Annotated in this window: 103 protein-coding genes, 5 tRNA genes, 2 riboswitches and 1 other annotated feature (2 of these 111 only partly in view); of the genes, 30 read left to right on the top strand and 78 right to left on the bottom strand. The window is 51.6% G+C overall.

All coding sequences use genetic code 11. The features are described 5' to 3' along the window. The 8 genes from ACFOLF_RS09925 to ACFOLF_RS09960 form a co-directional block, all read right to left on the bottom strand. Nucleotides 1-426: the 5' portion of a copper amine oxidase N-terminal domain-containing protein gene (locus tag ACFOLF_RS09925; RefSeq protein ID WP_210038389.1), read on the bottom strand. 1,209 nt of this gene lie to the left of the window's left edge; 426 of the gene's 1,635 nt are visible here — the first part of the coding sequence; it begins with the start codon at nucleotides 424-426; its stop codon lies beyond the left edge, outside the window. A 76-nt stretch (nucleotides 427-502) separates the two neighbouring features. Continuing rightward, nucleotides 503-2,170: a putative polysaccharide biosynthesis protein gene (locus tag ACFOLF_RS09930; RefSeq protein WP_210038388.1), complete on the bottom strand. Its 1,668-nt coding sequence runs from the start codon at nucleotides 2,168-2,170 to the stop codon at nucleotides 503-505. Nucleotides 2,171-2,203: 33 nt separating this feature from the next. Then, entirely contained in the window at nucleotides 2,204-2,926 is a 723-nt protein-coding gene (locus ACFOLF_RS09935; protein WP_210038387.1) for a ThuA domain-containing protein, read from the bottom strand. 21 nt (nucleotides 2,927-2,947) lie between these two features. Then, the gene (locus tag ACFOLF_RS09940; RefSeq protein WP_210038386.1) at nucleotides 2,948-3,424 is read right to left on the bottom strand and encodes a DUF456 domain-containing protein; all 477 of its coding nucleotides are present in this window, start codon (nucleotides 3,422-3,424) and stop codon (nucleotides 2,948-2,950) included. Nucleotides 3,425-3,430: 6 nt separating this feature from the next. Further along, entirely contained in the window at nucleotides 3,431-4,183 is a 753-nt protein-coding gene (locus ACFOLF_RS09945; protein ID WP_210038385.1) for a Cof-type HAD-IIB family hydrolase, read from the bottom strand. A gap of 138 nt (nucleotides 4,184-4,321) precedes the next feature. Beyond that, nucleotides 4,322-6,343, bottom strand: a complete 2,022-nt coding sequence (locus tag ACFOLF_RS09950; protein WP_210038384.1) for a peptidoglycan D,D-transpeptidase FtsI family protein — start codon at nucleotides 6,341-6,343, stop codon at nucleotides 4,322-4,324. A 27-nt stretch (nucleotides 6,344-6,370) separates the two neighbouring features. Further along, nucleotides 6,371-7,531, bottom strand: coding sequence for a transglutaminase domain-containing protein (locus ACFOLF_RS09955; RefSeq protein ID WP_210038383.1), 1,161 nt, complete (start codon nucleotides 7,529-7,531; stop codon nucleotides 6,371-6,373). Between the two features lie 143 nt (nucleotides 7,532-7,674). Beyond that, nucleotides 7,675-8,118, bottom strand: coding sequence for a hypothetical protein (locus ACFOLF_RS09960; RefSeq protein WP_210038382.1), 444 nt, complete (start codon nucleotides 8,116-8,118; stop codon nucleotides 7,675-7,677). A gap of 259 nt (nucleotides 8,119-8,377) precedes the next feature. On the opposite strand from ACFOLF_RS09960, the gene ACFOLF_RS09965 reads away from it, so the two are divergent. From ACFOLF_RS09965 to ACFOLF_RS09975, 3 genes are all read left to right on the top strand, one after another. Continuing rightward, a complete protein-coding gene (locus tag ACFOLF_RS09965) occupies nucleotides 8,378-9,556 on the top strand; it encodes an MFS transporter (RefSeq protein ID WP_210038381.1) in 1,179 nt (392 codons plus the stop codon). A gap of 119 nt (nucleotides 9,557-9,675) precedes the next feature. Next, nucleotides 9,676-9,786 (top strand): YjcZ family sporulation protein, encoded by a 111-nt coding sequence (locus ACFOLF_RS09970; protein ID WP_379113948.1) that lies wholly within the window; start codon nucleotides 9,676-9,678, stop codon nucleotides 9,784-9,786. 218 nt (nucleotides 9,787-10,004) lie between these two features. Next, nucleotides 10,005-10,373 carry a DNA primase gene (locus ACFOLF_RS09975; RefSeq protein WP_210038380.1) on the top strand — a complete coding sequence of 123 codons (369 nt, stop codon included), beginning with the start codon at nucleotides 10,005-10,007 and terminating at the stop codon, nucleotides 10,371-10,373. Between the two features lie 9 nt (nucleotides 10,374-10,382). Here ACFOLF_RS09975 and ACFOLF_RS09980 read toward each other — a convergent pair whose 3' ends face one another. The 3 genes from ACFOLF_RS09980 to cyoE are packed head-to-tail and all read right to left on the bottom strand — an operon-like array spanning nucleotide 10,383 to nucleotide 12,833. Further along, on the bottom strand, nucleotides 10,383-11,309 hold the full coding sequence (locus ACFOLF_RS09980; RefSeq protein ID WP_210038379.1) for an AEC family transporter: 927 nt from the start codon (nucleotides 11,307-11,309) through the stop codon (nucleotides 10,383-10,385). A 5-nt stretch (nucleotides 11,310-11,314) separates the two neighbouring features. After that, a complete protein-coding gene (locus tag ACFOLF_RS09985) occupies nucleotides 11,315-11,929 on the bottom strand; it encodes an SCO family protein (protein ID WP_210038378.1) in 615 nt (204 codons plus the stop codon). Between the two features lie 40 nt (nucleotides 11,930-11,969). Further along, nucleotides 11,970-12,833 carry a heme o synthase gene (gene cyoE, locus ACFOLF_RS09990; protein ID WP_210038377.1) on the bottom strand — a complete coding sequence of 288 codons (864 nt, stop codon included), beginning with the start codon at nucleotides 12,831-12,833 and terminating at the stop codon, nucleotides 11,970-11,972. Nucleotides 12,834-13,104: 271 nt separating this feature from the next. Between cyoE and ACFOLF_RS09995 the strand changes: the two genes are divergently transcribed. Both ACFOLF_RS09995 and gerQ read left to right on the top strand, forming a co-directional pair. Beyond that, nucleotides 13,105-13,527, top strand: a complete 423-nt coding sequence (locus ACFOLF_RS09995; protein WP_210038376.1) for a cell wall hydrolase — start codon at nucleotides 13,105-13,107, stop codon at nucleotides 13,525-13,527. Between the two features lie 70 nt (nucleotides 13,528-13,597). Beyond that, nucleotides 13,598-14,383 carry a spore coat protein GerQ gene (gene gerQ, locus ACFOLF_RS10000; RefSeq protein ID WP_379113946.1) on the top strand — a complete coding sequence of 262 codons (786 nt, stop codon included), beginning with the start codon at nucleotides 13,598-13,600 and terminating at the stop codon, nucleotides 14,381-14,383. Here gerQ and ACFOLF_RS10005 read toward each other — a convergent pair. After that, nucleotides 14,367-14,657: a hypothetical protein gene (locus ACFOLF_RS10005; protein WP_210038375.1), complete on the bottom strand. Its 291-nt coding sequence runs from the start codon at nucleotides 14,655-14,657 to the stop codon at nucleotides 14,367-14,369. The two genes, gerQ and ACFOLF_RS10005, sit on opposite strands and share 17 nt — an antisense overlap. A gap of 432 nt (nucleotides 14,658-15,089) precedes the next feature. Between ACFOLF_RS10005 and ACFOLF_RS10010 the strand changes: the two genes are divergently transcribed. After that, nucleotides 15,090-16,076 carry a metal-dependent hydrolase gene (locus tag ACFOLF_RS10010; protein WP_210038374.1) on the top strand — a complete coding sequence of 329 codons (987 nt, stop codon included), beginning with the start codon at nucleotides 15,090-15,092 and terminating at the stop codon, nucleotides 16,074-16,076. Nucleotides 16,077-16,223: 147 nt separating this feature from the next. On the opposite strand, the gene ACFOLF_RS10015 is transcribed toward ACFOLF_RS10010, so the two are convergent. Beyond that, entirely contained in the window at nucleotides 16,224-16,448 is a 225-nt protein-coding gene (locus ACFOLF_RS10015) for a small, acid-soluble spore protein, alpha/beta type (RefSeq protein WP_210038373.1), read from the bottom strand. 115 nt (nucleotides 16,449-16,563) lie between these two features. Between ACFOLF_RS10015 and ACFOLF_RS10020 the strand changes: the two genes are divergently transcribed. After that, complete coding sequence (locus tag ACFOLF_RS10020) at nucleotides 16,564-16,740, top strand: DUF5325 family protein (RefSeq protein WP_210038372.1); 177 nt, start codon at nucleotides 16,564-16,566, stop codon at nucleotides 16,738-16,740. A 57-nt stretch (nucleotides 16,741-16,797) separates the two neighbouring features. On the opposite strand, the gene trpS is transcribed toward ACFOLF_RS10020, so the two are convergent. The 3 genes from trpS to ACFOLF_RS10035 all read right to left on the bottom strand — a co-directional run bounded on the left by trpS (nucleotide 16,798) and on the right by ACFOLF_RS10035 (nucleotide 22,809). Beyond that, nucleotides 16,798-17,784 carry a tryptophan--tRNA ligase gene (trpS, locus tag ACFOLF_RS10025; protein WP_210038371.1) on the bottom strand — a complete coding sequence of 329 codons (987 nt, stop codon included), beginning with the start codon at nucleotides 17,782-17,784 and terminating at the stop codon, nucleotides 16,798-16,800. 111 nt (nucleotides 17,785-17,895) lie between these two features. Then, nucleotides 17,896-18,142: a binding site (T-box leader), on the bottom strand. Between the two features lie 691 nt (nucleotides 18,143-18,833). Further along, nucleotides 18,834-20,837, bottom strand: a complete 2,004-nt coding sequence (locus tag ACFOLF_RS10030) for a beta-propeller fold lactonase family protein (protein WP_210038370.1) — start codon at nucleotides 20,835-20,837, stop codon at nucleotides 18,834-18,836. Then, entirely contained in the window at nucleotides 20,794-22,809 is a 2,016-nt protein-coding gene (locus ACFOLF_RS10035; protein WP_210038554.1) for a hypothetical protein, read from the bottom strand. The genes ACFOLF_RS10030 and ACFOLF_RS10035 overlap by 44 nt, the downstream gene beginning before the upstream one ends. A gap of 282 nt (nucleotides 22,810-23,091) precedes the next feature. Between ACFOLF_RS10035 and ACFOLF_RS10040 the strand changes: the two genes are divergently transcribed. From ACFOLF_RS10040 to ACFOLF_RS10060, 5 genes are all read left to right on the top strand, one after another. Then, nucleotides 23,092-24,117 (top strand): permease, encoded by a 1,026-nt coding sequence (locus ACFOLF_RS10040; RefSeq protein WP_210038369.1) that lies wholly within the window; start codon nucleotides 23,092-23,094, stop codon nucleotides 24,115-24,117. A gap of 24 nt (nucleotides 24,118-24,141) precedes the next feature. Next, nucleotides 24,142-25,032 (top strand): TIGR03943 family putative permease subunit, encoded by an 891-nt coding sequence (locus ACFOLF_RS10045; protein WP_210038368.1) that lies wholly within the window; start codon nucleotides 24,142-24,144, stop codon nucleotides 25,030-25,032. Nucleotides 25,033-25,142: 110 nt separating this feature from the next. Continuing rightward, entirely contained in the window at nucleotides 25,143-25,373 is a 231-nt protein-coding gene (locus ACFOLF_RS10050) for a small, acid-soluble spore protein, alpha/beta type (protein ID WP_379114097.1), read from the top strand. A gap of 168 nt (nucleotides 25,374-25,541) precedes the next feature. Beyond that, nucleotides 25,542-26,318: a polysaccharide deacetylase family protein gene (locus ACFOLF_RS10055; RefSeq protein WP_210038366.1), complete on the top strand. Its 777-nt coding sequence runs from the start codon at nucleotides 25,542-25,544 to the stop codon at nucleotides 26,316-26,318. Nucleotides 26,319-26,378: 60 nt separating this feature from the next. Then, nucleotides 26,379-26,897, top strand: coding sequence for a YhcN/YlaJ family sporulation lipoprotein (locus ACFOLF_RS10060; RefSeq protein WP_210038365.1), 519 nt, complete (start codon nucleotides 26,379-26,381; stop codon nucleotides 26,895-26,897). A 162-nt stretch (nucleotides 26,898-27,059) separates the two neighbouring features. On the opposite strand, the gene ACFOLF_RS10065 is transcribed toward ACFOLF_RS10060, so the two are convergent. After that, nucleotides 27,060-27,470, bottom strand: a complete 411-nt coding sequence (locus ACFOLF_RS10065; protein WP_210038364.1) for an O-methyltransferase — start codon at nucleotides 27,468-27,470, stop codon at nucleotides 27,060-27,062. 249 nt (nucleotides 27,471-27,719) lie between these two features. Between ACFOLF_RS10065 and ACFOLF_RS10070 the strand changes: the two genes are divergently transcribed. After that, nucleotides 27,720-28,979 carry a methyl-accepting chemotaxis protein gene (locus ACFOLF_RS10070; protein ID WP_210038363.1) on the top strand — a complete coding sequence of 420 codons (1,260 nt, stop codon included), beginning with the start codon at nucleotides 27,720-27,722 and terminating at the stop codon, nucleotides 28,977-28,979. Between the two features lie 77 nt (nucleotides 28,980-29,056). Here ACFOLF_RS10070 and ACFOLF_RS10075 read toward each other — a convergent pair whose 3' ends face one another. From ACFOLF_RS10075 to ACFOLF_RS10110, 8 genes are all read right to left on the bottom strand, one after another. Beyond that, nucleotides 29,057-32,497, bottom strand: coding sequence for a glycosyl hydrolase (locus ACFOLF_RS10075; RefSeq protein WP_210038362.1), 3,441 nt, complete (start codon nucleotides 32,495-32,497; stop codon nucleotides 29,057-29,059). A 172-nt stretch (nucleotides 32,498-32,669) separates the two neighbouring features. After that, a complete protein-coding gene (locus ACFOLF_RS10080; protein ID WP_379113944.1) occupies nucleotides 32,670-34,175 on the bottom strand; it encodes a sulfatase family protein in 1,506 nt (501 codons plus the stop codon). A 17-nt stretch (nucleotides 34,176-34,192) separates the two neighbouring features. After that, entirely contained in the window at nucleotides 34,193-35,062 is an 870-nt protein-coding gene (locus tag ACFOLF_RS10085; protein ID WP_379114095.1) for a carbohydrate ABC transporter permease, read from the bottom strand. A gap of 6 nt (nucleotides 35,063-35,068) precedes the next feature. Beyond that, nucleotides 35,069-36,016, bottom strand: a complete 948-nt coding sequence (locus ACFOLF_RS10090) for an ABC transporter permease (RefSeq protein WP_379114093.1) — start codon at nucleotides 36,014-36,016, stop codon at nucleotides 35,069-35,071. 63 nt (nucleotides 36,017-36,079) lie between these two features. Further along, the gene (locus ACFOLF_RS10095) at nucleotides 36,080-37,651 is read right to left on the bottom strand and encodes an extracellular solute-binding protein (RefSeq protein WP_210038359.1); all 1,572 of its coding nucleotides are present in this window, start codon (nucleotides 37,649-37,651) and stop codon (nucleotides 36,080-36,082) included. Nucleotides 37,652-37,712: 61 nt separating this feature from the next. Beyond that, the gene (locus ACFOLF_RS10100) at nucleotides 37,713-38,609 is read right to left on the bottom strand and encodes an AraC family transcriptional regulator (RefSeq protein ID WP_210038358.1); all 897 of its coding nucleotides are present in this window, start codon (nucleotides 38,607-38,609) and stop codon (nucleotides 37,713-37,715) included. 240 nt (nucleotides 38,610-38,849) lie between these two features. After that, nucleotides 38,850-39,515: an SGNH/GDSL hydrolase family protein gene (locus ACFOLF_RS10105; protein WP_210038357.1), complete on the bottom strand. Its 666-nt coding sequence runs from the start codon at nucleotides 39,513-39,515 to the stop codon at nucleotides 38,850-38,852. Nucleotides 39,516-39,533: 18 nt separating this feature from the next. Beyond that, the gene (locus ACFOLF_RS10110; RefSeq protein WP_210038356.1) at nucleotides 39,534-40,496 is read right to left on the bottom strand and encodes an acetylxylan esterase; all 963 of its coding nucleotides are present in this window, start codon (nucleotides 40,494-40,496) and stop codon (nucleotides 39,534-39,536) included. 251 nt (nucleotides 40,497-40,747) lie between these two features. Between ACFOLF_RS10110 and ACFOLF_RS10115 the strand changes: the two genes are divergently transcribed. Continuing rightward, complete coding sequence (locus ACFOLF_RS10115) at nucleotides 40,748-41,677, top strand: polysaccharide deacetylase family protein (RefSeq protein ID WP_210038355.1); 930 nt, start codon at nucleotides 40,748-40,750, stop codon at nucleotides 41,675-41,677. A 58-nt stretch (nucleotides 41,678-41,735) separates the two neighbouring features. Here ACFOLF_RS10115 and ACFOLF_RS10120 read toward each other — a convergent pair whose 3' ends face one another. From ACFOLF_RS10120 to ACFOLF_RS10185, 14 genes are all read right to left on the bottom strand, one after another. Beyond that, complete coding sequence (locus ACFOLF_RS10120; RefSeq protein ID WP_210038354.1) at nucleotides 41,736-42,407, bottom strand: 3D domain-containing protein; 672 nt, start codon at nucleotides 42,405-42,407, stop codon at nucleotides 41,736-41,738. 114 nt (nucleotides 42,408-42,521) lie between these two features. Next, a riboswitch (cyclic di-AMP (ydaO/yuaA leader) is annotated at nucleotides 42,522-42,760 on the bottom strand. An 80-nt stretch (nucleotides 42,761-42,840) separates the two neighbouring features. Further along, nucleotides 42,841-44,295, bottom strand: coding sequence for a PAS domain S-box protein (locus ACFOLF_RS10125; RefSeq protein ID WP_210038353.1), 1,455 nt, complete (start codon nucleotides 44,293-44,295; stop codon nucleotides 42,841-42,843). Nucleotides 44,296-44,425: 130 nt separating this feature from the next. Next, nucleotides 44,426-45,049, bottom strand: a complete 624-nt coding sequence (locus ACFOLF_RS10130; protein WP_210038352.1) for a TetR/AcrR family transcriptional regulator — start codon at nucleotides 45,047-45,049, stop codon at nucleotides 44,426-44,428. A 226-nt stretch (nucleotides 45,050-45,275) separates the two neighbouring features. Then, on the bottom strand, nucleotides 45,276-46,076 hold the full coding sequence (locus tag ACFOLF_RS10135) for a CAP domain-containing protein (protein WP_210038351.1): 801 nt from the start codon (nucleotides 46,074-46,076) through the stop codon (nucleotides 45,276-45,278). A gap of 268 nt (nucleotides 46,077-46,344) precedes the next feature. Next, nucleotides 46,345-47,487 (bottom strand): ABC transporter permease, encoded by a 1,143-nt coding sequence (locus tag ACFOLF_RS10140; RefSeq protein ID WP_210038350.1) that lies wholly within the window; start codon nucleotides 47,485-47,487, stop codon nucleotides 46,345-46,347. Between the two features lie 33 nt (nucleotides 47,488-47,520). Beyond that, nucleotides 47,521-48,501: an ABC transporter ATP-binding protein gene (locus ACFOLF_RS10145; protein ID WP_379113942.1), complete on the bottom strand. Its 981-nt coding sequence runs from the start codon at nucleotides 48,499-48,501 to the stop codon at nucleotides 47,521-47,523. A gap of 28 nt (nucleotides 48,502-48,529) precedes the next feature. After that, complete coding sequence (locus ACFOLF_RS10150; RefSeq protein ID WP_210038349.1) at nucleotides 48,530-49,291, bottom strand: ABC transporter permease subunit; 762 nt, start codon at nucleotides 49,289-49,291, stop codon at nucleotides 48,530-48,532. Then, nucleotides 49,288-50,001, bottom strand: a complete 714-nt coding sequence (locus tag ACFOLF_RS10155; RefSeq protein ID WP_210038348.1) for an ABC transporter ATP-binding protein — start codon at nucleotides 49,999-50,001, stop codon at nucleotides 49,288-49,290. The genes ACFOLF_RS10150 and ACFOLF_RS10155 overlap by 4 nt, the downstream gene beginning before the upstream one ends. Further along, on the bottom strand, nucleotides 49,998-50,405 hold the full coding sequence (locus tag ACFOLF_RS10160) for a GntR family transcriptional regulator (protein WP_210038347.1): 408 nt from the start codon (nucleotides 50,403-50,405) through the stop codon (nucleotides 49,998-50,000). The genes ACFOLF_RS10155 and ACFOLF_RS10160 overlap by 4 nt, the downstream gene beginning before the upstream one ends. Before the next feature lie 326 nt (nucleotides 50,406-50,731). Further along, nucleotides 50,732-51,874 carry a PD40 domain-containing protein gene (locus tag ACFOLF_RS10165; protein WP_210038346.1) on the bottom strand — a complete coding sequence of 381 codons (1,143 nt, stop codon included), beginning with the start codon at nucleotides 51,872-51,874 and terminating at the stop codon, nucleotides 50,732-50,734. Between the two features lie 110 nt (nucleotides 51,875-51,984). Continuing rightward, on the bottom strand, nucleotides 51,985-53,469 hold the full coding sequence (locus tag ACFOLF_RS10170) for a sensor histidine kinase (protein ID WP_210038345.1): 1,485 nt from the start codon (nucleotides 53,467-53,469) through the stop codon (nucleotides 51,985-51,987). Next, nucleotides 53,469-54,155, bottom strand: coding sequence for a response regulator transcription factor (locus ACFOLF_RS10175; RefSeq protein ID WP_210038344.1), 687 nt, complete (start codon nucleotides 54,153-54,155; stop codon nucleotides 53,469-53,471). The genes ACFOLF_RS10170 and ACFOLF_RS10175 overlap by 1 nt, the downstream gene beginning before the upstream one ends. Before the next feature lie 156 nt (nucleotides 54,156-54,311). Continuing rightward, nucleotides 54,312-55,451, bottom strand: coding sequence for an HNH endonuclease (locus ACFOLF_RS10180; RefSeq protein ID WP_210038343.1), 1,140 nt, complete (start codon nucleotides 55,449-55,451; stop codon nucleotides 54,312-54,314). Nucleotides 55,452-55,646: 195 nt separating this feature from the next. Then, nucleotides 55,647-56,522 (bottom strand): AraC family transcriptional regulator, encoded by an 876-nt coding sequence (locus ACFOLF_RS10185; protein WP_210038342.1) that lies wholly within the window; start codon nucleotides 56,520-56,522, stop codon nucleotides 55,647-55,649. A 91-nt stretch (nucleotides 56,523-56,613) separates the two neighbouring features. Here ACFOLF_RS10185 and ACFOLF_RS10190 point away from each other — a divergent pair, with 91 nt between their 5' ends. Then, nucleotides 56,614-58,644 (top strand): beta-galactosidase, encoded by a 2,031-nt coding sequence (locus ACFOLF_RS10190; RefSeq protein WP_210038341.1) that lies wholly within the window; start codon nucleotides 56,614-56,616, stop codon nucleotides 58,642-58,644. 466 nt (nucleotides 58,645-59,110) lie between these two features. Here the strand turns inward: ACFOLF_RS10190 and ACFOLF_RS10195 are convergent, their stop codons facing one another. The 13 genes from ACFOLF_RS10195 to ACFOLF_RS10255 form a co-directional block, all read right to left on the bottom strand. Beyond that, nucleotides 59,111-59,875, bottom strand: coding sequence for an SDR family oxidoreductase (locus ACFOLF_RS10195; protein WP_210038340.1), 765 nt, complete (start codon nucleotides 59,873-59,875; stop codon nucleotides 59,111-59,113). 426 nt (nucleotides 59,876-60,301) lie between these two features. Next, the gene (locus tag ACFOLF_RS10200) at nucleotides 60,302-62,626 is read right to left on the bottom strand and encodes a histidine kinase (RefSeq protein ID WP_210038551.1); all 2,325 of its coding nucleotides are present in this window, start codon (nucleotides 62,624-62,626) and stop codon (nucleotides 60,302-60,304) included. 82 nt (nucleotides 62,627-62,708) lie between these two features. Next, nucleotides 62,709-63,320, bottom strand: a complete 612-nt coding sequence (gene kdpC, locus ACFOLF_RS10205; protein WP_210038339.1) for a potassium-transporting ATPase subunit KdpC — start codon at nucleotides 63,318-63,320, stop codon at nucleotides 62,709-62,711. A gap of 36 nt (nucleotides 63,321-63,356) precedes the next feature. Further along, nucleotides 63,357-65,393 (bottom strand): potassium-transporting ATPase subunit KdpB, encoded by a 2,037-nt coding sequence (gene kdpB, locus ACFOLF_RS10210; protein WP_210038338.1) that lies wholly within the window; start codon nucleotides 65,391-65,393, stop codon nucleotides 63,357-63,359. Between the two features lie 7 nt (nucleotides 65,394-65,400). Further along, nucleotides 65,401-67,089 carry a potassium-transporting ATPase subunit KdpA gene (gene kdpA, locus ACFOLF_RS10215; protein WP_210038337.1) on the bottom strand — a complete coding sequence of 563 codons (1,689 nt, stop codon included), beginning with the start codon at nucleotides 67,087-67,089 and terminating at the stop codon, nucleotides 65,401-65,403. A gap of 14 nt (nucleotides 67,090-67,103) precedes the next feature. Next, entirely contained in the window at nucleotides 67,104-67,181 is a 78-nt protein-coding gene (locus tag ACFOLF_RS10220; protein WP_210038550.1) for a potassium-transporting ATPase subunit F, read from the bottom strand. Nucleotides 67,182-67,619: 438 nt separating this feature from the next. Then, nucleotides 67,620-68,453 carry a carbohydrate ABC transporter permease gene (locus tag ACFOLF_RS10225; RefSeq protein ID WP_210038336.1) on the bottom strand — a complete coding sequence of 278 codons (834 nt, stop codon included), beginning with the start codon at nucleotides 68,451-68,453 and terminating at the stop codon, nucleotides 67,620-67,622. A gap of 18 nt (nucleotides 68,454-68,471) precedes the next feature. Then, complete coding sequence (locus ACFOLF_RS10230) at nucleotides 68,472-69,362, bottom strand: carbohydrate ABC transporter permease (RefSeq protein WP_210038335.1); 891 nt, start codon at nucleotides 69,360-69,362, stop codon at nucleotides 68,472-68,474. A gap of 114 nt (nucleotides 69,363-69,476) precedes the next feature. After that, the gene (locus tag ACFOLF_RS10235; RefSeq protein ID WP_210038334.1) at nucleotides 69,477-70,844 is read right to left on the bottom strand and encodes an ABC transporter substrate-binding protein; all 1,368 of its coding nucleotides are present in this window, start codon (nucleotides 70,842-70,844) and stop codon (nucleotides 69,477-69,479) included. Between the two features lie 264 nt (nucleotides 70,845-71,108). Continuing rightward, complete coding sequence (locus ACFOLF_RS10240; protein WP_210038333.1) at nucleotides 71,109-71,999, bottom strand: carbohydrate ABC transporter permease; 891 nt, start codon at nucleotides 71,997-71,999, stop codon at nucleotides 71,109-71,111. A gap of 4 nt (nucleotides 72,000-72,003) precedes the next feature. Beyond that, nucleotides 72,004-72,891 carry a carbohydrate ABC transporter permease gene (locus ACFOLF_RS10245; protein ID WP_210038332.1) on the bottom strand — a complete coding sequence of 296 codons (888 nt, stop codon included), beginning with the start codon at nucleotides 72,889-72,891 and terminating at the stop codon, nucleotides 72,004-72,006. Nucleotides 72,892-72,960: 69 nt separating this feature from the next. Continuing rightward, nucleotides 72,961-74,289: an ABC transporter substrate-binding protein gene (locus ACFOLF_RS10250; RefSeq protein ID WP_210038331.1), complete on the bottom strand. Its 1,329-nt coding sequence runs from the start codon at nucleotides 74,287-74,289 to the stop codon at nucleotides 72,961-72,963. Between the two features lie 185 nt (nucleotides 74,290-74,474). After that, a complete protein-coding gene (locus tag ACFOLF_RS10255) occupies nucleotides 74,475-75,281 on the bottom strand; it encodes a helix-turn-helix transcriptional regulator (RefSeq protein WP_210038330.1) in 807 nt (268 codons plus the stop codon). 249 nt (nucleotides 75,282-75,530) lie between these two features. On the opposite strand from ACFOLF_RS10255, the gene ACFOLF_RS10260 reads away from it, so the two are divergent. The 3 genes from ACFOLF_RS10260 to catA all read left to right on the top strand — a co-directional run bounded on the left by ACFOLF_RS10260 (nucleotide 75,531) and on the right by catA (nucleotide 77,631). Then, complete coding sequence (locus ACFOLF_RS10260) at nucleotides 75,531-76,262, top strand: DUF421 domain-containing protein (RefSeq protein ID WP_210038329.1); 732 nt, start codon at nucleotides 75,531-75,533, stop codon at nucleotides 76,260-76,262. Between the two features lie 45 nt (nucleotides 76,263-76,307). Further along, entirely contained in the window at nucleotides 76,308-76,784 is a 477-nt protein-coding gene (locus ACFOLF_RS10265; RefSeq protein WP_210038328.1) for a YqeG family HAD IIIA-type phosphatase, read from the top strand. 190 nt (nucleotides 76,785-76,974) lie between these two features. Next, a complete protein-coding gene (gene catA / locus ACFOLF_RS10270; protein WP_210038327.1) occupies nucleotides 76,975-77,631 on the top strand; it encodes a type A chloramphenicol O-acetyltransferase in 657 nt (218 codons plus the stop codon). Nucleotides 77,632-77,749: 118 nt separating this feature from the next. Here the strand turns inward: catA and ACFOLF_RS10275 are convergent, their stop codons facing one another. From ACFOLF_RS10275 to ACFOLF_RS10300, 6 genes are all read right to left on the bottom strand, one after another. Next, nucleotides 77,750-78,808, bottom strand: a complete 1,059-nt coding sequence (locus tag ACFOLF_RS10275; protein WP_210038326.1) for a Gfo/Idh/MocA family protein — start codon at nucleotides 78,806-78,808, stop codon at nucleotides 77,750-77,752. Further along, nucleotides 78,805-79,629 (bottom strand): sugar phosphate isomerase/epimerase family protein, encoded by an 825-nt coding sequence (locus ACFOLF_RS10280; RefSeq protein ID WP_210038325.1) that lies wholly within the window; start codon nucleotides 79,627-79,629, stop codon nucleotides 78,805-78,807. The genes ACFOLF_RS10275 and ACFOLF_RS10280 overlap by 4 nt, the downstream gene beginning before the upstream one ends. A 44-nt stretch (nucleotides 79,630-79,673) precedes the next feature. Next, a complete protein-coding gene (locus ACFOLF_RS10285) occupies nucleotides 79,674-81,203 on the bottom strand; it encodes an extracellular solute-binding protein (protein ID WP_379113940.1) in 1,530 nt (509 codons plus the stop codon). Between the two features lie 34 nt (nucleotides 81,204-81,237). Continuing rightward, nucleotides 81,238-82,116, bottom strand: a complete 879-nt coding sequence (locus tag ACFOLF_RS10290; RefSeq protein WP_210038324.1) for a carbohydrate ABC transporter permease — start codon at nucleotides 82,114-82,116, stop codon at nucleotides 81,238-81,240. 12 nt (nucleotides 82,117-82,128) lie between these two features. Continuing rightward, on the bottom strand, nucleotides 82,129-83,094 hold the full coding sequence (locus tag ACFOLF_RS10295; RefSeq protein ID WP_210038323.1) for an ABC transporter permease: 966 nt from the start codon (nucleotides 83,092-83,094) through the stop codon (nucleotides 82,129-82,131). A gap of 171 nt (nucleotides 83,095-83,265) precedes the next feature. Further along, nucleotides 83,266-85,575, bottom strand: coding sequence for an AraC family transcriptional regulator (locus ACFOLF_RS10300; RefSeq protein ID WP_210038322.1), 2,310 nt, complete (start codon nucleotides 85,573-85,575; stop codon nucleotides 83,266-83,268). 325 nt (nucleotides 85,576-85,900) lie between these two features. On the opposite strand from ACFOLF_RS10300, the gene ACFOLF_RS10305 reads away from it, so the two are divergent. The 7 genes from ACFOLF_RS10305 to ACFOLF_RS10335 all read left to right on the top strand — a co-directional run bounded on the left by ACFOLF_RS10305 (nucleotide 85,901) and on the right by ACFOLF_RS10335 (nucleotide 96,373). After that, nucleotides 85,901-88,105 carry a helix-turn-helix domain-containing protein gene (locus tag ACFOLF_RS10305; RefSeq protein ID WP_210038321.1) on the top strand — a complete coding sequence of 735 codons (2,205 nt, stop codon included), beginning with the start codon at nucleotides 85,901-85,903 and terminating at the stop codon, nucleotides 88,103-88,105. A 47-nt stretch (nucleotides 88,106-88,152) separates the two neighbouring features. After that, on the top strand, nucleotides 88,153-89,826 hold the full coding sequence (locus tag ACFOLF_RS10310; protein WP_210038320.1) for an extracellular solute-binding protein: 1,674 nt from the start codon (nucleotides 88,153-88,155) through the stop codon (nucleotides 89,824-89,826). 402 nt (nucleotides 89,827-90,228) lie between these two features. Next, on the top strand, nucleotides 90,229-91,200 hold the full coding sequence (locus ACFOLF_RS10315; protein WP_210038319.1) for an ABC transporter permease: 972 nt from the start codon (nucleotides 90,229-90,231) through the stop codon (nucleotides 91,198-91,200). Nucleotides 91,201-91,220: 20 nt separating this feature from the next. Further along, nucleotides 91,221-92,120, top strand: coding sequence for a carbohydrate ABC transporter permease (locus ACFOLF_RS10320; RefSeq protein WP_210038318.1), 900 nt, complete (start codon nucleotides 91,221-91,223; stop codon nucleotides 92,118-92,120). Between the two features lie 167 nt (nucleotides 92,121-92,287). Continuing rightward, nucleotides 92,288-93,952, top strand: a complete 1,665-nt coding sequence (locus ACFOLF_RS10325; RefSeq protein WP_210038317.1) for an extracellular solute-binding protein — start codon at nucleotides 92,288-92,290, stop codon at nucleotides 93,950-93,952. A gap of 200 nt (nucleotides 93,953-94,152) precedes the next feature. Further along, nucleotides 94,153-94,269, top strand: coding sequence for a YjcZ family sporulation protein (locus tag ACFOLF_RS10330; protein WP_210038316.1), 117 nt, complete (start codon nucleotides 94,153-94,155; stop codon nucleotides 94,267-94,269). Nucleotides 94,270-94,882: 613 nt separating this feature from the next. After that, complete coding sequence (locus tag ACFOLF_RS10335) at nucleotides 94,883-96,373, top strand: Calx-beta domain-containing protein (RefSeq protein ID WP_210038315.1); 1,491 nt, start codon at nucleotides 94,883-94,885, stop codon at nucleotides 96,371-96,373. A 373-nt stretch (nucleotides 96,374-96,746) separates the two neighbouring features. Here ACFOLF_RS10335 and ACFOLF_RS10340 read toward each other — a convergent pair. From ACFOLF_RS10340 to ACFOLF_RS10365, 6 genes are all read right to left on the bottom strand, one after another. Then, a tRNA-Leu gene (locus tag ACFOLF_RS10340) sits at nucleotides 96,747-96,831 on the bottom strand. Nucleotides 96,832-96,867: 36 nt separating this feature from the next. Then, nucleotides 96,868-96,943: transfer RNA gene (locus tag ACFOLF_RS10345), tRNA-Lys, on the bottom strand. A 3-nt stretch (nucleotides 96,944-96,946) separates the two neighbouring features. After that, nucleotides 96,947-97,021, bottom strand: a tRNA-Glu gene (locus ACFOLF_RS10350). 171 nt (nucleotides 97,022-97,192) lie between these two features. Next, nucleotides 97,193-97,283 (bottom strand) — tRNA-Ser (locus ACFOLF_RS10355). A gap of 10 nt (nucleotides 97,284-97,293) precedes the next feature. Beyond that, nucleotides 97,294-97,369, bottom strand: a tRNA-Asn gene (locus tag ACFOLF_RS10360). Between the two features lie 29 nt (nucleotides 97,370-97,398). Further along, entirely contained in the window at nucleotides 97,399-97,878 is a 480-nt protein-coding gene (locus ACFOLF_RS10365; RefSeq protein ID WP_210038314.1) for a SprT family protein, read from the bottom strand. A 114-nt stretch (nucleotides 97,879-97,992) separates the two neighbouring features. Here ACFOLF_RS10365 and ACFOLF_RS10370 point away from each other — a divergent pair, with 114 nt between their 5' ends. Then, entirely contained in the window at nucleotides 97,993-98,346 is a 354-nt protein-coding gene (locus ACFOLF_RS10370; RefSeq protein WP_210038313.1) for a hydrolase/acyltransferase, read from the top strand. Nucleotides 98,347-98,451: 105 nt separating this feature from the next. Further along, the gene (gene cmpA, locus ACFOLF_RS10375) at nucleotides 98,452-98,601 is read left to right on the top strand and encodes a cortex morphogenetic protein CmpA (RefSeq protein ID WP_210038312.1); all 150 of its coding nucleotides are present in this window, start codon (nucleotides 98,452-98,454) and stop codon (nucleotides 98,599-98,601) included. 164 nt (nucleotides 98,602-98,765) lie between these two features. On the opposite strand, the gene ACFOLF_RS10380 is transcribed toward cmpA, so the two are convergent. The 4 genes from ACFOLF_RS10380 to ACFOLF_RS10395 form a co-directional block, all read right to left on the bottom strand. Further along, complete coding sequence (locus ACFOLF_RS10380) at nucleotides 98,766-100,970, bottom strand: Tex family protein (RefSeq protein ID WP_379114091.1); 2,205 nt, start codon at nucleotides 100,968-100,970, stop codon at nucleotides 98,766-98,768. Nucleotides 100,971-101,081: 111 nt separating this feature from the next. Then, the gene (locus tag ACFOLF_RS10385; protein ID WP_210038548.1) at nucleotides 101,082-101,711 is read right to left on the bottom strand and encodes an MBL fold metallo-hydrolase; all 630 of its coding nucleotides are present in this window, start codon (nucleotides 101,709-101,711) and stop codon (nucleotides 101,082-101,084) included. Nucleotide 101,712: 1 nt separating this feature from the next. Next, nucleotides 101,713-102,279, bottom strand: coding sequence for a thioredoxin family protein (locus ACFOLF_RS10390; RefSeq protein WP_210038310.1), 567 nt, complete (start codon nucleotides 102,277-102,279; stop codon nucleotides 101,713-101,715). Between the two features lie 172 nt (nucleotides 102,280-102,451). Continuing rightward, a complete protein-coding gene (locus tag ACFOLF_RS10395; RefSeq protein WP_210038309.1) occupies nucleotides 102,452-103,069 on the bottom strand; it encodes a DedA family protein in 618 nt (205 codons plus the stop codon). Between the two features lie 163 nt (nucleotides 103,070-103,232). On the opposite strand from ACFOLF_RS10395, the gene ACFOLF_RS10400 reads away from it, so the two are divergent. Both ACFOLF_RS10400 and ACFOLF_RS10405 read left to right on the top strand, forming a co-directional pair. Then, complete coding sequence (locus ACFOLF_RS10400) at nucleotides 103,233-103,679, top strand: cupredoxin domain-containing protein (RefSeq protein WP_210038308.1); 447 nt, start codon at nucleotides 103,233-103,235, stop codon at nucleotides 103,677-103,679. Nucleotides 103,680-103,741: 62 nt separating this feature from the next. Further along, a complete protein-coding gene (locus ACFOLF_RS10405) occupies nucleotides 103,742-104,053 on the top strand; it encodes a dehydrogenase (protein ID WP_210038307.1) in 312 nt (103 codons plus the stop codon). Between the two features lie 173 nt (nucleotides 104,054-104,226). Here the strand turns inward: ACFOLF_RS10405 and ACFOLF_RS10410 are convergent, their stop codons facing one another. The 9 genes from ACFOLF_RS10410 to yyaC all read right to left on the bottom strand — a co-directional run bounded on the left by ACFOLF_RS10410 (nucleotide 104,227) and on the right by yyaC (nucleotide 114,768). Then, complete coding sequence (locus tag ACFOLF_RS10410) at nucleotides 104,227-104,583, bottom strand: hypothetical protein (protein ID WP_210038306.1); 357 nt, start codon at nucleotides 104,581-104,583, stop codon at nucleotides 104,227-104,229. 76 nt (nucleotides 104,584-104,659) lie between these two features. Next, on the bottom strand, nucleotides 104,660-106,867 hold the full coding sequence (locus tag ACFOLF_RS10415; RefSeq protein WP_210038305.1) for an O-antigen ligase family protein: 2,208 nt from the start codon (nucleotides 106,865-106,867) through the stop codon (nucleotides 104,660-104,662). A 197-nt stretch (nucleotides 106,868-107,064) separates the two neighbouring features. After that, the gene (locus ACFOLF_RS10420; protein WP_210038304.1) at nucleotides 107,065-107,784 is read right to left on the bottom strand and encodes a PilZ domain-containing protein; all 720 of its coding nucleotides are present in this window, start codon (nucleotides 107,782-107,784) and stop codon (nucleotides 107,065-107,067) included. Between the two features lie 137 nt (nucleotides 107,785-107,921). Then, nucleotides 107,922-108,014: riboswitch (cyclic di-GMP riboswitch) on the bottom strand. Nucleotides 108,015-108,041: 27 nt separating this feature from the next. Then, nucleotides 108,042-109,124 (bottom strand): HD-GYP domain-containing protein, encoded by a 1,083-nt coding sequence (locus tag ACFOLF_RS10425; RefSeq protein WP_210038303.1) that lies wholly within the window; start codon nucleotides 109,122-109,124, stop codon nucleotides 108,042-108,044. A gap of 487 nt (nucleotides 109,125-109,611) precedes the next feature. Next, nucleotides 109,612-111,267 carry a histidine kinase N-terminal 7TM domain-containing diguanylate cyclase gene (locus tag ACFOLF_RS10430; RefSeq protein ID WP_379114089.1) on the bottom strand — a complete coding sequence of 552 codons (1,656 nt, stop codon included), beginning with the start codon at nucleotides 111,265-111,267 and terminating at the stop codon, nucleotides 109,612-109,614. A 132-nt stretch (nucleotides 111,268-111,399) separates the two neighbouring features. Then, nucleotides 111,400-112,581, bottom strand: a complete 1,182-nt coding sequence (locus tag ACFOLF_RS10435) for a class I SAM-dependent methyltransferase (RefSeq protein ID WP_210038301.1) — start codon at nucleotides 112,579-112,581, stop codon at nucleotides 111,400-111,402. 6 nt (nucleotides 112,582-112,587) lie between these two features. Next, nucleotides 112,588-113,253 carry a DUF6483 family protein gene (locus tag ACFOLF_RS10440; RefSeq protein WP_210038300.1) on the bottom strand — a complete coding sequence of 222 codons (666 nt, stop codon included), beginning with the start codon at nucleotides 113,251-113,253 and terminating at the stop codon, nucleotides 112,588-112,590. Between the two features lie 27 nt (nucleotides 113,254-113,280). Further along, nucleotides 113,281-114,123, bottom strand: a complete 843-nt coding sequence (locus ACFOLF_RS10445; RefSeq protein WP_210038299.1) for an alpha/beta fold hydrolase — start codon at nucleotides 114,121-114,123, stop codon at nucleotides 113,281-113,283. Nucleotides 114,124-114,177: 54 nt separating this feature from the next. Beyond that, on the bottom strand, nucleotides 114,178-114,768 hold the full coding sequence (gene yyaC, locus ACFOLF_RS10450) for a spore protease YyaC (protein ID WP_379113937.1): 591 nt from the start codon (nucleotides 114,766-114,768) through the stop codon (nucleotides 114,178-114,180). A 190-nt stretch (nucleotides 114,769-114,958) separates the two neighbouring features. On the opposite strand from yyaC, the gene ACFOLF_RS10455 reads away from it, so the two are divergent. Further along, nucleotides 114,959-115,186 carry a DUF1128 domain-containing protein gene (locus ACFOLF_RS10455; protein WP_210038298.1) on the top strand — a complete coding sequence of 76 codons (228 nt, stop codon included), beginning with the start codon at nucleotides 114,959-114,961 and terminating at the stop codon, nucleotides 115,184-115,186. Between the two features lie 91 nt (nucleotides 115,187-115,277). Here the strand turns inward: ACFOLF_RS10455 and ACFOLF_RS10460 are convergent, their stop codons facing one another. Further along, nucleotides 115,278-115,343, bottom strand: partial view of a hypothetical protein gene (locus tag ACFOLF_RS10460; protein WP_210038297.1) — the final stretch only. It continues 411 nt past the right edge of the window; 66 of the gene's 477 nt are visible here — the last part of the coding sequence; the start codon falls outside the window, past its right edge — the gene reads right to left on this strand; the stop codon is at nucleotides 115,278-115,280.

Below are 115,343 nucleotides of genomic sequence, written 5' to 3' on the forward strand. Positions count from 1 at the left end.
TTCACTCAGCAGTTCACCATCCAAGTGAATGACGAACGGCTGCTTGGCGCCTTCGAGATCCAGTTCAACAAGTTTCTCGTCGGCTTTAAGCGAGAAGCCTATGCTTTTGCTGTTCAGTATAAGCTTACCTTCTGCGGACATACGGCCGTTGTCCGATATTTTTATATCATCCAGTTGAAGATTAATTTGCGAAATCCATTTCAGCAGCTCCGTTTCATCTTCGTCCGCCCCATCCAGGGCGCCGTCGGCAAGAAGCAGCTTGAATTCAATATTTTGCTTGCCTTCCATGGTAGAGACTTTGATAGATTGCTTGAGCATTTGATTGAAATCCACACCGCCAAGCGCTTGGCAGCCCGCCACGATGACCAATGTCAGCGCAAGCAGCGCCAAGCCTGTTGCTTTCCCACTCCACTTCCACTTTTTCAACTCAAAAAACCCCTCTCCATGGGTAAAAAGACTAATGCCTATTCTACCATGGAGAGGGGAATAATGGAAGATTATTTCACTTGCTTCCAACACTCTTGGAGCGCGCCATTATGCGCATTAGCGGGTTTAACAGCTTGCGCAGCGGCCCTGGAAATTGACGGACATCCTCAGCTGTTACCACACGCAGCAGAACCAGCAAAACAACATAAAGACCGAGCGACACAACTCCTGCGGCTCCAGCCGAAATCAGATACATCAGCTTCGCAGGAAGGGCATCCAGCAGATGTCTGCCGCCGAAATCGACAAGCCACCCCGCTGCTGCCGACAGGACAATTGTGATGCTGTAGCCTGTCCAGCTGCTGCCCAGAACCTTGAGCGGAACATCCTTGCGGATTGCTCTCAGGTTGAGATATGCAATCACGACGAAGCATAACGTGGAGGACAGAATCAGTCCATACGCCCCCATAAGAGGCGCAAGCAGCAGACTGGCCACCACCTTCAATGCCAACCCAATCAGGGTGTGACGCATAGGCAAACGCGGTTTTCCCAGGCCGAACAGGACCGAATTGCTCGTCATCATCGTAATTTGAAAAATCGTACCCGCTGTCAGAGCCGCTACGAGCCCGCTTCCGCCCGTACCGTCAAACAGAAAGCCTGTTACTGAAATGGATGCTATCGTCAGCATCAGCGCTGCCGGTACGCCGGTAAATACAACAATGCGCATAACCAGTGAGGTTTGACGCTGCACTTCATTCATGTTACGGATGGAATAAGCCGAGGAGATGACCGGAATAATCGATGAGCTCAGGGCAATGGCAAGAATCGGCGGTATGCCGGCAATCCCTTGCGCCCTGAAGCCCAGCCATTTGCTGGCCAGCTTCCCCACATCATCCGATGCATAGAAAGCATCCGTCAGCCGGCTGAACAACAAAATATCAAAGTTATAAATAAACTGGACGGTCATAGCTGCAATTACGATCGGTACCGAAATCGAAAACAGTTCTTTATAAATGGATCGGTAAGACAGCATCGAGCCGTTTGAGGCTTTGCCGGGCGCCTTCCGCGATTGGTTCGACCGGTCGGGACTTTCTGCGGCATCCTGCTTCCTGAGCCTTCCGGCGTAAAACAGCATGACCAGAAAAGCCCCTACACTGCCCAGTACGCTGCCGAAAGTAGCCGCTCCGGCAACCCAGCGGTCGCTCCAGCCCCAAGCCAGCAGCAGCACGACAAGTCCAATTGCCGTCAATACCCGCATAAACTGCTCCACGATTTGCGATATTCCGCCGGCCATCATAAATTGACGGCCCTGGAAATAACCACGCATCATCGCAATAACAGGAAACAGCAGCAATGCAGGGGCAATTGCCCGAATGGAAATATCCGCCCCGGGATGCTGTGATATCTGGGTAGCAATAAACGGTGCGAATATATACAGCAGACTGGCAACAACAAGGCCTGTTATGGCCCCGAACCATAGCGCCGCCCGGTATATGCGCTGCGCATCGGCGGGACGCCCCAGAGCATAACGCTCCGACACCATCTTGCTGATGGCGCTGGGTATTCCGCCTGTCGCAATAATAAGAAGCATCAGGTAAATGTTATTGGCGACGTTGAAATAGTTTCCCCCGTCAACAGTGAGCATATTATCCAGCGGGATACGCTGGAATATCCCCAAGAAACGGGCTACCAGCGCAGCGGCCGCCAGAATAATGGTTCCTTTGATCAAGGAGTCTTTTTTAACCATGAGCTGCTCTCAAATCTCCCCGCACGTAAAAATTTATTTCGCTTTAATTTCCTCGAGCGGCTTGTGATTGCCCCGGACCGGCGCTGCTGCATGGGTAGGCGCAGCCCAGCGGACTCCATTCCGGATAACCTGAAGCACATTCTCATTGTAATAGGTCGGATATGTCTCATGCCCAGGACGGAAATAGAAAATCTTGCCTTGTCCGCGGAAAAACGTGCAGCCGCTGCGGAATACTTCTCCGCCCTCGAACCAGCTGACAAGCACCAGCTCATCCGGAGCAGGAATATCGAAATGCTCCCCGTACATCTCTTCGCGTTCAAGCACAAACTGCTCGGGAATTCCGGCAGCGATCGGGTGAGCCGGATTAACGACCCAGATACGCTCTTTCTCGTCGGCTTCACGCCATTTCAGATTGCAGCCTGTTCCCATGAGCTTCTTGAAGATTTTTGAAAAATGCCCGGAATGCAGCACGATCAGTCCCATGCCGCCAAGTACGCGCGCCTGTACACGGTCAACAATGTGATCGGCCACTTGATCATGTCCCTTATGGCCCCACCAGACAAGCACGTCCGTTCCGGCCAACACCTCTTCCGTCAGCCCATGCTCCGGCTGATCCATGGTGGCGGTGCGGACTTCGAAGCCGTCCGTTCCAATTCCCTGCGCGATCGCATTATGTATGCCGTCCGGATAAACCGACATTACCTCTTCGCTTTCCTTCTCATGCAGAAACTCATTCCAAACCGTTACTTTCAACATTCCTCTCGCCTCCCAAATGTTTTAGATCCAGATAAAGAACAAGATAATCATGGCAAGCTGCAAAATGATTTTGACAACCATGCTGGAGAACAGCCCCACGACTGCACCAAATCCGACCTTCAAGCTTTTATTGAAGGTGGATCCGACAATCAGCTCCCCGATGACGGCCCCCAGCAAAGGACCAAGAAGCAATCCGAAAGCCGGAATAACGAAGGGCCCGGCAATAATGCCAATCGTGCTGCCGATGACGGATGCCTTCGAGCCCCCGTATTTCTTCACTCCCCAGGCGCTGACCGCATAATCCGCCAGAATCAATGCGGCCAGAATCAGTGTTTGGATTGTCCAGAACCAGAACCCGAAGGGTTCAAAGGAAAGGAAGAAGCCGTACACGAAAAAAGCGGCATAGATCGCGAGCACGCCAGGCAGGATGGGAAAAATAGCACCGGCCATCCCCACCACAAACAAAATGACTACGATTATCCAACCGGCGATGTCCACCGCTTGTCACCCCTTCAGCACATAATCCCGAATGAGATGCGCTACGGCATGCTCATTGTTAGTCACCGTAACGGCGTCTGCCGCGTCTTTGACAACATCCTGGGCATTTCCCATAGCCACACCCAGACCCGCCTCGCGAATCATGGCAATATCATTCAAGCTGTCTCCCATTGCAGCCACCTGCGACATGTCAATGCTCAGCACGCCGCACAGCTCGCGGAGCGCGCTGGCTTTGGTCACGCCTTCCGGATTGAGCTCCCAGTTGGAGGGTGAGGAATTGGTAATCTCCATGCCGCCCCATGAGGAAACCTCCTTATAAATCCGGTCCAGCATTTCCGTATCCTCGGTAAAATAGCCGAATTTGAGCCAATGCTGACTGTCATAGCTGTCCGACGGTTCGATCCACCGCTCTTTATTGAAAATCCCTTCTACGGCATAGGCCCAAAACCAGGTTTCCTCATGGCGCAGCGCGACTTCATGGAGCTTCTTGATTGTCGCTGCCGGCATAAGCGAGCGCTTGTGAAGCACATGCGGTCTGCGCCATATTTCACCGCCGTTGACCGTAATCATCGGCATATCGAGCTTGAGCTGCTCCGCGTAAGGCAGCGCGCTCTGGAAGCCGCGGCCGGTCGCAAAGCACACCATGATGTCCGCATCCAGCGCTTTTTGGATCCATTCCGCATTCTCACTGCTTATTTCCTGCATTTCGTTAAGCAGCGTACCGTCCATATCCAGCGCGATCAGTTTGATTGTTCCCATCCTTACCTCCTAAACCATCTGCATCCCAACCATCGGGGGCCTGCCGGCGCCCCTTGTAAAAATGCTCGCAATATTCATTATAACGTGTTCAAGGCATGACTGCGCTATTCTTTCTTGTACAGTTGTTGTTGCATCTTGTTAATCTTTTGTTGTATCTGTCGTGTTGCTTTGTTTCTTGGGAACACCATCCAGACCAACCGCTTCATCATACGCGTCAAAAATCTTGCGGGCGATCGGCGCCGCTCCTGCCGACCCGAATCCGCCTTCCGGCACGACGACCGCAACAGCCAGAACAGGATCCTCGGCCGGGGCATAGGCGATAAATACCGCGTTATCGACTACTTTCCCCCCGCTGACCTGCTGCTCGGACGTACCGGTTTTTCTCATGACCTTGTATGGAGTATCCTTGAAGACGGGAACGTCGACATTTGCCATGCCCCGTTCCACTTCGTCCCAATACGCCTTAGGAATGTCAATTGTGTTCAACACTTCAGGTTTAAACCCTTGCACCTGGTTGCCTTCGCTGTCAGTGATCTTGTTTACAAACTGCGGCTTCATCCGTTTGCCGTGGCTGGCAAGGGTTGCCGTATACTGTGCCAGCTGCAGCGTTGTGTAACGTCCCATCTGGCCAAAGGAAGCAAAAATCAAAGCCGATTGGGCACTTGCCGCCTCAAGCTCGTGATAATACCCGATAACGCCGGTGTTCTCATTCAGCAATCCGCTTCCTGTAGACACGCCAAGCCCGAACTGCTTCACGTAGCTGTCCCATATATCTACGCCCTTCTTGCCGTCTTTTTCATATAAAGCATTCCCGACCATCTTGGCCATGAAGGGGTTGGAAGATCTCGTAATGGCAAGCGAAGGATCCAGCGTTCCATATGCATGACCGTGGGCATTACCTATTTTCCGCCGGTACTTGCCCTCCTGGCCGTAATAGAATGCCCCCGTATCCTGATAAGTAGATGAGGTCGTAAACAGCTTCTCATTAAGTCCGATCAGGATGGATAACGGTTTCTGGGTGGAACCCAGGAAGACGACCGAGGACGGATGCTTGTTCTGCTCCTTCTTATCCTTGTAAGGCCCGATGACCGGACTGATCGTCCCATTCTGGAGCACTGCGCTGATTTTGTCGTAATCGTCGGTCCCTATCCGTCCGCCCTCCCATATGTTGGGGTCGTAATCCGGCATGCTGGCCATGGAGATGACCTTGCCCGTCTTTACCTCCATCGCCACCGCATAGCCGGTCTTGGCGTTGGCTGCATGTTCAGAGGAAGAAGTTGTTTGAAGATAATGCAGCTGATCCATAATCGCCTGCTCGGTCTTCTCCTGAACGGCCCTGTTGATCGTCAAATAGAGATCGTCACCTTTCTCAGGCTTGGTAATGGTAGGCGGACCGATAATTCGTCTGGCTGCATTGATGGGATACAGCTTCAGGCCGTTCTTGCCGCGCAGCTCATCCTGGTACATATATTCCAATCCGTCAAAACCAACATCCTCCTGCGGCAGATATTCCAGCAGCGGATCGGTGATGTCTCCTTTGTCTTTGTACAAATTATTTTCCGCTCCGCCGCTGAACTTCTTCAAATAGCCGACAAGCTGAACGGCAAAGGTTGAAGTGTCGTAATGACGGATGCTTTCCTCGAGAATATCGATTCCGGGATACTTGTCTTTATTCTCCAGAAACATAGCGATTTCTTCATTGGTCAAACCGGCCTTAATCCGTCTGGGCACCGCATAGGTGTTCTTCTTGTGGTCCAGGTCCATGTTTTCCTCGATTTGAGCAAGTGTCATGGCCACCTTGGGATCCCCATGTTCATTGAACACCTTCAGCATTTCTTTGGCCGAGGCAATCGCCTTCTCCTTGACCTTCTTCTCATCCCCCGACTCAATGGTGTAGTAGAGCGACTGGGTGGAGGTCGAATAGGCGATAGGCGCTCCGCCGGAATCATAGATATTGCCCCGGATAGGCGGGATTTTGACTTCAGTCGTCTCTCCGCTGGTCTCTACTTCTTTCAGCGAAGGTCCTTCCACGAACTGCAGAATAGCCAACCGCACAATAAGTACACTGAACAGGAAAAAAGTAGCAAAAAAGAATAAGTTCAACCGGAAGGCAAAATGCCGCCGGTTCGAAATCGCCCGCTTCTTCGGATCTTCTTGCATGGCCGTTATGCCTCCTCTCAAGGTTGATTAAACATCGCGAATATGGGTGCTTGCGAAACCGTCCGGATTAAACCAATCGCCTGACGAGGCCCATGTTGCGTCAAGCGGAATCCATGCTCCGCCCTGATCCGCGAGTCTGACCTCATTCCAGGCATGCGGTCCATAGCCTGCGCCGGTAGCGCCCTGACCGGTGACGACATGCACCTCGAGACCAACTGAGCGGGCCATGACCGCGTACAGGCGAGCTACATCGATGCATACCCCGAGACGGCTGTTAAAGGTCTCAACGGGCGTCTGCTCCTTCCATACGCCGTTCTGCTCGTAGTTGTCCGCTTTGTCCCAGTCATACGCTATCCGCGAGCCAACCCAATCGTATAAGGCCCGTGCCTTGTCCTGGTCCGTCCTGGCCTCCGCCGTGACGGCTGCCGCCGCCTGTTCGATATTGGCCGGTACATTGGAGTCGATCACTTCATACTTGCGCTGCAGAATACGGCGAAACTCCACCCCTACCGCTTCTGTGAAGACCGGCCCCCTGCGGAGCACATCGCCGGCTACGGGATCAAGCAGCTCGTCTGCGGTCTTGTTATAGAATGCCGACGCGCGGATGGATTCGGTCAGCGGCCCCCCGGGAATCGCGGTTACATATACGAAAAGCGCTGCGATAATAATAAATGCCCGGCCTGCTCCAAGCAGCGTTCCAATCGCCGCTCCCGTGGTACGGCTGGCCGTCTTCGAGAACAGCTTCTCCCCTCTGCCGTCCGGGTGCTCCCGGGAGTCCGAGAGCTTATGGAAAACAAGGCCATATACAGGCTCCAGCCATCCCAGCATCGTGCGGAACACCAGATAGCACACCAGGAAGAGCACTCCGAAGCGCAGCAGTTCAAAATCCCGGAGGCTGGTCACCATGGTGTACCACAGCTGCTTCCAGGAGCTGAGCTCCTCCTGCGGCACCTGAATCCCGCTTCGGATCAACCATTCCTTTACCACGGGAGAGAGCCAGTTGGCAGCCCTCCCGGCGAGCAGTAAAGACAAAACGACAGCCGCCGCCTGCCATATAAAAAAGAAAAGGCGCCTCGCAGAACCGGACGCACCTCTCCTCATACCTTGAATAAGCGAGCCGAGCAAAACGAGCAGAACCATGAGCGCCACCGGTTCCGGTTCCAACAGGGCGTGAACCCATGTGTTCATGAGCTTCCTCCTAAAGCGTTTTGAAACAACGCTGCTTCATAAGCATATTCTAAAACATTTCTGAAAAAACGCAGCTTCATGTGCACCATTCATCGTTTTTGGCAAATAGCATAGACTCAATAATCCGGTATGCAGCATACACGCTAAGCGTTTTTCTTTGCTGCCTCAATTAATGTCTGAATGGTTTCATCGATTTTCCAGGTGCCAAGCGGAGCCCCTCTGAAGGAGATCTTCACTTCGTTGTCGCCAGGCTTGCCGTCCATTCTTAAATTCTTCGTGGTGATGGTGAAAGTGCCGTCGCTATTGGACGTATAGGTCGCGTCCTCGGCTTCTCCGGCCATCGCCGTAATGGCTTCCTGCTTGACATTCTCGGTCACTGTCGTGCCAATTGACTTCAGATCCTCCAGCGAATAGCCGCTGTACACGACCAGGCCCACTAAAATCACCACTACAATCAGCCATTTGACAACGGTCTTGACGATACGAACGACGATAAATAATACCACCAGCCCGATTAGAAGAATGACCCAGTTATCCTTCAAAAATTGGATCCATGTATCCGTATCGTAATTAAAATCAAACGCCATACGCCGATTCCCCCATTATATACCTTGAAAAGTCCGAACATAAAATATTATACCCTATGCGTATATAGGCGTAAACCTGAGTATTTACAATGGATTTCCCATCATCGGCACGGTTGTTCCATCTTTAGTTTAAGACGAATAATACCGAAAAAAGTTTCAAATCAAGCCCTCCTCCCTGCTTCTGACATAACGAGGCTTATCCAAGCGTACAAGTAGTAACATATGGTTACGCACGCGCGACTCGAAGGAGGGTAACAATTTGAAAACCGCAATATGGCTTTATCTGTTTTTGTTCGTCGCTTTTTTCGATCTGCATGCCCAATATCCAATCCTGACTCCATTTGCCGTATCCATTGGCGCAGCGCCTTCCTTTATCGGGCTGATGATGGGAATGTATTCGCTGACGCATCTTCCGGGCAATGTGATTGCAGGCTATGGCGTTGACCGGTACGGGAGCCGGCTGTTCATTGTATTCAGTCTTGCGGCGGCAGGAGGTATTCTGCTGCTACAATCGAAGGTCACCGATCCCTGGCAGCTGCTCGTCCTGCGGTCTATAAGCGGTTTTGTGCTGGCGTTTCTTTCACCTGCCTGCATGTCCCTGCTTGCGAGGATTGCAAGCGACCGGGTCAAGCAGGGCAAACTGATGGCCGGCAATGGGCTGGTCCATACGCTGGCTTCCGTCATCTCACCGGCAGTGGGGGCATATCTGGTCGCACAAATCGGCTTTACGACTGCCTTTTATGTACTCGGGTGGATCCTGATCGGAACTGCCGCCTGCGCTCTGATATTCATACGCGAGCTGCCTTCAAGCTGGAAAAAGGCTTCTTCGCCTCCGGATTCCTCTCCTTCTGCAGTAACGGCAGGAACAGATGAACCTCCCATGACGCCGGTCCCCTGGCTGATTTACACACTCCCGGTTGCCATGGCATGCGCTCAGGGGATTCTTTCATTCGAACTGCCGCTAATGGGGACGACGAAGGAAGCGATGATGACAACGGGCCTGCTGTTCTCTGTTGTGAGTCTGGGGGCGTTGATTACGCTCAGCATGCTTTTTCTGAACCGTTTATCACCGTTTATGCGCTCTTTATGGGGAGCATTTGCATTGGCCCTGGTTTATTTCGCCATAGCAGCCGGTGCGCCGTTGCCTTTCTACATGCTGCTTCTGCTGCTGGGAATGGCTAAAGGGGTTATATTTCCGGCCATTTCCTCTCTTCTCATCGAGCTAAGCGGCGGTGTGAGATACGGGCGCACCTTTTCCATTTTGTCGATTGCTTTCTCCGTCGGCGCATTTCTCGGTCCTATGCTTGCAGGTCAGCTTCGGAGCTATGTATCCCCGTATTACATCGCCTTCATTGCCTTGATGATCGCTGTGTCCGTACTGCCTTTCTATACATTGCGAATGGGGAAGAACCCCGCCCATTTTTCAAGAACTGGGTAAAGGCACAGGGCCGGTAATAACCATAGGCATAAGATACATCGTGGCAGATGGCTATAGTCTTTTCACCCAGGCGAAGCCAATCTCCTAAGGATACGAACTGAAAGAGGGGTGACTTCTCAATGTCTGAAAACTTGGAACGTGGATACGTCGGCGGCGCATTTACCTCAACCGGCATTATTCTTGTCCTTTTCATCCTGCTTGTCATTATCATCTGCGGTTCTTGGTACTAGAACTGCCATTTGCCCTTCAAATCACTTCTCATTAGAAGAAACGTAACTTCGCCGTCCTTTGGCCCAGCAAGTTTCTTCCATCGGAAGTTTAAGCTAAGTATGATAGAATTTTATGATTTCTTATATGTTAAAAAAGAAGGCATTGCCGGCTGGCAAAGCCTTCTTTTTATTTTCCATCAAGAATCGGTTACAATGTCGGAAGAGGTGATGTTCGCCACATGCATATCGCGATCATTGTAGAAGGAAAAAACGACCGCAGCCGGATCCGCCGGGTGCTCAACCCGGACGTCCCCATATACTGCACCTATGGCACCCCAGGAACCGGTCAATTAGAAAAGCTGCGCCGCCAGGTGGGGGACAAGCAGCCTTATATTTTCACCGATAACGACTCCTCCGGCAAACGTATACGGGGCATGCTGCGGGACGCATTTCCCGATGCCGAACATATTCACACCCGCAGAGGCTACCACGGTGTCGAGAAAACCCCAGAGGAATATTTGATCGAGCAATTCGAAAAAGCGGGATTGGAGGCGTACATTCTGTACCCTGCCCCAAACCCCGCTCCCTGGCGAAAAGAAGACCAATGATTGCATGTATCAAATATGCAGCATAAAGATAACAAATGTCACGGTGATGATGCTCAGGAAAGTGGAAACAAACACGACCTGCGAAGCGAACTCCGGCTCATTATCGAATTCGACGGCAAGCAGGACGCTTGAAAGCGAGGTCGGAACAGCCGAGGACACAATGAGCGCCTTTGCCATAATGCCATCTATTCCAATCATCCACACCACCAATAAAGCGAGCAAGGGCCCGATAATCAGCCTTACGCCGCAGGAAAGCAGAACATCCTTAAGCATCAGATCCTTGTAGGACCATCGCATGCTGCCAATCTGAACGCCAAGCGTAATAAGCGCCGTTCCAGTAAACGCGTTAGCCAAGTAATCAAGCGGCGTTTGCAGAAAGCCGGCCAATGGAATATCGAAGCCGCGCATAAGAAAGGCAAGCGGAATCGCATAAATAACCGGCTGCCTGATTATCGTTTTCACGATCTTGCGGCCGCTGCTCCTATGGGCATTAACGCTGTATATCCCCCATGTATTGGGCAGCAGGGACTGCATCATCATAATGAGCACCTGCACCGAGAGGGTAAACGGATTGGCGGCAAAAGCGAGCTGATTCAGCGGAATACCATAATTCGCGCTGTTATAGAACAGAACGCTGTTGCGCATCGCTCCCCGCATGCCGCCCTCAAGCCCCCGAAGACGCACTACGGCCTCCACGACAGCAAACATCAGCGCCATAAAAATGACAAAAAAAAGCAGGACCGTGCCGATAACCCCAAGCGAAATTTCCGTAGTATATAATAGTTTGAAGATAATGGCGGGCGAGAACAGATAGAAGTTAAGTCTGGAGAGCGTCTTGATGTCCAAAGAAAAAGCCCGCTGCAGCGTGACGCCAATGGCAATCATGACCGACAGCGGGAGCACATTGTTTCCTAATACGGACCAGAAAATTGTCATGGCGCCTAGCCTTTCACAAGCGCGTTGACAATTTTAACAACATCGTCTGCCTGCGTGTCCGTGATCGATCCCGTAATGGCTTTGCGCACGTTGCCAGTACGGTCCACGAAGGTAATGGCATCCGCATGCGTGAAATAACCGTTCTCATCTTTCACCAGACCAAGACCAAAATCCTTCATCAGCTGCTTGGTATCTTCCTCGCTGTCCTCGCGCAGGAATTTCCAGCCGGCTGCATCCACATCAAATTTACCCGCGAACTTCCTGATGGTCTCCGTCGTGTCCCGCACCGGGTCGAACGTAATCGACAGAAACTCGACATCGCTGCCGAATGTCCCTTTCTCCTTCAGCTCGTTCTGGGCCTCGCTCATGAGATAGGTCGTCGGCGGACAAACATCCGGACAATTGGAATAAAAGAAATAAATAACCCGCACCTTGCCGTTGGTGTTCTCAAGCGACACTTTATTGCCGTCCAGATCCGTGAGCTCAAAGCTCGGCGCTTTATAGTTCTGATCCAGATTAGGTCCGGCTTCTTTATTAGAAGAGACATATAAATAAATGCCCATCGCCGCGCAAAGCGCCAGCACCGCAATCTTGAAGGCATGTTTTCGTACAAAATCCATCCGCTTACGTTCCCCCTTGTTTACGCAATCCCCGGATGTGTTATCCGATGCCGTTGGTATCCAGGATCATCACAAAAAAGACAATCATTAAATAATTAATGGAAATAAAGAAATTCGTCTTGGCCCACTTCGTGTCATCCTTCGCCGAAAGTCCCATTGCCGTATGCACTGTCCAGAGGACACCACCGGCGATGGAAATAACAAGCAGAAAATATCCGGCGTAATCGTAGGTGTACATCAGAATGCCCGTTGGAATCAGCAGCAGCGTATAAGGAATCATCTGCAGCTTGGTGCGGCGGATTCCCTTCAGAACCGGCAGCAGCGGAAAACCAGCGGCCCGGTATTCGTCAACGCGCCTGATCGCAAGCGACCAGAAATGCGCAGGCTGCCACAGGAACAGCAGGGCAAACAGCAGCCAGGCTCCCGCATCGACCTGCTCCGTAACGGCACAATAGCCGATAACAGGAGGCATAGCCCCGGATATTCCCCCAATGGAGGTACTCCAGGTTGAGGTGCGTTTCAGCCACATAGTGTACACAATCACGTAAACAAAGAACCCAAGCAGCCCAAGCCAGCCGGTAAGCGGATTAACAAGCGTGAACAGCACCGCAATCCCGATAACCCCCAGCACGATCCCATAGATGAGCACCTTGGTCGGATTCATCCGCTGCATGGGAAGTGTCCGGTTCCGGGTACGTTCCATTTTCTTGTCCAGCTCGCGGTCCCAATAATTGTTAATGACACAAGCCGACGCCATCGTGAGCGCCGAGCCGATCAGCATATAAATCAGAAGCAACCAATCAATATGATCCCATTTGGAAGCGACCCAAAAGCCACCGAACGCCGCAAACGCATTAAGGCGAATGATGCCCGGCTTTGTTAAGGCCACATATTCTTTAAGCACAGCCTGCCTCCCCGTTCCGATCCCATTATGGGCGTATACTACCCATCATCTGTGTTTTAAAACCGTCCTAATCATACCGAAAAAACAAGCAGTTGACAATGTTCGCAGCCCTTGTTCATTATATTGACACCGCTTGACAAAACGCCTTATCAATTCTCTCACAGAGGCTTGCCCTTTTCGAAAAAAATGGAACCCTTTCGCCTATTGCTCAATACACTGTCATTGTGGTTAAACGCCCAGCTCTTGCGAAAGGAAGTGGGATGGTTCAGATATGGCAGTCATTAAAACGAATTCCTCAGATGCCAGGCTGCTGGCCCGGCTAATACGCGCAGAAGCGGAGGGTGAAGGCGACCTTGGCATGCTGATGGTCGGCAATGTCGGAGTCAATCGAATTTTAGGCAATTGCATCGATTTTCGAAATATTCGCACAATGTCCCAGATGGTGTACCAAAGTCCGGGGGGATTTGAAGCGACCCAAAAAGGATATTTCTACCAAAAGGCCCGCGACAGCGAAATCAGGCTTGCCCAGCGCGTGATCAACGGCGAACGCCGGTGGCCGGCGACAAATGCCCTCTGGTATTTTCGTCCTGCCGCAGACTGTCCAAACACCTGGTATGATCAGCAACACGTCGGCAGGTTCAAGGCACACTGTTTTTACGCCCCAACTCAGGAGAATTGTCCATCCGTTTATTGATGAAGATTTGATGGAGCGAATGATGCTCCTGAATGGTTTGAAGAAGTGATGAAAGCGAGGAAAATGAGACATGTCCTACGGTTACGACTATAATAATGCTGTAAGTCCCGCCAGCACAGGCGGCTACGGCAGCACGGCGGTTAGTCCCGCCAGCACAGGCGGCTACGGCGGCACGGCGGTTAGCCCCGCCAGCACAGGCGGCTACGGCAGCACGGCAGTTAGCCCCGCCAGCACAGGCGGTTACGGCAGCAACATGGTAAGCCCAGCCAGCACAGGCGGCTACCCCGGCTATAACTATAATTATCCTTACCAACCAAGTACACAAACCATGCCGGGTTCCGGCCAAATGCAAATGCCCATGACTGCAGGTCAGATGCAAATGCCGATGATGCCCATGACCGCCGGCCAAATGCAAATGCCGATGGCTCCCATGACCGCTCAGATGCAAATGGCATCTGCGCCGACGACTCCCAATGTCCCCAGCGGATCAATTGTGACACCGGCCGGAGGTAATATAATAACGGTTCCGATTAATGAGGAATCCTATGTAGAAAACATTATTAGGATGAACCGCGGCAAAATGGCGACCATCTACATGACCTATGAAAACAACTCGGAATGGAACGCTAAGATTTTCAAAGGCATTATCGAGGCGGCTGGCCGCGATCATATCATTATTAGCGATCCCGCAACGGGCATGCGCTACTTGCTGCTGACGCTCAATCTCGACTACGTCACCTTTGACGGTCCCATAAATTATGCCTATACCTTCCAGGGTCAGACCATTACGAACACCACTCCCGCAACGGCTACAAGAATCGAAACATCGTCTGGTACCCTTACAGGCGACCGTTAACAGGCCGAAACGTCCATGCGTGGATACGGGCAGCTCCGCCTTGTACCCATTGCGACATTGTAAACCATGAGGAACGCTCACTGCAGCGTTCTTTTTTTATGGCAAGCGCAGCCTCCTCGTTCGGAGCCTCCCACACTTCCACAAACAGCAGCGGCTGATCCGTACCCTCATACAGCTGAAAATCATTGAATTCCGCTTGTTGAATGGCTGCCCATGACCGGTAGTCCATAATAAATTCCTCAGAAATTTGATACTCCACGAAACAAATATGCATGAAATTTCGTCCCTTCGTTATAAGAACTACAGATTCAGAAAATACTAATACGTACAATATAGAAGTATACCACTTCTCAAAGAAGAAACAGCCGATTCCGGACTTTGGCGGCTAAACCAGGTTTCTTCATTCCATAAATATAAGCGCGTACAGACCCGATCTATACTTTCTTATATTTAAAACGCATCCGCCTTCCGCTGTCGCCCAATTTGCCAGGGGATAGATGCATTTGCTGGAAACTTAGTGTATGCTACAGGGGAGCAGACACCTAACCTTCTTGTCTGTGGAATTCACAATGACCAATCAATAATGATGAAATGAGTGACCTGGAAGTCACGCAGAAACCTTAGTTTATGCTTCCGATGTAGTTTTCTGCTCTTACAAAGTTTGCCACCCTGGAAGTCACGCAGAAACCTTTTAGGAGGAATGTTCATGGATAGTGGGACGCATTTGGTCATGGGACTCGGACTTGCCGGGCTCGCTTCCATCGACCCGGTCGTCGCCTCCGATCATACGATTTATGCCGCCGTTCTCATCGGTACGGTAGTCGGGTCGCAAGCACCGGATTTCGATGGATTTCTCAGACTCAAAAACAATGCCACTTATATTAAAAATCATCGCGGCATGTCCCATTCCCTGCCGGCGATCGCGATTTGGACGATTCTCATTACCCTGTTGATACAATCATTCTTCAGCTTCAACATCCCATGGCTTCATCTGGGAGGCTGGGTGCTGCTGGCTGTTGTAGTCCATGTTTTTGTAGATTTGTTTAATACGTACGGCACGCAGGCAATGCGTCCGTTTACGGAAAAATGGATATCATGGAACATCATCCATATATTCGATCCATTTATCTTCACAACGCATGTCATCGCTATTCTGATCTGGGCGCTGCAGTTGGCCGATCCCGCTTATATTTTCCCCTTTCTTTACGGGGTTCTGATTATTTACTACATTTGGCGTACCGTAGCCCATCGCCTTCTCACGAAACGAATGCGGCAAATCGATACCGATTGTCATGAAGGCGATCGTTTCACCCTGATTCCAACGGTTTCCATACATGAATGGAATGTGGTCAAGAAAAGGGCTGACGGCTGTTACATGATCGGCGACTTCCGCCGCGGCCAGCTCCGTTGGGTTGACCGGGCCAAGGGTACCGAGCATCCGGCGGTTGACGCTTCGCGGAACGATCCGTCCATTGATGCTTTCCTTTACTTCACCTCTTACGCATGTGCAGAGGTGAAGGAGCACTCCTGGGGGTATGAAGTACGCTGGTGCGATGTTCGTTACCGCCATCGCAAACAATATCCTTTTGTCGGCGTTTTGCTGATGGACAATGATTATCGCACATTGGGCTCCTATGTGGGCTGGCTTAGCGAAGAGCGCCTGCAAAAGCGGCTGCGAATGAACACGTATTGACGGGACGGACCCCTTCTTGCACAATAGGAGGGGTCCTTGTTTTGCGGGACGCTGATGTGCGGGGAAAGAAACACAAAAGAAAAAGCTCAAGGTTTCCCTTGAGCTTGATACTTTGTGGAGATCGAAATCAGCTAAGACCTTTCGGGCTTAGCGGCCTTGACCACCAGACAGTTGTTGTTCAGCGATTTGCACAAGCTTGCGGGTGATGTAACCACCCAGCGAACCAGCGTCACGAGTCGCCATGTTGCCATAGTAACCGTCTTGAGGGATTTGGATGCCAAGCTCTTGCGCTACCTCATATTTCATTTGATCCAAAGCTGCGCTTGCTTGAGGTACGACCAATGTATTGCTGCTGCGAGATTGTCCTGCCATGTGAATTTCTCCTTTCGTCCTCTAACAATGGTGTGTTGCAAACTTATTATGATACGATAGTGAGAAGAATATGCTTACTTTTAAGAATTTCTTTTTTTCCAAGGAGAATGACACAATGCCCAAATCGCTAGCCCTTTTTTTTGCCGTCTTTTCGGTGCTGCTTATGAGCGCTACCGCTATCGCCATCAGCTATAATGGATGGATAGCCGCTCTCTTGTTTGTTCTGATGATTGGCAGTATCGGCCTCGGATTCGTCGTCAGCGCCAAAATGAAACGCCGCAAGCAAGGGTGAGAACCCTGGCTAGCGGCGTTATCTGTCTTTATCTTCTTCCCTTATTGCCTGCTTCCATCAGCGGGGCAGAAGAAAACCCATCCGCTGCTTCACATCGCGCACTGTCTGGTTCGCGATCACCGATACCTGCTCTGCTCCCTGCTTCAGAATATCGTGAATCGCTCCCGAGCTGCGGATCTCCGCATACTTCTTCTGGAGCGGTTCAAGCTTCGCAACCACATGCTCGGCCAGATCCTTCTTGAAGGCTCCATACCCTTGTCCTTCGTATCGCACTTCGATATCATCCAGTGAAATGTCCGCACAATAAGAGTAAATCGTCATCAGATTGCTCACTTCCGGCTTCTCGGCCGGATTGAACTGCACCTCTCGGCCGGAATCGGTTGTAGCCCGGCTGAATTTTTTGCGGATTACATCCGGAGGATCCAGCAAAGCGATATAGCTGGCCGGATTCGGATTGCTTTTGCTCATTTTTTTCGAGACGTCGTCAAGCGACATAACGCGGGCGCCAAGTTTTGGAATATACGGCTCCGGAATCGTAAAATAATCCCCGAAACGCCCATTAAAGCGGTGGGCCAAGTCGCGTGTCAGCTCCAAATGCTGCTTCTGGTCATCGCCCACCGGTACAAGATCGGCATTATACACCAGAATATCGGCCGCCATCAGCGCCGGATAAACAAACAGCCCCGCTCCAACCGATTCCTTGCCTGCCGATTTGTCCTTGAACTGGGTCATCCGCTCCAGCTCGCCCATCGAGACCAGCGTTGTCATCAACCAGCCCAGCTCGGCATGGGCGGGCACTTGCGATTGCGCAAAAATGCTCGCTTTGGACGGATCAATCCCGGCCGCGACAAACAGCGATGCTACGGATTCAATATGCTCGCGAAGCGCAGCAGGCTCCTGCGGTACCGTAATGGCATGCAGATCGACGACCATAAAGAAACATTCATGGGTCTCCTGCAGCTTCACAAAATTTTGTATAGCGCCAATGTAATTTCCGAGCGTTAATTGGCCGCTCGGCTGAATACCTGATAGAACACGCGGCATCGTTATACCCTCCTGTTATTTCAAATCAGCGCTGCTATGCGCTCCTTCGTTGTTTTATCGACTTTTCATGGGATGGCAGCCTCAAAATGAACACAAAAAAGACCCTACGCCGAAAGGGACGAAGGACCGTGGTGCCACCCTAATTTGCTTGTAAGCGCCAGAAAATATCCACGCAGAACAAGCCTTCAAGTTCCCTAACGCGGAACGACACGGAGATGCATACGGACGATCGTACGCTCGCTTTCCTCATCTCGGCTCCAGGACCCATTCGGCAACAGACGCTTGCACCGGTTCGCACCACCCACCGGCTCTCTGAAGCGCTCATCTCATGCTTACTTGTTCCCTTCATTGCAGTTATGATGATTATACTCTTCCCTTGATGAATGTCAATCCCCCCTAAATCCCCCTGAGGGGGACCCCAGAGAGGGCCGCCCCTCTGGACTCCCGGAATGGAATAACGTGGGAGGAGCAGAGGAACGTTGTTTAGCCGCTTTTTGCGTAGGAGCGTTTTCGTCCCTAACGGGACACACTTCCTTGCCACGCTCGCATGGTACCTGGTGGACTTCGTCCCTGACTAACGTTGGCGGATCAGAGATCCGTCTTCAGTCACTGCCAGCAACAATATTTGGAAAAGGAAGATGCGTTTAAGACGCATTAAAGTTAAGTCTGTCCCGTTCGGGACGAAAACGAGCTTAGCACAAATGAGCTAACTCGCGTCTGTGTCCCTCCCACGTTATTCCGGCCCCGAAGGGGCATCTGGTGCCACGGGTGCGCCAGAATTAAAGTGTGTCCCGTAGGGACGAAAACGAGCTTAGCACGAATGAGCTAACGCGCGGCTGTGTCCCTCCCACGTTATTCCAGCCCCGAAGGGGCATCTGGTGCCACCGGTGCGCCAGAATTAAAGTGTGTCCCGTAGGGACGAAAACGAGCATAGCACGAATGAGCTAACACGCTGCTGTGTCCCTCCCACGTTACATATTTCCGGGAGTCCAGAGGGGCGGCCCCCTCTGGGGTCCCTCCTCAGGAGGGATTTAGGGAGGGAGCCGCCATTACTGCAGCTGCTGCAGATACGCAACCAAGGAGTTTATTTCCTTGTCGCTAAGCCCCGATGTCTTACCGTGCTTGTCTCCTGCGCGTTCAATCACGTCCTTGAGGGTGGCCGCGCTGCCGTCGTGCAGATAGGGGGCTGTCGCGTAAACACCGCGCAGCGTCGGCGTGTCATAGAAGCCCCGCTCACGTTTATTCGTAAAGGCTGCGCGGGCGTCGCCGGCATAATCGGTGTCCGTTGGACTGACAGTGCCGACATTATGGAGAAAATCCTTATTGTCCGTCGTTAACGCTCCATTGCCATTAACGGCTTTCACGCTGTCAGTCATCACATCTGCACCATGACAGGTGATGCACTGCGCCTTCCCTTCGAACAACTGCTTGCCTGCCTCGGCATCGGCCGTGAGCTGACCGTCCTCCGTCCGGTAAGGACTCAAAGGAACCGGGAAAGCATCCGGCATCCGCATATAAGCCTCGAGCGCGTCAAAGAGCTTTTGTATATCTGCCGGATATGGCTTGGCAGGGTCTACATCTGACATTCCGCCCATTTCTCCTTGAATGGTGTGAATGTAATCGCCGAAATCATCGCGGCTGCCGTCCCACATAAACACGCCGGTCTCGAACGCCAGGACATTGCTTGGCACGTTCCGCGGCCCCTTGGAAGTCGTCAGCGTCAATGAATCCACCTCGCCGTCCGAGTGGCAGGACACACAGCTCATCCAGTTGGAGCCGGTTAACGGAAAATCATCCGAATTGGCGCTGTAGAACAAGGTCTTGCCCAGACGCTGCTCGGCAGTCAGACGATCCTGGCGGATTAACTTCGAAGGCTCGCCATCGACGTGCGCTTGCCCGCCCTCTTCGGCTCCGGGAAGCGCAATGGTTGTCATATCATGCGAATTGGCATTATGAACGTATAGAATGCGGCCATCCGGTGACATGGTCATGCCGATCGGAAAGTCTCCAGGCAGATGGCGGATGATTTGGCTTGCCCGGCCACCCCGGGACAGATCAAAGACCAGAAGATCCTCGCTTCCTCCCATCAGCACATATGCCTTGTTCCCATCCGGCGAAAACAGGATATCTGTCGGATTGGCAACGATTGTCGACTTGCCGAATTTATCCTGGACGTCAATGGAGTCGAACAGTTCCTTGCGGTCCTTGCCGTTCTCCTTATTCGCGCTCAGATCCAGAACCGACAAGGAGGGGAAAATCACTTCTTCAAACTGTATCGGCGTATCTGTATTGGTTAGCAGATGGGCTTCCCAGGCACTCTTGCCATCCGGAGACAGACGAATCTGCTCGACAGTGTTCGGTGTTCCCTGGCTCTTCTTGCGGTCCTTCTTATCCGGAGAAGCGCCAAGCCTGATATCTGCTTGCTCAGCCATGGAGGACGTATCGAATACATGGGTTTTGGCGCTCAAATATTCAGCTACATGGAGCTTACTGCCATCCCCGCTCAAAGCCAGCGCTCTTGGATTATCGCCAGCGGGCAGCTGCTTGATGATGGTCCGCTTAGCCGCATCAACCACGCTAATCGTGCCCGAACGATAGTTGGTGACATATAGACGCGAACCATCCGGGCTGCTCACAATGCCATACGGCTCTATTCCAGTCTTCAGCGAACCAAGCACCTTGCCTTTATCCATATCGATCCATTCCACACTGTTTGCATAGCGGCAGGTGACATACAAGGTTTCTCCGTCTGGAGACAGTGCAAGCTCACGCGGCTCTTTGCCTACCGGAATTTCCTTCTCCAGCTTGCGGGTTCGCGCATCAACGATGGAGACGGTATTGGTATCGCCATTAGCTACATAGATGGTTCTGCCATCTTCGCTCATCACAATGCTGCTGCCTGACTGCGGGCCGGAAGGGACTTCCTTCTCTTCCCCGGAGCATGCAGATAAGAAGAGCAAAACGGCGAGTGCAGATGCACCCGCCGCCAGCCTCCAAGCAAGCGATGGTTTATTTCGAGATTTCAACCGGAAGAAGAACCGGGGAAATGCCATTGTCACCATGTCCCTTCTGAATCTGAGGCACTGTGTCCCCATCGGTATTGCCGGAGTCATCGCCTTCTTTATAGAAGTCGCCCGTATCCCAGAACTCGCTCGCCTGCATCCCTTCCTCAAGCGAAGGTCCATCGATCACCTGACGGTAGAAGTCGACATATCGCTGCTGGATCGCGCTTTGTTCAAGCGCTTTGGGCGCATCGCTTTCGCTGCCCGTGTTTTTCAAGTGCAAAAGTGCGAGACGCAGCATAGCGGATACGCCGCCTGCGGCAAAAGCATCATAAGATGCCTCGTCGCCATTGGTTTTATAAGCTTTGATGCCGTTATCCCACAGCTTGCTGTCCATCGCCGCATAAAGGTGGCGGGCAGCATCGCGGTATTTCTCGTCTTCTGTTGCCAGGAAGGCCGAGGTCAAACCGCGGATCGCGCCCTCTTGGGCAAGCAGCGTGGTGTCTTGTCCGGCTTCATCTTTGGCTGTGTCATAACCGCTCACGGCAAGGCCGTCCTTATTGATAAGCGCGGACAATATGAAATCTGCCTGCCTGATAATCATTTCTTTGGCTTCGGCCCCTGCCGCTGTTTTCAAGCCTTCAGCCGCATCGCCATTCGCGTAGCCTACAGGCAAGCCGTCGATCGCACGCTCGAACATGCGCAGCGCCTCTATCGTATAACCCGCCTGGAACGTATCCACAGCCGTTCCCTGCTTGCCGCCGTCGAAGGACGTGACGAGCGTGCCGGCATCATTATTCCAGTGACGCGTCTTGATATTATCGAATACGGCAAGCAGAACATCGCTGGCAATGGTAAAAGGATCATTGGAGACGACATCGTTGCTTGGATCGCTATCCGTATTGGCTGCAGGCGCCGCAGGGAACGGATCCCCATCAAACACGCGGGCAAATGCCGGATTGCGGTTGGGGTTATCCTTACGCTGATCGGTCATTCCGTAAAATTCCGAGGTCGGCCACAGCATCAGCCATTGATCCTGCAATGAACTGCTTCCATCGTTTACCTTCAAGCCTTTTACATTCGGATAATCCTTATCCCCATTCTCCTCAACGTCAATGGCATGCGGCAGATAGACATTGGTCGCATTCTTGCCTAAAGCGCCCAGTCCTTGCAAAGAAGAGTCATAGAACAGATTATCGCGCACATACTGGAGCTTATTCCAGACTTCCTCGGTCAGGATCATCCCCTGCATGCCGTCAACCGAGCTGACGCCCAGCTTCAGCCCCTGATCGGCTTCCTGTCCTTCTGCAGCAGTGGATGCATCCACTTCCTCATCCGACTCCGCATTGTGCAGATTGCCAAGAAAATCGCCGGCCCATAGAGACTGCTTGAGCATCGTTGCGCCATACGCGGCTGGAACAAACTGCTTCTTCATTTTGTCGCGGTCCCAGCGCAGCGAGCTGAAATCCACTTGGTAATTAGGAATATACGTGCCATTCTCGCCGTCGGCGTATTTGCCGGTATCGACCTTCTGCGCGTAATGGGGATCGCCTGCAGCATATTCAATGAAGGTCGGAAACATATTTTGCTGAATCTGATCCGCCGGCTGTCCTACACTGTCTGCCATCTTCAGGAAGCGCGAAGCAAGCAGTTCATTAGGCGATTGGCCGGCTTTCTTGGCCTCGTCCGCTACAGCAGGGCCATTTGCCAGATGCAGCCCCATGCCGGATTTCTCCACCACCTCGTACATCGCTTCCTCCGAGTACTCGTAGGATTCGATCCCTGCTATATAATCGAATGCCGTTGGCGAATCCGGCTTCCCGGCATCCAGCACATCCAGATCCAGTCCAAGCGATTCGGCCAGAGGCTCGCCGGATAACTCAAATTCCGCATAGGCGAACATGTTCCCTGCCGTGTCGAATGAATAATCCTTTACATTAACCTTCACGCCATCGCTGCAGCCGGTAATTGCTAACGCACAGGCAAGCATCGCTGCCGTAATGCTGTATCCTGTTTTTTTCATTTTCTTTTTACTTATCATGACCGCTGTTCTCCCCAATCCGATACACTCATTATCATCTACAGAGCAATAATGAGAATCATTATCAACGTTAGTGATTGTACCTCTTTGCTCCTCATTTGGCAATGACTATTTTTGATATAACTATCAAATCAACTGGGCAGATTTAAATCCGGCGCAGCCATTTTTGCAGGCGCGGTGAAATAACTTTATGAAAGGCTGTCCTTCATAAGGCCAAGCCTGCATATTGTATAAGAACGGAAGTTTAAGGGGGGAGTTTGTCCTTTGAGAATCATCTATAAATGGGGTACGCCGCTGCTCGCTGCAGGCTGCCTGGTGATACTTGCCCGCATATGGACCAGAGACGGCCTTACGGATCTGATCCTGACCAATCCATCGATACAATCCTTTAAAATATTGTTCATCAGCATCATCCTCGAAGCCTTTCCTTTCATCCTGCTTGGAGTGCTGTTCTCGGCCCTTCTGCAGGTGTTTGTCTCTGACAAAATGATTGCCAGGCTGACGCCTAAAAACCCCGTCGTCGGGGTCTTGTTCGGAAGCCTGCTGGGACTCTTGCTGCCTTTATGCGAATGCGGCATGATTCCGGTAGTTCGCCGTCTCATACGCAAAGGCATGCCTGCCTACATAGGACTTGTATTTATTTTCGCAGGACCGATTATTAATCCGGTCGTATTTACTTCGACCTTCACCGCCTTTCGCTCTGAGCCTCTTATGGCCTACTCCCGAATGGGGCTGACCTTTGTTGTCTGTGTGCTGCTGGGGCTGCTGCTGTACCGTTTTCTCCGTAAAAACCCGCTTAGGAGCGCTCACCCTTATTCTATTCACCATCATCATGAACACAGCCATAATCACAGCGAAGGACGAAATGGGCTGCGCGGACGGATCAGCGCTACATTCGCACACGCATCAGATGAATTTTTTGATATCGGCAAATATTTGATTATGGGCGCATTTATTACCGCTGCCTTGCAGACCGCGCTCGACCGTCAATTATTGGACTCGATCACCGATCAACCCTTCGTTTCCCATATCTTTATGATGGTTCTTGCTTTCGCCCTGTCCCTCTGCTCCACTTCGGATGCGTTCGTTGCTTCAAGCTTCAGCGGCCTGTTCTCGCCCGGCGCACTGCTGGCCTTCCTTGTATTCGGACCCATGGTCGATCTCAAAAGCACCCTTATGCTCTTCTCCGCCTTCCGCACCAAGGTTGTTCTGACGATTATCGCGTTCTTGTTCGTCGCTGTGCTGATGGGTTCCATGGTTATGGAGAAGCTGGTTTTTTATCCATCCTGATAGTGAAGCAAAGGAGCGTCCCCCATGACAAAGGAAGATAAGATCACGATTATTCACCATCTGCTGCGCGCCATGATCATGACCGGCTTCGCCCTGTATATAATCGATCTTGTACGCAGCGGCAGTATGACGCTGTATATCGCGCCGCGCATGGTTCTCTATGTCAAGCTTTCGGCAATCGGCTTGTATGCAACAGCCATCTATTTGCTCTATTCCGCCGTTCAGGTATGGGTCGGCAATCGGACGGCTGCCCATGACTGCGATCACGAGCCATCTCCTTCGGTTATCAAAAATACGCTCATCTACGGCTTGTTTATACTCCCGCTGATTATGGGATTCCTTCTGCCGGACACGATGCTTGGAAGCACTGCAGCATCCAAAAAAGGGATCAGCCTGAACGGCACAGGAAGTTTTGTGATACCGGAGAATGCGGAGGCGCAGCCGTTCCCTGATGCGGACAACACAGATCTGGATGCGCTGTTTCCCGCGGATGAATATACGGCTTCCTATGCCCGGCTCGGCAAAAGACTGTATGGGCTGAACGAAATTGTAATCCCCGAGAAGCAGTATATGGAGACGCTGACTGCGCTTGACTTGTATCGGGACAATTTTATCGGCAAAACGGTTGAAATCAGCGGGTTTGTCTACAGGCAGGAAGGGATGGGAACGTCGCAGCTGGCCGTCAGCCGGTTTGCGATGAACTGCTGCTCCGCGGACTCCTTGCCGTACGGTCTGATGATCGAAAATCCGCAAGCTGCAGATTACGATGACGATGTCTGGCTGAATGTGCGCGGCACCGTGACCGTGGGCATTTTTGAAGGAAACCCGATCGTTATACTTAAAGCGGCGCAAATCAAAACGATCACTCCTCCTTCCACGCCGTATGTCTACCCGGATTATGAATTTGACCTCTGAGCGCCAGCTGGTTGGCTTGAATTTTAGAGGATTGAAAAAAATCATTTTTATTCTGCATAAAAGATTCCAACAGGAACATAATAAGGCTCAAGAAAGCTTAGGAGGTGAATATAATGGCAGGACAATCCCGCAGCAGCAACCAATTAGTCGTACCTCAATGCAGCGCAGCTTTGGACCAAATGAAATACGAAGTGGCGCAGGAGCTTGGAATCCAAATTCCGCAAGACGGCTATTACGGTTATATGGCTACCCGCGATACAGGAGCATTGGGTGGATACATCACCCGCAAACTTGTTCAAATCGCGGAACAACAATTGGCAGGAAGCAACATTCGCCATTAGGATTCGCCAATACCGAAAAATGCTGCCCGGCTCAGCGAGGCAGCATTTTTTTTGTGTTTCCGGATTTACTTGCTTAACTTAGATGTATGCGAAACCGGTATTTTTGAAACATTAAAGCTTATCGTCAACAAATGTGTGAATGATGCACCTTGCAAAGGATGGAGATTCATGCTCGTACACAAATATCTGCTGGGGATCGTTAGCCTTTCGATGATGCTGTTCGCAAATGAAGCTGATGGCGCAGGCGCACCATTCAAGAAGGACCGTTTTTATTATGAGAAAAAAGGAGAAATGATCTGGGAGGTACAGACGAAGCAGAGAGTGATGGCGCTCACCTTCGATGACGGGCCGGATCCCGTTCAGACGCTGGAAATTCTCGATCTGCTCAGGCAGTACGATGCCAAATGCACCTTTTTTGTTGTAGGCAAAAGAGTGAAGCTGTATCCGGATATTCTGAATCAGATTTCCGCTGAAGGGCATGAGATTGCAAACCATACCTATAACCATATTTACTTCAGAATCCCGTCATCGGAAAGAATAGTCCGCCAGGAAATCGAGAGCACGGAAAATGAAATATTCCAGGTAATCGGCCGCAAGTCGTCGTTATTTCGTCCTCCGGGCGGCATGTATGACGATACGATCGTCAAGGTTTCCAATAAAATGGGCCTTTTTCCTGTCATGTGGTCCTGGCATCAGGATACACGGGATTGGAGCCGGCCAGGCGTTCAACGGATTTTGGACAAGGTGCTGGGAAATGCCAGAAACGGGGATATTGTGCTTTTCCATGATCATGTCCAGGGGAAATCGCAAACTGCTGCCGCATTGAGAGTCATTCTTCCGGAGCTCAGAGCCAGAGGCTACCGCCTGATTACCGTTTCCGAATTAATGAAATATTCCGTGGCGGAATCAGACCGCAAACAGGCTGCCATCAAAAATTCCAATTGAAATATTACCAGCATGGTTTTGATGTTCATCGCGAATCCTATCTTCAGGAGGTGAAAACCAATGTATAAGATATCCGCAATGCTGGTTCTTTCCTTGTTTCTCGTTATGGCCTCGACCGGATGTACCGCGAAGCATGACAAAGTAAAAACAAATAATTACAAAACGCAGTCCACCACGGATAAACGTATGCTGATGAAAGAAACGCATCCGCAGCAAAAGCAGCATCCGCGTGCTTCTGCAAACATGACCACTGCCGAGAAAATCGCCAAGCATGTTTCCAAAGTTCATGGCGTGGACAGAGCAACTGTCATTCTTAACAACCGCGACGCCGTTGTCGGTGTCGCTGTCAAGAAGGGTGTCCACACCGAAATGGTGAAGCGGCAAGTGAAGCAAACCGTTGAACGGGCGGAGCCGGGTTATGCCGTTCACGTAACGACGGATGGACAGTTATTTTCCCGCATCAAGAGCCTTCAGAATCAAATGCTGCCTATGGATGGCCATCCTGTCCGTAATTTCTCGGAAGATGTAGGAACCCTTATCCGGGACATGGGACGCACAATAACAGCGCCGCTTCGTTAATGGTTGATGGAGCATCAAATCCCGCATAATTGAAAAAATGCTGCCCGCTTATATGCGGAGCAGCATTTTCTTAAATGATAAGAAGTCTACAATCGAAGAAGAAACGCCGCCGAAGGTCGACGATAGCCCTTTGTTTGCTGGGGGGCGTCCCCTGAATATATGCTAAGGAGCATCACGAAGCGCCTGCTGTGAATATTTCGGCTGGTAGCGAAACATGCCATTGGCCAAATTGTAATTCGATTCAAAAAGAATACTTGCCGACCAAGCGCCCGTGCTCGACCGTACTGAAAAATCATACAAAATTTCACCGTGAGTCCAATTCCGTTTAAGCTTCAGCGAGTCTATTGCCATCTGGCGAAAGGACTGCACCTGGGAAGCGGTCATACCCTGCTCTGTTTGGCCGATTTCACCATTCTTGCTCTCAATGGGATTGTGCCTGACTCCGTATTTGCCGACTGCATTATTCCGAATATGTATAAAAACAGTCCCTGCAACAGCCGAAATCAGCTCTTCTTCCAGCTGTCTGAATACATAATCCACTTGCCGCGCCAATGACATCGTTTCCAAACTCATAGTAAACCCCCTCCTGAATCCTTATTTTCTTGAAGCTTACAAATAATACATTAGGCCTATTATAAGACAGCTTTATGGTTCCTTCAACATATTTTTACAAAATCATTACAGCGAAAAGGCTCGATACTGGATTATTACATAATCCTTACTTAATTCTTTCGACTTAGTACGATTGCATTAGACGAATATAGACAAAATTCTCCATTGTGAATATAATGAGATTATTCTAATAAAGAGGAGCCCTGCCTCATGCAATGGTTTTATTCATTGTCCATCCGCAACAAACTTCTGATCGGGTGCTATTCAATCGTCGGCATTTTCTCGATCGCCTTGCTTTTGGGATTGATCATTACAGGCAGCAGCTTACTCCTTGGGCTCATCATCATTTTAGTCGCGGCAGCGATTACGTATCCCCTTGTGAGTGTGATCGAGAGAGCGCTTACTTCATCTATTGACGAAATCTCTTCCATTGCCTTTGGCATCGCCAAGGGAGATTTTACCCAGAAGGTTGACGTATCCTCATCCTCCTCTCTGGGACAGCTGGGCCATTCCTTTAACAGCATGATTGACAAGCTGCGTGAAATTTTGAAGGACACGTCCAATATATCCCGCATCGTGAACGACACCAGCCGGAATATTTTTGACAAGAACAAGGATCTGAAGCTGATCATGGAGCAGGTCGCCTTATCAGCCGGAGAGCTGGCAACCGGAGCTAACGAAATTTCCGGGGATGTGGCGGATATGGCTGAGTCAATCCGGGAAATCGAGGACAAAGTAGCCTCATACGCCCATTCCACCAAGGAAATGAACGAGAAATCCGAACAAACGCTGATCCTGGTCGAGAAAGGCCGCAAAGCTGTAGACAGCCAGACGGTCGGCATGCAGCGCAATGTGGAAGCAACCTCTACAGTTGCGGCTACAATTGAGGAGCTGGCCCGCAATGCGGAGGGCATCTCGTCGATAACGCGCACAATCTCCGATCTGGCCGAGCAGACGAACCTTCTTTCTCTTAATGCTTCAATCGAGGCGGCGCGCGCCGGTGAGCATGGCAGAGGATTCGCAGTTGTCGCACAGGAAGTGCGCAAGCTGGCGGAGGAATCGACCGCCTCGACCAAAGAAGTGTTCAATCTTGTCCGCAGCATCGATTCCGGAGTCAAGCAGGCCATCGAAAATATTAAAATCAACGAAGAAGTCGTTAAGCTGCAGACTCATATGCTTCAGGAATCGGAGCATATCTTCTCCGAGATTGTCGCCAGCGTTGATTTTATAACCAAGCAGATCTACCAATTCTCCAGCGAAAGCGATCAAATGCTGGAAGGCTCCCGTAAGATTTCAGGAGCGATCCAGAATATATCCGCAATCACCGAGCAGTCCGCTGCCGGCACCGAGCAGGTATCCGCCTCCATGAATGAACAGATTGGCTCCGTGCAGGCGGTTGTCGACGAGACCGAAAAAATGCAGCAGATGGTCGTTCAGCTTCAACGTACCGTATCGATTTTCAAAATATAGTCAAAAGCTGAAGTCAAAGCCCCTTCTCTCCGCGAGAAGGGGCTTTTTCGTACTCAGCCGCCGGCTGCTTGAGAGGTTCAGGGCACTAAAGGCTGCAGCTTGTGCTCCCTGTAATCAAAATACGCTCCTTCGAGCAGCCCCACCAGCGTATTCGTTATGTCCACCTCTATTGTATTGCCTTCGGATCGAAGCTGAGCGGAGCTCGCTCTCCAGCGGTAGGGCGACCAGGATTGTACGCCCAGATCATGACCATTCAGTCTTATCTGAACCGAAAGTGTCGTTTCCCAGTCGGCAAACTGTATATCTATCTCATCCGTCCGGGCAGGCAGGCTCATATCCAGCTGTCGGGTGAACCGCAAGGCGCCTGCATAGTACGGAAAGCCCTCCGTGTAGTGATGAGGAAGCGAAGCCGCTGTCCGCGGTACAGCCGATATCACCGGAAGCGCGGAACCAAGGGTTGGCTGGAGTTCGACCCCGAATGACCCTGCCAGATAAATCGCGTCGAGCAGCCCGTCTTCATCGCTCGATATTCGAACGCTGACTGAAATTTCATTGTCGCCAACGCGCAGCATCGAAGCAATATCGCTGCTGATGTTCCGGTAATCATACAACTCGGTAGCTCGAAACTGATCACGGCGAAATGACGTTCCATTAACCATCAGCACCCACTCGCCTGAGATTGCCAGCTCATCCATGACAAGCGAGCATTCGGCAGGAAGATCTGTCACAAGCAATCTTGTACGATAGGTTACCTCAAGTGGATAGTCCATTCCTACTTTCATCGGAGTGCCGAAGGATTGCCGGAATGCTACAGGAAGAGCCTGAACGGCGGCCAGATCCTCGCATTGATCGATGAATGTCTTGACCCCGACAAGAATTCCCTCTTCCTCACCAGGCAGATGCAGGGAAAACCGGTCCAGCCTAATCATGTTCGGACCAAGCGGTTCCACAATCCACTGCGCTTCCGAAGTGATGCTGATGCACTCCTGTTCAGGATTGTGCAACTTTCCAGAATTGCATTCCGGGGCTTCCCGCTTCGCGCCAGTATGCTCCTGCGGCCGTTCGAATGAACCGCCTTCCGTTTCCCTCCCCGGACGGGGGTTTCGATTGCCGGCTATCCCGCTCACCCGTTCCTTCTGCACCGCCAGGATCAGCCGTGATTCATAAGGCGCAAGCGTAAGCCTGACTGCTGCAGCTCCGCCGCCAGTCTGGGATGATTCGTCCGGCCGCGCATTCCAATCATATTCCGGGTGCGAGAGATAAGGTTCATGGCCCACCTCGCCTGTGATCAAATCTGCCGGAAGCAGAACCATTGCTTCCCCATGGACATGTCCGCCCCGGTCCGGCAGAAGCTCCGCATCCACCCTTAATATAAACGAAAGCGGACGGCCTTCCTGATTTGTCAGGAAAATCATCCCCGTATCTTCTTCGAGCCAGCGCGTCTGCATGAGCAGCGGAAGATATTCGTCTGCCGAAGCCGCCTTGACCGTTACCGCTTGCGGGAGACAATCATCCAGCAGCCTGGTCACATGATCCAGCACCAGCTGAAAAGGCCCCGAAGTGCCGCACGGGATAAAATATACGGAACCGGCTGGTCCCTTCCGGTATCCAATCCGGCCGGAATCCTGACTCTCTGCCGATCCCGTTCTGTCCGATTCCCAGTAACCGGCGCGCGGGGACTGCTCTACCCCGAAGAAAGCCGCTGCCTCGTCTTCCGAGGGGCAATCCGCTGCGATAACCTCATACGGGAGCAGCCCCATCCCGATCACTATGCCTCCCTGTGCAGCGAAAGTCTTCAGGGCCTTCCATGCTCCCGCCTCCAGATTCGTTACCGGCGGCAGCAGAATCGCTTCATAACGGGCATGACCGATTGTGACGACGCCTTCGTTAATGTCGGCTTCCTGGAGCAGCTCGGGATCAAGATGGTCGAAATCCCGGCGTGTCTCCAGCAGATGCACCGACAATGCCTTCCAGTCCCCGTGAAGACGTTCCAGTCTCCGTTTTTGCTCCTCATCTTCACCCGCATATTTGAATCCATGCAGAGGATTGCCCATATGCGTCCAGAAGCTTGTTACAGGGTCCAGCACCGCGATCCGAATGTCTGCAGCCCCCTGGCTCATCATATAACTGAGTCGGCCTGTATAATCGGCAAGCTGCCGAAAATATGGCCAATAAGGATTTTGCAGAAATTGGGATGGAGGCGCGTCATGCTTGGAGAGGCCATCCAGCGTATAGAAGAACGCGTGAAAATTAAACAGATTTGTTCCCAGCGCGGCCAGCCGATCGATCATCCATTTGGCATCCTGCAGCGTCATGGACCAGCCTACGCTATGAAAGCATTCAATCAGATTCCGCTCCCTTCCCAGCTGACGGGCCAGCGAGCTGACCATCTTCGGGTTATAACGCATCTCCCCCGCATACCTCTCCAGCACCCAGTGCAGCGGCCGTCCCAGCTTTTCATGGGCCGAGTCGCCGCCTGTAATGTGGCTGTACCGCTGTGTCGTCATCCGTACCGATGGCGCCTCGGCCACATAAGCAAGCCCATGCTCCCCGCACCAATCATGAAGCTGCTGATGATAGTTGGAGCGCAGCAGCAGATGAACCGTCTGAAAATAATCGTAACGGATCCGTGCGCCATCCGGACAATCCGGATACAGAAGCGCATGCAAATGATCACGCAAATCATAGTTATGCAGCTCCCTGAAAGCTGCCGGCAGCTGCGGCGACCAAGGGATGCTGCCCAGAAACCCCGTCTCGTCCCCGAAGAACCCCTTAATGGGGTCACCGAACAAGTCGCCTACATGGTCGGCATATTTCTCATGGGTCAGCCGGATGAAGGATTCGACAGCCTGACGGTTGCCGGGATCAACAAATGTCCCGTAATATTTGAAATCCTCCAGTTCCTTCTCCAGAAACAAAATGAGCTCCCATTCTCCGTCCGGAGCGTCCCAGATCAGCTCGTAAGCGGTTCCATAACTAAAGAAGCGCTTGCGGTTATATGCCGTTAGCCCGGCTTTTTGGAAGATGCGTCGTGTCTGCCTGCTGCCTATTGATCCGCGGATATCGACGGCCTCATCCCAATTCAATTGGCCTCCTTCACCAACCGGTACCGCCTGAGCGGACAATATCCGCGCCCAGGGCAGTTCCTCCCGCACGCTGCGCCCGCCCTCTGCTCTGCGGGTAATGGTCTCCAGCGTATAATGCTTCGCTTCCGGATGCAGCAGGGTCACCTCGCCGCCCGCAATGCCGCTGGGGTAGGGATATTCATCGTACAGCCATGCCTGAAGCCCAAGGCTTGCGGCATACTCCACTGCCAGACGAACCTTCTGAAACCACTGTTCAGACAAATAAGGCACTTCAAGCCCCTGGCGCGGGCAAATAAAAAATCCCCCTACGCCTTTGTCCGCCATCTCCCCGATCTGCCTCTTGATCTGATCATCCGCCATTTCTCCATTCCAGAACCAGAACGGATGAATCCGGTCTTCCGCATGCGGATGTTTAAAACGGCTCCAATCCATAAATTCAAGCCTCCTTCGTATGAACAATCAGCTTCTTCTAAAGGATCGGTCAAACAACCGGGCTGCGCTTGCGGAAACGTCATCTGGTATTCGCGGGGGTATAAAGCTTATTATGCTTCTCCCGGACTATTTCCGTCTGCACCGCTTGATTCATCATCTTCTATGCCCGCATTCACCCCAGAGAGGCGTATCCATGGCGGTCATAAAAAAACGGTCCCCTCGACCAGACGCTTGCCAGATGAAGCAGCAGCTCCGTCTTCAGCTGTTCCCGAACCGGCTGGTACTCCGCTTCAGTATAAACATTATACCATTCCTGGGGGTCAGTCCGGAGGTTATACAATTCTCCGTGCGCCTCATCCACCCGCTCGATGGCATCCTCAATCGTACCGGATAAGTAGATGATCAGCTTCCAATCCCGCTTGCGCCACATATAGCAGGGAGCCGAATGAAGTCCTTCCGCCCCTTTGCCGTGAAACTCGCTGAACGTTCCCCGGCGCTTGCGCTCACCCAGAAGATCAAGTCCCGGCAGAATCGGGTTCCGCGGCAATCCCGCTATTTTACTGAGCGTTGGCACAAGATCAATCAGCTCGGCCTGACGCTCATCGACTGTACCGCGTTTGTCCCCGGGTATCACGGAGCCGGACAATATGAGCGGCACCCTGACGCTGGAGTCGTACAGACAATACTTGCTGAAGCGGTATCTGCGCTCGCCGAGCATCTCGCCGTGATCCGACAGAAATACGATCAGGGCATTGTCCAATCTTCCCTGGCGCTCCAGCGACTCCATCACCAGGCCAAAATAGTGATCCAGCCAGCTGCAATTTGCATAATAACGCAGCGTAGTCCGTCTGCGCTCAAGCGGACTCATCGCTTCCCAGGCCTCGCGTCTCTCCAGATACATTCGACGGCTGCCTGTATTCACGCCGTCCGTAGCCGACAAATGCGTTCCCTCCTCGTCCTCCCATGGCGGCTGCGGGATATCGGGAATATCCTCAAGCCGGTACAGATCCTCAAATTCCTGCGGCACATTGAACCCGGCATGCGGCTTCAGAAAGGACAGATAAAGGAACAAGGGACGATCCGGATCGATGCCGCCGTCCAGAAAATTCAGACACTGCCCGGCTACCCAGCCGTCGCGGTGCTGTTCCATCGGTATTCCGCTCGTTCGGCCCATATAGCCTAGCGCATTTTCTTCCCCGCTGCCGTAAAGGGCCGTTTCCTCGCCATAAGCCCGCAGCCCTTCCGGATCATGGTCTCCCATCATCACAGCTCCGTCCTCATAGTGGCCGCTCTCCCGGGAAAGTCCGACCGAGCGCACTTCAAAGCCTCTCGTAGGCGGAACGGGATTCCGGTGTCCATGGTTCCAATGCGTCTTGCCGAATCCTGCCGTCTGGTATCCCGCCTTGCGCATCAATTCTGGCAGCGGATCGGCAGGAAGCTTGTCTTCGTCGTAGAGACCTCCATGATTCGTCCGCACGCCCAGTTGGGAAGGATACAAACCCAGCATCATGGAGCTGCGGCTCGGCACACACATCGGCGCCTGACAGACTGCCTGGTTATAGACAATACCGCTTTCGGCCAGCTTGTCGATGTTCGGTGTCTTAATTGCCGGGTTATACAGACCGATGCAATCCCAGCGCTGCTGGTCGGTCATCAAAAAAATGATATCGGGTTTCATATGCTTCATCTCCAAACCTAACCTTTTATAGAGCCAACCATGGCTCCTTTGGCAAAATGCTTTTGCAAAAACGGATAAACCATAACTATCGGAGCGATCGCCACAACAACGGCAGCCATCTTGAGCGATTCTGAGGGCGGAACCTCCACAAACTCTCCAGGAACGGCCAAATCCGTATTGGAGGCATTCAGCAGCATATTCTGCAGCAGAACCTGGATCGGCCAGCGGGAGGAGTCATTCAAGTACAGCAGGGCGGTAAAAAATTGATTCCAGAAGCCCACTGCATAGAACAACCCGAATGCCGCCAGAGCAGGAAGCGACAAGGGAAGCATGATCGAGACCCAGGCCCGCGTCTCGCCGCAGCCGTCAATGGCAGCCGATTCTCCGAGCTCCTGCGGCAGACTGTCGAAAAAGTTTTTCATCAGCAATATATTCCATCCGGTTGCCATGGCCGGCAGAATCAAGGACCATAAACTGTCAAGCAGGCCCAATTGGCGAATAAGAATAAAGTTCGGAATAATACCCGGACTGAACAGGATGGTGAGCAGGGTAAGCAGCATCAGCAATCTGCGTCCCATCAGCTTTTTCCGGGAAAGGGCATAGGCGAAGGAGGAGGTAACAGCCAGCGAGCATACGGTGCCGACGACCGCCAGGAAGGCGCTGTTGCCGAGCGAGCGCAGGAACGCATCGGTGGATAACAGATAACTATAGGCGTCGAATGACCATTTGGACGGGAACAGGATATAGTCCTTGGCCAGCAGCTCCGTTGAATCGGTGAATGAAATAACAACTACATAATAAATCGGGAAAAAGGTGAGGAGCGCCATCAATCCCAGCAGCCCCCCGTTAATCAGACGGAAGAGCCGGTCCGACATACTCGACCTGATCACTTGTTAAAACACCCCTTCCTCGCCGAACTTCCTGGCCACTTTATTTCCAATCAGCACCAAAGCAAGCCCGACGAGAGATTTGAACAGCCCTGCAGCCGTGCTGTAGCTGAATTGGCTTTGCTTGATCCCGAGCCGGTACACGTAAGTGTCGAATACCTCTGCCACATTGGATACGGCACCGTTATACATAAGGAAAATCTGTTCAAAGCCGACATCCATCATGTCGCCGAGCTTCAATATAAATAACACCACGATTACGGAGCGAAGGCCTGGCAGCGTAATATGCCACATTTGCCTCAGACGTCCGGCTCCATCCATTTTCACAGCTTCATAAAGGCTGGGGTTGATTCCGGCAATGCCAGCCAGAAACAGAATGGTTCCCCATCCGGCCTCTTTCCAGATGGATTGAAGGGTCACCATCAGCCAGAAGGCATTCGGATTCGTAAGCACGCCCAATCGAGGTCTTCCAAGCGCCTCCAGAATATCGTTAACGAGTCCTTCGCCTTTGGCGAACAGGAAGAACGTCAGACCAGCGATAATGACCCAGGACAAGAAGTGGGGCAGGTAGATTACCGTCTGCACGAGACGCTTGAACAAGACGCTCCGCAGCTCATTCAGCATCAGCGCAATCAGAATAGGCAGCGGGAAAAACAGAAACAGGCTGAGCAGATTAATGGCAATCGTATTGCGGAACAGCATCCAGAAATCCGGATTGGCAAAAAAACGTTCAAAATGCTTCAAACCCACCCAAGGACTATGCAAAATTCCGGCGAAGGGCGAATAGTCCTGAAAGGCAATGACAATGCCCCACATCGGCACATACTTGAACAAGATCAGAAAAAGAATTCCCGGCAGGGCAAGAAGGTACAGGGATCTGTCCCGATACAGCCTCCTGCCGAGCCTGCCCCATTTTCCTGCCTGATTCGGTAATTCAGGACCGGCAGCTTTCATAGCCTTCATGCCGCTTTCCTCCTTATGGACCGTCAGCTTAAGGGTGAAGCGGCATCAGCCGTCTTACTGCCCGGTACGCTTCTTATAGGCTGCAGTCATTTCTTCGGTCATCTTCGTTACGCCGGCATCCTGCTTCAGTGCGGCTACAAATTCATCCCAAGCTGTAATCGGCTCGTTGCCCAAGATGATTTTAGCTTTTAAATCCTGGATTTTTTTGTTCAAATCCGGCAGAATTTCATTGGCGGTCTCCGATCCCAACCCAACCGTCGGGTCGGCAGTGCTGCCGGTTTGCGCATCCTGCACCTGTTTGAAGATTTTGAGCGCCTCCGTCTCCTCGGGTGTGGAGCCAACGGTTTCAGCAGGGAGCAGTATATTGACGATCTGATTAAAATCCGACGCATTATCTTTTGTTCTCTGATCGACATCGATAACCTTTTGACCATCCACCAGATTATAATCGCGGCCTTCAATTCCGTACTTCTGAATTTCAAACACTTCAGGATTCATCCACGTATCGATCAGCTTCAAAATCCGTTTCATCTTATCCTCCGGCACGGATTTCGCTATGGCCAGAATCCCGTTAAAGCCCGTACCTTTTGGTGTATAACCGTCAATCGAGGTCACCGGGTAGAAATCGGCGAATGAAAATCCGGAATCGATCTTCTTCAGATCATCCGCATATACATGCAGAGTACCTGTCTTGTCCACAATGATGCCGGCCTTGTTGGACTTGAACAGATCCCGGCTGTCCGTCAGCTTCAGCGACAACAGGTCCTGCGGAATCAGCTTTTCCCGGTAGGCCTTGGCCAGATACTCCAAGGACTCGCGCACCTCCGGCAGAAAAGCGGAGTATACGAGCTGCTGCCCGTCCCATTTCCAACTGCCGTTCACACCCGTAAAGGAGTTCTCAACCGCCCCAAGCACCGGACCGAGATTGGTATCGTTGGCATCCAGATAAGCCGCGATACCGACCGTATCGGCTTTACCGTTGCCGTCCGGGTCCTGATCCGTGAAAGCTTTGGCCACCTTATACAATTCTTCTGTCGTGGTTGGCACCTGCAGGCCTAAGCGATCCAGCCAATCCTTGCGGACGATGAAGAAGCTCTCTCCCTCTTCCGGACGCGGGCGAGGAATCCCGTAGTTGTTTCCGTCTGCTTGTTTGGTTACATTCCATGCGTTCTGGGAAATGCTGTTTGAGAGATTGGGGTAATCCTTAATATAAGGGGTGATATCCCAGAATGCGCCCTGCGCAACAGCTGTACGGAATGCGGTAGAGAACGGGTCATTCACCATCAAGAGATCCGGCAGATTTCCGGAAGCCAGCGTCACATTCAGCTTCTCGGTGTAGATGTTGTTGGATACCCATGTAATCGACATTTTCGAATGGGTTGCTGCTTCAATAGCGCGCTTGATCACGTTATCATCGGCCGCGGGCGGCGTGCTTGGCGTAATCGTCTGAATGGTCAGCTCAAGCGGGGCTTCGCCTGTCGTATTCGCGCCCTCAGCGCTTCCGGCATCAGTACCAGTCTTGCCGCTGCTGGAGCAGGCGGAGAGAAGCAGAGAGCCGATTAACGTCAGAGATACCAGCAAAAGCCGAAGACTGCGGTTGCCCCTCGGGGCTTGTTCGTTATACATGTTCATTTCTCCTCGCGATTAATTTCCTGTTGGCCTGACGATCGGAGAATCCTCTCCTTGATCAGGAGATTCGCCGGTTCTTGGCCATTTTTCGATATTCCCCCGGAGTAGCTCCCACGATTCGCGAGAAGAGGCGGGAGAAGAAGGAGGCATTGGCGAATCCGACGGACTCCGCAACAACCTCCATGCTCCGGTTCGTTTCGTGCAGCATTTGCTTGGCGCGTTCGATCCGGATATGCTGCAGCATCTCATTGACGCTTCTGCCTGTCTCCTGTTTGAACACGCGGCCCAAATGCCGCTCGCTCAGATTAAACACCTGAGCCAGATAAGCAAGTGTAAGCTTTTGATGAAAATGATCTTCCAGAAACACGCGGACACGGCGGGTCAGAATTTCGTGGCCGCCGCAGGCATAGGAGACCTGCTTTGTCGTCTCCCGTTTTTCATAGAAACGGGATAACAGAACGAGCAATTCCATCAGCTTGAAGCGAATCAGCAGCGGTGAGCCTGAATCCTCATCCTTGGTCTCGGCAATCATATCCTCCAAAATGCCGACGATGGCCGATGACTGTTCGGCGCTCAGGGTCATTTTTCGGGGCAGCCTGCCGCTGCCATCCATGAATGGCGTGATAAAAGCAAGCGTCCCGGACATCTCATCATCACCAGGAAGGCAGCCCGCCAGGGACTGCGGAACAAACAGAACATTGATAATCTCGATCCCGGAGCCGTTCAGATGCTCAATGGCATGCCGCTCGCCGGGATGAATGCTGTACATATCGCCCGCCCGCACCTCGTAGGGAAAACGGTCAATGAGATGCAAGCCTTCGCCCTGAACCACATATACCAGCTCGATGAAATCATGCGCGTGCTCATCAAACACGTTGTGCTGTCCATGGGAAGATCGCTGTACCCAGATGCCTTGAGCATTTTTGCGGTATCCCGATAACGTCTTGACGGTCATGTAGATTGCTCCTTCCTGCTGGATGCCCCGGATTAATACCAAGTAATTCACTCGTTTTTATATTATTTATAATAACGCATTATACAGTTCGGTTTCATGCTCTATCGGGACAATATCATGTCTTATTCGGACTTTTTTCCTGCCAATATATCCCTGAAAAACAAAAAAGCCGCTTTAATCCGCATGGAGGCGGAAGCGGCTTTCGAATTTATCTTTACTGACAGGTTGAGTAGAATCGGTTCATACAAGCCCTTGATTATAGTCGAAGCCAATCCCCTGCAGGAATGATCTGGCCAGAACGGCATGTCCGGTCTGCGACGGATGGACCCGGTCCCAAGCAAGCGTAGCCGGATACAAATGCTCCAGCAGGCGGTTGAATGCCGCCTGGGTGTCGACATAAACCGCATCGTACTTCCCCGCAATCCGCTTCACTGCTTCACCGTAGCGATCCATCGTTTCACGCATCGCATCGGTTGGATTAGGTTCGATGTAGAACGGAGTCATAAGCGCTAATCCCTTCAGAACGGGTCTTGTTCGGGCAACCAGCTCTTCAAGGGTCTGCTCGTATTCCTCCAGATACACATGGGCCTCCGTCATTGCAGGCACGTCGAACTGCCGCCAGACATCATTGGTTCCGATCATGATCGACAGCCAATCCGGCTTGAGGTCAATGACATCGGTTTGCCAGCGGTCCTTCAGGTCCCTTACCGTATTTCCGCTTGTTCCGACATTGACAACCCGAATGCCCAGCTCCGGATATACAGCCGTCAGCAGTGCGTCAACCACGCCGACATATCCTCTGCCAATCGCATTGAACAACCCTTCCCCTACCGGTCTTGCCCGGTCGCAATCCGTGATGGAATCACCGATCATGACAAGCTTGTCCCGTTTCTCCAGCTTAAGCATAAAGGATTCCTGCCTCTCCTAGTAATTCCCCAAGAAATATTGAAAAATCTTGTCATGGTGTCCAGGCAGCCCTTCATGCCCGAAATCCGGATAAATTTCCAAACGCTTTGGCGCCGTTATCTTGTTGTAAGCGGCAAATTGAGTGGAAGGCGGACATATCGTATCCATCAGACCTGTTCCCATCAGTACCTCGCCTTTAATGCGTTCGGCCAAATACTGAATATCAATATAGCCCAGCTTGGTGAAAATTTCATCCTCCCGCTTATGCTGCGGGTCGAAATGACGGAAATAGGTGCGAAGCTCGGCATAGGCGTCCTTCGCCAGATCCATCTCCCATACGCGCCTGTAATCGCTCAGGAATGGATAGACCGGCGCCAGCTTGCGTATACGCGGCTCCAGCGAAGCGCAGGCAATGGTCAGACCGCCTCCCTGCGACCAGCCAGTTGCGAATACCTGCTCCGGGTCTACGTAGGGCATCTGCATGACAATGGAAGCCAGCTGCGCCGTGTCCAAGAAGATATGCCGGAACAGCAGGTTATCCGGCTGATCATCCAACCCGCGGATAATATGTCCGTGATGCGTATTGCCGGTCACACCGCCGACATCCTGTGAAAGTCCGCCCTGCCCCCTGCAGTCCATGGCAAATACCGAGAACCCCAGCGAGACATAACCGAGACGCTCATGCCAATCGCCTACATTCCCGGAATAACCGTGAAAATGCAAAACCGCCGGCCGGGGCGTGTCCGCCTGACGGGGACGGGCATATTTAACATGAATCCGGGCACCCCGCACACCTGTAAAATAAAGATCGAAGCATTCCGCAGCAGGTGTCTGGAAGGAGCTTGGAACAAGCTCGATCTGCGGTTCGGTCTGACGCATTTCATTAAGGGCCCTGTCCCAATAATCATCGAAATCGGCAGGCCGGGGATTTCTTCCTGAATACGCTTGCAATTCAGCAAGCGGCTTATCAATTGTAGGCATTTCTATAACTCCTTTGCTGTTGTGATTACTTTCCATGTTAGCGGTTTTATTCTTCATCTGTAAAGTTATTTTTGCAGAAAGCTGCCCCGGAACGGACCTTGCCGCCAACGCTGCAGGCAGCTTCGCTTCATGTCATCGACGGTTATCCGCTGCTTCGCATGCATGATCGGAAAACAGAGGGGCACAATGAATAAAGCGCAAGAAGGAATGGCTTGTCATTCATCAAAATCATCAAAATATGGAGGGTTTACATGCAGCGGAATAATCATGGCGTTCGCTCTATACGAAAAACAGTTCTTATCCTCCTCGCGGTCATGTTACTCTCCGGTTCATTTGATCCGGTGCAAAGACTTCATGCTGCTCCGCTTGATAAGCTCCCGGCTTCCTTACATATTCAACTTCAGAACGAGCCCGGCAGCCTGCCGCTTAGCATACCCGGCGTCAGCGAGCCTTCCTTCCAGAGCAGGGAGACAGGCCAGCAGAAGAAAAAGAAAATTTCGCGCCGTGACGCGACATCCTGGGTGGATCTGCAGCAGCGTTATCCCGGGACCTTCGTTATTGGCGGCCCGCGCAAGGAGAGGAAGGTTGCGCTTACCTTTGACGATGTGCCTGATCCCCGCTACACGTCCAAGGTGCTTGATATATTGGCCCGCCATAAAGTCAGGGCGACTTTTTTTGTAGTCGGATCGCGCGCCGCATCTTATCCGTCCATAGTCAGGCGCATTGGCAGGGAAGGACATGTAATCGGCAACCATTCCTATAATCATGCGGTATTCTCGCGTATTTCCCTGTTTGCCTTCCAGCAGCAGATCCGCAATACGGACGCCATATTGCGTCCGCTCGCCGGATATAGTCCCAGATTAATCAGACCGCCCTATGGGGAAGTACTGCCCGGGCAAATTGAATGGATGAAGCAAAACGGTTATATTGCCGTCAACTGGGATGTCGACTCCGTCGACTGGCGGGGCATCGACAGCAGTACGATATTGTTTAACATCAAGAAAACCCTGCAGCCGGGCTCCATTATTCTTCAGCATGCAGGCGGAGGCATCGGCCAGGATCTATCGGGAACATTAGAGGCGCTGCCCAAACTGATCAAGCTGCTCCGCAGCAAAGGCTATCAAATGGTTACGCTCCCTGAGCTGCTTGGAGAACCGGCTGCACGAAGCGTAAAGCCCTGAAACCGCCAAGCGGCGCCCCTGCAAGGGGGCGCCGCTCATGATCGATTATATTGAAGTATTATGATTTGCCCAGAACAAAAACCTTTACATATTGAAACCCGAACTTCTGGGCTTTTTCCTGCGATTGCGGTACGAAGATATCAATGCGATCCCCTTTGATCCCGCTCCCCATATCTGTCGCTACGGCCATCATGCCGCCAACAGGCAAACCGTCATGATCGTAACCGGTGATATACACCTTGCTTCCCATCGGAATACGGTTGGGATCAACTGCGATCGTACCCAGCTTGAGCGGGTTGCCGTAATAGTCAACCGGGCCCCAGCCGTTCTCGGATTCATCAGCTGTATAGGCGCTTGCTTTGGCTTGTACAACATCCGTATAGTTGTAGGCCAGCCCGTTGACTGCCACGGTATTTTTCGGCAGCGCTTTGGCCGTGGATTCCATTTTAATCGCCTTGACCGCCGCGGTTTTCGGAGCTGCTGCCGTTTTTTTCGCTGCCGATCCCGGCACTGTGATGGACAAGCCCGCATAAATATTGGACGGGTCCACGCCTGGATTGGCTTTCACCAGCTGATCGAGCTGCACACCGAATTGTTTGGACAACGTCCAGAAAGTATCATTGTCTTTTGCCTTGTATACCGCTGCAGCGTTTGCCGCCCCTGCATGGGCAAGAATTGCCAATCCAAGTACAGCTGCTGCTGCGCCTTTTTTCCATTTTGCATTTACCAAAACAAATGTCCTCCTTTTTATTTACGGGTTTATCGGCAGGTTCTGATACAGAACTGTCTCCAAACTCCGTCATCGCTCAAACAAGGCAGCCTCTCTCCCGATTGGTTAAGTATGCCTGTTTGTGCATGCGGCCTGCGAGGTTAGTTGTCGGATTCGGATTGAGGAGTTCAACCCTACGCCATAGCGGATATGCCCGCTCCAAAGCGATTCACCCCCAGCGGATTTTCACCCTGCCAATTCGACTGGCTCGGATAATATTCCGCGAGGCAGGAAACAGATTATGGCTTGCTGAAAGCATCTGTTTGCTGCCTCATAAAGATCCCCCGTACGATAAGTTTCGGCTCGCGTTAAAGGATACCATAATTCTATCCCCCAAATACACTGGTAAATAGGTCCAGCCGCGAACAATAACGGGCTGAACGCCATTCATTTATCACTCTGTCTCCCATTCAAAGGCAGGCAGCTCAACTGTGACGGTTGTGCCGCTGCTTTCCTCGCTTTCAAATTTCAGCGTGCCGCGGTGGGCTTCAATAATGCGCAAGCAAATCATGAGTCCAAGCCCGGTACCGGAGCTTTTGGTCGAGTAGAAGGGGCTGCCTAGACGCTCAAGCTTATCCTTGGGGATTCCCACCCCTTGATCTTGAATGCGGACGATGAGCATACCCGCGTCCCCCTCCTTCAGGGTAATGGATAAATCTCCTCCGCTTGGCATCGCCTCTATGGCATTTTTCATCAAATTGATAAATACCTGCTTGAGCTGATTCTCATCGCAATATACCGTCGGCATCTTCGCGGCAAAATCCTTTTTCATCTCGACATTGTTCATAATCGCCTGGGTTTCCAGCAGCGTTATCACATTCTCCAATATGGAGGCCAGATTATGCTGGCTAAACTGCTTGACCTGGGGCTTGGCCAGCGCCATAAATTCCTGCACGATCGTATTGATCCGGTCCAGCTCCGCAAGCATAATATTGAAATATTCATGATGGTCGCTTACCTTTGTTTTTAGAAACTGCGTAAAACCCTTTAAGGAGGTTAAAGGGTTTCGGATTTCGTGAGCGATTCCCGCCGCCATCTGACCTGCTACCGACAGCTTCTCTGATCGGATAATCGCTTCTTCCTCTCTTTTGCGCTCCGTCAAATCACGAAACACGCTTTGCACAACAAAGGGGCGTCCCTGAAAATTATGAATCCGGATGCCTGAAACCTCGACATCGATAATCCTTCCATCAAGGCTGACGATTTTGGATTTCATAAAGTCCAAAGGCTCATCCGAGGCCAGCAGCAAGCTCATGCGTTCGCTCGTCATTTGCCGGTAATCGGCGTAAATCAAATCCATATAGGTAACGGTAAATAATTCCTCAACCCTGGTGGCGCCAAAGAGGAGTAGGCCGGCATTATTCGTATATAAAATCGTTTCCCCGTCATGAACGACGATGGGTTCAGGCAAATATTTGATCAGGCGCTGATACCTGAGTTCATGCTCACGTAAAATTTCATCCGCTTTTATCGTACTGGTGACATCCGTCAGCGTACCAACCAGTGCGGGGCGGCCATCATACTCGACCAGTAATCCCTTGGCTTCATAGTAGAACAGACTTCCGTCCTTCCTGAGCCCTCTGAGCCAATTGCGGGCGCCCCTGCCTTCCCCTCTCAACCGGCGGCTGATCTTGTCTTTGAAAAAAGCCCGGTCTTCCTCGAAGACCAGTTCCTTGGGCTGCATACCGATAATTTCCTCACGGGAGTATCCGAACATCTCCGCCAGACACGGATTGACATACGAAATTTGATCTTCATGAAAAAGAAAGACGCCTATCCGCGACTGATCAACCAATTGATGCAGATGAGTGGAAATAAATGACTCGTATTGAGATTGTTGATCCTTCATAAAGCTCATCCCCCGACAGGTTCAAAAGAAGTATCCTTATCAATTCGCTAACATTTTATCATTTCCCTCCATGTCAAAGGACTTATTTACAAAGGCGTTTTAATGCCGGTCTCTTGTTTTTTCATCGATATTAGGCCTTCATACCTGCCACCAATGTTCTTATTCCTTGATTGTAAATGGGGAGCGTCCTCTCCAAAAGCGAATCGATGGATTCCAGACTGCCATTATAGGTGTGGACGAATCCCTGCATGTAATAAAATAAAATGCGCGCACGATTGAGCGCCGCTTCAGCGTCGGCAGCAGAACCCTCGTCATCCACCACATTGTCCAGCGCCTGAATCAGATGGCCGAATATACGGTTGCGGATCTGATTCACTTCGAGCTCGGGCTCCGGCTCATCCACCCTGCCGCTTCCCGATGTGATCAGAACATTGAAGAAGCTGCCGTTGCTCAGGCAAAACACAGCATATTCCTGGCAGGCGCCAATCAACTTGTCCAATGGGGCAGCCTCCGCGTCTCCCAGCCTCTCCAGCATCCGGCCTTCCATCTCCGCAAGCGGCGGCATAGCGATCTGCTGCAGCAGATCCTCTTTATTCTTGAAATACAAATAGATCGCGGTATGCGAGCAGCCTGCCTCCTTGGCTATCTCGCGCATCGTTACCGACGGATAGCCTTTCTCTGCAAATAGCCGTGCAGCGGAATGACGGATAGCCTGCTTCATTTCTTCAGTCAGCATTTTTCGTCTTGTCGTCATGACCTTGACACCCCTTGTTTCGTTGTTTGGAATTTTAAATAACCATCGGTTACATAATAACCGCCGGTTAATTTCGCGTCAAGCCGAACGAAGAGTTCAAAACGAAACTATGTGGTTTGTTGGTTCGCTCATAAGAGAAGTCCGAGGAAGCCATCATCCGGAGCTTGAATCCTGTATGCAACAAAAAAAGCGGCCAGCATTGGCCGCCTTTCCATCATAGGTTATTCTAGGAAGTAAATTCTTGCACCCATTCGCCATTGTAATAAGCAACGCCGATTTTTTTGTAATTCGCACCCAGGATGTTGGCTTTATGGCCTGCGCTGTTCATCCATGCAGTCATAACTTCCTGAGGTGTACGTTGGCCTTTGGCAATGTTTTCACCCGCATAGTTATAAGATACGCCAAATTGCTTCATCATATCAAACGGGGAACCATAGGTTGGTGAGTTGTGATCAAAATAATTGTTGTCATACATGTCTTTCGCTTTGGCAGTCGCCACTTTAGTCAGCAGAGCATCGGATTGCAGTGAAGACAAGCCTGCTTTGCTGCGCTCCTGGTTGACGAGCGTTACAACCTGGGAAGCAAATTCGCTTTGCGATACTGTTCCCGGATCTGTGGTTGAGCCGCCGTTTGCCGGTGCGCTGCCGCCAGTTGAAGGCGTGCCGCTGCCGCCAGTTGCCGGAGTTCCGCTGCCGCCGCCAGTTGAAGGCGTACCGCTGCCGCCATTAGCAGGAGCACCTGAACCATTCCCGTATCCGCCATTAACCGGAATTTTAATGATCATACCGGGGAAAATACTGTTGCCGTTACCCAGGGAAGGGTTGGATTGCAGCAGCTTGCCAAGATCGATACCATATTGCTGCGCAAGTTTCGAAAGTGTATCGTTAATGTTTATATTATACGTTTTTGTTGGGGCTGTATTTGCAGAAGCTGCACTGACCTGCTGCAAGCCTGCTCCCCCTCCAAGTACAATTACACTTGCTGCAAGAACACTTGCTATTCCCACTCGAATTGGTCTTATTTTCATGAATTTATTTCCTCCTCGTTGGTTTTGGGTTTTGCCGGTTTCTCCCGACGCCACTCATGTTAACATAGGAAAAATCGTTATTCATGCCTCAAAATTTGGCATCTGCCGCAAAAGTCTCTCATAATTCGCTCCCTGATGTAAGCGTATCCCTTGGGACGCCTGAATAAAGCATTTCCCGAATTTCTAATAATAAAAAAAGAAGAGACACATGATTATGCGTCTCTTCTCCCTGTTTTCCGCCGCTATTTGTCCCAAACCGATCATGCCCTTAATTAGCCGCAGAACGCAGAAAGCCGGGCAGACGGATAAAAGCGACTGCAAGACCGATTGCTCCAAACGTGAGCAAAATCAGTACAGCTCCAAATACATCGCCAATATGTGCGCCATGCGCAATAATGTCCACCAGCGAATGCTGCGCCCAATACTGCGGTGTAAAATAGCCAATGGTCTGGATCGAATCCGGCAGCATGTATGATGGCGTCCACAGACCGCCTACCAGAGCGCCTCCCATGGAAATAAGCTGGGTAATGACCATAGCGGCTCCTTCGCCCGGAACAATGAAGGAAAGGCCAAGGCCAAGACCTGTTCCGGCAATACTAAGTCCCAGTACAATTAATGCGAGTGCCGACAAATCGCCAAGACTCAAGTCATAAACAAAATGGCCGAAGGTAAACAGAACCACGCATTGTGCAGCAACGGTGAGGACAAAGGGAATCCACATTCCGAGCAAATACTGCAGCGGCTTGATACTCGTGCTGCGGATACGGGACAGAAGTCCTGTCTTCTTCTCCTCAAAGAACCGGCGGCTCATCGTAATCATAATAAAGAACACGAACATGACAGTCATCCCCGGAACCACCTGGTCGATATAATTAAAAACATCCGAGGTTGTGGGTACAGCTTCGACTGTTACCGGGGAGGCAAGCGCCTGTTTGGCCTGTTGCTCGGTATCTCCCATCCGGATCAGCGTATCATTTAGCTTCTGTTCCCTGTACTTGCCTGTAAGGTTCTCCAGTATCGCTGTTATCGGGGCATTGGAGATAGCGGATGCGGGATCCTCGTACATCTTGATTCCAGCCGTCTGCCCCTCCTTGATAGCCTGCTCGAAACCTTCGGGCACGACCAGCAGAGCCGTGTACTGCCCCTGACGGATCTTGTCAATTCCTTCATTCAGGCTATCCGGATCTTCCGCCGACACATCCATAATCGTTCCCATCTGCCTCATGAATGCCTGCGATGCCTCGCTCTGATCCAGATCGACGGCGTGGACGGAAACTTGGGAGGAGCTTCCCGAACCGCCGAAGACGGACCCGAACATGACGATAAACAGCGCCGGCATCAGCAGCAGGAAGAAAAAGCTGCGCTTATCCTTGCGGATCAATTTCAATTCCTTCATAATAATGGATTTCATCTGAAAATCTCCCTTCTGTATCCTTACAGGCTTCTAGTCTCTCAGCGCGGTGCCGGTGACCGTCAGAAATACGCTCTCCAGCGACGGCCTGACAACCTCAAGCTGCTTGACATCCCACTGGCTCCGGGCGGCTGTGCCCAGAAGCCGCTGCATCACTCCCGCCACATGCTCCGTATCCAGTATCCAGCCCGAGCCTTCTTTGCGCGTTTGAGTAACCTGCGGATCAACGGGAGGAGCCGTCAGCCCGGCGGCTTCCAGATAAATGGATTTGCGCCCGTATTGCTCGAGAAGCTCGCCAAGCGATCCGCTTGCTTTGACGGTTCCCTGATCCATAATGGCGACCTGATCGCAGAGAACCTCAACCTCCTCCATGTAATGGGTGGAGTAAATAATCGTTACCCCGTCCTTGTTGAGCTCGCGGATCATTTCGAAAATATGATTGCGGGACTGCGGATCAATGCCTACCGTCGGCTCATCCAGGATCAGCAGCTTCGGCCGGTGCAGCATGGCTGCCGCAATATTAATGCGTCGCTTCATACCGCCGGAGAAGGTCTGCACTTCATCCCTGGCACGGTCAATCAGCCCGGTTTTCTCCAGGATTTCCTGAATACGGCGTTTAAGCTCATTTCCGTGAACACCGTATGCCTGGCCAAAAAACTCAAGATTATCGTAAGCGCTCAGCTTCTCATACAGGGTTATTTCCTGAGGAACATAACCAATGTATTTGGAAACCGCATCGATATCATTGGTAATATCTCTGCCGAACAGGCTCACACTCCCCCTGTCCGCCTTCACGATTCCGGTCAAAATCTTCATGGTGGTCGATTTGCCTGCTCCGTTGGGGCCAAGAAACCCGAATGAAGTGCCGGCCTGAAGCGATAAGGTCACATTCGACAGTGCCTGTTTCTTGCCGTATGCCTTTTGCAGACCTGTGACTTCCAGCAGAAGTTCCCGGCTTTCGGGCCGTTTACTATCGGATGGCCGCCGGTTTTCCGTCATTGTTTCCATTTTCATTTCATTCCCTTCTTTGTTGAATATGTCTTTAGGCTAATTTTCTATCAAGCAGATAGGCGCATAATCGAATGACGAGGTAAGCGGCCGGCAGGCTGACGATCATCGCTGCCAGCACCTCCCATGGAAACGGAAACCAAACCACTGCCGCATCTCCGTTAAGCTGATCAAATACCGGACCCATTTTGGAGAACAACAGGCCTCCGCCTCCCATGAATATTACCCAGAGCAGAGGAGTAATCGGCCGCCAATGCGTGTATACAACCGCTGCTGTCAGGAAACCGATGGATAGAACAAAGGGGCCGAATCCAATAATAAGTACAAACCAGTTTAGCCCTACAAGCAGGAATGCGGACAAATCGCTCATGGTATAACTGTTCAAAATCAGCACGATACAAGAAGCATATATGGATGCTGCCGCATAAAAGCCTGCAATAGCCATCAATGTCCGCAGCGCTGCACCGCTCCACTTGGCGCCAACGAGCGTAAGCCGCGAATACGGAAGCGTCAGCCACCAGCCGCTGGTCTCGTTCTCCCACTCCCGCTTCAGAATGCCATGACCGGTGAAGAACAGCATATAGGGAAAACCGATAGTGACGAACCATAAACTGAGCAGCTTTAAGGAATGGTCCATTGCAAAATAAGTCAGCGTGCCCAGAACGATGATCAGGACGACTGCGCCGTAAATGCCGGCCCATTTTCTGCTCAGAGGGGAACGGTTCAGGCGCTTGCCGTTTCCCTTTACTTTGAATTCATGACGCATCAGCGCCCAAAAGGTAGCGGATGTTTTCAACGTATCCCCTCCTTCTTGTACAATGTGCGAAAAACGTGGTGCAGGGAGCCGTATTCAGCCCGCAGGTCCTCCGTATCGCCCGTCCAGATCGCCTGCCCCTTGTTCATCATGATCGTGTAATCAAACAGGCCCTCGACTTCTTGAATGTCATGCGTGCTGATCAATATGGATTGTTCGCGCTCCTCCAGGTAATCGATAATACCAGAGATAATCGCCTCTCTGGAGATCACGTCGATACCGGCGAACGGTTCATCCAGAATAATAAGCGGCACCTTGCGCGCCATGCATAGAATAAGCATCACCCTGGCTTCCTGCCCCCGGCTCATGCCGCTGATTCTCATGTCCAGCTCGATGTCCATAAATTCGGCAAAGGATCTGGCAGCGGCCATATCAAATCCTGGCAGGAAGGATTGCCCCCACTCAAAAGCCTTGAGTGTTGTATGAAACGGATACCACCGGGCCCGGTCAGGCAAATAGGCGATATCTTTGTTGGTACGCCAGCCGGGTGTTTGTCCAAGCACCCTGATTTCTCCCTGATCGGGCTGTACAAGGCCTGTTATAGTCCGGAACAGGGTGGATTTGCCGCAGCCGTTGGGACCAAGAACTCCAACGATTTTCCCGGCAGGAACCGACAGACTTATGCCGCTCAGCGCCTTTTTGTCGCCGTACTGCTTCGATAACTGCTTGCAGACTACAATCGGCTCACTCATGTCCGGTTCCCTCCTTCCTTGTTGATTTGTTTATTGTGCACATAAGCTTCTATATCCGACCAGCTGATTCCCAGGCTCTCCATCTGAGACAGAAAGGAATCGATATACCTGGCTGAAAGATCCGTCCGAAAGGTCTGCACGCGCTCGGTCGAGGAAGTGACGTAGGTTCCTTGTCCCCGCCGCTTCTCCGTCAAACCGTCCCGCTCCAGCTCCTGATATGCGCGCATCACCGTGTTCGGATTCATCCGCAATTGCTGCGCCAGATCGCGCACCGATGGCATTTTGTCTCCCAATCCAATCTCTCCTTTGGCAATTGAGCTTCGCACCTGATCCAATACCTGTTCATATAGAGGTTGACTAAAATCGATCTGAAACCGCAATGTGCCAACCTGCTGTTCTTCCATGGATGTTCCTCCCTGTCCTGCCGCCTTCTGCTTTCAATATTAAGTGTATTATATCACTTAATACACTTAATGCAAGTGAGCACAAACCAATACTCAAGAAAGCCGCTTAAAAGCTGAAAAAAACACTTCCGCAGCTGCCTGTGCGAAAGTGTTTAAAATGCCTTGAAAAGATAAAAGCAGTCCTGCCCCTCAGGAAGAACCGGCTGTCGCCGTCCTTTAGTCGGCTGGGCCAAGCTTCTTCCCTCAAAAATATAAGCAAAGTATGGAGAAACTTTATACTTTCTTATATTTCAGGTAAAGGGACGGGGACTGCATATTCAGCTCATTTATTGCTGGAATGAAATCACATACGTATGGAAGACCACTTTATTCTCTTCCATAACTGCTGAAGAGGTGAGCAATTTATCGCCCGACGGACTCCAGCGCAGGGTGCCGGATGCGTTTCTGGAATCGACCGAAATCGGTGTCGTCTTGCCGGATACGCTATCCGCCACGAATACTCCGTTTACGCCGTCGCCCTGGGAATTAGCAATATATGCCAGCTTCGTCCCATCAGGCGACCAGCTCATGCCGAGGACCTGAGTCGCTTTCACCAGCGTCCATTTCTTTTTAAGGGCTGAGTCTGTAATGGTCAGCTCCATCTCCGTCTCCGATGTCCGTTTGACCAGAGCGGTCTGCTTGTTGTCGGGGGTGGGAACAAACCAGATGACTTTGCTGTCGAGCACGGTTTGTTTATCGGTCAGCGTATCATACGCATGCAGCTTATCCTGCATCGAGGTATAATAGACGGTCGTTCCGCGCTGGGTCGCATTCATGATGGAGAAATCCTCCATTGGCAGAACGGTTGTCGTATTTCCTTTTACATCCGAAGTTACAATGCTGCCGTTAATCAGGGAGAATATCACCCGTTCGTTGTCGATCCATTCTCCATCATTGGCATGAAGCTCTCCCTCGCCTGTCTGAACCGACTCGCGCGTAGCCATATCCATAATGTAACCTGTTGCGGTATCCTCGGAATTTTTCTTGTAAAACAAATACTTCTTGTCCGCCGACAGCAGCGCGAAGCTTTGATTGTCCTGCTCCTCGGACACCGCTTCATCCTCCTGGTCCGCCGCAGCCAGATCCCGTATATAGAGATTGCGGGGGTAGCGCTGCTCGCCTTCAATCGTTACCGGCTTCATGTTTAAATTCTCTTTATCGACAATAATCTTGTCTTCGCTGAGCCAGTCCAGGCCATGAATGCCCTTCAGCTCATCGATCTTGGACACTTCCATCTGCTGGTCCGCTTGAGCAGGGGCTTCATCCACAACAGTGATTGTTTTATCCGGTTTCTTGATGACCTCTCGTCCTGCAGCCGTGCTCCCGTCGTATCCCGCTCCGCTGCCGCAGGCGGATAACACAACGAGCATGCCGGCCAAAGTGATCGCAGCCGCAGCCGCCTTTTTTTGTTTCTTCTTGTTTGCAACCATCACAGGGTGCCTCCCATCCAATCATTTAAGAGGAATCGGGCCTTCATCAGCCTTTTCCTTTACATATCCATCGTACAAAATGAATTTCTCGACAATATTCCGGTCTTGTTTCAAGCTTGTAAAGGTTTCACGGTTCCAGGAGACGCGAGCGGAAACTCGACTTTGAATATCGAACCGGACCCGGATGGCGGCAGCTCAAGCGTGATGCTGCCGTGCTGTACCTCGACCAGCCTTTTCACGAGCGACAGTCCAAGTCCGGTTCCCCCTGTAAGGCGCGCCCTGTCTTTGCTGACCGTGAAGAACGGCTCGAACAGCTTCACGACAGCCTCAGGCGGTATGCCGATTCCCGTATCACGAAACATGATGACCGCTTTATCCCCTTCGACACTGCAGGAGACGTGAACCGTGCCTCCCTTTATGTTGTATTTGATTGCATTATCAAGCAGATTCATGAAAATATGCATCAGGCTCTCGCGGTCGACACGAATCTGCGCCGGCTTGATATCCGTTTCAATCCGAATGCCGAATTGCACTGCCTTCCCCCGCATCCGGCTGCATACCTCTTCCAGCGATTCGCGGACATCAAGGCGTTCCGCGTTCAGACCGAACTCATACTGCTCCAGCGCCGACAGATGCAGTACCTTCTCCACCATTTCCAGCAGCCGGTCGGCTTCCTTGCGGATATTCTCCCTCGCTTCGTCCAGCAGCGCCGGGTCATCCCGGTACATATCCAGCAGATCGGAATAAGCAATGATCGATGTGAGCGGCGTCTTGAATTCGTGGCTGATGTTTCCGATAAACTGTTTCTGCCGCGCGAAGCTTTGCTCGATTTCCCGGCTCATATAGGTAATCCCCTCGCTGAGCTCGCCAAGCTCGTCTCTGCGCCGAACAGGCGAATCTTTAATAAAATGGCCGTCCCTGATCTGATCGGCGGCAGATCTGAGCTTGCGCAGCGAACCGGTGACGCGGGAAACGTACAGAAATCCAATCAGAAAGCTGACTGCCAGCGCTGCAAGTCCAATATTGCGCAGAGAACGCTGCAGCCTGGCATAATAATCCTGATCGGCCTGCAGGGAGGTCTCCAGCTGTACAATGCCCACCTGGCCGACCGACCAGACTAGCGGCGCCATATAAACAAGCGAATTGCCGGAAACCTGGTAGACGGTCCTGCCTTTCTTCGCATATTCCAGAATATCTTCGATTGAAGGCGTCGTCGACAGCGGTTGGGAGTTGCCAATTTCCATGCCTTTGGCGTCATACAGCACAATATGCGCATTTCCCAGCAGGCTGCTGAGATCCGAAGCCAGCTCCGGTCCCCTGCGCCGGAAAAAAGTATTCACATCATCCTGCGCGTCCGCACTGAGATACATCTGCCGCACGCGCAAATTAGCCAGGTCACTGCGCTGCTTCATCGTTGCTTCTACTCTGCTCATCTGTTCCTTCTCAATTTCCCGCAGCACAAGCCAGCCAAGCATCAAGACAGTCGCAGCAAGCAGAATGGCCAGGCCGATCGTAAACCGCCATTTCAGGCTGAAAGGGGTTCTTCTTCGCAGCTTCAGCCCCTCCTCCCTGTCTGGCTGCCTCTTCCGTTTCATCAGGACAGCTCCCGCAGCGCTTTATAGCCGATGCCGTATACGGTCTGCAGCAAATTCTGGTAAGGCTCGCCGAGCTTCTTGCGCAGCCGCTGCATATGGATATCCACCGTACGGGTTCCCCCCGCGTAATCGATGCTCCAGACGAGATCAAGCAGCTCGTCGCGCGTATATACCCGCTCGGGATGTGTAAGCAGGAGTGCGATCAAATCGAACTCCTTGGGGGTCAGATCGATCGCCTTGCCCTTCAATTGAAGGACTCTGTTCGGAATGTTCATCCGCAGTTCCGCTATCTCGACTTGCTGCGGCTCATCCTCCGCCTTGTTCTCCATACGCCGGATCAATGCTTTGACACGCGCCACCAGCTCGCGCAGATCAAAGGGTTTGGTCATATAATCATCCGCGCCCAGCTCAAGGCCGATGACTTTGTCGACAATGTCGTTTTTGACAGTCAGCATAATAATGCCAAGACCGCTGCGGTTCTCCAGCTTGCGGCACACATCGTATCCGTTCAGCTTGGGCATCATGACATCAAGAACCATCACATCCGGTTTGAAGGAAGCCGCTTTCCTGAGCGCTTCTTCGCCGTCATAGGCAATATCCACGTTGTAGCCTTCCCGCCGGAAGGCGTAGGCAATTGCCCCTGCGATGCTTTGTTCGTCGTCCACAACGAGAATTTTCTTCTCCATTTTCCGTATCACCCTATTCTTAATCTATTACAGGCTTATATCCCCGGCATATCTGACATGTTTCCAACTCGTAAACGAAGCATTCACAAATATATGGAAAATGCCATCCCCCGATGGAGGGGATTGGCATTTGAACGGACCATTTAAATAAAGTTCTCAGAAATCATCATATACGAAATCAAGGCTGTCGGCTTTCTTCAAATTACAATCCGCACAAGCGCACACGCAGTTCAAGGGCGAGGACAATCCTCCCTTGGACTTGGGCATCACATGATCGATGGTGTCGCCATAGCGGCCGCAATAACGGCAAACATAATTGTCCCGCTGCAGAACGAGAAGACGAAAATCCGTCTTCGAATACAACTTGTGAATCTGGCCGGGACTTATGATGCCCGCCGCGCCTTCCTTCACCATGGTTATCGCCATTTCCAGCGGAATGTCCGTCGACCAGCGCTTGCCGGTCTCGCGGCGGCCGCGCAGACGGATCAGACCCGTTCCCCTGTCGTTCAGAATCGACGTATCGTATTTGAAGGGGCCTTTGAACGGAACGATTCTTTTACTTGGCGGACGCAGCTCCGCCTGAGGAGAATTAGCGCTCTCGCCCGCTTTGGCTGAGCGGCGGCGGCGTTTGCGTCCGCGCGGTCTTCGTTTGCGTTTGGGCGCAAGCTCATCCACCGCAGTCGGTGCGGGATGAGCTTCAATTATGGGAAGAGCGGAGAAGATACTCTCCTTGCCCAGGACCTGAACCTGGCTTGACCCGTTGACTGAAGTCAGGCTAACTGGAGCGGGATCCGCATGGGTTACGCCAACTGCAGCGGAATCCGCGCGCTCCGCTGCCTTCATTCGTCCATCTGCTGCTCGATCAGGACCTGCAGACGCAATCGTTTCAGTGCCTTTATGCCCGCCCGATTTCCGCCGGCCGCGCTTGCGGCGCTTGCGCTTTTGCGGGGGAGCGTCCTCTTCAGCCGCAGATGCGCCGTCACCCGTTTCAAGCTGCAGAGCTTGCATTTGCGGCTCTGCGGGGTAACTGATCTTCTTTTTATCCGGCTGGTCAGGCCAGATCACAGCTTTCACAGCGGCAACGGAAGGAGCTTGTTCCTTTATCGTTGTTTTCACGGTTACTGCTGGTTCAATTGCAGGTTCAACTGAGCCGCCTGTCCGGCTGTGCGCCGTCTCCCGCTGGCGCTTGCGCATACAAGAGCGGCAGGTTCCGCGCCGGCTGATGCCGGAGGAGCGCTTGCTATAAGCGGTAAGGGGCTTCTCAACTCCGCATGCCGCGCATTTTTTCACATCCATGGTTGTAAGTTCTCTCCGTTCATCATACAAGAAGAAAAGGCAGACGCCGTATTCTCAGCGTCATGGCCACGTTTCTTCCATCAGAAATATAAGCAGGGCAAGGCCGGATTTCACACTATCTTATTGTATATGAAGAACGGCTCTCGCCGTCCTTGGCGTTAAGTCAGTTTCTTCAAAGCCAGCCGCTGCCGCTTCTCATGTCATATATGTCAATCCCTGCAGCTTGCGGAATTGGTCGGGGGTCATGCCTTCGGTCTTGCCGAAGGCCGATATAAAATGGCTCGGGTCGCGATACCCGGACAGCTGGGCAATTTCTTTGATGGACTTCCGTTCGCTTTTGCTCATCAGCTCTTTGGCTTTGCGGATGCGCAGCCGGATCAGGTAGGCATAGGCGGTAATGCCGAATGCCTGACGGAACAGCGCATTCAAATAACGCGGGCTGATTCCGAGCCGGTCCGCCATGTCCATCAAGCCGATTTCCGGATCGCCGAACTTCTGATCCAGCCAGTTGAGCAGCGGGTCAAGCTTCTCCAGATGCTGAAACAAAGAGGATTTGCCGCCTGTCTGGCCGTATATTTTGACCATCGTCAGAAACCGGTACAGCTGTGCGGAAGCATTCAGCCCTGTACGGTCTTCGTCGTACTGGGTCTGCTCCACCATATCCAGCAGCTGCTCCGTTATCGGCGCATCATCATTCCAATGCAGCCACTCCGTATGGCGGATGCCAAGCTGGGCAAGCATCGAATCCGCCAGCGAGCCGCCGAAGGTCACATACAGGGTTGCCCACTTTTTACCCTTGGCGGCTGAATAGGAATGCGGAACCCCGGGGAAGATCAGGGAACCGTTGCCCTGGGACAACGAGAACCTTCTGCCGCTTAATTCAAATTCCCCTTCGCCTTCAATCGTCTGCAGCCAATGAAAGTACGGATATCCTTTGCGTCTGACTACAGACTCCTGATCGGGATTGTAGCCGATGCTTTCTACATACAGCGGAAGATCGTTTTTGCCGAGCACAAACATAAAGCGCCGAAGCTGATCCTCCACAACCTTGCGACGGATGATTTGTTCCATATTATCATATCCTGCCTATCTAAATATTATATATCGTTAACGTGAATCATATCATAAAATGAAGCTACAAACATCTTAGGAGCTGATATCTATGGATACGACCAAACTGTCCAAAATGTTATATGGCGGCGACTACAATCCCGAGCAGTGGGACAGCGGCGTCTGGCCGGAGGATATGCGCATGCTGCGGCTGGCCGGCATGGACATCGCCACCGTAAACGTGTTCTCATGGGCTATGCTGCAGCCGAATGAAAGCACTTACAGCTTTGAAACGCTGGATCAAATTATGGACATGCTGCATGAGAATGGCATATACGCCTGCCTTGCCACGTCAACGGGGGCGCATCCCGCCTGGATGGCACGCCAGTTTCCTGATGTGCTGCGCACCGATTTTGACGGCCGCAAGCGCAAATTCGGCGGCAGGCATAATTCCTGTCCCAATAGCCCCTCCTACCGCACATTCTCGGAGCGGATCGCTTCGAAGCTGGCAGAGCGTTACAAGGATCACCCGGCTTTGCTGCTGTGGCATGTGTCCAACGAATACGGTGGCGAATGCTACTGCGAGAACTGCGCCGCCGCTTTCCGCGTCTGGCTGAAGCGGAAATATGTGACGCTGGACAAGCTGAACGAGCAGTGGAATACCCGCTTCTGGGGCCATACCTTCTACGATTGGGAGGAGATTGTCCTGCCGAGCGGCCTGTCTGAGCAGTGGGCCGCCAACCGTACGAATTTTCAGGGCATATCGCTGGATTACGCGCGCTTCAATTCCGACGGCATGCTCGATTGCTACAAGCTGGAATATGAAGCGATCAAGGCGGTCACCCCCGATATTCCGGTGACGACCAACCTGATGGGCACATACAAGCAGCTGGATTATTTCAAATGGGCCAAGCATATGGACATTATCTCCTGGGATAACTACCCTGCTGCCGATACGCCTGTCAGCTACACGGCAATGACGCATGACCTGATGCGCGGACTGAAGGGCGGCGCGCCTTTTCTCCTCATGGAGCAGACGCCGAGCCAGCAGAACTGGCAGGCCTACAATTCACTCAAGCGCCCGGGCGTGATGCGGCTGTGGAGCTATCAGGCTGTGGCGCATGGCGCGGACAGCATTATGTTCTTCCAGCTCCGCCGCTCGGTCGGCGCTTGCGAGAAATATCACGGCGCGCTTATCGAGCATGTCGGTCACGAGCATACCCGGGTCTTCCGCGAGTGCGCCCAGCTCGGCGCAGAACTGGGCCAGCTCGGCGATAAGCTGCTGGGCTCGCGCACGCCAAGCAAGGTGGCGATTATGTATGACTGGGAGAATCGCTGGGCGATCGAGTACTCCAGCGGTCCGAGCGTGGCGCTGCAGTATTTGAATGAAATTCATAAGTATTACGATGCGCTCTATCAGCTGGGCATACAAGCGGACATCATCTCCTTCGAAGATGAGCTGCAGGGATACGATGTCGTGCTGGCACCGGTTATGTACATGGTGAAGCCGGGAATGACGCCGCGGATTGAAGCCTATGTCAAGGGGGGCGGTTCGTTCGTTACCACCTTCTTCAGCGGCATTGTCAATGAGAACGATATCGTCACGCTGGGCGGATACCCGGGGGAGCTCAGAGAGCTTCTGGGCATCTGGGCCGAAGAAATCGACGCTTTGTTCCCGGATCAGACTAACCGGTTGATCATGAAGGATACTTACGGAACGCTTCAGGGGGAATACAGCTGTTCCTTGCTGTGCGATCTTATTCATACTGAAGGAGCGGACGTTATAGCGGAATATGGCGACGACTTCTACGCGGGAATGCCGGCGCTGACCCGGAATTCTTTCGGCTCGGGCGAAGCCTGGTATGTCGCTACAAGCCCCGATGCCAGCTTCCTGCAGGGCTTCCTGGGATCGCTTTGCGCCGAGCGGGGAATTGAGCCGCTGCCGGGCAAGCAGCCAGGCGTGGAAGTGGCAAGCCGCGACAAAGACGGCCATTCCTACCTGTTCGTCATGAACCATAATCCGAATGCCGTGACGGTGGAATTTGATCAGAATTACGGCGTTGACCTGCTTACCGGCCAGCCGGCTTCCGGTCCCGCTACTGTCGCTGGCCGCGGCGTAATGATTATTGAAGCGTCATCCTGACCACATATAGATTAAGGAAAAGCCTCCTTGCGGGCTTGCTAGCCTTATTCTTGGCCATGCTGGACGTAAAAAGCCCTGCTGCAGTGAATACCCGCCCGCCAGGCCCGAACGGCGCTCCGGGAACAAAGAGATCCTCTCATTCCCAAACAACATGCAAAGACGCTCCCGGCGCCACTTTATCAGTGGCGACAGGAGCGTCTTTTTGCCTCTTCATGAAAGATGATTATGATTACATTCGACTCATATATCTGCTTGGGAAGATCACAGCTCCGCCTCTGAAGCCCAGAGTCTCGTGTGGGCGACCGCCGTCATGCAACGCCGCACCGCGCGCTGGGAGCTGCGCGCGGTGCGAAGAGACCAGCAGGCCAAATGTGCAGCAATTTCGCCCATCCTCTGCTGCGGCGGGATCCATCCCCGTCCCGCTCAACTCTAGGAAAAACGGCTTTCGCCTTCACAGAGGCGAAAGTTAGCCTTGCGCGGTGGGACGGACAATAACCTCGCTCACATCAATATCTGCAGGCTGCTCGATCGCGAACGCAATAGAGCGGGCGATCGCTTCCGGCGGCATCGCGAACTTGTCCCGGGACTCCTCCAGCTGGGCTTTGACCTCCGGATTGGTAACAGCAGCTCCCACACCATCCGTCCTTGTAAAGCCAGGTGAAATGATCGTCACCCTCAGCTTATCTCCCGCCTCCTGGCGCAGCCCCTCGGAGATGGCGCGCACGGCGAATTTGGTGCCGGCATAGACCGACTGGTTCGGTACGATACGAAATGCTGCTGTAGACGCGGTGTTGACGAAATGCCCGAAACCCTGCTTGCGGAAGACGGGCAGTGCTGCCGCAATCCCATACAAAACGCCTTTTATGTTGATATCGATCATTGCCTCCCAATCCTCCACGCGCAGGTCATCAAGGGGAGATATCGGCATAACGCCGGCATTGTTGACGAGAACGTCAAGCTTGCCATACCGCTCACATGCCAATTGGACGAGGGTGGACAGATCATCTCGCCGTCTCACATCTATGCTTGCATATGCGGCTTCCCCGCCCGCATTTACGATTCGTGCCGCAAGAGCCTCAAGCCGATCCGAGCGGCGCGCGCCAAGTACGACTTTCGCCCCGCGCTCAGCGAGCAGAAGCGCAGTTGCTTCTCCAATTCCGCTGCTTGCGCCCGTAATGGCTACGACCTTACCTTCGATTCCCGATAACGATATCCCGGTGCTGATGTTCATGTTATCCCTTCCTTCCGTTGATTCGTCTCGCAGGCGGAAGCCTTTCGACGTCCTAACCATAACACTTAATATATTCATTGTAAACAAAATAAATATATATTGTCTATTATATATTCATTGACTATGATGTTAATACGCATGCATTCTTATTTATCAGGCTATGTTATATTTTGATATATTTAGTTAGCCGGGAATAAGAGAATACGACATCGAATCAGCCCCTTCTTGCCTGTTTACTGTATATAAGACAAACAGTAATCTTCCACGGACGGCTGTCACTTGTTCAAGTAACGGCAGTATTGTTTCATCCTCCTTAAAGAATGTTTTTTTGCCGAGGCTTATTGTATCCGGTGCTACGGAACGGACTGTCTGGCTGGCTCCCATGCGGAGCCGTCCCGCCCCGGGAGCGGCGAGCCTGCAGACCCGTCACCCGCGGGGCATGGAATTGCCCACGATCAGCACATCCATATGCCTGCTCCGCCGCAGAAGAGGAGAAACCACGGAGGAACGGAGCAGACGGACCCAGAACCCGTTCAGCGGCTGGCCCATTATCAGCTGTGTGCTTTTGCAGCCGTTGGCGCGCTCCAGTATAATGCCTGCCACCTTGCTGCGCTTGGGTGCATGCTCCAGCATAAATTCTCCGCCCAGACGCACAGTGAGCTCCTGCAAAGCCTGAATACGCCGCTTGACTTCCTCGGACATGGTCTCCCCCACATGGACATGGACGACATGCCAGTCCGCCTTCAGCCTGTGGGCGATGCGAAACCCGCGCCGGATCAGCCGCTCCGCGCAGTCGCTGGCGCTTACGCTGACGTTGATGCACTCCCTGCGCCGCCAAGGTCCGCGAAGCGATGCTCCTTCCTGCTGCGAGGCCTCAAGCCGCTCGTCCACATCGTCGGCAATTTCCCGCAGCGCGAGTTCCCGCAGGGCAATCAGATTGCCGGTTTTAAAAAAATGGTTCAGCGCCTGCTCGACCTTCGTCAAGGCATAGATTTTCCCTTCCCTCAGCCGCTGCTGCAGCGCTTTGGGCGCGACATCGATCAGCTCCACTTCATCGGCGAGCCGCAGGATGCTGTCGGGCACCGTCTCTCTGACCCGTACGCCTGTAATATGCTCGACGGCATCGTTAAGGCTTTCCAAATGCTGCACATTGACCGTTGTGATCACGGAAATGCCCGCGTCCAGCACCTCCATTACATCCTCATAGCGTTTCTTGTTTTTGCTGCCGGGGACGTTGGTGTGGGCCAGCTCGTCAATAAGCACGACCTCGGGATTGCGCGCAATAATCGCGGCCACATCCATTTCCTCGAGCGAGGCTCCCCGGTAGTCCATCGCCTTGCGGGGAATGGAAGAGAGCCCGCCCGCCTGCGCCATTGTCTCCTGGCGCCCATGTGTTTCCAGCAGGCCGATCATGACATCGATCCCCTTCTTCAGCAGATCGTTCCCTTCGCGAAGCATGATATAGGTTTTGCCCACACCGGGAGCGGCTCCGATATAAACCTTGAATTTGCCGCGCTTGATCCGCTCGATTTTGCGCTCCACCTCCTGCTTGCTCAATCTGCGGTATGGCTCCGAGAACGGCTTGGAAGTCTGGCGATGCGTCGGCAGCACGCGCCCCCCCTCATGGTCGGCGCGGTCGGCCATGAAGAAAATATCAATATCTTTTGTTTTTCTCAGCACGCCGCCCACAATCGAGCCCCGCCAGAACTCCTGCCAGCGGCTTTGCTTGGAGTGGCCCAGCACAATCCTGGTCACATTATGCCTGACCGCATAGTTAACCAAGGTCCCCGGAAGCTTCCTTCTGGCCGGCAGAGGAAGCTCCTCGAATGCCGCCTCCACCTTCTCGGCAAGCTTCCGGATCGAACGCCGGAACGCCGCCTCCTCGCGGGTCAGATGCTTGTCCGGAGGAACAAATACGACAACCCTCATATCGCCGCCAAGACGCCTGGCGATTTGCTGGCCGCGTCTGATATAGATCGAGCCGTTCCAATGATATTGGGCCGATACCAAAATCCGTTCTAAAGCGCCTGTCGGTCCGGTCAGCCCCTGCTCCTCGCGGTGCTTGACCAGCGTATCATTCACCCCCTCCGCTACAAGGCGGAGAGCCAGCTCCCTGAGCATGCCCAGATTTCCCCGCTTCAGCAGGACAGAATCCTTCATGCTGCGCAGATGACCTTCATCAAGCCGCTTCAATAACGTCTCCGGCGAGACATCGATCAGACGCACCTCGTCCGCCAGCTCCAGCGTTTCGGCCTTTACGGAATACTCGACCTCAATGCCGGTAAGCTTATGAGCCAGCTGCGAGATGCCATCCAGCTCATAGACATTGACGGTTGTAATGACGCTGATGCCGTGCCCCAGCAGATAGCGGATATCGTCCAGCCTGGAGGGATGCTCCGCTCCAGGACGGTTGCGGTGCGCAAGTCCGTCAACGAGCACCACCTCCGGATTGCGCTTTAGAATCATCTCCATATTCAAGTCCTTCCTGGCAGTGCCGTCCTTCATCCAATGAATGCTCGGGATCCGCTCCAGGTCAGCCAGCTGCTCGCTGGTTTCCGGGCGCTGCATGGTGGACACGGCGCAGACGACCACTTCAATGCCCTGCTGCTTGAGCGCCTGGCCTTCACGCAGCATATGATAGGTTTTGCCAGAGCCGCTGAAGGCCCCGATATAGATCTTCAGCCAGCCCCGGTGAATTTTGGATATGGACAGCAACAATTCCTCCGGCGTCTTCCGGCGAAAGCCTTCCAAGTGAGCCACCCTACTCCTCACTCCCTTCTGGTTCGTGCAAAATACCCCGCCGATCCCGGGAAGGGATGGCAGGGCATGAGAATTACGGCGTCACGAGCGCTTGCAGCGCCATATTGAGTCGGAGCACATTGACGCGGGGTTCGCCGAACAGTCCGAGATCGCGCCCCTCCGTATGCTCGTCCACCAGCTGCTGAAGCTGATTCGCATCCAGACCCGTCAGCTTGCTTATGCGCGGAATTTGCACCGCCGCCGACTGCGGCGTAATATGCGGGTCAAGCCCTGAACCGGAATTGGTGATCAGAGCAACCGGCAGTTGAGAAGCGGGCACATCCGGATTGGCCTGCTTCCAGGCGTCAATGGACTCCTGAGTCCGTTTCAGCATATCGGGATTGGAAGGGGCGTAATTGTTCGAGCCCGATGCTTCCGCCTTGTAATCGATGCTTGACACTCTCCCTTGAAAGAATGCCGGATTATCAAACTTCTGGCCGATAAGCTCAGAGCCGATTTTATTGCCCTCTGCATCCTTCACCAGGCTGCCATTGGCATGGCCCGGCATAATGACCTGGGCTATTCCCGTACAGACCAGCGGATAAATAATCCCGCAGAGGATGATGAAGACAATGCCGGCCCGCAGAGCGATCCAGAATAGACTCGCGGAAGGCGTCTCCGAAGAAGGAGAGTCCGGTTTGTTCATGGTTATTCCTGCCTTTCCTGAACGGCTGAATTAGGTTCAAATCCAGATATGGACGACCAGATCGATCAATTTGATCCCGATGAATGGAACGACGACTCCGCCCAGACCATAAATCAGGATATTGCGGGACAGCAGCCTCGACGCAATCATCGGCTTGTAAGCCACGCCTCTCATGGCAAGCGGAATCAGCAGCGGAATGATCACGGCATTGAAGATCAATGCCGACAGGATCGCCGACATCGGCGAGCCCAAATGCATCACATTCAGCGACTTCATCTGCGGAATCGCCAGAATGAACATCGCGGGAATAATCGCAAAATATTTCGCGATATCGTTGGCGATGCTGAAGGTGGTCAAGGCTCCGCGGGTCATCAGCAGCTGCTTGCCGATGGAGACGACCTCGATAATCTTGGACGGGTCGGAATCGAGATCGACCATATTGGCGGCTTCTTTGGCGGCGGCTGTACCGCTGTTCATCGCCAGCCCCACATCGGCCTGGGCCAGCGCCGGCGCATCATTGGTACCGTCGCCGGTCATCGCGACCAGCTTGCCGTCCCCCTGTTCGCGGCGGATTACGGCGATCTTGTCCTCCGGCGTACTCTCCGCGATAAAATCATCCACACCAGCCTCACGGGCGATGGTCGCCGCCGTCAGTGGATTGTCGCCGGTACACATGATCGTCTTGATGCCCATCTCGCGAAGCTGCGCGAACCGTTCGCGCATACCGGGCTTCACGGTATCCTTCAGGTAGATGACACCGACGATTTTGTCGTCTATCGCAACAGCGAGCGGCGTACCGCCTTCTTTTGCGATCCGGTTGCTGTTCTCGTCAAGGTCTTCCGGAATCGTGCCCCCCTGCGCCGCCACCCACTTCTTCACGGCATCCACGGCGCCCTTGCGCGCCTTGCGGCCATCCTTCATATCCAGCCCGCTCATTCTGGTCTCCGCCTTGAACTCGATAAACTCCGCGCCTTCGGTTAACTGGCTGTCATACTCCAGCCCCTGCTTCCTCATCAGCTCAAGCACCGAACGCCCCTCCGGCGTATCGTCTCTGACAGAGCTTACGGCTGCCCATTGCCCGGTGGTCTCCATACTGGCGCCGCCCACAGGAACGAATTCGCTGGCCATCCGGTTGCCGAAGGTGATGGTCCCGGTCTTGTCCAGTATCATGGTGTTAATATCGCCTGCGGCTTCGACCGCCTTGCCCGACATGGCCAGCACGTTGAACTGCGTCACACGGTCCATCCCTGCAATGCCAATGGCGGACAGCAGACCGCCAATTGTCGTCGGGATGAGACAGACCAGAAGTGCGATCAGCACAGGCACATCCAGCTTGATATTGACGAAGTCCGCAATCGGCGAAAGCGTAACGACCACGATCAGGAAAATCAGCGTCAAGCTCGTCAGCAGCGTATTAAGCGCCAGCTCATTAGGGGTCTTCTGGCGCTTTGCGCCTTCGACAAGCGAGATCATCCGGTCGATGAACGACTCTCCGGGATCATTTGTAATCCGCACCGTAATCCGGTCGCTGACAACGCGCGTTCCTCCGGTCACGGAATTGAAATCGCCGCCGGCCTCCTTGATCACAGGAGCGGACTCGCCGGTAATCGCCGACTCGTCCACGGAAGCGAGGCCTTCGGTCACCTCGCCGTCTCCCGGAATCATCTCGCCCTGAGAGACGACAACAAGGTCGCCTTTTCGCAGCTCGGTTGCGTTTACCGTCTTTGTGCTGCCGCCAACAAGCTTGTTCGCCATAATCTCCTGCTTGGATTTCTTCAGCGAATCCGCCTGAGCCTTGCCCCTGCCTTCAGCCAGCGCTTCCGCAAAGTTGGCGAACAGCAGGGTGAACAACAGGATCAGAAAGACCGTCAGATTAAAGCCGATTTGATCTCCCGTCCCAAAGTAACCCGGGATAATGGTCATCAGCAGCACGACAACGGTCCCTATTTCAACGACAAACATGACAGGGTTTTTGATCATCACAGCGGGATTCAATTTAATGAAACTCTCTTTAACCGCATTCTGCGTAATGGCAGGGGTCAGCATCGTTTTGCGATTCCTGGCTGCACTCATATTGAATTCACCTTCCGTCAGCGAGCGTCAGCTGCTCTGCAATCGGCCCAAGCACGATCGCAGGCAGGAACGTCAGCGCTCCTATGATCAAAACCGTTCCGATCAGAATACCCGTAAACAGCTTGTTATCCGTACGGAACGTACCGACCGTCTCGGGAATCCACTGCTTGCGGCATAGCGAGCCGGCAACCGCAAGCATGGCAATCATGGAAATATAGCGGCCCAGAATCATCACAAGACCGGTCGTAATATTCCAGAACGGGGTATTGTCTGCCAGGCCCTCAAACCCGGAGCCATTGTTGGCTGCAGAAGAGGTATACTCGTACAGCACCTGCGAAATCCCGTGAAATCCGGGATTGGTGATGGCCCCTTTTCCAAGGTCGGTTACAAAGGCGATCGCAGTCGTGGCCAGAATGATGAAGGGATGCATCAGAATCGCAATGGCAATCAGCTTCATCTCACGCGGCTCGATCTTGCGCCCCAGAAATTCCGGGGTCCGGCCGACCATGAGGCCTGCGAGGAAAACCCCGAGCAGCGCATACATCAGCATGTTGACAAGACCGACGCCCTTGCCGCCGAATACGCAGTTCAACATCATTTCCGCCATCGGCACCATACCGCCGAGCGGGGTCAGCGTGTCGTGCATATTATTGACGGTTCCTGTCGTTGCCGCTGTTGTGACGGTAGTGAACAACGCCGACTGCGCGATGCCGAACCGGACTTCCTTGCCTTCCATACTGCCCTGCGAGGCATCGATGTCCAGCCTGTTCAATGCCGGATTGCCGCAGAGCTCGGCACTATAGACGGTAATCAGGAACACAAGGAACAAGAACATCATGGCGCTGAAGATGACCCAGCCCTGCTTCTTGTTGCGGGCGAAGAGCCCGTATGTGTAAGGCAGCGCAGCGGGAAGCACCCACATGCTCAGGATTTCGATCACATTGGTCAATCCATTGGGATTCTCGAACGGATGAGCGGAGTTGGCACCGAAGAAGCCGCCGCCATTCGTACCCAAATGCTTAATGGATTCAAGCGATGCCACAGGACCAATCGCGATGCTCTGGGCAACCCCTTCAAGCGAGGTCACGCTCAAGGTCGAATGCAGCGTCTGCGGCACCTGAAGGGCGACAAGCAGCAGCGTAATAATAACAGCAGCCGGCAGAAAAATCCGGGTATGGGCTTTAACGAAATCCTCGAAGAAGTTGCCCATCGTTCGGCCCTTCTGTGTTATCCCGCGGACAAAAGCAACCGCCACCGAGAAACCGGTCGCCGCTGACGTGAACATCATCATCGTGATGACAGCCATCTGCGAGAAATAGGACAGCCCCGTCTCACCCGAATAATGCTGCAGATTCGTATTCGTGATGAAGCTGATGACCGTGTTGAACGTAAGCGTCTGTTCCATATTGCCAATATCATTCGGATTGAGGGGAAGGCTCTGCTGGAGCCGCAGCAGGATGTAACTCACGGCCACCAGCACGATATTGGTCAGCAGCATGCTTGCCGCATACCGTTTCCAGCTCATGCCAGGGCGCCGATTCAGTCCGATTAGAGCGTAGATGAAACGCTCGGATGGTCCGAATATGCGGTCCGTCTTGTTCGGCTCGTTAGAGAATACATGATAAAGATAGGTTCCTACCGGCTTGACCAACAGGACAAGCACCAGCAGAACGATAACCATTTGAACAATTCCCATCGAACTTCCTCCTTTTAAAATTTCTCCGGATGAATCAGAGCATAGATCAGATAGAGAAAAATAAAAGCCGTAAAAATCCACACGACGATCATGATGGATCTCCTCCCGTATCTTCGACTACCCGGTCACACCAGTTCATAAAGCCTGTGAATATGAGAAACATGCAGACCAGCAGCAAAATCATATATACGTCAAGCATGAAAAGAACCTCCTTAGGCATCTGTAACTAAACCCCATGTCTCTTCTTTCCAGGTCGTGATAACGGTAATATGCTCCGCATAGAGAGCAGATATTCTCTCGGATGCCAAATTATTGTTGTACATGCCAGCATAAGGAATGCTCCTTCTTTAGATGAAGACAAAAAGAAGCCGCGATCAGAGCCGCTCTTCTATAGAAGAGAAACTCTGATCGCGGCTGCCGAAAGCACAATATGGGCGTGCAGCGATTGCTGCACGCCCTGGACGGCCTGATGGAAGGTCGTCCATCCCCGCCGTATCTCCGTTCTCATCGCTCACTCTGTGGGAGGGCGCTTACCCCTTTGTCCCGCCCTGAAGTCCGAAGCCTTTGGACATAAACCGCTGCGAGAGGATATACAAGATAACGGATGGAGTAGCGTAGAGCATGGAGAATGCCGCCAATCTTCCGTAATCGACCATTCCATATTGCCCGAAAAATTGATACAGCTTCAAGGACGCCGGGAAATTCTCAGGCGTCTGCAGGAGAATATAAGGGACAAAAAAATTGCCCCAGCTCCCCGAGAATGTAAATATCGCTACGGTGCAGATGCCCGGAACCATCAAGGGTGCGACTACTTTCCGGATACCGGCAAAGATGGACGCCCCGTCGACCCATGCCGCTTCTTCCAGATCGCTTGGCACCGAATCCATGAAGTTTTTCAGCATCCAGATTCCATAGGGCATGGAGGATGCCACATAAAACAAGATAACCCCAAAAATATTATCGTATAATTTGATGCTCAGGAACAATTGATAGACCGGGACCATCACGGCTGTAATCGGCAAAGAAGTCATAAATAGAATGGTCAGCATGAAGGGCTTCTTATATTTCATTTGATACCGCGACAACGGATAGGCGGCAAGCAGGGCCAGCAGCACGACGAGAACGGCTTGACCGCCTGACATGATCAGCCCGATGATGTAGGCGCGCTGATTTTCAGGGCTGGTGATGACATCGGCATAATTGACCCCGGTAATACGATTGGGCAGCTTGAGCGATTGCATCGCATTGGAATCGACCGACGCTACCAGAACCCACAGAAGAGGCAGGATGAAGCAGATTCCAATCAAGGTAAGAATTGCATACGGCATAATCCGGTAGATGCGCTTACGTTGTTTTGCATTCATAGGAAGTCCCCTTGTCATTTACTCCTTCATCGAGCGAATATAGAACAAGCTGAGCACAACGCCAATGACCAACAGCAGCATGGATATTGCCGTTCCATATCCCAGCTGATAATTGACAAAGGCCTGATTATACATGAAGATCGGCAGTGTCGTGGTGGAATTTCCCGGTCCTCCGCCCGTCATCGCATAAATCAGTCCAAAAACCCCCAGCGTCTGAAGGGTAACAAGCATCGCATTCGTGGTAATGGTATCTTTAATGTACGGAATCGTAATCCGGGTTAAAATCTGCCATTTGGATGCCCCGTCCACAACAGCCGCTTCCTCGATCTCACTCGGCACATCGTCCAGCGCCGCTTGAAACACCAGCATGGAGAAGGCGGTGCCATGCCATATATTCGCAAGGATGATCGTGAGCATGGGGACGGTATACAGCCAGGCGACTTCTGTAATTCCCAGGAAACCGAGGATAGCGTTGAGTGTGCCCTCATCCCCGAAGAAGCTGTACAGACATAAAGCGCATACGATTTCCGGGGTTACCCAGCCTGCCAGCACAATCGTTCCAATGACACGCCGAAAACTCTTTTTTTTATGCTTCATCAGCATCGCAATGAGAAAACCGAGCACCTGCTGGCCGATGACGGCCGAACCGAACAGGAAGATCAACGTATTCCATATGCTGATCTTGACCGTCGGGTCTTCAAACATATGAATATAGTTGTCCAGCCCGATGAATTTCAGTTCCTTGGCCGATTCACCGGTCAAAGCCAGATTGGTGAAGGAATAAAAAAAGGTCAGGACAATGGGATAGATAAAAAAAACCAGCATTATCGCGATCGAAGGAAGCAGGAAATACAACCAGGTATAGGTTTTTCTTTTCTTGTAGGGAACATCAACCGTCAGGCTGCTCATGCGCCGTTCTCCTCCCGCACGCCGAATATCAGAAAAAAAACGCATGCCCAAGCGCTCCGCGCGTCAGCCCGACCAGGAGCTGCTTGAGCAAGCTTTTTTGCCGTTATTCCTTGTTTATTTCTCCATCACATGATCCTCGCCGACAATTCGGGTTACATCCTGCGTGTATTTATTGAGCGCATCTTCAGGAGATGTACCCGTCGTTACGGATTCAACCATGGTTTGAATTTGTGTGGACACTTCAGGATATTTGTCCTGCGCCGGTCTGAATTCAGCGTTTTGCAAATATTCCGTCGCAAGCTCATTAAACGGCATCTTGGTATATTCGGGATCCTTCGCAACATCGGCCCGGACCGTAATATTGCCTGATGCGATAACAAGCTTCTGCGTGTTCTCTTTGTTAAGCGCAAATTTGATAAAGTTCCATGCTTCATCCTTGTTCTGTGAATTGCTTGGAATCGACAGCGCCCAGCCGCCTGCCAGCGTTATCGATCCCGGCTCCTGGCCTTTGCTGGTCGGCATCGGCGCGAAGCCGAGCACATCCTTATATTCCGGCCAAGGGGAAGCTCCGGTATCAAAATAATTGCCCGTGATCCAGGAACCGTCAAGTGAGATGGCAAGCTTGCCTTGCGGCAAATATTCGCGTGAGGATGTATTGCCCGCTTGACCGTTCAACACCTTGGAGAGCGGCGGTCCGAGCTTCTCCTTGTTCACGGTCTCAATAAACTTCAATGCATCCAGAATTCCCTGGCTCCTGGCGATCCATTTTCCGCTCGCATCGTCATACAGTCTCTCTCCTGTCCCGTAGAGCAGCATCTCATAGGTCTGCATGGAAGTCGCTTCTCCCGTGGCTTTGCCGAGGTTCATCCAAATCGGGACAATATCCTCTCCCGCTTGCTGCTTGATCGTTCTCGCCGCGTTCAGGACATCGTCCCATGACTTCGGCTGCCAATCCTCCGGAAGACCCGCCTGCTTGAAAATCTCCTTGTTGTACCACAGTCCTCTGGAATCCGTATTGTAAGGTACCCCATATACTTTTCCGTCACTTGCCGTGACCCCTTTTTTCATTGCCTCGATAAAAGAGCCGTTGGTCCAATCCTCCCAATCCTTCAGCTTGTCATCCAACGGTTCAAGATACCCTGCGCTTGCATCCGAATTCAGAATAAAGGTGTCTTCCGTTACAATATCCGGTGCGGTATCCTTGGATTTCAGCGCCAATGCGACCTTGGCAAAATAATCGCCCTCGGACGCTTGTATAGGCGCCGGCTTGATTTCCACATTCTTATCGGGATAACGGGCTGCCACATCTGTAATCCATTTATAAAGCGTGCCTTTCTCGCCCGTTCCGTCATCCCTGTAGGTAATCGTTATGGTTTTCTTGGCTCCATCACCGTCGCCCGGCTTGCTGGAACAACCAAACAACAAAAATACGCACAAAAAAACGGTTACAACGAGATACAATTTCCTTTGACTGATTGGCATGCTTTGTTCCTCCCTGTTCTTGAGTGCTGATAGCCGCCTCCTGGAATCTGCCTTATGTACGTCCTTACCGGAGGTCTTATAAACATACTTTACCAATGAACTATTTATTCGAACTTTTCATATCAACGTACAACCTTTCCTGAAACTCCCATATACTCTTGAGCTTGCACATGAAAAAAACCGTCAGACCACCTGTAGAAGTGGAATAACGGCTTATTTCTTTACGGCTTTTATCATGACTATTCACCTTTGAGCGGGCGGCATTCATCCTTTTATGGAGCCTGCCGTCAGACCATCGACAAAGTACTTGTGGCCGACAATGCTCAGCAGCACGAGCACGGGGAGCGACATGAGCAGCGCACCTGTAATCGGAGACGCATAATCGATCTCATAGGGGTTATTCATCGTCGTAAGCCCGACGGCCAGCGTCATCTTCGAGCCTGAGGTCAAATAAATCAAAGGGCCTAAATAATCATTCCAGGCATTCATGAAGGTAAGAAGAGCAACGATCCCGATGGCGCTGGCGCTGAGCGGAAAGGCGATGCGGATGAAGGTGCCAAGCTCCGAGCAGCCGTCAATCCTGGCGCTGTCGAAGATTTCCTTGGGGATAGTTACCATCACCTGACGGATCAGGAAAATCCCGAATGCGCCTACGGCTCCCGGAAGAATGAGAGGCCAGAAGGTATCCAGCCAGCGGAACGCCCGGAACATGATAAAAGAAGGGACGAGCGAGATTTGGCCCGGAATCATCATGGTTGTCAGCATCGCGATGAACAGTCCGTGCTTGTATTTGAAATCAAAGCGGGCAAATCCGTAAGCGACAAGCGAGTTGAATACAATGGCCAGCAGCGTCAGGGAAACCGCGATAATCAGGCTGTTGGCGAGCTGGGTGAAAAACGGCAGCTTCTCGAACAAATGACTGAAATTGCTAAAGGTCAGGTGAAAGGGAATGGGGTTGAGCGGATCCCCCACAATGTCCGCATAGGGTTTAAATGACGTCCCGATCATGAACAGGAAGGGCGTGAGGAACAGCAGGCTCAACACAATCAGCGCAGCATAGGTCAGAATACGGCCAAGACCGCTCCAGGGATTCGCGGAAGCTTTAACGGCCGGGAACCGATGGGCGGCTTCGATAGTCGATTTTTGCATCATCATCTCCTTAGTCCCCCTGCTTATTGACATTGAACATTTTCAGCTGCAGGAAGCCGACCACAATCATCAGCAGTGTAAACACATAGCCAAGCGCAGCCGAGTAGGTGAAATCCAGACGGCGGAAAGCCTGGTCGTACAGGTATGTGGTCGGGAAAACAAGCGAATTCTCCGGTCCGAAGCCGCTTCCCGCTAAGATGAACGCTTCGCTGAACATCCCGTAAGAACCAAGCAGGCACTGGAAAACAATAAAGGTCATGATGGGCCGAAGCAGCGGCAGCGTTACATGCCACAGGCGCTGAGACGGCCTTGCCCCGTCGATCTTGGCCGCTTCGATTAACTCGTATGGCACGTTCTGCAGTCCGGCAAGGAAGAACAATATATTGACGCCAAGAAACTTCCATGTACACAAAATGATGAGCGCCGGTATCGTCCAGGCCGGATCCTTCAGCCAGCCGACCGGATCAGCGCCGAATACGCCGAGCAGCTTGTTAAGCACTCCGCTGTCGCGCTCCAGCAGCAATTTAAAGATGATTCCGACGGCCACCGCAGACGTGATATTCGGCGTGAAGAAGAAGGTTGCGAAGAACCCCTTCCGCTTGGCAATATAAGGCCTGCCCAGCATCAAGGCTACTCCGAGGGCAACTGGCAGAATAATGAACAAGCTGCCCAGCGCAAGCTTCGTGCCATTCCACATCGACTTCCAGAAGAAGCCGTCCTTCAGTACGAACATGTAGTTGGAGAAGCCGGCGAATTCATAACCGTCTGTTCCTTTCTGAAAGCTCAGCCATAACCCGTACAAAATCGGATATAGGCCGAAAATGGCATAAGCAATGAAAAAAGGGCTTATAAAGAGCAGCGGAGCCAGCCTCCAGCGGCTTATGGCATTCGAAACCATCGGTCATCCTCCTAACGATTACTAAATAAAACGAACCAAAGATGAACAAAGCATACGGGATCGCCACCTCTACTTTTCTCTGGCCTCTTCCGCATCCATCAGGCTTTGCAGCTCCTCCTCGACCTTGGACAGAAACTCCTCTGGCGTCATCTTCCCTTTCTGATAATCGGGCTCGAATTTATCCCATGCCTTGCCGATCAGCGACCGCCACCACGCCTGGTTCTGGCTTGGCGCCTGCTTGCTGAGATCCGCATACAAGGCTGCCATATCCTGCCTGCCGAAATAGTTCGTAATCGCGCTTTCCTTGTGCAGCTCCGGCGATTGGGCTGCGCTGGTCAGTGCCGGAAACAAATTGATGATCTGGAAGCTGTGGACGATATTATCGGTATCCAGATGCGTGTAGCGCAGGAAGTCCCAGGCTTCGTTCTTGTTTGGGCTGAACTTCGTCAGGGCGAGCCCGGTGCCTCCGGATACCGTCGTTGGAACTGAATCCGGTCCGCCCAGCGGCATCGGAACCGCTGCCCATTTCCCGGCCAGATCCGGCGAATTCTGGACAAGCTGTCCCGCCCACCAGTCGGGACCGGAGGCAGCGATGAACTGCCCATTGGTGTAGCCCTGCCAGAGCTGTGGCCCTTCCGGACTCGTTTTGCTGAGAAGACCCTGATCCTTCCAATCCTTGATCCGCTTCAGAACCTCGATACCTTCCGGCGTATTGATTCCGATCTTCGCATCCTTGGTCACGACATCGCCGCCCTCCTGCCGCAGCAGCTGCTCGAACAGGCCTTCGTCTTTCTCGGTGCCGCTTAGAATATATTTGTTGTCTCCTGTCAGAGGCTTGGAGGCTTCCATGAATGCGTCCCATGTCTGGAGCTTGGCAACATCGATGCCTGCTGCGTCATAGAGGTCTTTGCGATAATAGAGCGCCGACACGCAGGCCGCGATCTCGATGCCGTAAACCTTGCTGTCCACCGTGTAGAGATCGAGTCGTCCTTTTGGAATCGCATCCGAGAGCCCGGCAGAATCGAGATAGCTGTTAAGCGGCTCGAATGGAATCTCGCCCTTGATATAGCGGGGAAATGAGCCCTGCTCGACGTCGATCAAATCCGGGGACCCCTTGCCGCCGGACTGTGCGATGACGGTGTATTTGTCATAGAGAGCGGCTGCTTCGAGCAGCTCGATTTTGATCGTGATATCGGGATGCTCCTTCTCGTATTTCGCTTTCATTTCGTCATAATATTGTTTATGGGTGTCCGCGAAGGTCCATAAGGTTATCGTCTTCCTTCCTTGGGAATCCCCCGTATTTCCACTGCCGGCACCACCGGAACCACTGCTTCCACTGCATCCAATCAAGGAAATTAGAAGAGATAAGACAAATAGGAAGCTCATTGCTCTTTTCATTTTTATTACCCCCTTGTCAATTGAGATATCACGATTGTAAGCGCTGCCGCGATGTCTTAGACAAGATGGTAACACCTTCTGAAAAGGGCAACAATACCACCAATTGACAGTTTATGAACTGCAATTGATATCTCCTTTTTTGCCTGTCAGGCTGGTTAAACTCCGGTGACCGGCAGGCTGTTCGCTCATTGGTCCTGCCAGGCTTCCTTTCTGATTTCGGATGGGGACATCCCCGTCCTCTGCTTCAGGCATCTGGAGAAGTGGATGGCCGTCTTGAAGCCGCAGCGCAACGAAATTTCCCCGATCGTAAACCCTGTATGAGCCAGCATTTCAATCGCCTGCCGGACCCGGTAATGCCAAAGATATTTAATCGGCGTTGTATTCTCGTGGATGCGGAACAGCCTGATCAGATGCTCCGGCGTCACATTGACATGCGCGGCCAGTCCGTTCAACGTCCAATCCTCGGCATATCGCTCATGAATCATGCTTTTCGCCAATACGACGGATGGGTGCACATTATGCAGCCGGCGTTCCCGCGTATGCTCGTGCGCGAACAGATGCAGGGCGGCGATACCGATATGCCTCATCTGCCCGCTTTCCGCTGTAACGCCTTCTTTAAAATCCAGCATGAGATCCGTCAGTTTATTCAGCTCTGCGGAAATCGGCCTGCAAAACGGAAGCTGATCCAGCTCCTCCTCTTCCCGCTCCGACAGATCCGGTATATGAACGGCGATCCAGCGGTGCCAGGTCTCCTGGGTACTGGCGAACTCAAAAAACTCACGATGGCCCGGCTTCAGCAGAATCACATGGCCCGGTGATACCGAATGCTCTGCTGTGTCAATCGTGACATTCATATGACCTGTATGCAGGAGCACAAGCTGAATATCATTCTGGTAACGCGGCCCGTATTGTCCTCCTGGCGAATAGACAATCGTTCCGCAGTCCGCACTGCTCGCTCTATCAATCCCCAGCGGCTCAGTTTCCTTATGCATAAGCAGACCCTCCCTGAACCTATCCTAGCAATATCAGGAAGGAATAAGTAGAAGCTTTCGGTCCACTCATTACGCTGCTTGAACGGTGCGGAACACTACTCTCATATTCTTATAATCAACATTGATCCGGTCTGGTTTTTGAAATAAAATGTATAAAAATTACATGAGTACGCAAGCTAAAAAGCGCTAGATCATATACCCTAGTACGTACATTGAAGATTGAAAGCAGGGTAAGAAGAGATGTGAATAATGGATTTTTTCAAAAGTCAAGAATCATTGACAACCGTGGAATGGGTATTAAGAAGCATAGTCAGCTTTGTTTTCTTGCTGCTTGCAGCCAAAGTGATGGGGCAGCGTTCCATTTCTCAATTAAGGTTCCTCGATTTCATTATCGCTCTTGTGCTCGGCAATATTATTGCCCATCCGCTTTCGGATGAGAACCTGGGATTAAAAGGGTCCGTTATCACAACGATCGTTCTGATCGTTCTATATGTTGCAGCGACCTGGCTGAGCTTGAAGTGGCCATTATTAAAGCGGTATCTCGATCCGCCGCCGATCACGCTTATTGCCAATGGTCAAATCCAGTTTCACAGCCTGTCTATTGCAAGAATCTCGGTTGATTATTTATTTTCCGAGCTTCGAAAAGAAAAAGTGGATGATATACAAAAAGTATCCCTTGCGGTTTGGGAACCGGGAGGAACAATATCCGTTTTTATGAAAACCCAATACCAACCGCTTACACCTGCTGATATGAAAATTGAAACCCCGCCATTTACCATCATCAGGCCGATAATCTTTGAAGGAAAAATCGATATGCCGGTGCTTAAAGAGATCGGAAAAGACCCTGCATGGCTTGAAAAAAAGATAGCGCCTGCGGATTTGAAAATCCGCGATGTGATCTTGGCGACTGTCGATGATAACGAGAACGTGAGAGTCTATACGAATCTGAACCAAAATGGAGAAGTTGCCCAGAAAGACTAAATACGATCCGGGAGTTTGTCATTAAAATGAAACGGAGGTTTTTTTATGCCAGTTTTCAAGCCTTCCCAAATTGTGCGGTCCCTTTATGATATTGACGGAGACGCGCTGCATCAGGCAGGAATTAAAGGAATAATCATTAACTGGAACAATACATTAGTTCCGAAGAATTCTGTATTTGCATCGGATTCGATAAAAAAGTGGCTAAAAGACTTTAAGTCTCAATATGGGATCAAAATAATTATCGTCTCGAACAGTAAGCCTCCTGTGCAGGACAGCGATCTGGTTAATGAGATTCCGGCTTTGTTCGAGGCGGGTAAACCGAAGAGAAAAGCATTTATGGCTGCTTTGGATATACTCGGGACCCGCAAAAATGAGACAGCCGTCATTGGCGACGGCATTATTACTGATTTATGGGGAGGAAATCGGCTGGGAATGTATACGGTCTTTGTTTCGCCTCCCTGGAGAAAACCCCGGTTTATCGGTGCAATAAAACGGTTGATGGTAAAGGTCCTTCGGGTGTAACGGCAGCTGTGAGCTGAAACTTTTGTTATACTGGAGCTATCATGATGATATACTCTTTCATATAGTGAAAGAGTAACAGCGTCTAAAAGCAGCAGCAAAAAAATATACCGGGAATGTGATAAGGATATGGTTAAAGCAGTCAAGTAAACCTCCTAAAAGAAAAATATAAAAATTTTAGGAGGTTATAAAAATGATTTTCAATCCGATCGACCTTGATACTTGGAGTAGAAAACCCTATTTTGATCATTATGTAAACAATGTCAGATGTACCTACAGCATGACGGCCAACATTGATATTACCCGGCCGTTGGAAGCCACCAAGAAAAAGGGGATTAAGCTGTACCCGGCTTTAATTCATATGATAACTACAGTGGTAAACCGTCACCGTGAATTTCGCACATGTCTTGATTCCCGGAACAGGTTAGGTTACTGGGACAGCATGTCTCCCAGCTTTACCATTTTCCATGATGATGATAAGACTTTTTCATCCGTCTGGACCCCCTACTGCGAAGATTATAAAGAGTTTTACCGCCGCTATCTGGATGATATGGAAAAGTACGGAAGTGTTAAGCAGTTTGCCGCTAAAACGAACGAGCCGCCAAACACCTTCCCTGTTTCCAGCATTCCTTGGGTCAGCTTCACAGGCTTTAACCTGAACGTCTATACCGAAGGGACCTATTTCCTGCCCATCTTTACAATGGGAAAATATTTTAAGCAAGATGAAAAAATACTTCTGCCCTTATCGGTGCAGCTGCACCACGCCGTATGCGACGGCTATCATGCCGGCCTGATGTTTAATGAGCTGCAATCACGGGCAGATACCTGCAAGGAATGGCTGCCAAACTAATAATTAAGCAGCAGGGGGCGTCCCCGGCTGCCTTCAGATTCCAAAGAGAAAGACTATTGATCCATTCAATAGTCTTTCTTTTGTTAACTTTATGAGGTTTTACGGCGGATGTATTCGTTTACGGGTTTTGACGATGGCACTCTTCCATAACGGCAATTTGCCGGCGCACCTGCTGCGGCGTCACCTCCAGCGCTTTTCCGTGAATGATCGTATCATAGAGCATGCTGTAGAAGCTTTGAGCCATGGTATGGAACAGATCCTTTTTCTGCTCCTCGGGAATATCCCAGCTTTCTTCATACCAGTTCAGCTGCTCGCGGCAGTAGGCTGGCTCGTTTTTGTCATTGACCAATGGCGTCTCCACCAGAGTCAGCTCTCCGGCCTCCTCCTGCTTGAAATATTTCCAATCCAGATGGCTGGTGCTTCCTTTGATGCCGCCTCTGGTTCCCTGCACGTTATAGGTAAAGCTCGGATAGGCGCAGCAGGAGGAAATCTCCACATCAATGACGGGATGACCCTGGCCATGCAAAATCAGCTTCACGAAGTCTTCGGCATCTCCAGCCGTGTTCGCGCGGTCCATGATGGAAGTAATATTCGGCATGGACTCGCCGCCAAAGAACTGGAGAGCCTGATCCACCGGATGCGGCCCGGTATTCAGGAGATTGCCGCCGTTATTGGCCCGCAAGGTCTGCCAATCCCATCTTCTGGCGAAATTATTATAGGCGATGCTGACCTGAACCACTCTGCCGATGCTCCCGGAAGCGATAATTTCCTCGATTCTATTAAAAGCCGGCGCATACCGCGACTGCTGATATACCGTAAGCAATTTCCCCGTTCGCCCGGCAGTCTCGATCAAAATGTCCACCTCGGCTGCCGTCCGGGCCAGCGGCTTCTCGCAGAGCACGTTGAACCCGTGCTCCAAAATCTCCTTGGAGATGGAGAAATGGTAGTTGCTGGGGGAAGCATTGATGATCAAATCAAGATCGGTTCTCTTAAACAGATCGCGATAATCGCTGTACACGTCGACATTCAGCTCACGCCTGGCTCTCTCCAGCCGTTCCTCCAACGTATCGGATACCGCAACAATTTCGAATTTATCCTTTAATTGGCTTAAAGAATGGGCATGTATATCCCGGCCGCTGCGTCCCTGGCCGATTATGGCTACTCGGACTCTGCTCATACGGTCACCTCCGATGCTAATTTACGCATGTATTGAACATATTGCGGAAAAGCGATTTCCGGATTTTCCAATTCCGGATGCCATTTTTTCTCCCACTCCAAGGTGAAATAGCCCTGGTAGCCTTCCCGGACCAACAACTTATAGATCTCTTTCAGCGGAATATCCCCTTCTCCGGTTAAACAATACTGGAAGCCGTCCGGGCTGCCTTCTGCCGTACGCGAGTCTTTGACATGCGTATAGTCGATCCATTTGCCCAAGGCGTTCCAGCTATCCTCAGGCTGTTCCCCTACCATCCGGTACGGATGGTGCACATCCCACAGCACGCCCACAGCCTTCTGATCCACCTGCTCCATGACCTTCCTCATATCCATGCAGGAGATCCAGTCATCATGCGTCTCTATCAGAATTTTGACACCATGCTCCCTGGCGACAGCCGCCATAGCGCTTACATGCCCTACGACCTTCTGAACTGCGGTATCCCGGTCGGCACCGCTGATCTTGCCGCCGAAGACACGAATATACCGTGTGCCGAAAAGGCTGCAAAGCTTCGAGAATTCGGTAATCTCCTGCATATTCTTCTCAAAGTTCTCATCCGGGAATAAATGCACAGAGCTGGAGAAGCAGGATACGCGAAGCCCGGCCTCGGTGATTTGGCTCAAGGTCTGGTGGACCTTCTCCGAAAATTCCGGAAGCTTATAGATATCCATTTCGCCCGTTAACCCTCTAAAGTCAATCGCATCAAAGCCGTATTCGACGGCCTTGGCAATAATTTTGTCCAGGGGCCAGTCAGGGCATCCTAAAGTGGTGAAGGATAATTTCATGCCGTTTCACTCCAATGTAATAAGGATGGGTCAATCCAAATCCTCTAGCCGTTTTTCTTCTTGTAGGATTCGTTCATTTCCTGAATGATCTGATTAAAATTGGCGTCCGCCTTTAACTGCTCGACAAACTTGTCGTAGCTCTCCGGGGTTTCCTTGCCGACGATCATTTTGACCTTCATATCAATGATTTTCTTCTGGTACTCGGGCCAATATTTGATCCAGGTATCGGAATCAACGCCGATGGAAGGATCGAGAACCGCATACTTCGTCCGTTCATCGATGATTTTGGCGTGGCGGTCGTAATCCTCTTTGGGAATGCCGGCCTTGAAGGCTTTCTGGTATTTGTCGAATTTCAGGAAAATCTGTCCCATCGCCTGCTGGGAGACGTTGTCTGTCTTGGCTTGCTCCGTTGGGACTTTGAAGCCGTCCTGCTCGGTAAAATGGACATCCTTGAAGCCGTAATTCGCCAAATCGGAGCCTTCATCCGATGCGCCGAAGTCCATGAACTCCATGATTTTCTTCACCTTCGCCTCAGACACCTTTTTGGGAATCATGAACATGCCGAAAGAGCCCGGGTCGGTAACCGTTGTTCCGTTCAGGGATACAAGCGGCATCACATAAGCTTCAGGGGTTTGCTTCCTGAGCTCAGCCGTCGATTCCCAGGCCTGATCCATAGGAACGGCATCCACGCCTCCTTTGCCTGCCTTCATCATATCGAGTGTCTGTGTCTGCTTCAAGATGCTAAAGTCCTCCGGGATCAGCTTCTCTGCGTACAGCTTATTCAAATACTGCAGCGCTTCTTTTTGTGCAGGCAGGAAAATGGTAGGGGTCAACTTCCCGTCCTCCAGCTTCCAATCTCCGACGGTATTCGTAAAAGCCGTCTCGATGACATTGAATTTCCCTACGCCGGTCGGGTCCGTATAACCCAGAAAACCGTAAGTATCGTCTTTCCCATTGCCGTCAGGATCCTTGGTTGCAAATGCTTTCATGACTTCGTACAGCTCATCGGTCGTAGCCGGCTCCTTGAGTCCCAGCTTATCCAGCCAATCCTTGCGGATATTCAAGCCGGTCTGGCCGTATACGGGTCTTACACGCGGAATGCCGTAGTTTCGGCCATCGCCGAATGCGAGATTCTTCCAGGTAAGCTCAGGAAATTTGGCGAGATTGGGATAACTCTTGTACATATCCGTCAAATCCCAGAAAGCCCCCTGCTGCGACATGCTTTTAACGAGCGGATACCGCTGCGGATAATCCGCAAGAATCATATCCGGCAGATCGCCTGAGGCCAAGGTTACGTTCAGCTTGTCAGCGTAGTTATTCGGCGATACCCAGGTGATTTTAAGCTTCGTGTTGGTGCGCTTCTCGATCTCCTTCACAATTACATTGTCTTCGTCCGGAGGCTCCTGCGAGAAGAATGTGGTCATAATGCTGATTTCTGTAGGCTCCTCTTTCTGGTCGCCTGTGCTTCCGCCTGTTGATCCCGGATTGGAACCGCAAGCCGCTGTAATTAACAATAATACAGATGCAAGCATGAACGGTATCGTCCTCATGGCCGATTTTCTTTTGAATATCAACGCTGCGCCCTCCTTTTCAATCGTTGTTTATATATCATTCCTTGACAGAGCCGACCATCACGCCTTTGGCGAAATGCTTCTGCAGGAATGGATATACCAGGATAATGGGTACTGTGGCAACGACGACGGCTGCCATCTTCAAGGTTTCCTTGGGCATTTCCTGTTCGGATGCGATTTGTCCGGCAAGATCGCCGCCGCTGGTCGAGGAATCGATCAGCATATTTTGCAGCAGCACCTGCAGCGGCCACTTGTCGAAGTCATTGATGTACAAAATCGCGTGAAAAAACACATTCCAATAGCTTACCGCATAAAACAGCCCGAACGCCGCCAGTGAAGGCAGCGACAGCGGGAGAATGATTTTCACCCAGATCCCCATATCGTTGCAGCCGTCGATGCTTGCCGCTTCCTCCAGGCTGGCAGGAATACTGTCATAGAAACTCTTCATCAGAAAGATATACCAGCCGCTGGTTAAGGCGGGAATGATCAAGGACCAGATGCTGTTGATCAGCCCGAGGCTTTTTACAACCAGGTACGGCGGAATAATGCCGGGATTAAACAAAATCGAGATCAAGACAAGCAGCAGCAGCACCTTTCTCCCCCGGAGCCGTCTTCGGGATAAGGAATAAGCGAAGCTTGAGGTAACCGCAAGGCTCAGCAGCGTTCCGACAATGGCGAGAAAGGCGCTGTTCCCCGCTGCCTTGATGAATGTGCCTGTGGACAGCAGATACTTGTAATTGACCAGTGTCCATTCGGACGGAAAGACGAACACGCCCGCTTTTTGAATGTACTCCGATGGCGTTGCAAAGGAGACCACAATGATATATAGAAAGGGGATAATGGTAATGACTCCCGCAAAAACAAGTATTAGCGTGACCACGAGATCAAATGAGAATCCCCGGAACGTTCTTGTCACAATCCCGCCTCCTCAATATAAGCCGTCTTCGCCGAATTTCTTGGCCAGCCAGTTGGTCGTGATGACCAGAATGAGCGCCACAACCGATTTGAACAGCCCAACGGCTGTTGTAAAGCTGAATTGGCCGTTCTTGACCCCCATGCGGAACACGTAGGTTTCAAATACATCCGATACACTGGAAACCGCGCTGCTGGTCATCAGATAAACCTGCTCGAAGCCGACATCCATCACCTGCCCCAGCCGCAGAATCAATAAGGTAATGACAACATTTTTGATAGCCGGCAGGGTTACATGCCACATTTGGCGCAGCCGGTTGGCGCCGTCCATTTTAGCCGCTTCGTAAAGAGCCGGGTCCGTGCCGGCAATGGCCGCCAGAAAGATAACGGTTCCCCATCCGGCTTCCTTCCATATGGATTGAAGCGTAAGCATAATCCAAAAATAATTGGGATTCGTCAGGAAGTCGATTTTCTCAAAGCCCATCATGGCGACTACGTTATTGACGATTCCGCCGGTACGGGAAAACAGTAAGAAGGTCATCCCCGCGATAATTACCCATGAGAAAAAGTGGGGTAGATAGACAACACTTTGAATCGTCGATTTAAATTTTCTGCTTCGGACCTCATTTAATAGAAGAGACACAATAATCGGGACCGGGAAGAAGAAAACGAGATTGAGCAGGCTGATCATCATCGTATTCCGAAACAGATTCCAGAATTCGCTGCCCAGGAAGAAACGTTCAAAATTCTCAAACCCTACCCATTTGCTGTGCAAGAAGCCTTGATAAGGGGAGTAATCCTGGAACGCAATCAAAATCCCGCCCATGGGCACATACTTGAAAATAAGAAAATAGAGAATTCCCGGCAGAGCCAAAATGTATAAATATTTGTCTCTCAGGATGTCCTTCATCACCGGCTGAAATTTGCTTTTGTTTGGTGCCTGTCCGGCTCTCTTGTTCAATTCCGTTAACGCGTTTGGCATTCCCCACCCACCTTTCCTCTGCTCAAGTGAATTCATGCTCTGAATGTACCCGATGGCCCCATTTCTCACAATCCGACTTTTTCCCAATTCCATTAACCGGGATTGTACTTTTTCCCATTTGCCCGTTTTCAAGTCCATACAGGCATAAAAAAAGGGCTGAATGCCCAAGCATTACAGCCTCAAAACAGATTCCCGATATTCCCCTGGCGTAATCCCTTCTGATTTTTTAAATATTTTATTTAGATAGGAAGGCTGGTAGCCCACTCTGGCAGCAATCTCGGTAACCTTCAAATCCGTATTTCTTAAAAGCTGCTTCGTTTTATCCAAACGGATCCCGGTGACATAGTCAATGAAATTCTGATTGGTCACCTGCACAAAGATGGCGCTCAGCCGTTTGGGCAGAATTCCGATGCGATCGGATAGATACTCCAGGGAAATATCCTTCATATATTCCTGATCGATAATATCCTTGGCCTTGCGGATCGTCTGCTTCATTTCGATGCCCTGCTTCTCGGACAATGCGATGAGAAAGGGATGGATGACTTTATTTACGAACCACTTGTTGATTTCATCGATTTCCTTGAGCCTGAACAGCTGCTCGTAGAGATTTATGCCTTGGCTGGCGCTGGAATACACTACCCCAAGCTGCATCATCGCCCGTAACACACTGCCCAGCAGCTGAGCCATATATTGTTGAATTTGAAACGCCTTTCCCGCATTTTGCCTTAATACCAGAATAAACTCGTTCCATTTCTGAAGGGTTTCTTCCCCGGCTCTCATTTGAAGCGCGTGAATGAATTCCTTTTCGATCTGAAACGGATAATCCGGATTATCCTTCACATAGGGAATCAAATCATCTGTGCTGAGGATTTGCCCGTGCTCCCCGATATTTCGAAAATGCAGGCATTGCTTGACCTCCTCGAGCGCTGTCGGCAGATCCTTGAGCTCATGAATCGTCCTGCTTACCCCTACGGCCACATGGACACCCAATAATTTGGTAATTATGGTGATCACTTCATTCGAAAATCTGAACAATTCACTCTTGATTTGTTCCTTGGGCTTATCCTCCCCAAACCAGATGAGCTGCGCTACGGTTAAGTTATGGAGATTGACGGCCTCCATATTCTCCTTATCGCCGGAGAGCTCCTCCATAATATTGGCTGCAGCGAAGGTGACGAGCTGCTCGTCCCCTTCCACGAATCTTTTGCTTAATTCGGAAAACGGGGATAATTGGATGAGCAGGAGAGCAAATCTCTTGTTTTCCGTATTCCAGCCATGCTCCTCCATCCGCCTCCGCAGCTCATTTTCAGAAAAGAAATAAAGCTGGCCCTGAATCAGCTGCAGCAAAAAGCCTTTCTTCATACTGTACCGGTTCTCTTCCAGCAGAGATTGGAATAACCGGCTTTCCCGGGTAATATGGAGCCATTTGTTCTCTATATACTTGATTTCATCCGACCTGTCCTCCTCCTGCAGCTTGCTGCCGATACTCCCGCCGAACATTTGAACCAGCCGCTTGATGGGCCTGTACATGCGCTGCGAAGCAAACCAGGACAGCAAGGCCGCAATCACAACGCCCAGCAAACTCGCGCCAAGCATAAACTTTGACGTCAGGGTGATCGGTTCCATTAACTGGGACAGCGGCGTAGCAATCACATAACGCCAGCCTGTACGGGAAAGAGTCGCATTGGCAACCGAATATTCCGCCCCCTCCCACTTCACGGTGAAGGAATCGGCGTTCCTGTCTTCCTTGATCACTTTGCCTCTTATGTAATCCTTCAGATCTTGCTTGTCCGGGTCTGTTTCTGTTTCTTTACCGGATGTTATCCAATCACCATTGGGCTTGATGATGAAAGAAATTCCGTTCTCATACGGATTCATCTGCGTTATTTCTTTATCGAGCAGGCTCTTGTCCAAATAAACCAACAGCGCTCCATAAGGCCTTGTACTGACAAAGGGAAGCTTATGGACCAAGACCAGGGGAAACAATTCGCCGCCGTTTGGAGAATAGGTTTCCGTATCGCTCCAGTACATCAGATCCTCTGATTTCAATATCATGTCGTATACAGCCTTGTTCGGCTCATCTTTGAGCTTGATCGCCCCCCTGTCATTGGAAACCAGCAGCTGCTGGTTTTCCAGATACAGATCAATCCGCAAAATCATATCGTCAGAGCTTTGGGTGACCGCCAGCAAACTGTAAATATCCTGCATGACCCGAAATTCATCGATAAAATTTGTATTTCTGAGCTTTTCATCGAATATCGAATTGGCCGCACCCTTGTCCACCGTCAGCTCAAATTGAGAGAACAATTCGTCAAACCGCTTGAACACCTGGTCAAGCTGGTAGTGGTTTTTCTGGTAAACCTCCTTTTCCACTTGATTGACTCCAATAAAATAACTGCAAATTCCAATAATAGCCATGGGCACGCTGGTCATGATTAAAGCATAAATCAGGCTTTTGCGGAAATAATTGCCTCTTGACATCAAACATTCTCCTTAGCCGATGAGATTCAAATCAAATGTAAGCACTTTCAAAAATTGCTGCCATAATAGAACACAATATCCTATTTCTATACTAAAATTCGACATGAATTATTTTCTTCCTTCCGGCCGCATGATTGAAAAAAAGAGGCGCAGGTCCGCGGAACAGCTTAGCTTTGTACAAAAACAAGATAGTTTTGTGTATATTCTTTTTGGATGATAACCACTATGATCTTACTGTAAATCCTGATTTATCCACTCCATGGCCCCTGGATTTGAATGCGCTTACAATTCATTTGGTTTTCTAATCCTGTGAAGGGTGGTTCCGATGAATAAAACGTGGCTGCACAAAATGATCTGGTCCTACCTGCCGATATTTTTCATTATTTTCTCCTTTGTTTTCTTCCTGTTTTTTCAAACGCTGGTCGAGCAAAACAACAAAAATACAAGAGAATCAAGCAAGGTATTCATCCGGCAGCTGCTGCAATCCGTCGACGTGTCCCTGAAGTCGGTCGATTATATGATGATCAGAGAAATAATGAACAACAAGCTGATTGCCGATTTTTTTGACGAGAAGGATGACAGCAATGTTTTTCTGAATTACGAGGTGGTCAAAAAACTGACGGCATTGAAACAGGAAGTGCCGCTCATCGATTCCTTTTACCTGGTAAGATACAGCGATGGGCTGGTCTATAACGGGAATGTGATCAGAGACCTGGATGAATTTGAAGACGCTGCTTTTATACGGGATATGCAGAGCAGCGGGACAGCGTCCCCATGGACCGATGTCAGGACCTATCGCGAGTTTGGTTTTCAGAAAAGTAAAGAAGTCGTAAGTCTCGTTCATCAGGTTCCCCTGAGTCTCGGCTCGCAAGGACTGTTCGTCATCAACGTCAGCCTCTCTTCCCTCCAGGAAATGATAATGGATATGTACGATTCGCAAACGGCTTTCGTAAACCTGTACGGTCTGAACGGCGGACCGCTCTTTATACAGGACGATTCCGCGGGAACCAGGAAGGTACTCGCCGATATATCCTCGGAATATACCGGCTGGAAGGCGGAAAGCGGGGTAACCAACGACAAGCTGCTCAATACGGTTTCCAGCTTCTCAAGCGTTTGGCTGGTACTGAGCTTTATTGTTTTTATTGCCGGTATCCTGTGCATCATCTATGTCTCCAGGCAGAACTATAAGCCGCTCGAAGAGCTTGTCTTGCGTATCAACGACGACCTCTTTCAGGAGAAGCATTCACTTGGAAGGGTGGCCGCTAACGAATTTGCTTTCATTGAATCGGCGATTGACAATTTCTCCGAGCAATCGAAGGCTTTCAGGAAGGAATTCGAACAAGCGGCGCTGCATAGGAAGAAAACCTTCTTTACAGAGCTGATCACGGGTCAGTATGCAGGGAATGCGCATCGGGACAATCTGCCGCTGCCGTCCCACGAGCCGCTGAATGTGCTGATTATCGAGATTGACAACCCGGAGCAATCCTTCTTTCGGTTTCAAGCCCGCGATCAGTCCCTGTTCAAATTTGTGCTCAGCAGCGTGACGCATGAAATGTTCAGCCCACATGCCTCCAGCATATGGCTGGAATGGACCTCCTCGTTGCAGTTGACCGGCATTGTCTTCCTCCATGAACCGAATACCGGAATGGAGGATATTTGTCAGAGCATTGTCGCATGGGTCCATAAAAATCTTAAATTTACCGTTACGCTTGGAATGGGTGAACAGGCCGAGTCGCTGGAGGATACCGCAGAAGCGTACAAGGAAGCCTTGGAAGCATTGAAATTCAAAGCCGTTTTGGGCAGTAACCGGATCATCCTCCACCAGGAAGCGCAAAATGCCACGATAAAGAAAAGCAATAAGCATCTTAAAGCGATTCACAGTCTGGTTCAGACCTTCCGTTGCAATGAGGAGGGTTGGCGCGACAGCTTCCGGCACTGGTTCGACGGAATCCGGACATGCCGCTTGTCCAAGAACGAGATCATTGAGCTTGGCCGCTACTTTATTGCCCATATGGATCTTCAAATCTCTTCCGTTTCCAACGATCATTATGAGATTTGGACAAACTCCTCCCTGCTGCCCGCAAGGCAAATAATCGGGGACTTTGATACGCTTGATGAGCTTCAGCAGACCCTGTACCGGATTCTGGAGGAATTCGCGGAACGACTGGCTGCGCTTCGCGGAGGGCGTCAATACCATCATCTGATGAGACAGGTAAGGAAATACATCGAAGAGCATTATACCAATCCGGAGCTGTCGCTTGATTTTTTGAGTGACCGGTTCTCCATTAACGCCAAATATTTGAGCCAGCTGTTCAAAGAGGAGTTCGGGGAAAATTTTCTCGATTTCCTGGCCGATGTCAGAATACGGCACGCCAAACGATGGCTGCTGGAACAATCCGGTTCCATCCAGAACGTTGGAGAGCGCGTCGGTTACGCTAATGCGGCCACCTTCAGGAGGGCGTTCCGGAGAGTCGAGGGCATCTCGCCCGTCGATTACCGCAAGCGCAACACGAATGAACAAACCGGTTGAGCAGCCCGGTCAAGGTATAGAGTCTAATTCAAGGAGGGGGACCATCATTGAAATCGAAAATGACAGGGATTGCCGTTATGCTCCTGATTGGCTGTGCGCTTATCTGGGCTGCCGGGTCCACGTACCGGTCAAGCCCCGCTGTAGACAGCAAAGAAGAATCCGATACCGAGATACGGCCGGCAGACCAGTTCCCCATAGCGGACAACCAGATCCTGCTTCCCGTATATGCGGCACCGCCCGTGGAAGTCGAGGATCTCAACACCAACACCTTTACAAAATACCTGGAAGAGAAATTGAATATCAAATTTGAATTTGTTACCGCCGGCGCCTCCGCCAAAAAAGAAAGAGGACAAATGCTTCTTGCCAGCGGGGACTATCCGGCTGTCATGCTGGGCGGCGATTTCACGCCGGATGAACAAATCAAATACGGCATGTCAGGCGTCTTAAGGCCGCTGGATGACTTAATCGACCGTTACGGAAGCAATATCAAGCGGATATTCGCCGAGCATCCTGAGCACCGCAAAGCGGTCACGGCCCCCGATGGACATATTTACTCCCTTGCTTCGATCAACGAATGCTTTCATTGCTGGTATGCCCAGAAGCTCTGGGTGAATTCGACCTGGCTGCAAAAGCTGAATCTGAAGCCTCCCCAAACAACGGAAGAGTTTTACCGGATGCTCAAAGCCTTTAAAACGCAGGATCCAAACGGCAACGGCAAGCAGGATGAAGTCCCCTTATCCGGAGCAATCGGCTCCTATCATGCCAAAATAACCGGATTTCTGATGAGCGCGTTTATCTATAACACGGATGACAATTATTTTTATGTGAAAGACGGCAAAGTGGGGATGGCTGCAGTGCAGCCGGAGTGGAAGGACGGTCTTGCCTATATTCACCGGCTCTACAGGGAAGGGCTGGTGGATCCGTCCTCCTTCACCCAGACTCTTGACGGGATAATCCAGCTGGCAAGCCACCAAGGCGATAACATACTCGGCAGCGCCACATTGGGTCATATCCGGATGGCATTCAGCGGACTCGATAATGCAAGAAACCAGGAGTATGACACCATTCCTCCGTTAATCGGTCCGGACGGTTACCAGGCGGCCGGGTATTTCAATATGGGGGATAACGGCCAGTTTGCGATTACGGACAAAGCAACCGAGACACAGGCGGCAGCGGCCATCCGGCTGGCAGACTATTTGTATTCCGAAGAGGCGGCCATTCTCAATGAATTCGGGCCGGAGAGAGTGTGGTGGCGGAAGGGTCTGCCGGGAGAGGTCGACGAGCATGGAAGACCCGCCAGATTCAGGTTAAACCCTGAATACTGGGAGCATTTGACCCAAAATGACGGCTGGAGCCAGATGGGCATCCTGTACCGCAACAGGGATCTTCGCGAATCGTGGGCGGTGCCCGGGGATCTGTACTCCAAGGAAGGCTACGAGCACCGCCTGTACGCGGAAACGGCAAAAAACTATTTCGGCAAAGAGCCGGATGAAGTTTTTCCGGCCAATATTTATGTGCAGCCGGAAGATGCATTCGAGGCGGTTCGCCTGCGGGTGCAAATCAACGATTATATTGAATCCAACATGGTGCAGTTTATAACCGGCACGAAGGATCTGGACCAGGAATGGGATGCCTACTGTGACGGGTTTACCGGACTCAAGCTTGAGCGGTATTTGACGATTTACCAAAATGCCTATAGCAAGTACAAGAACGGCCAATAGGAAGATAGGGCCACCCCCTCCTTTGGCGGTGCAGCAGCTTCTTGAAATTGGAAATATATGTTAATTATAGAGCATATTTTTAAAAAAAGTTCGTTCAATCCCGGCTTCCGGCTTCAACCGAAATCGGGATTTTTTGTCCTGCATAGATCTCGTGCGGGCTGAGCTGAGGCAGTTGCAGCTGGCGAGCTTGACTCTCGTATATATCGTGGGTTCCCTGTGCGAGACTGCGGAATTATGCGCGCCGGCAGAAAATCGCGCGCCCGCCTTTGTTCACGATTAGTAAGCGGTTGCAGAATTTCGTCCGTTCGTTGAATACTGGCCGTTGACCATGCCGGAACAGCTCCCTTATCGTTAACACCAATCCGTCACCGATCACTATGGAAAAGGAGTGAGGTTACTAACATGCAGTCAACAGGAGCGCTGGAAGCAAAAAAATTGGACTCATCGGGAAGCGGCAGACGGCTTCTATGGAAAAACTCATCAAGAAAGGTCAAGCGGCATTGGCAGCTGTATCTGCTGGTGCTTCTGCCGCTGGCGTACATCGTTATATTCAAATATATTCCGATGTACGGCGCGCAGATTGCTTTTCGCGACTTTAGTCCGGTCAAGGGATTTTCGGGGAGCGACTGGGTGGGACTCCAAAATTTCTCCGATTTCTTCAACTCGCCGAATTTTTGGCTGCTCATCAAGAATACGCTGGTCATCAGCTTGTACTCGCTTGTCATCGGATTTCCGGCGCCGATCATTCTGGCGCTCGCCTTGAATGAGATTCGAAATGCGAGATTCAAGAAAACGGTGCAGATGGTAACGTTCGCCCCCTACTTTATTTCTACCGTCGTCATGGTCTCGATGATTATCCTCTTCCTGTCACCGCGGCTCGGATTTATTGATTCCATCGTGCAGCTGCTGGGAATCGAATCGATTAATTTCATGGGTGTGCCCAAGTATTTCAGCAGCATCTTCGTCTGGTCCAATGTCTGGCAGGGCATCGGCTACGGAGCAGTCATTTATCTTGCCGCGCTTGCCGGCGTCAATTCGGAATTATACGAAGCAGCCAAGGTCGACGGAGCTTCCCGGTTCCAGAGGGTAATTCATATCGATCTGCCAGGCATCATGCCTGCCGCCATCATCCTGCTTATTCTCAATGTCGGGCAGATCATGAATGTCGGTTTCGAGAAGATTTATTTGATGCAGAACCCGCTGAATACCGGCACCTCTGAGGTCATCTCCACTTATGTGTACAAAATCGGACTGATCGGGGCGAACTTCAGCTTCTCCGCAGCTGTTGATTTGTTTAACTCGGTCATCAATCTTATCCTGCTGCTAACGGTGAACTTTGTCGCCAGACGCATATCGGACAGCAGTCTATGGTAACGGAGAGGAGAATTTCGGCTATGAACAAATCTGCAGCTATCAAGGAATCGGCAGGCGACAAAATATTTCTGTTCATCGTTTATGCTTTTCTGTTATTCATTCTTATCATCGTGCTTTATCCGCTCATCTATATTCTAAGCTCTTCCTTCAGCTCGCCGCAGGCCGTCATCAGCGGACGGGTCTGGCTGCTCCCGGTAGAACCGAGCCTTGCAGGGTACAAGGCGATCTTTTCCAACCCGCAGGTGCTGACAGGCTATGCCAATTCGCTCTTTTATACGTTCTTCGGCGTGCTGATCAATGTAACCATGACCGTGATGCTGGCTTATCCGCTGTCCAAGAGCACCTTCTTCGGGCGCAGTCCGATCATGGTCATTCTGGTCATAACCATGATGTTCAGCGGCGGATTGATTCCTTATTACCTGACCGTCAAAATGGTGGGGATTCTGGACACCAGATGGGCCATGCTGCTTCCCGGCGCTCTGGCCGTGTGGCAGGTCATTATCGCCCGCACCTTCTTCCAGTCGACCATTCCCAAAGAGCTCGGAGAGGCTGCCGAACTGGACGGCGCAAGCGATCTGGGCTTTCTGTGGCGGATTGTACTGCCGTTGTCCAAGCCGATTCTGGCTGTGCTGGTTCTGATGTATGCGGTAGGGCATTGGAACGCTTATTTCGATGCGCTGATCTTCCTGAAATCGCAGAACCTGTTTCCCTTGCAGATCATCCTGCGCAACATCCTCATCCTGAATTCGATTGACGCGAGCATGATGGTGGACGCGAACCAAATGGCCGCTATGCAGGGCTTGCGGGATCTATTGAAATTCTCGCTCATTGTTGTCGCCACGCTGCCCATACTGATTCTCTATCCGTTCGTGCAAAAATATTTCGTCCAGGGCATAATGATCGGCTCGCTGAAAGGCTGATCGAAACCGGAAGTGTTCCATAATAATTTCGATTTTCCGGGAGGTGATGCCGTCTTTGATTGGAAGACTGTGCTTCGTCAAACGAAGCATAGGCTTCCAAAGCCAGTTTTGCTGCGGAGTTAAGACAAGGAAGCTATGCTTCACAAAACCTTTAAGGAGGAGTCTGCTTGAGAAAAAAAACAGGTTCGGTCGTGTTAGCTCTGACTCTCGTCATTTTCATGCTTTTATCCGCCTGCAGCGGCGGGAATGATGCCGGGGACAATAACGGAGCCGGCACGGGAACGAATTCACCGGCTCAGGATGGAAACAGCGAACCCCCCGTTACGTTGAATACCTTTATTACAGTCCCGCCCCGTATCGAAGACGTCAGTACAAACACCGTGACGACCTTTATTGAGGATAAGCTGAACATCAAATTCAAGTTCGATGCCACTCCTCAGGCGAATGCAAAAGATAAGAAGAAATTGATTATGGCCAGCGGCGATTATCCGGCCGTTTTTCTCTCCGGCGATTTCACGCAAGCCGAGCAGATCGACTACGGCAAGCAGGGCATCCTGATGCCCCTGAACGATTTGATTGAGAAATACGGAAATGAGATCAAGAAGGCGTTCGAGGAGGATGCGGACTTGAAGGCAGCCATCACAGCCCCGGATGGAAACATCTACGCCCTGCCTCATATTAACGACTGCTTCCACTGCTGGTATGCCCAAAAATTATGGATCAACAAGAGTTGGCTCGACAAACTGAGTCTTGAAATGCCAACGACGACCGATGAATATTTCGAGGTATTAAAGGCCTTCAAGGAAAAGGATCCGAACGGCAACGGTAAGCAGGACGAAATACCGTTATCCGGTTCGTTTAATTCCTGGCATGGCATTCCATCCAACTTCCTGATGAACTCTTTCATCTATGATAATGATGAGGATTTCTTCTTCATCAAGGACGGCAAGGTCCAATTAGCCGCGAATCAGCCGGAATGGCGGCAGGGACTGGAGTATGTGAATAAACTATTCAGCGAGGGTTTGATCGATAAGGAAGCTTTCACGCAAAATATCGACCAGATGGCGCAGGTAGGCAACAAACAAGGCGACAACGTGAGCGGCAGCGTCACGGCCGGACATATCGGCATGTATTTCAGCCTGGCAGAAGGACAAGACCGTCATAAAGAATATGTATCCGTCCCTCCTCTGAAGGGGCCGGGCGGCATCGCTTATGCCGGATATTACAAGGCATACGGCAACGGCCAGTTCGCCATTACGAACAAGGCTTCGGAGAAGGAGGCCATTGCAGCCATCAAACTGGCGGATTACCTGTACTCCGAAGAGCATGCGATTACCAATGAATACGGATTGGAAGGAACGTACTGGGAGGCAGCCAAGGAAGGCCAGAAGGATGTGCACGGCAACCAGGCCAAGTACAGCCTTAAGCCGGAATACTGGAATATCGGGACGACACTGAACGATATATGGGATCAAATGGGCATCACCCGAAGGACGCGTGAAATCCGTGAATCATGGGCCATCCCGGAAGATCCGTTCTCCCAGGTAGGCTATGAGTATCGCCTGTATCTCGAGACGGCGAACAACTACGAGAACAAGCAGCCGGAGGAAACGTTTCCGCTGACCATCTTCATGGAGTCCGACGATGCGAAGGAAGCGATTCAGCAGCGCACGCAAATCAATGATTACGTGCGCTCGAATATGGCTCAATTCATAACGGGCGCCAGAAAATTGAACGATTCCGAATGGGACAGCTACGTGAAGGGCTTTGACGGCCTGAATCTGACCCGTTATCTTGAAATCTATCAGCATGCATATGACAGCAAGAAATAACGGGATTGCCTGTGTGCAGAAAGAAGCAGGGGTAGCTGATATCAGCCTCCTGCTTCTTCGCTTTTTAAACACCATTAATCCAGATCATGTATCGGACCAATCATCATTAGGCCAATACCATTCCGTAACAAACACACAATCGCCGTAGGGCAGGCATGCATAACTTACAGAGTACCCAAAACACAAGGAGGTGCTTCAGAATGTCTGGTTTAGTTGGCGGTGTTGGCTATGGCGGATTTGGCGCAGGAATTGGATTCATACTCGTGCTCTTTATTTTGCTGGTCATTATCACCCGCGGTTGCGGATTCGGCTACTAATTAAAGCTTCGGAACGTTAACCTCCGATCACGTTCCTGACTAGCAAATAATCCCGGAATAGGCCCGCAATGCGGGCCTTTTTTCCATTTTCTCTCGTCATCCAATTAGCATGTTTAATGTAGCAGCAACTTCCTTGCCTGTCACATACAAGATGACCTTGTCGCCCGCCCGTACCTATTGGAGAGTGATAGCATATAAGCACGAGGGATTTGAAAGACTCGATTGGGTGCGGCTCGGCAGAAGCTTCCAATCAGGCTGTCAGGGAAAAACAATCGTTTAATGAACTGTACTCTAATGTGATCAAGAAAACCGGCTTCCCTTGTAGAAGGTCCGTTTTTTTCCATGCAACGAATCGCTTAGCATACGTTCTTTTCGTGAGGTCCGGCCTTTCTAGGTACATCTTCACTACTACAAAATGATACGAGTCAGATAGTCACATAGTCTAAACTGCCCTTGACAGTACTAGGTAATATCTGTAAGTTCTATTAAGATACAAAGTGTATCAAATAATTGTCGGAGGAGGACGGTGAATGGAAACAAATGATTTACATGCTGTCTAAAAGGCTTATTTTTTTACATAGGGTAGTTAAATAATAACGAGGGAGAGATTGAAATGGGAGCTGTACTGTTCATCGAAACACGGAGGAGAAAAATAGCCTTTCTGTTAGTTCTCTTACTCACTGCTGCATATATTGTACCAATTTCTCAGAGTACCATTCATGCCGAAGGTCAGAGCACAATATCGTTTGAAACCAACTATATTGCCGTTAAGGAGTCGGACGCCAAGGTTAACTTGAAGATAGTCCGAACGAACGGATTCGGTACGGCTAGAGCGTTCTATTATGCGAACGGAGGCGGAAAATGGTTGTCGTTTGCCCCAGGAGAGACATCGAAGACGATCACGTTTCCGTTTCAAGACGACTCCGCTGCCCAAGGAAATCGCATGCTAAAGGTTTATTTCGCGACCAACTATATCGAAGGAGCCTCATTCGGAAAGTTTACCAGTGTGGATGTGGAAGTGCTGGATGATGATGGAATACCGTATGGTCCCGGGAAGCTGACATTTGAAAGGATTTTAGCAGGCGAGCTTACGTTGCAAGAATCTGCAGGTTATGCCAGCCTAATCGTCCAGCGCAAGGGAGGAACGCGAGGAAAAGTGACCGTTAATTATAAAACGTCAGGTTATGGGACGCATAGCGCCCAGACAAATGTTGATTATAAACCCGTAAGTGGCACATTTGTATTTGAGGATGGAGAGTCATGGAAGAGAATTGACATACCAATTATCGACAATGACCGATATGATGGCGATAGACTTTTTGTTTTGACACTGAGCGGGCTGACGGGCGGCGCAGCCTTTGGATCCAGTCAACTTACAATATCGATACAGAACGACGATCCGAAAACGAACGGGATTTCTTTTGCCACCAACACGCTAGAATTTAATGAGGATGATGGCTATGCTTTTGTGGACGTCCTGCGGGATCACCCCAAAGGTGGCGTAATAGTCAAATATATCTTTCGTAGCGAAAGTACAGGAATTATTTACGGAGATACAAAATTTGTGGGGGATGAAACAAAAAAAACAATTCGGGTTCCGATTACCGATGATCAAATTCCTAAAAGAGATGAAACCATTTACGCCGATTTCCCATCTTATGACGCCATTGATAGTCATGAATTCGCCTATATCTCTTCCCCCGACGCTGTATCGATCCATATCAACGACAACGATTCCGTTCACTTTGAGTTTAAATCCACAATGAACTATGCCATCGAAGAGTCCGGGATCGCAATGGTCTCCGTTATCCGCAGCGGTTCCGTCAAAGGTCGGATCAGCGTCAATTATACCACCGCTCCCGTTTCCGCAACGGATGGAAGCAGCCCAGGTTCCGGCAGCGATTATATTAAAACAAGGGGACAGTTGATTTTTGGTGACGGAGAAACGGTGAAAAATATTCAAGTTCCGCTCGTGGACGACTCACTTGTTGAGTATAACGAGAAGTTCCGGCTCTATTTTGAACCTGACTGGTTAAACGAGAATAGAACGGCAGGTACGTTCACCGAAGTCGTCATATTTGATAAAGATCGAAATGAGTCTTAATTGCCCTAACGCATACTATACCTTAATACTGGAAGGGCTGCCGCTTGGGCAGCCCTTCATTGAGCTAACGCGCACGATAGCAATACCTATAACCATGAACATTATGCAACATTCCTGTATCGTTTCCTCAATAAATATGATGATTTCACGATACACCAGATTTATAATCCTCAATTAGACGCCACACTTAATCTCTTGCTTGATGGAGAATCACGAATCACTATCTGTTACGAGAATGAGAAATACCAAATTAGACTGTAATGAAATGCCACTGCACTTCGAAGAACAGGTACCGCCATATAAACAAACTTCACACAATAGACAAAAAAAATAAAAACCCCTTATGTATCAAGGGATTCAAGGATTTTAAGGTTGGTGCGGTCGGCGGGATTTGAACCCGCACGCCTTGTGAGCGCCACCCCCTCAAGATGGTGTGTCTGCCGTTCCACCACGACCGCGGAGTGATATGCAATTGTGTAACATATCAGATAAAATGGTGAGCCATGAAGGACTCGAACCTTCGACACCCTGATTAAAAGTCAGGTGCTCTACCAACTGAGCTAATGGCTCGAATGGTGACCCGTAGGGGAATCGAACCCCTGTTACCTCCGTGAAAGGGAGGTGTCTTAACCGCTTGACCAACGGGCCATAAAATGTTGCTCAGATGTACCTCTTTCAGACGACAAGAGTTAGTATAACCAATTTCAATTCCGCTTGCAAGTACTTTTTTTAAAGAATTTACAACTGACTTTCAGCCGATTTCGCCTTGAGGCAAACAAAAAGGACCGGCTTACGGCCCATGCTTGTCTTCATAAAATATGGCGGAGAGAGAGGGATTCGAACCCTCGCACCACTTGCGCAGTCTAACCCCTTAGCAGAGGGTCCCCTTGAGCCACTTGGGTATCTCTCCAGAAAAGAAATGGCTCCCCGAACAGGACTCGAACCTGTGACAACTCGATTAACAGTCGAGTGCTCTACCAACTGAGCTATCAGGGAAAGTGTTTTTGGTGACAAGAAATAATGTATCATGATTCAATTTTGAAGTCAAGCATAAAAATTAATAAATTCCCCCTGCATTTTCCACAGGCATATTTCCGGGGGTCCACTTTCCTTTTCCGCAAATATTCCATGCCGCAGCTGCGGCAGATCAGCTTGTACCGGTACGGCTCCACCCGCTTGTCCGCACGGCTGGGAAGCGACTTGCAGTATCGGGTCCCCCCAACCTTCACCAGCAGCTGCTTGAAGTCGGCGTCCCGGTGCTTGTACCCCCGCTTCAGCAAATGCAGATGATAGTGGCACAGTTCATGCTTGATTATTTTCTCCGTCTCTTCCGTCCCGTAGTTCTCCAATTGATGCGGACTGATTTCGATATGGTGGGTTTTGGTGAAGTACCTCCCGCCGGTCGATGTCAGACGCGGATTGAACGTTGCCTTGTGCCGGAACGGAAGCTGAAAATACTGGAGGGAGATTTTCTCGACCCATGCTTGAAGTATATGATCTTCCATCACTCTCTTCTCCTTCAACATTTATTGCATATTCATACTTGAATTTTAAAGGACGAATACGCTACACTGTCAAGTAGTATTCACCTGCTGCATTCGAGGGGAGAGCATAATTCAATGGCACAGATGCGTTATATTATAATGAAAAATGGACAAGATGTCTCGTTTGTGGAAATGCCGCAATCGCATGCCTACCAGCTCAGCGCGCTAAATCTGCGCCTGCACAAGGAAATCGACAAGCTGACCGCCAGCAATGTTCCCGCCTTGCCGCTGGCAATTGCCGAGTGCGATGAATTGGAGCTTCACGATCAATCGCTCGCCGTGCATTCCGGCCTGGACTATATAAATGCTTTGGAGAGCGATTTTTCCTCCATCCAGGAAAAGTCCTACCCCCTGATCTCCCTCCTCACGGAAATACGCGCTCTGCAGGCACAGCTGGAGCAGTGGTATGAGGAGGAAGCTGACGTCTAACCTCCCGTATTCATGCAGTTTGGATTGGACCTGCACGGATAATCGCCTACCCCCATATGCTAGTTACTACAACAAGTGACGGCTCTGGAAGGAGGGCGAATGACTGTGCCGCAATGGTTATGCAACCAATTGATGCGTGCTTTCGTGAAGAAGGACAGACGGCAGATCCGTCTGCTTAACGATTGCTGGTATTTCTACCGGACCAAGCAGCAGCCGGATGACAATACGGCAAACGATATGGCGACAGATGTATAGCATTATTGTGAAGAAAGCGGCCGGGTATATGCAAGCAGCAGCCATGCTCTAGAACAGGATGAAACAGCTTTCGTAGCCACTGTTATCCATGAAAAAAGGGTGTTATCTTCCGGCAGTGACTCGTGACTGCTTGAAGATAACACCCTTTCTATTGCCGCCTTGAGCTAGTCCGGCTTGCGCATGGTCAGGCTTACGCGGCCTTTTTTCTGATCAACACCGATGACCCACACGGTGACCGTATCGCCGACGGATACGACATCCATGGGATGCTTCACGAATTTGTGGCTAAGCTGCGAAATATGGACGAGCCCGTCGTTCTTGATCCCGATATCGACGAAGGCTCCAAAGTCGATAACATTCCGAACGGTTCCGTGCAGTTCCATTCCCGGATGCAAATCCTCGATGCTCAGAACGTCAGTATGGAAAATCGGAGCGGGAAGCTCTTCCCTGGGGTCTCTTCCGGGTCTCAAGAGGCTGTCTACAATGTCTCTGAGCGTCGGAACGCCTACTCCCAGGGTTTGAGCTACCCCCTCAGTCTCAATGGCCTTTAAAGACGCTTTAAACGCGTCGGAGCCCAAATCCTCAAGCTTCAGACCAAGCGTCCGGCATAATTTGTCGACAACCGCGTACGATTCGGGATGAATCGGGGTACGGTCAAGCAGATTGGCGCTCTCGGGCACCCGGATAAAGCCGATGCACTGCTCGTAGGTTTTGGCGCCCAGCCGCGGAACGCTCTGCAGTGTCTTGCGGTCGCTGAATTTTCCTTTTTCCTCGCGGAATTTGACGATATTCTTCGCTGTAGTGGCATTGATCCCGGCCACGTAGGACAGCAGCGAAGGCGAGGCGGTGTTCACATCGACGCCGACATGGTTGACCGCGGATTCCACCACGCCCCCGAGCGTCTCCTCGAGCCGCTTCTGGCTCACATCATGCTGATACTGCCCGACTCCGATGGCCTTGGGCTCAATTTTCACAAGCTCGGCCAGCGGGTCCTGAAGACGTCTGGCAATCGACACCGCGCTGCGCTCCGCCACATCGAGATCCGGAAACTCGGAAGCAGCCAGCTTGGACGCCGAATATACGCTTGCGCCCGCTTCATTGACGATTATGTATTTCAACTCCAGTTCCTTGTCTCTGCCGGCTTCCTTGCGCTTGCCGATCAATCCCGCTATGAACTGCTCGGTCTCGCGGGAAGCCGTCCCGTTGCCGATGACGATAAGCTCGACCTTGTAGGTATCGATCAATCCCCCGATCAGCTTCTCCGCCTCCGCTACCTTGTTGTGCGGGGCGGTCGGATAGGCAACGGCCACTTCGAGCAGCTTGCCGGTCTCATCCACAACCGCAAGCTTGCAGCCTGTCCGGAAAGCAGGGTCGACGCCAAGCACGACATTTCCCCGTACAGGAGGCTGCAGCAGCAAATTGCGCAGATTGGTGGAGAAAATCTGGATCGCATGCTCCTCCGCCTTCTCCGTTAATTCGCCGCGGACTTCACGCTCGATCGATGGCGCAATCAGCCTTTTATAAGCATCCTGAATCGTTTGCAGAAGCAAACTGCCAATTGCAGGGATTGTCCCGCCGCGGATGGTTTGACGGTCGATATAATCAATAATCCTCTCCGCCGGCACGTCCAGCGACACGCGCAGCACATCCTCGCGCTCCGCCCGGTTGATGGCAAGCGTGCGATGCGGAGGAAGCCGCTTCAAGGGCTCCTGATAGGCATAATACATTTCATAAACCGTCTCCTGCGAAGTATCCTTCGCTTCCGTTCGCACTACACCGTTGTCAAAAGTGAACCTGCGCACCCATGCACGGATTTTGGCATCGTCGGCAAGCTGCTCCGCGATAATATCCATCGCTCCCTGAAGAGCCTCCTCCGGGGTCGATACGCCCTTCTCGGCATTAACATAACGCTCAGCTTCGCGGCTTGGATCCCCCTGGCGCGGCTGTGACAGCAGCCAGACGGCAAGCGGCTCGAGTCCGCGCTCCTTGGCGACGCTTGCGCGGGTCTTGCGCTTTTGCCGGTACGGCCGGTACAAATCCTCGATCTCCTGCAGCTTGACGGACGCCACAATGGCGCTCCGCAGCTCATCCGTTAACTTCCCCTGCTCGTCGATCAGCCGGATTACCTCGCGCTTGCGCACCTCAAGGTTGCGCATATACTGCAGCTTCTCCTCGATGGAGCGCAGCTCCGTCTCATCCAGCTCACCGGTCATTTCCTTGCGGTAGCGGGCAATAAAGGGAATCGTATTGCCTTCATCCAGCAAATTCACAGCCGCCTTCACCTTGCTGCCCGGCAGGCTGAGCTCTGCGGTAATCCGTTTCAGAATCCGTTCCTGCTCGGCCGCCTGCTCTTCTTTGGTCAGCTCCACCCTGGCGCCCGGCTCCTGCTCCAATTCCTGCTGACTTGCATACTGCTTTGCTTCTGCCACTTTACACTTCCTCCATCCTTTATAACAGGGCATAACCCTTACTGCGCGGCTCTAGGCCGGCACGTAAGGGTTATTTTCCATTTCATATCCGATTGTCGTCCGCTCTCCGTGACCGGGATAGACGCGCACATTCGGATCAAGCTTATACAATTTGCCGCGGATGGAATCGTACAAATCCCTCTCGCGGCCACCCGGCAGGTCTGTTCGTCCCACTGATTTGCGGAAGAGCACATCGCCGCTGATCAGATGCTCCCCGCACAGCAGGCTGACGCTTCCAGGCGAGTGTCCGGGCGTGTGCATGACCAGAAACGTATGGCTGATCAACTCCAGCTTCTGCCCCTGCGCCAGCGCGTACTCAGCCGGATCGGTGACAAGCGGCGGAGTGACATCGGACCAGCGCTCGGAGCCGTTCTTGCGGGCATCCGTCAGCCAGTCCGCTTCCAGATCATGCAGATATACCGGGCAGCCGGCTGCCTTGCGCACCGCATCGACGCCGCCCATATGGTCGAAATGCGCGTGCGTCAACACGATCGCTTCGATTGTCAGGTCCTTGATGCGCGTGAGCAGCCGCTGCGGGTTCATGCCAGGATCTATTATAATGCCGCGTTTGCCGGTCTCCTCTGTAATCAGGTAAGCGTTTGTCTGCAAGGGACCAAGCGTAAAAGTCTCAATCTTCAGCATCTTAGAAAGAAGCGAGAAGCTGGCGCAGCTCTTGTACGATTGTTTGTTGGTACCCTGTGCCTTCACCGTAGCGGCGGCCCATCTCCTGGCGGGCAAGGCTCAGATTCGCCTGATAATCAGCAGCGTCCCGGTCCGTATTCGCCTGTTTGAACGCAATCATTGCTTCCTGCACATGAGCTGGACGCGGTCCCCACTGACCAAGCACATGGCCGCCGGTATCGGCAAAAATAACAACAGGAATGGAGCGGCCGCCCATGGTCAGAAACTCATCCATCGTATCCAGATTCTGTTCCATCACGAGCACTTCGACCGGGATTCCGGAGTTCTCAAGAGCCTTGAACACAACGGGGACGTTGCGGACCACATCGCCGCACCAGTCTGCCATCAGGATCAGGCAGCGCAAATCATCACGGTTGTTCAGCGATTCAAAAAACTCCCGGTCTTCGTCGCCCGCCCATTGAAACCTGCTGCCCCAATCCAGAAAGGCCTCTTTGTTCTTCTCCATTGAATCGATGAACTGCTGCGGACTGATCCCCGTATTGAGCTTGCTTGCTACACTTTTAGCCATGATGAAAAACCTCCCAAAGAGTTTTTAGTGAACCGGCTTGAATTCACTTCTTGCGAGCTAAAAACTCACATTGAAAGCATAAGCTGAGTTTTTAGTGATACACGGCCAACACATTAATCCGCTTTCTTAACCAGCAGCCTAATTATACCAAACCGGCATGCCAAACTACAAACTAAACGGACTTGCCGCGTCCTTTCAGCACCTTAACCATCACATAAATAACCAGGACCGCAAGGGCAATCAGAAGTGCCGGCTGGACATAAGGGGCTGCTTTCTCATCAATGTTCTCCCACTGGTCGCCCAGCTTCCAGCCCAGATAAACAAACAGAAGCGACCATGGAATCGAAGCAAGTGCCGTCAGCAGCGTAAACAGCCAGAAATTCATCCTCGCCATTCCCGCCGGAATGGAGATAGCTTGACGCATAATGGGGACGAATCTTGCGGTGAACACAATTCCGGACCCGTATTTGTTAAACCACCCTTCCGCGGTATCCAGATGCTTGGGTTTGATTTTTATGTATTTGCCGTATTTCTCGAAGAAAGGACGTCCGGCGTACCGGCCAATCGCATACAGAATCCACTGCTGCACAATAGCGCCGATGACGCCAAAAATAACGGCCCCAAGAAACGTAATCTGATGTCCGCCAGCATCCGAAACCAAATAACCGCCGTAAGCAAGCACAATTTCACTCGGAATAACTTCAATTGCAAGACCAATGACGATACCAAAATAACCTAAACCTTGAATCCATTGAAGCATTGAATCAATGAAGTTGTGAATCCAGTCCATTCCTCGTCTCCTATCGTCCCGATTTGACAGGCCAATTATCTTTCTATCGGTATTCTAGCATACTTCCAGACATGCCTCCAGCGCCCTGAGTCATGCTCTGACAAGCCCTGGCATAGACTAGCTGTAATCCTATTACACGAATTAAAGGGGGTGAATGTTTCATATGTCCAAGATTTATGTGGTCAGCAAAAAGCAGATCCGTCTGTTCGCCGTTCTGCTGCTCGTCCTCTTTATCGCGGCAGCTTGTCTCAAATGGAATCAATCCAGAGCCGCTTTGGCCGCGCAGCCGGAGCCCCGGGTCTTTGAACTGGTAACAGGAGAGTTTGAGTCCACAACGGGTGAAGGCAAGAAAATAGAAGTATACCGCTGGGATCCCGGCACTATTATCGTGAATAAAGGCGATCACGTTGAGCTGCGCATCACCGGTATCAACGGCGCCTCGCATCCTTTTGTCATCGAAGGGCTTGGCATTAAAGGCGAGGTTACACAAGGAAAAACGACGGTGGTCCGTTTCGCCGCGGAAGCCAAGGGCACTTATCCGATTATATGCCTCACACACACCACCTTGGTGCACGGGGGTCCGATGGTTGGCTATATCGTCATTCAATAATGGCGTGTGACAGGTCATACCGGGCATGCATATATAGGGGGTAGAGAGGAGTCGATTATTCGATGAAATCGTCTACCCCGGGCAACCAGGCGGGTTATCCGACCGCCCGCAAAATCAGGCGCGCCTGCGAGAATGAGCTGTATCGCACAGTCAAAAGACTCGGCGTCTGGATATCCAAGGAACGCATCGAGCAAGCGGAAAAGATCTATTTCAAAAAAGTCGCGCTGAATCTGCCCTGGATTCACGAGAATGCCAGCAACCGGAAGATCCTCGCCGACTGGTGGGACGACAACGTCAGCGCCGAAATCGCGGAGCTGTGGGAGATTCCCCCTGCTAAGCTGAAAGCCGCTTTCCGCGATGCCTTCGGCGGCTGAGCTTCTCGTATTATGCTGCAGATCAGGCGGCTGCTGTATGATCTTTTGAGCAAAGGCGATAGCTTTCGAGGAACATCGTAAACATCTGTCTAAATTAAATTCTGCAAAAAAAGAAGCTGCCCTGGAGTCTTCGGAAGACTTGGGGCAGCCTCTTTGCTGCGCACGGCCGGACCTTAGCCAATAACGGCAAAGGTTTCAACCCGGGCGGGAATCGTGCGGACGCGGAACAGCAGCCCGATCGGACTAAACACTTGAAGCGTGTAGCTCACATTTGTCAGCGTGTTGATGTTATTGAATCGAACGACCCCAAAGCGGTCGAAGGCTGCTGTGGAAACAATCCGGTTGTTGCGGATCAATCGCGCAAAGAATCCGGTCGTATTGAAAGGCACGCCGCTGCCCTGAACCCAGACAACCGTCAGCCGGTTGAAGATTGGTCCTGTTGCTTGAGCCAGACCTTTGGGCTTTGCCAAGCGTACGATTTTCCCCTTGCCCGGTCTTTTCATTTTCGGTTTGACGTATACTGCGGCCATTTGCCGATCACTCCCATCAAGTTCTTACTCCAGCGTATGCTGCAGCAGCTTAAGGGAATGGGCTAAAGCGCCTCTATCACGCGTTTATCTTTTCTGTCTGCGGACTGCTCATCTTCGTCTGTGCAGCGGTTCTGGCCCGGGCGAGCTCGCTTAGCAGCAGCCGTGTATCTTCCGCTGCCTTCCGCGATTCCGCAGTGACTTCGAAATCCCGCCCTCCCCGTCTGGCTGCGGCTCCTTGGGATTCAAAAGCCTCGAAGAAAGCCAGGGCTGTAGCTGCGGCAAGGCGGGAATCGTCAAGCTGGCCCCCGGCCTGCTTATCCCGGGCCAATCGGGCCATCGTCATAATCGCCCCTGTCTGGTTATCCCGATCGTAATGATCATATTGCAGGGCCAGGCGCAGATAGGCTGCTGCTTGTTTCACGTTCCCCAGCCTGGCATGGCAAAGACCAAGGGCGCTGAGCAGCGGTACGGACTGCGGTTCATAGCGCAGGCCGGCCTCCAGCTGTCTTGCGCCGGTAAGCGGCGGTACGAGCTGCGAGAGCTCTACACGAATCCGGCTCCAATAGGGATTGGCTGCCAAAGCCCGTTCCAGCAGCGCAGTCTGCTCATTCCCTGCGGCCGAAGCAGCCGCCTCGCGATACGCCACAGCCTTGTCAAACTGCCAGCTATACGCGGAAGCAAAAGCAAAGACGGCAGCGGTCAGCAGGGCTGCTGTGAATTGGAATCCAGCCTGCCGCTTCGCTGCTGCCCTTTTGCCGAGGGAGACCGATCTTGGCGGAAGCTGTCCGGAGCGTGGAGAAGCAAATAACGATTGCCCCCTCTGCGCGGCCCCCGGGTACGGACTGTAGTAGACGAGCCAGCTAAACAGAAGCAGCCAATAGTAACCGAAGGACATGTCAAAATCGACGGCGGCATGAACCATCAGTAGGCCGACAGGGAGGATTCCTGCCCGATCATGCCTCCAAACTATCCGCAGCAGCCCGTACATCATGAAAGCAAATACGAGTAATCCGACAATTCCAAGATCAAGCAGCAGATCCAAATAACCGCTGTGCACTTCGTTGCCAATATACGGGTAGGTTTGGATTTGGGTAAACAGCATCCGCCAGGTATCCCCGCCCTGACCAAGGAGAGGCGCCTCCAGAAATAGGCTCCATGCATCCTTGTAGAACATCGTACGCGCGCCTGCGGTTTGAAAATGACCGCTGCTGATCCGGCCTTGAATCACTGCCGGCAGGAGAAGCGCCATAATCAGACAGGCTGCCCCCAACCCGGCCCACGCGGCAATCTCAAGCTGTCTTCTGGACAGGCCGGCAAATACCGTACGAAGTGCGGTGAAGCCCGCTGCAGATGCCATCAGGATGGCAAGCAGCCCAAGCGTCTCCCCCATGTGGCCAACGCCTTCATGACTGCCTTGCAGACCTGCGGCAAAAACAATACGATAGGCTGCCCCCGCTCCAACAAGCGTCCAGCCGCTGTAAACCAGCCATTTGACCCGCTGCTCCCGGGTCAGGAGCAGCAGTCCGGCAAGCCATCCCACAGCCGTTGTAAGCCAGGCTGCCCTGGATTCCGTAAGCAGCAGCACGAGCATCAGCGGCGCGGCCATCATGACGGCAAGCAAGAAAGTCCGATAACTGCCTGCACGTATCATGAGAAGCCAGTTCCACAGCAAATAAGCTCCCGAGACGGCTCCGAGGAAATTCGGATACTGAACGAAGCCGGCCAGCCGGGCACCGACTGCGGATAAACTGGAATCCCCTGTACTCAGGATCATCTCCGGAACGTCTATCCAGCCGAGCCATCCGGCAAGCGCGCCGCCAATGAGGAACAAGCCTGAACCCTGAAGCGCCATGAACAGCCAGCTCCGGAAAGGGCCGATTCTCAGCCACAGATACCCGGATATGAGGAATGCCCCATAAGCCGACCATCTGAGCAACTGCTCCAGAGTTCCATGTACGGAAGCCGGTTTGTTGATTAGACTCAATCCAAACAAAAGCGCAATAAGCAGCGGCGTATAAGCCGCCAGCGGCACCGAGGCCCGCACAGGCTCTTCTCCAGGCCCTTTATTTTTTTTCACCATGAAATATTCACAGATCCCGCTGCTGCTGCCCCTTGTCATTCGTCTCTGCATTCGAGTCGTAATACACAAGGATAAAACGGTTGAAGCCATAAGCATCCATTCCCACCTGTAAAAGGATGCGTCAAAAAACATTCCATTCCGGTATGCGGACCAAATCAGCAGCCCGGTAAACATCAGCCCGGCAGCACCAACAACGACTGGCATTTGAATCCCCTCTTCTATTTCTCTTTATAATTGTCCGATATATCTAAATTTTCTAAATATTGTAACATGTTTGAGGATGATTTGAAAATCAGGTGACATGGAGCTGCTGCCTGAAGCAGCAAGAAGAGTTTATTTTCTTATCTTTGAACAAAAAAACAGGCGCTCCACGATTGCCGCGGCGCACCTGTTGTTTATAGTTAATGAGTCCGATTGTCACTGGCCTTTTCTTGTTTCCTGCGATAATAGGCTGCGACCTGCTCCCTCAGGATAAAGGCCCGCAGCGCTCGCTGCTGCAGCCCGTCCAGATCGCAAAAGCGAGCACCATAGAAGGATTGGGCTCCATCGCTGTCATAGCGTATGATCTCCAGCCAGCATGGCAGCTCAAAACCTAGAGACAACACGGCTTCCAGACGCTCATTCGTCTTTAGCCTCGGCCCCTCGGCAACAATGAATCCCAGCCCGGATAAGCTTATATTTCGTATGGCCAGTTCCATATCTTCAATAAATTCGAAGTTTTCCGGCCCTGTTGACAATTCTCTTGTTTCAATAATTGTTTTCTTCATGGTGCCCTTATGGTCAATCTGAACACGGGGCGACTCCCGTTTCTCTTCCAGTCCGCTCAAGGCCCGGACAGGAAATATAACTGCGATAGATCCTTCCGCCTTGCCGATGACCGTCGACTGCAGACGTTGTATCCCCACCGGAGAGTAGATTGTCATCTCCACCGGATTACCGAGATCAAATGACTTGTATTCCGTCATTTCAATCTCCATCATCTCGCCTTCAATATGGCTCAGGATCCCCGTTGAGACATATCCTTCTTTCTCGACTACGGTCCGGCTGTGGATTAATACCTTATCTGAGTAAGTTTGCTTTGCTTTCGTGTATAATTCCTTGCTGCGGGCATTCGTGCTCATAAGTACCATCTCCTTAGTGTGCAATCGCCTGGCCGAGTCTTGAGAGTTTGATAAGGGATTGCCTGTTCAAGGAAATGAAAAAAGCCGTTCCTCTGCCTCGGAGCCGCTTGACTTGCACCCTGCTGAAGGGTGTTCATTTCGGCAGCCAGGCTGTCAGTCGCTCCTTTTCAAGAACCTTAGACCCTTTAGCTTTGCGTCCTTGCCTTTCGGCAAGTTTGCCATTATCGGATATATATGAAGTTAGGTACAGGCTATTCTTACATTTCTTCCACGATCATGATACTGTGCGAATCCTTAAGGTCAATCTGATAGGGCTGGGCAGGAGGTGTACCGTCCGACTCGCGAAGTATCCGTACGATCGGGCGGTTGACCGCAAGCGGATTATTCAGAGCCACAACCGCAATCTGACCCGAGCTGAGCAGTACCGTTGTCGATACCGGATAAATGGATATATGCTTGCAAAAGGTTTGGATCAAATCAAGATCGAAGAAAGTGTTCCCGGCCGCGAATAAAAACTCGATGGCTTCCGTCGGCGTATGACGCTTGCGGTGCGGCCTCGGCGAGGTTAACGCATCATAAACATCGGCCAATGCCACAATCTGCGCATATTCATGAATGGCATCCCCCTTCAGCCCACGCGGGTAACCCGATCCATTGTACCGCTCGTGATGCTGAAAAGCACAATGCGCGGACAACAGGGAAATATCGTGCTGGGCGCGGATAATATTGAAGCCATCCTCCGTATGCTTCTCCATCAGGACCCGCTCTTCAGGGGTCAGCGGGGAGGTCTTGTTCAGAAGATCCTTGGGCAATCTTGTCATCCCGATATCGAACAGAAGCGCTCCCATGCCTAATTCCTCAAGCTGGTTGCGGTTGTAGCCTTTAGCCAGTCCCATTATTCCTGACAGTATTGCCACATTCACAGAATGCTGGAACAGATAGCCATCCGCCACTTGAATATTCGTCAAGCTGACCATAACGTCGGCCCGCGTAACCAGATCCTGCATGATCTGGCCAAACACATTCCGGAACGTCCGGCCCATCTCCGGTGCAATGGTTCTGCCCTTGGTCATAGGATGGTCCTTCAGCGTGGTCATGGTTTTGAATACAGCATCGTGGGCTTTTCTGCGCGTATCGTCGCGGATCGCTGTTTCCGGCTCCAGATCCTCGGTAAACGGATCTTCGACGAACAGCATATCGACTCCCAGCATCTTCAGGCGATTGATAAACCGTTCATTCAGCTCGACACCGACACCCAGAAGAATGTTGCCATTTTCCTGCAGGATCGGGCGAGCCAATTTATCTCCAGGCTTCGCCGAAAGTATATGTACTTTTCTCATCTGAGCATTCCCGCCTTTAGTCCGGTTGCATATTTGATCAAGCTTGCATCGCTGCCAGTTCGGCAGCACGCAGTTTGTGTAATTGCTTATCGGCGTATATCCTGTTGTCTGCGATTTGCACAAGCATATTCAAGTCGCTCCCGTGGTCGGGAAAGTTGGCGCTTCCGACAGAGACGAAAGAGCCTCAATCCTGTCGATAGGGTAAGCTTGTGCAGTTGTTCATGAGCTGGCGAATGACAGCTTCAATCAGTTTATCATCTGAATCAGGACAAATCATTATAAATTCGTCCACGGCTCATCAGGCGGCCATGCTTTGAGCCCAGAAAGCATGCCTGCTGCCGGAAGGGTAAAAGCGGCATATGCCGCTGCGTTTGTCTAGATTGGCACCACCTCGCCCGACATGCCGGCAGACCATTCGCACAGTGTGTCAGCACGACCGCCCTGCAGCAAAAACGCCCTTCACAGCACATACGGCTGCCTGCCTTGTCTAATACTGAACAATCCGGTTGCGGCCGTTCTCCTTCGCTTCGTAAAGCGCCTTGTCCACCTTGACGAACAGCTCGCGCAGATAAGACTTGCTATCCTTCAATTCAGTATCCGGCTGCGGCTCAACGGCAAGCATGCCTATACTGATTGTAATGGAAACAGGAGCGTTCCCGACTCCGGTATCGACAAAGTTATGCTCAACAACCGACCGTACGCGGTGCGCCAGCTCTTCCGCCTGCTGCCTGGTGGTGTGGGGCAAGTAGACCGTGAACTCCTCCCCGCCGTAGCGGGCGAAAATATCCGTTTGTCTGAGCGTACTGCGCACCACGTCCGCCGTCAACTTGAGAACATCATCGCCGACCATATGACCGTATGCGTCGTTGATCGTCTTGAACAGATCGATATCAAACAACAGGATCGCATAAGGAATCTGATAGCGCATGTTGACCATGACCTCATGCTCCAGCTGCTGCATCAGATATCTCCGGTTGTAGCAGCCCGTCAAGCCATCGATAATGGCCATTTGCTCCAGCTTCCGGTTGGCCTGGTACAATTCATCCTGCATAAGAAGCAGCGCGCGGTTTCTCTCCTGCAGCGCTTCATTCTGACGGCTGGTTTCTTCAATAAGCCTTCTCAGCTCTGTATGGTCCTGCAGCGTGATCACTCTTCCAATGATTTGCTGTTTAACAACAATAGGGGCGACATGTAAGGCAATATAGGCCATTCTGCCTTCCTCCGGCACTTCAATCTCGGTATGAACGCGCTCTTCAGGATGCAGACGGTACATCTCCAGAAAAGCTTCGGTCTTCTCACGGTCTTCCACTGACTGCAGAAGCTTGTCCATATCGAGCCTTGTACCGACTGAAAGCTGGAAAACGGGACTCACCACGCTGTTGAGATCAATCACAACATTCTGCTCGTCCAGCACAATAATACCGACAGACAGCGTATCGGCAACATCTTTTTGAGCGATATTCACGATATCGAACATACGGTGCTTTTGAATGGAGAATACAAAATAAATGTCCGCAATTACAATTCCGAGCGACGTTAAGCCCGGGATAACGGGAAGCCATTTTGCAAGCACAACATTGAGCAGCAGATCGAGCAGGGTAAAGCAGACAAAAACCCCAATACCGGTCAGGGCATTTGCAATCTGCGCACGGTCCGATGGCGGCGCGTCTGATTGGTAAGCACGGGTCAATAGCTTCATCGAGTACATAAAATAGGAAATCAGCATAACGATCATCAACCAGAATATCAAGCCGTACTGCCGGTCGTCATAACGTCCGTCAACGGCAGCAATGAACCAGTCATTTGGATTCCAGATAATCCCGACCACTACAAATACAGACGGAAGCAGCATCATCAGAAGCACGTAGGGTCTGGGCGCGAATCCGTGATTCGTCAAATATTTGGTGAAGAGCAGCCATCCAAAGCCTAGCATGGACAAGCCGACAAACGAGACATTGATGCATATGAGCTGAAGATGAGGGTTGTCTGTCGTGTGGACTGCGATTTGGCCAAGCGGCCAAATCATCATGGAGAAGTGGAAAAACAAATATACTCTATGCAGTTGAGTGATAACGTTGTTGGCGATTACATAGACAAATAAGATGAAAAGCACGACAAAAAAAACAAAATCAAGCCATGTCATCAGTCCCACTATTATTCACCCAATCATAAGATTATTATGAAAAATGGCCCGGGACCTGCCACGCTCTCCCATTCTACCATAATCTACATTTATACGACAATAAATTAGTGCCCCTGTACGATGAGAGTCTGTTTATGTCTCCAGTTCCTTATAAATCCGGGGCAATAGCGCCCTCTCCAGGTAGGGTGACAGCTGGAGCATGTCCCGGAATGTTTCATATTCGCGCCACTTCTTCGCAGAATCCGTTTTGGGACCTGCAGCGGCACGAATCAGCATGTTTTTGGGCGTATGCTCCGGATCGATGAATTCCAGCATCTGCACCTTGTATCCCAGAACCTCCAATAGCTGGGCACGAACGGCATCTGTGGCAAGCGCTGTGAACCGTTCCTTCAGCAAGCCATGGGACAACAAAGGGGCCAGGGCATCATTCTTCACCTGTTTGAACAGCTCATGCTGGCAGCATGGGACGCTGAGAATAACTGAGGCTCCCCATTCCACGGCCTTGACAAGCGCCGCATCGGTAGCCGTATCGCAGGCATGCAGGGTAACCACCATATCAACCGCCGACTGGTCGTTATACTCCGCGATATCGCCAACCTGAAAATGCAGCCGGTCATACCCGAGCTTGTGCGCAAGCCCGGAGCAGAAGGCGATTACATCCTCTTTCAAATCCAGCCCCACCACCGAAATCCGGCGCTGCTGCCGGATCGCCAGCAAGTGGTAGAGGGCGAACGTCAAATAGGATTTGCCGCAGCCAAAATCAACGATTTTGATCTCTCTATCCGCAGGCAAAGACGGCAAAACATCGCTCACCATCTCCAAAAACCGGTTGATTTGACGGAACTTGTCCTGCTTCTTCGGAATAACCTGCCCATCCCGGGTCATGATGCCCAGCTCCACGAGGAAAGGCGCCGCATCTCCCTCCCGGACAACCCGCTGCTTGGTCCGGTTATGGTCCATCCGTTCCTGACCGGCCTTGGCCGTCGGGGGCTTGACCAGCTTCGCCGCTTTGCCCTTCTTGTTGAACAGCACTTGAACATCGGCTCCGGCGGTCTTGAACAGCGCCTGGCGGTAATGCTGCTCCAGCCACTCGCCCATCCGCTTCGCAGCTTCCTCCCGGGGCACATTATCATGCGTGACCTTGGAAGGAAAGTGATATTCAAACTGATAAAAAAGCGCGCCTTTCAGTTCAATGGGACGCACTGTCGTCTTCTGCGGAGCAGTCCCGTCCTTGCGGCGCAGCTGGCTGTATGAAGCCTGTAGCAGCTCTCCGCTTTCTATCCATTTGACCAGATCTTCCTGCCAATTATCCATGACTTTCTATTCAGCTCCTAAACCAACTTCTCGATTCATGACCGATCTTTGTCCATCCTTTACCTCGTCACGCGGCAATCCGCCTGCCTCAAGCAGCTCATCCGGAAGCAGCAGCAGTCTTTGATAGAAAGACAAAGCTTCCTCCGCAGACAAAGCGCCATCCTCCAGCAGCTCATACATCATGTTCTCCGCCTGATCATATCGTTTGTCCGCATCATGCCACTCATATATCAGCGCTTTCGTTTCCTCCGGCAATTCGTAGGCGTCAAGCTTGGGAAGAAGCTCCAACGCTTCTTCAGAAGGCGTCCGCGGCATCGGAGGCGAATCCAGCAGCGACAGGCGCATAAAGAGCTGCAGCGCTTTGAGCCTTACGGGATAGCTCTTCTCCGGAAGCCCCTGTTCGTCGTATATAGCCGCTTCTTCCTTCATCAATAGAGCAATAGCATGCAGGTTCGCCGTCTCTACAACCCCGTTGGTCGTCATGATGCGGAGCAGATCCGAATCCGATAAGGAGCGGATCAGCCTGCCGTTGAGCCGAAACTGCTTGTCGAGCATATCGTCGATGATCAGCAGCGCTTCCTCCGGCTTGCCTTCTCTGCGCAGACCCATCACCTGCCTGGCGACATCCGTCATCTGTTCAATCATCCGCATAAAAAAATCCCTTTGAAACATGGCCGTCCACTCTCCTCATATTAAGGCTTACAGCGTAGATACAAAGCGGATAAAAGCGGAGATGCGGTCTCCCATCATATTCGGCTCTTCGATCATTCCCATATGACCGGAATTGTTCAGCAGAACCTGGGAGACACTCGGCCCTTCAGCCGTAAAAGTATTTTCAGTCGGAATGACGCCGTCTTCGGAGCCTGCGATCAGCAAGCACGGGATCGTCATCTGATCCAGCAATTCGCGTTTGTCTTCACGCACCTTCATCCCTCTTGCCGCAGCCGCAGCGCCCGCAGCGGAAGTCGCAGCGCCCACTTCAATCATCTGCAAAATACGGTCGGCCATGGATTCACGATGCTTCGGAGCAAACAGCTTGGGGACGAGCCCCTCAGCAAAAGCTTTGATGCCATCAGTTTGAATGGTTTGCACTGCCTTGTTACGGTTTTGCCTTGCCGCTTCTCCATCCGCCATGGCGGTAGAATGAACCAGGCTGAAGGATTGAAGCATCTCGGCGTGCCGCTCCGCAAAAGCCAAGGATATATAACCGCCCAGAGAGTGTCCGAACAGGCAGATCCGTTTGATCTCCAGTTGTTCCAGGAGCGAGTGCAGATCCCCGGCGAAGTCGTCCATCAGGTAAATGTCCCCGCCCGGAGCCGAGCTTCTTCCGTGGCCCCGAAGATCAGGCGCGATAATCCGCCCTAGTCCCGCAAGCTTCGGAATGATAGGCTCCCAGTAGGCCGAGCTGCCGCAAAATCCGTGCAGCAATACGATAGCTGGATCAGCAGGCATGAGATTTCCTTCTTCTCCTGTATCGTAATAGCCCAGCTTCACGCCTCCCGGCAGGTCAGCGGAATGATTTGCTAATGACAAAGCCGCCATGATAATCCATCCTCTCCGTTATATAGTTGTATGATTTATCTTCATCTGAAAAATTCAGACATAATCCGTCAAAACTCCGCTCTCCGCCGATTCCCGATTCCAGGCGGCATGGATGGCTTCCGCGACAGCGCGGGCCATTCCCATAACCTCAAAAAGCGAGGCCTGCTGAAGGCTCGAATACGGTTTTATACTCATCGGAGCCACAATGCAGCCCAGGCTGTAATCCCCTATGGGAGGCAGGCTTCTTCCGGCAGCCCTGCCGGGCAGCAGAGGACCGCGGGCGATCAAATAATGGCATCGCGGATCCATTGTCCCTAGACACGCATCGATCGCGACAACCGTCCGATGGCTGGGAATGCCCGCTACAGCCGCCTCGTAGTGATTGGCGTCGCAGGGATTTTCCAGTGTTCCAATGACAAAAGGCCAGCCTTGTTCGCTCAGCATCGTGCCCACCCATGGACCAAAGGAGTCGCCTGTTGAGCGGTCTGTTCCAATACAGACAAAAACCATCTGGCTGCGTACGGGATGCCGCTTTGCGATGTCCGCAAAAAACTCGGCTGCTCCCCGAATGTCGACCTTGTCCCTGTGCGGCTGTTCCTCATTGAAAGTCTTACGTAATTTGGCACGCTTGACCACGAAAGCCACACCTTACCTTTCCTTGCTTTACCCGGTTTTTCCTGATTATGATCTGCCGCCAAGCTTGTCGGATACCGCGGCAGATACCGGTTCTCTAATTGTATCTAAATCCGGCCGATGCATCAAACGCTGTAGCGGTCATTCTTATCTCATGATACAATACGTACAGCCATTATGGTCTTCCGGGAGGAGAGTAGCAATGAGAGACTTGAACGAACCGACGCAAGAAAATGTTGAGTATATGATAGAAACGGTAAAAACCAAGCTGCGGATGGCGTCCGGAGCCGCTATGCAGGCATCCCATTTCAAAATAGACTACTATGAGGATATCAAGGACATTTATGATGTAGTTGCCAGCAAAGACAAGTTCAGCATCAGCGAAGTCGAGGCCCTAGTCTCGGAACTTGGCAGGCTGCGGGGCAAATAACGCAAAATAGAACCATAAAATTACAATTGTCGACATAGTTTTCCAAAAAATAAACCAAAGCCCCTACCTGGCTTCGGTTTATTTTTTATCTCTATTCCCCTCTGTCGAGCGTTTCCTCGTCCGGATGCCGGGAATCATTATCGGCTCTTGATGCTGC

The sequence above is a fragment of the Paenibacillus sepulcri genome (genome assembly GCF_042647105.1).
GTDB lineage: Bacteria > Bacillota > Bacilli > Paenibacillales > Paenibacillaceae > Paenibacillus_Z > Paenibacillus_Z sepulcri.

Coding starts and splice junctions, on each gene's coding strand:
- ACFOLF_RS10365 (WP_210038314.1), bottom strand. CDS start 97,878: ATGGAAGATCATATACTTCAAGCATGGGTCGAGAAAATCTCCCTCCAG.
- ACFOLF_RS10435 (WP_210038301.1), bottom strand. CDS start 112,581: ATGGATAATTGGCAGGAAGATCTGGTCAAATGGATAGAAAGCGGAGAG.
- ACFOLF_RS10155 (WP_210038348.1), bottom strand. CDS start 50,001: ATGAGTGAGCCGATTGTAGTCTGCAAGCAGTTATCGAAGCAGTACGGC.
- ACFOLF_RS09970 (WP_379113948.1), top strand. CDS start 9,676: ATGTCTGAAAACTTGGAACGTGGATACGTCGGCGGCGCATTTACCTCA.
- ACFOLF_RS10180 (WP_210038343.1), bottom strand. CDS start 55,451: ATGGATGTGAAAAAATGCGCGGCATGCGGAGTTGAGAAGCCCCTTACC.
- ACFOLF_RS10185 (WP_210038342.1), bottom strand. CDS start 56,522: ATGGAACAAATCATCCGTCGCAAGGTTGTGGAGGATCAGCTTCGGCGC.
- ACFOLF_RS10420 (WP_210038304.1), bottom strand. CDS start 107,784: ATGAGCACGAATGCCCGCAGCAAGGAATTATACACGAAAGCAAAGCAA.
- ACFOLF_RS10020 (WP_210038372.1), top strand. CDS start 16,564: ATGCCCAAATCGCTAGCCCTTTTTTTTGCCGTCTTTTCGGTGCTGCTT.
- ACFOLF_RS10055 (WP_210038366.1), top strand. CDS start 25,542: ATGCTCGTACACAAATATCTGCTGGGGATCGTTAGCCTTTCGATGATG.
- ACFOLF_RS10125 (WP_210038353.1), bottom strand. CDS start 44,295: ATGAAGGATCAACAATCTCAATACGAGTCATTTATTTCCACTCATCTG.
- ACFOLF_RS10245 (WP_210038332.1), bottom strand. CDS start 72,891: ATGGTTTCGAATGCCATAAGCCGCTGGAGGCTGGCTCCGCTGCTCTTT.
- ACFOLF_RS10070 (WP_210038363.1), top strand. CDS start 27,720: ATGCAATGGTTTTATTCATTGTCCATCCGCAACAAACTTCTGATCGGG.
- ACFOLF_RS10110 (WP_210038356.1), bottom strand. CDS start 40,496: ATGCCTACAATTGATAAGCCGCTTGCTGAATTGCAAGCGTATTCAGGA.
- ACFOLF_RS10275 (WP_210038326.1), bottom strand. CDS start 78,808: ATGAGCAGAGTCCGAGTAGCCATAATCGGCCAGGGACGCAGCGGCCGG.
- ACFOLF_RS09945 (WP_210038385.1), bottom strand. CDS start 4,183: ATGGGAACAATCAAACTGATCGCGCTGGATATGGACGGTACGCTGCTT.
- ACFOLF_RS10300 (WP_210038322.1), bottom strand. CDS start 85,575: ATGTCAAGAGGCAATTATTTCCGCAAAAGCCTGATTTATGCTTTAATC.
- ACFOLF_RS10170 (WP_210038345.1), bottom strand. CDS start 53,469: ATGAAACGGAAGAGGCAGCCAGACAGGGAGGAGGGGCTGAAGCTGCGA.
- ACFOLF_RS10430 (WP_379114089.1), bottom strand. CDS start 111,267: ATGACATGGCTTGATTTTGTTTTTTTTGTCGTGCTTTTCATCTTATTT.
- gerQ (WP_379113946.1), top strand. CDS start 13,598: ATGTCCTACGGTTACGACTATAATAATGCTGTAAGTCCCGCCAGCACA.
- ACFOLF_RS10410 (WP_210038306.1), bottom strand. CDS start 104,583: ATGGCCGCAGTATACGTCAAACCGAAAATGAAAAGACCGGGCAAGGGG.
- ACFOLF_RS10080 (WP_379113944.1), bottom strand. CDS start 34,175: ATGAAACCCGATATCATTTTTTTGATGACCGACCAGCAGCGCTGGGAT.
- ACFOLF_RS09975 (WP_210038380.1), top strand. CDS start 10,005: ATGCATATCGCGATCATTGTAGAAGGAAAAAACGACCGCAGCCGGATC.
- ACFOLF_RS10405 (WP_210038307.1), top strand. CDS start 103,742: ATGAAATCGTCTACCCCGGGCAACCAGGCGGGTTATCCGACCGCCCGC.
- ACFOLF_RS10035 (WP_210038554.1), bottom strand. CDS start 22,809: ATGAAAAAAACAGGATACAGCATTACGGCAGCGATGCTTGCCTGTGCG.
- trpS (WP_210038371.1), bottom strand. CDS start 17,784: ATGCCGCGTGTTCTATCAGGTATTCAGCCGAGCGGCCAATTAACGCTC.
- ACFOLF_RS10165 (WP_210038346.1), bottom strand. CDS start 51,874: ATGGTTGCAAACAAGAAGAAACAAAAAAAGGCGGCTGCGGCTGCGATC.
- ACFOLF_RS10105 (WP_210038357.1), bottom strand. CDS start 39,515: ATGCTTAAGCTGGAGAAACGGGACAAGCTTGTCATGATCGGTGATTCC.
- ACFOLF_RS10145 (WP_379113942.1), bottom strand. CDS start 48,501: ATGAAAATGGAAACAATGACGGAAAACCGGCGGCCATCCGATAGTAAA.
- kdpC (WP_210038339.1), bottom strand. CDS start 63,320: ATGAACAAACCGGACTCTCCTTCTTCGGAGACGCCTTCCGCGAGTCTA.
- ACFOLF_RS10010 (WP_210038374.1), top strand. CDS start 15,090: ATGGATAGTGGGACGCATTTGGTCATGGGACTCGGACTTGCCGGGCTC.
- ACFOLF_RS10415 (WP_210038305.1), bottom strand. CDS start 106,867: ATGCCAGTCGTTGTTGGTGCTGCCGGGCTGATGTTTACCGGGCTGCTG.
- ACFOLF_RS10370 (WP_210038313.1), top strand. CDS start 97,993: ATGGCACAGATGCGTTATATTATAATGAAAAATGGACAAGATGTCTCG.
- ACFOLF_RS10065 (WP_210038364.1), bottom strand. CDS start 27,470: ATGAGTTTGGAAACGATGTCATTGGCGCGGCAAGTGGATTATGTATTC.
- ACFOLF_RS10240 (WP_210038333.1), bottom strand. CDS start 71,999: ATGATGATGCAAAAATCGACTATCGAAGCCGCCCATCGGTTCCCGGCC.
- ACFOLF_RS10235 (WP_210038334.1), bottom strand. CDS start 70,844: ATGCCAATCAGTCAAAGGAAATTGTATCTCGTTGTAACCGTTTTTTTG.
- ACFOLF_RS09960 (WP_210038382.1), bottom strand. CDS start 8,118: ATGGCGTTTGATTTTAATTACGATACGGATACATGGATCCAATTTTTG.
- ACFOLF_RS09985 (WP_210038378.1), bottom strand. CDS start 11,929: ATGGATTTTGTACGAAAACATGCCTTCAAGATTGCGGTGCTGGCGCTT.
- ACFOLF_RS10315 (WP_210038319.1), top strand. CDS start 90,229: ATGCAGTCAACAGGAGCGCTGGAAGCAAAAAAATTGGACTCATCGGGA.
- ACFOLF_RS10190 (WP_210038341.1), top strand. CDS start 56,614: ATGGATACGACCAAACTGTCCAAAATGTTATATGGCGGCGACTACAAT.
- ACFOLF_RS09950 (WP_210038384.1), bottom strand. CDS start 6,343: ATGCAAGAAGATCCGAAGAAGCGGGCGATTTCGAACCGGCGGCATTTT.
- ACFOLF_RS10175 (WP_210038344.1), bottom strand. CDS start 54,155: ATGGAGAAGAAAATTCTCGTTGTGGACGACGAACAAAGCATCGCAGGG.
- ACFOLF_RS10250 (WP_210038331.1), bottom strand. CDS start 74,289: ATGAAAAGAGCAATGAGCTTCCTATTTGTCTTATCTCTTCTAATTTCC.
- ACFOLF_RS10385 (WP_210038548.1), bottom strand. CDS start 101,711: ATGCTGAAGATTGAGACTTTTACGCTTGGTCCCTTGCAGACAAACGCT.
- ACFOLF_RS10260 (WP_210038329.1), top strand. CDS start 75,531: ATGGATTTTTTCAAAAGTCAAGAATCATTGACAACCGTGGAATGGGTA.
- ACFOLF_RS10130 (WP_210038352.1), bottom strand. CDS start 45,049: ATGACGACAAGACGAAAAATGCTGACTGAAGAAATGAAGCAGGCTATC.
- ACFOLF_RS10445 (WP_210038299.1), bottom strand. CDS start 114,123: ATGGCGGCTTTGTCATTAGCAAATCATTCCGCTGACCTGCCGGGAGGC.
- ACFOLF_RS10230 (WP_210038335.1), bottom strand. CDS start 69,362: ATGAGCAGCCTGACGGTTGATGTTCCCTACAAGAAAAGAAAAACCTAT.
- ACFOLF_RS10255 (WP_210038330.1), bottom strand. CDS start 75,281: ATGCATAAGGAAACTGAGCCGCTGGGGATTGATAGAGCGAGCAGTGCG.
- ACFOLF_RS10305 (WP_210038321.1), top strand. CDS start 85,901: ATGAATAAAACGTGGCTGCACAAAATGATCTGGTCCTACCTGCCGATA.
- ACFOLF_RS09980 (WP_210038379.1), bottom strand. CDS start 11,309: ATGACAATTTTCTGGTCCGTATTAGGAAACAATGTGCTCCCGCTGTCG.
- ACFOLF_RS10295 (WP_210038323.1), bottom strand. CDS start 83,094: ATGCCAAACGCGTTAACGGAATTGAACAAGAGAGCCGGACAGGCACCA.
- ACFOLF_RS10265 (WP_210038328.1), top strand. CDS start 76,308: ATGCCAGTTTTCAAGCCTTCCCAAATTGTGCGGTCCCTTTATGATATT.
- ACFOLF_RS10030 (WP_210038370.1), bottom strand. CDS start 20,837: ATGGCATTTCCCCGGTTCTTCTTCCGGTTGAAATCTCGAAATAAACCA.
- ACFOLF_RS10320 (WP_210038318.1), top strand. CDS start 91,221: ATGAACAAATCTGCAGCTATCAAGGAATCGGCAGGCGACAAAATATTT.
- kdpA (WP_210038337.1), bottom strand. CDS start 67,089: ATGGGAATTGTTCAAATGGTTATCGTTCTGCTGGTGCTTGTCCTGTTG.
- ACFOLF_RS10095 (WP_210038359.1), bottom strand. CDS start 37,651: ATGTATAACGAACAAGCCCCGAGGGGCAACCGCAGTCTTCGGCTTTTG.
- catA (WP_210038327.1), top strand. CDS start 76,975: ATGATTTTCAATCCGATCGACCTTGATACTTGGAGTAGAAAACCCTAT.
- ACFOLF_RS10075 (WP_210038362.1), bottom strand. CDS start 32,497: ATGGATTGGAGCCGTTTTAAACATCCGCATGCGGAAGACCGGATTCAT.
- ACFOLF_RS10060 (WP_210038365.1), top strand. CDS start 26,379: ATGTATAAGATATCCGCAATGCTGGTTCTTTCCTTGTTTCTCGTTATG.
- ACFOLF_RS10005 (WP_210038375.1), bottom strand. CDS start 14,657: ATGCATATTTGTTTCGTGGAGTATCAAATTTCTGAGGAATTTATTATG.
- ACFOLF_RS09930 (WP_210038388.1), bottom strand. CDS start 2,170: ATGGTTAAAAAAGACTCCTTGATCAAAGGAACCATTATTCTGGCGGCC.
- ACFOLF_RS10220 (WP_210038550.1), bottom strand. CDS start 67,181: ATGATCGTCGTGTGGATTTTTACGGCTTTTATTTTTCTCTATCTGATC.
- ACFOLF_RS10195 (WP_210038340.1), bottom strand. CDS start 59,875: ATGAACATCAGCACCGGGATATCGTTATCGGGAATCGAAGGTAAGGTC.
- ACFOLF_RS10390 (WP_210038310.1), bottom strand. CDS start 102,279: ATGGCTAAAAGTGTAGCAAGCAAGCTCAATACGGGGATCAGTCCGCAG.
- ACFOLF_RS09995 (WP_210038376.1), top strand. CDS start 13,105: ATGGCAGTCATTAAAACGAATTCCTCAGATGCCAGGCTGCTGGCCCGG.
- ACFOLF_RS10395 (WP_210038309.1), bottom strand. CDS start 103,069: ATGGACTGGATTCACAACTTCATTGATTCAATGCTTCAATGGATTCAA.
- ACFOLF_RS10225 (WP_210038336.1), bottom strand. CDS start 68,453: ATGAATGCAAAACAACGTAAGCGCATCTACCGGATTATGCCGTATGCA.
- ACFOLF_RS10135 (WP_210038351.1), bottom strand. CDS start 46,076: ATGAAAATAAGACCAATTCGAGTGGGAATAGCAAGTGTTCTTGCAGCA.
- ACFOLF_RS10400 (WP_210038308.1), top strand. CDS start 103,233: ATGTCCAAGATTTATGTGGTCAGCAAAAAGCAGATCCGTCTGTTCGCC.
- ACFOLF_RS10100 (WP_210038358.1), bottom strand. CDS start 38,609: ATGACCGTCAAGACGTTATCGGGATACCGCAAAAATGCTCAAGGCATC.
- ACFOLF_RS10425 (WP_210038303.1), bottom strand. CDS start 109,124: ATGAGAAAAGTACATATACTTTCGGCGAAGCCTGGAGATAAATTGGCT.
- ACFOLF_RS10455 (WP_210038298.1), top strand. CDS start 114,959: ATGAGAGACTTGAACGAACCGACGCAAGAAAATGTTGAGTATATGATA.
- ACFOLF_RS10140 (WP_210038350.1), bottom strand. CDS start 47,487: ATGAAATCCATTATTATGAAGGAATTGAAATTGATCCGCAAGGATAAG.
- kdpB (WP_210038338.1), bottom strand. CDS start 65,393: ATGAGTGCAGCCAGGAATCGCAAAACGATGCTGACCCCTGCCATTACG.
- ACFOLF_RS10045 (WP_210038368.1), top strand. CDS start 24,142: ATGACAAAGGAAGATAAGATCACGATTATTCACCATCTGCTGCGCGCC.
- ACFOLF_RS09935 (WP_210038387.1), bottom strand. CDS start 2,926: ATGTTGAAAGTAACGGTTTGGAATGAGTTTCTGCATGAGAAGGAAAGC.
- ACFOLF_RS10335 (WP_210038315.1), top strand. CDS start 94,883: ATGGGAGCTGTACTGTTCATCGAAACACGGAGGAGAAAAATAGCCTTT.
- ACFOLF_RS10440 (WP_210038300.1), bottom strand. CDS start 113,253: ATGTTTCAAAGGGATTTTTTTATGCGGATGATTGAACAGATGACGGAT.
- ACFOLF_RS10280 (WP_210038325.1), bottom strand. CDS start 79,629: ATGAAATTATCCTTCACCACTTTAGGATGCCCTGACTGGCCCCTGGAC.
- ACFOLF_RS09955 (WP_210038383.1), bottom strand. CDS start 7,531: ATGAACACATGGGTTCACGCCCTGTTGGAACCGGAACCGGTGGCGCTC.
- ACFOLF_RS10090 (WP_379114093.1), bottom strand. CDS start 36,016: ATGAAAGCTGCCGGTCCTGAATTACCGAATCAGGCAGGAAAATGGGGC.
- ACFOLF_RS10115 (WP_210038355.1), top strand. CDS start 40,748: ATGCAGCGGAATAATCATGGCGTTCGCTCTATACGAAAAACAGTTCTT.
- ACFOLF_RS10160 (WP_210038347.1), bottom strand. CDS start 50,405: ATGGAAGAACAGCAGGTTGGCACATTGCGGTTTCAGATCGATTTTAGT.
- ACFOLF_RS10330 (WP_210038316.1), top strand. CDS start 94,153: ATGTCTGGTTTAGTTGGCGGTGTTGGCTATGGCGGATTTGGCGCAGGA.
- ACFOLF_RS10015 (WP_210038373.1), bottom strand. CDS start 16,448: ATGGCAGGACAATCTCGCAGCAGCAATACATTGGTCGTACCTCAAGCA.